Genomic DNA, 115343 nt, shown 5'->3' with positions numbered 1-115343 from the left:
GCGTGCTGGCCCATGTGCGTTCCAGCAAGTCGCCCAAGCCTGGGTCGAAGATCTTGATCGACGGCGGTGGCGAGGCCGAGATGCTGGCGCGGCACGATGCGTTGTTCGAGCTGAAGTTCACTGAGGAGGTGTTGCCGCTGCTCGACCGCGTCGGGCACATGCCGCTGCCTCCTTATATAGACCGCCCGGATGAAGGCGCCGACCGCGAGCGTTACCAGACCGTCTACGCCGAGCGTTTGGGCGCGGTGGCGGCGCCGACGGCGGGGCTGCATTTCGATCAGGTGCTGATGGAGGCGATTGCCGCCAAGGGTGTCGAGACTGCGTTCGTGACCCTGCACGTCGGCGCCGGCACGTTCCAACCGGTGCGCGTGGAGAAGCTCGAAGACCACCACATGCACAGCGAATGGCTGGAAGTCGGCCAGGACGTGGTCGATGCCGTTGCCGCCTGCCGCGCTCGCGGCGGTCGCGTGGTGGCGGTGGGGACCACCAGTGTGCGTTCCCTGGAAAGCGCCGCCCGCGATGGCGTGCTCAAGCCGTTCAGTGGCGACACCGACATTTTCATCTTCCCGGGCCGGCCGTTTCATGTGGTCGATGCCCTGGTCACCAACTTCCATTTGCCCGAATCCACGCTGTTGATGCTGGTTTCGGCGTTCGCCGGTTATCCCGAGACCATGGCCGCCTACAAGGCTGCCGTGGACAACGGTTACCGCTTTTTCAGCTACGGTGATGCGATGTTCATCACGCGTAATCCTGCGCCGACTGCCCCTAAAGAATCGGGCCCAGAGGAAACAGTATGAGTCGCACCTGTCGTATGTCTTTCGAGCTGCTGGCCACTGATGGCAAGGCTCGTCGCGGTCGTTTGACCTTCCCGCGCGGTACCGTCGAGACCCCGGCCTTCATGCCGGTGGGCACCTACGGCACGGTCAAGGGCATGCTGCCACGGGATATCGAGGCGACTGGCGCTGAAATCATTCTGGGCAACACTTTCCACCTGTGGCTGCGCCCAGGCACGGAAGTGATCAAGAAGCACGGCGACCTGCACGATTTCATGCAGTGGAAAGGCCCGATCCTGACCGACTCCGGCGGTTTCCAGGTGTTCAGCCTGGGCGCCATGCGCAAGATCAAGGAGGAGGGCGTGACCTTCGCTTCCCCGGTCGACGGCGCCAAGGTGTTCATGGGCCCGGAAGAGTCGATGCAGGTCCAACGTGACCTGGGCTCCGACATCGTGATGATTTTCGACGAATGCACGCCGTACCCGGCCGACGAAGACGTCGCCCGTATTTCCATGGAATTGTCCCTGCGTTGGGCCAAGCGTTCGAAAGAAGCCCATGGCGAGAACACGGCGGCGCTGTTCGGCATCGTTCAGGGCGGCATGCACCAGGACCTGCGCATGCGCTCCCTGGAAGGCCTCGACAAGATCGGCTTCGACGGCCTGGCCATCGGCGGCCTGTCGGTGGGCGAGCCCAAGCACGAAATGATCAAGGTGCTGGATTACCTGCCGGGCATGATGCCGGCTGACAAACCTCGTTACCTTATGGGCGTTGGCAAACCGGAAGACTTGGTTGAGGGTGTGCGCCGCGGTGTGGACATGTTCGATTGCGTGATGCCAACCCGTAATGCCCGCAACGGGCATCTGTTCATCGATACCGGCGTGCTGAAGATCCGTAACGCGTTCCATCGCCATGATGATTCGCCGCTCGATCCGACCTGCGATTGCTATACCTGCCAGAACTTCTCCCGCGCTTATCTGCATCACCTGGACAAGTGCGGCGAAATGCTGGGAAGCATGCTCAATACCATCCATAACTTGCGCCATTATCAAGTGCTTATGGCTGGTTTGCGCGAGGCTATTCAACAGGGTACATTGGCCGCCTTTGTCGATGCCTTCTACGCCAAACGCGGGCTTCCCGTGCCGCCTTTGGACTGAGTTTTCTGACCCCAAGATTCAACATTTGCAACTGGAGTGCTAAATGAGCTTTTTTATCTCTAATGCCATGGCTGACGCCGCTGCACCTGCTGCGGGCCCAATGGGTGGCGGTTTCGAGTGGATTTTCCTGGTCGGTTTCCTGGTCATCTTCTACCTGATGATCTGGCGTCCACAGGCCAAGCGCGCCAAAGAGCAGAAAAACCTGCTGAGCAGCCTGCAAAAGGGCGACGAAGTTGTGACCACCGGCGGTATCGCTGGCAAGATCACTAAAGTGGCCGACGATTTCGTCGTTCTGGAAGTTTCCGACACTGTCGAAATGAAGTTCCAGAAAGGCGCCATTGCCGCCACGCTGCCAAAAGGCACGCTCAAAGCGATCTAAGTTTCAACTTCATATTCAATCGACGGGGCGCGCAAGGCGCCCCGCGTCATAAACGGGCGGCGTGATGCTGAACAAATATCCTCTGTGGAAATACATTCTGATCCTGGCGGTGCTGGCGGTCGGTCTGATTTATTCCGCTCCCAATCTTTATCCTGATGACCCGGCCATTCAGGTCAGCGGTGCAAGCACTGCACTGCAAGTCAATCAGGCTGATCTGGACCGTGTGAGCGCTGCGCTCAAGGAATCCGGGATCAACGTCAAGGCTGCCACCCTGGCTGCCAACGGCAAGGGCGGCCTGATTCGCCTGACCAAGGCTGAAGACCAGCTGCCAGCCAAGGACGTCGTGCGCAAGGCATTGGGTGATGACTACGTCGTTGCACTGAACCTGGCACAAACCACCCCGCAATGGCTGCGCAACCTCGCTGCGCACCCGATGAAGCTGGGTCTGGACTTGTCCGGTGGTGTGCACTTCCTGCTGGAAGTGGACATGGAGAAAGCCCTCGACGCGCGCCTGAAAGTCTACGAAGGCGACGTCAAGAGCCTGCTGCGTAAAGAGAAGCTGCGCTATCGCAGCCTGCCGCAACTGGGCGGTGCTATCCAGCTGGGCTTCGCTGATGAAGACAGCCGCGAGCAGGCCCGTTCGATCATCCGCAAGAACTTCAACGATTTCGACATTGTTCCGGCCGACCTCAATGGTCAGGCGGTGCTGCGTCTGGCGATGACCCCGGCCAAGCTGGCGGAAATCCGCGAATACTCCATCAAGCAGAACTTGACCACGGTACGTAACCGCGTCAACGAGCTGGGTGTTGCCGAACCGATCGTTCAGCGTCAGGGCGCCAACCGCATCGTGGTTGAGCTGCCGGGCGTGCAGGACACTGCCGAAGCCAAGCGTATCCTCGGCAAGACGGCCAACCTCGAGTTCCGTCTGGCTGCTGAGCCGGGTGCTTCGAAAGCCACTTCCGAGGAATTCGAGTTCCGTGAAGGCAAGCGTCCTCCTGCGTTGATCGAGCGTGGCCTGATCATCACCGGTGACCAGGTGACTGACGCCAAGGCTGGCTTCGGCGAGCATGGCACACCGGAAGTGAACATTCGTCTGGATGGTCACGGCGGCGAGCTGATGAGCCGTGCGACCCGTTCGAACGTCGGTCGCAGCATGGCGGTGATCTTCATCGAGCAGCGTCCGATCACCACCTACACCAAGCAGATGGTCAACGGCGTCGAGAAAGACGTGCCGGTTCAGACCTTCAAGGAAGAGAAGAAGATCATCAGCCTGGCGACCATCCAGTCGCCGCTGGGTGCTCAGTTCCGCATCACTGGCCTGAATGGCCAGGGTGAGTCGTCCGAACTGGCGCTGCTGCTGCGTGCCGGTGGTCTGGCTGCACCGATGTACTTCGCTGAAGAACGTACCATCGGCCCAAGCCTGGGTGCCGACAACATCACCAAGGGTATCGATGCATCGCTGTGGGGCATGCTGTTCGTCTCGCTGTTCATCATGGCCATCTACCGCTTCTTCGGCCTGATCGCCACCGTCGCTCTGGCGGTGAACATGGTGATGCTGCTGGCCCTGATGTCGCTGCTGGGTGCAACGCTGACCCTGCCGGGTATCGCCGGTATCGTGTTGACCATGGGTATGGCGGTCGACGCCAACGTGCTGATCTTCTCGCGGATTCGTGAAGAGATCGCCGCCGGCATGACCGTGCAGCGCGCAATCAACGAAGGCTTCGGCCGGGCATTCACCGCGATTCTCGACGCCAACCTGACCACCTTGCTGGTCGGCGGCATCCTCTTTGCCATGGGCACCGGCCCGGTCAAGGGCTTCGCAGTGACCATGTCCCTCGGGATCTTTACCTCGATGTTCACGGCCATCATGGTGACCCGCGCGATGGTCAACCTGATCTTCGGCGGTCGTGACTTCAAGAAGTTGTGGATTTAAGGGGCTGCCATGTTACGTACAATCAACTTCATGGGCGTTCGCAACTTTGCGTTCGGCGTCACATTGTTCCTTACCGCACTGGCAATGTTCAGTGTCTTCCACAAGGGCATGAACTGGGGGCTGGATTTCACCGGCGGTACGCTCATCGAGCTGACCTACGAGCGTCCGGCCGATGTCACCAAGGTGCGTGAGCAGCTGGTGACCGCGGGTTATCACGAAGCCATCGTGCAGAACTTCGGTGCGACCACCGATTTGCTGGTGCGCATGCCTGGTGAAGACCCGCAACTGGGTCACCAGGTCGCCGAAGCCTTGCAGAAGGTGGGTGGCGAGAACCCGGCGACGGTCAAGCGTGTCGAGTTCGTCGGCCCGCAGGTGGGTGAAGAGCTGCGCGACCAGGGCGGCCTCGGCATGCTGATGGCGCTGGGCGGTATCCTGATCTACCTGGCGTTCCGCTTTCAGTGGAAGTTTGCGGTCGGTGCGATCGTGTCCTTGATCCACGACGTGATCGTGACCGTCGGTATCCTGTCGTTCTTCCAGATCACCTTCGACCTGACGGTGCTGGCGGCGGTACTGGCGATCATCGGTTACTCGCTCAACGACACCATCGTGGTATTCGACCGGGTTCGTGAGAACTTCCGTGTACTGCGCAAGGCCAGCCTGATCGAGAACATCAACATCTCGACCACGCAAACCCTGCTGCGGACCATGGCGACTTCGATCTCTACCTTGCTGGCGATCGCGGCCCTGCTGTTCTTCGGTGGCGACAACCTGTTCGGTTTCTCCATTGCCCTGTTCATCGGTGTTCTGGCGGGTACTTACTCGTCGATCTACATCGCGAACGTGGTGCTGATCTGGCTTAACCTGAGCACTGAAGACCTGATTCCTCCGGCTAATACCGAGAAGGAAGTCGACGACCGTCCTTGAGGAAATTTCCTAGGGTGGTGTAGTCCAAAAAAGGCGCGAGTTGAACTCGCGCCTTTTTTTGTGCTCCAAGGCTGGGAGAAGCGCGGACAAGTTCCGCATGTGATGGTCCAGGAGGTTCATGTGAACAAGTCGATGCTGGTTGGTGCTGTACTGGGTGCTGTCGGTGTAACTGCCGGGGGTGCTGTGGCCACCTACAGCCTGGTTAAAAGCGGCCCGGAGTACGCACAAGTACTCGCCGTTGAGCCGGTCAAGACACAAATCAAGACTCCACGTGAAGTGTGCAAGGATGTAGCGGTCACCCGGCAGGCGCCGGTGAAAGATCAACATCAGATCGCCGGTACGGTGGTCGGTGCATTGGCAGGTGGTTTGCTGGGTAACCAGATTGGTGGCGGCACCGGTAAGAAGATCGCCACGGTCGCAGGTGCTGTCGGTGGTGGTTATGCCGGTAACAAGGTGCAGGAAGGCATGCAAGAGCGTGATACCTACACCACGACCCAGACCCGCTGTAACACAGTTAACGACATCAGTGACAAGGTTGTAGGTTACGACGTGCGGTATTCGCTGGACGGCAAGGAAGGCAAGGTGCGCATGGATCGTGATCCAGGCAACCAGATTCCGGTGGATAAGGAAGGCAAGCTGATCTTGTCGGAGAATCAGGCGGCTCAGTGATCTGCTGACGCTGGATAAAAAAGAAGCACCCTGCGGGGTGCTTTTTTGTGCCTGCGATTCCTGCATCGCCACCAGTCCCTGTAGGAGCGAGCTTGCTCGCGAAGAACCCAAAGGCACCGCGTTCATCCAGAATGCCCGCGTTATCGTTGACGCCCATCGCGAGCAAGCTCGCTCCTGCAGTATTTCGGATCGAATTGCGGGCATAAAAAAAGCACCCCGAAGGGTGCTTTTCAGTCGCTGGAAGCTTAGCGCTTCAGCGAGGCTGGCAGGTGCGGCTGGATCGCCGTCAACACTGCCTTGAAGCATTTGGTGTTGCCGGCAACGACGTGGCCTTTCTCAAGGAAGTCGTGACCGCCGGTGAAGTCGCTCACCAGTCCACCAGCTTCCTGGATCAGCAGGGCGCCCGCAGCCATGTCCCACTCGGACAGGCCCGACTCCCAGAAGGCGTCGAAACGGCCGGCGGCCACGTAGGCCAGGTCCAGGCTCGCCGAACCTGCGCGGCGGATGCCGGCGGTCTGGCCAACCAGGGCGCGGAACATGCCCAGGTAGTTGTCGAGGTTGTCCATCTGGTCGTCACGGAACGGGAAGCCGGTACCCAGCAGGGCGCCGTCCAGGCTGGTGCGACCGCTGACGCGCAGGCGACGACCGTTCAGTTGAGCGCCGCGACCACGGCTGGCGGTGAATTCTTCCTGGCGAACCGGGTCCAGAACAACAGCGTGCTCAAGACGACCGCGGTATTTGCAGGCGATGCTGACAGCGAAATGAGGAATGCCGCGCAGGAAGTTGGTGGTGCCGTCCAGCGGATCGATGATCCACAGGTACTCTTCGCCTTCGATGCCGGTGCCGGCGTGCATGCCGGTTTCTTCACCCTTGATCGAGTGATTCGGGTAGGCCTTGCGCAGGGCGTCGATGATTTTCTGTTCGGCGGCGCGATCCACCTCGGATACGTAATCCTTGGCGTCTTTTTCGTCGACCTTGATGGTATCCAGGCGCTCGATGGAGCGGAAGATCAATTCACTGGCGCTGCGGGCGGCGCGCAGCGCGATATTCAGCATGGGCTGCATGGATGTGTCACCTAAGGTTGTTAAAGAAAGCCGGGCATTCTATCAGAAAGTTTCTACAGGAGAAGGACGACGTTCGCTTTCATGGCTTAACGGTAGCCAGCGCTGTAAGATTCCGCTCCCGATTATCGTGTTCGAGAGCGCCTCCCTTGCTGCAAAACATTCGTGTCGTCCTGGTCAATACCAGCCATCCGGGCAATATCGGCGGGGCTGCGCGTGCCATGAAGAACATGGGGCTGTCGCGGCTGGTGCTGGTCGAGCCTCGTGTGTTTCCGCACCACGAGGCCGATGCCCGTGCCTCCGGTGCCGGGGATATCCTTGAAAACGCGCAAGTCGTCGCCACCTTGGAAGATGCCTTGGTCGGCTGCAACCTGGTGCTGGGTACCAGTGCCCGCGACCGGCGTATTCCCTGGCCGTTGCTCGACCCCCGCGAATGCGGAACGAAGGTGATCGAGGAGGCCGGGCAGGGTGCTGAAATTGCCCTGGTGTTCGGTCGTGAAGACTCCGGCCTGACCAACGAAGAGCTGCAGCGATGTCATTATCACGTGCACATTCCATCAGATCCTGAGTTCAGCTCGCTGAACCTTGGGGCGGCGGTGCAGGTGTTGGGTTATGAAGTGCGCATGTCCTGGCTGGCCGCGCAAGGTCAGCCGAGCAAGGTCGAGAAGGAAGAAGTGGCTTCGGTCAAAAGCGCTGAGCTGGCGACCATGGATGAGCTGGAACGATTCTATGAGCACCTGGAGCAGACCCTGGTGGCCATCGAATTCCTCGATCCGGAAAAGCCACGGCACTTGATGGCGCGCCTGCGCCGGTTGTACGGACGCAGCTCGGTCAGCCGGGCGGAAATGAATATTTTGCGTGGCATCCTCACGGAAACCCAGAAAGCGGCCCGTGGCGAGCTCCTTAAGCGGAAGGATTAATGATGTTCGAGCGTTTGCGTGAAGATATCCAGAGCGTATTCCACCGAGACCCGGCGGCGCGTAACGCTTTTGAAGTCCTGACCTGCTACCCCGGCATGCACGCCATCTGGATTCACCGTTTGTCGGCGATGCTGTGGCGCGCGGACCTGAAATGGCTGGCGCGGCTGGTGTCGAACTTCGGTCGCTGGTTGACCGGGATCGAGATCCATCCGGGGGCCAGGGTGGGGCGTCGCTTCTTCATTGACCATGGCATGGGCATCGTTATCGGTGAAACCGCCGAGATCGGCGATGACGTCACTATTTACCAGGGCGTAACCCTGGGCGGCACCAGCTGGAACAAGGGTAAGCGTCACCCGACCTTGGGTGATGGCGTAGTTGTCGGGGCGGGCGCGAAGGTGCTCGGCCCGTTCACTGTCGGTGCCGGGGCCAAGGTGGGTTCCAATGCTGTAGTGACCAAGGAAGTGCCGCCGGGTGCCACTGTGGTGGGTATTCCGGGGCGGATCATCGTCAAGTCCGATGTCGAGCAGGACGCCAAGCGCAAGGCCATGGCCGAGAAGATCGGTTTTGATGCCTACGGCCTCAGCGAAGACATGCCCGACCCGGTGGCGCGTGCCATTGGTCAGCTGCTCGATCACTTGCAGGCGGTCGATGGACGCCTGGAGGGGATGTGCGGGGCGCTGAAGGACCTGGGCAGCAATTACTGTGCGAAAGATCTGCCTGAGCTGCGCGAAGAAGACTTTGCCTGTGTGAAGGACAAAGACGAAAGTAAAGCCGGCTGATGTCCTGTAGGAGCTGCCGCAGGCTGCGATCTTTTGATCTTGCTTTTAACGGCAAAGATCAAAAGATCGCAGCCTGCGGCAGCTCCTACATTTGCATCCGGATATCGCGTGCAGCAGCAGTTCCGTTGCGTGTCGTGTTCAGGCAATGGCACTGCGCTAAGCGGTGTGCCATTAAACCGCAGACCCTGCTATGATTCCGCCGCTCTTTTGCGGGTAAACCTGACTAAAGTACTAGGTCTTATAGTTGACTTAAATACTCGGGAATTGCATACTCGCCTCATTCCGAACTCCGTGGTAATTGTCCATGCGACTGACTACAAAAGGCCGATACGCCGTGACCGCCATGCTCGATCTGGCATTGCACGCGCAGCACGGGCCCGTGTCCCTGGCCGATATCTCCGAGCGCCAAGGCATCTCCCTGTCCTACCTCGAACAGCTTTTCGCCAAATTGCGCCGCAGCAATCTGGTGTCCAGCGTGCGCGGTCCGGGCGGTGGCTACCAATTGTCCCGCGACATGCAGGGCATCCAGGTCGCCCAGGTGATCGATGCGGTGAACGAATCGGTCGATGCAACCAAATGCCAGGGGCAGGGTGATTGCCATTCCGGCGACACTTGCCTGACTCACCACTTGTGGTGCGATCTGAGCCTGCAGATTCACGAATTTCTGAGCGGTATCAGCTTGGCTGACCTTGTGACTCGCCGTGAGGTGCAAGAAGTAGCCCAGCGCCAGGACCAACGCCGTTGCAACAGCAAGGCGCCACGCCTGGACAAGATTGAAGCGTCCGCCGTCGAATGACTGCCAGAGAGCTAGCGGCACGCCAGCCAGCCTGATTTAGGAGATAGTCCATGAAATTGCCGATTTACCTTGATTACTCTGCGACTACCCCGGTTGATCCGCGTGTCGCGCAAAAGATGAGTGAATGCCTGCTGGTCGACGGAAACTTCGGTAACCCGGCGTCCCGTTCCCACGTGTTTGGCTGGAAAGCCGAAGAGTCCGTCGAAAACGCTCGTCGTCAGGTCGCTGACCTGGTCAACGCCGATCCGCGTGAAATCGTCTGGACCTCCGGGGCCACCGAATCCGACAACCTGGCAATCAAGGGTGCGGCGCATTTCTATGCCACCAAGGGCAAGCACCTGATCACCACCAAGATTGAGCACAAGGCTGTCCTGGACACCATGCGCCAACTGGAGCGTGAAGGCTTCGAAGTGACCTACATCGAGCCTCGCACCGATGGCCTGGTGACCCCGGAGATGATCGAAGCCGAACTGCGCGACGACACCATCCTGGTTTCGGTCATGCACGTGAACAACGAAATCGGCACCATCAACGACATCGCAGCGATCGGCGAACTGCTCCGTTCCAAGGGCATCCTGTTCCACGTCGACGCCGCTCAGTCCACTGGCAAGGTCGAGATCGACCTTTCGAAGCTGAAAGTCGACATGATGTCGTTCTCCGCCCACAAGACCTACGGTCCTAAAGGTATCGGCGCCCTGTACGTAAGCCGCAAGCCGCGCGTACGTATCGAGGCGACCATGCACGGTGGCGGCCACGAACGCGGCATGCGTTCCGGCACCCTGGCGACCCACCAGATCGTCGGCATGGGTGAAGCTTTCCGCGTAGCCAAGGAAGACATGGCTGCCGAGAACGCACGCATCAAGGCATTGAGCGACCGCTTCTACAAGCAGGTCGAGCACCTGGAAGAGCTGTACGTCAACGGCAGCCTGACCGCCCGCGTTCCGCACAACCTGAACCTGAGCTTCAACTACGTTGAAGGCGAGTCGCTGATCATGGCGCTCAAGGATCTGGCGGTTTCGTCCGGTTCGGCCTGCACCTCGGCGTCCCTTGAGCCTTCGTACGTACTGCGCGCCCTGGGCCGCAACGACGAACTGGCACACAGCTCGATCCGCTTCACCTTCGGCCGTTTCACAACCGAAGAAGAAATCGACTACGCCGCGCAGAAAGTCTGCGAGGCCGTTACCAAGCTGCGCGCTCTGTCGCCGCTGTGGGACATGTACAAAGACGGTGTCGACATTTCGAAAATCGAGTGGGCGGCACACTGATTTCAAGTCGCCGCAATCAGCCCTGTAAACTCAGGTTTCAGGGCTTCAAGAGCGACTCTCTGATGAGTGAGGATTAAGAATCATGGCTTACAGCGAAAAGGTCATCGACCACTACGAAAACCCGCGCAACGTCGGCAAGATGGACGCGGAAGACCCTGATGTCGGCACCGGCATGGTCGGCGCTCCGGCGTGCGGCGACGTGATGCGCCTGCAGATCAAGGTCAACGACGCCGGCATCATCGAAGATGCCAAGTTCAAGACCTACGGTTGCGGTTCGGCAATCGCTTCCAGCTCCCTCGCCACCGAGTGGATGAAGGGCAAGACCCTGGACGAAGCGGAAACCATCAAGAACACCCAGCTGGCTGAAGAACTGGCCCTGCCGCCAGTGAAAATCCACTGCTCGGTACTCGCTGAAGACGCCATCAAGGCGGCTGTTCGCGATTACAAGCAGAAGAAAGGCTTGATCTGATTTTCGAGTTTTGGCGACGAGTAAGGAGTCACCGATGGCTATCAGCATGACAGAAGCGGCTGCTCGACACGTGCGGCGCTCCCTCGACGGGCGCGGCAAAGGTGAAGGGATTCGTCTGGGTGTTCGCACCACAGGCTGTTCCGGCCTTGCCTACGTGCTGGAGTTTGTCGACGAGGTGGTTGCAGAGGACCAGGTGTTCGAAAGTCATGGCGAAAAAGTGATCATCGACCCGAAAAGCCTGGCCTACCTGGACGGCACCGAGCTCGATTTCGTCAAGGAAGGGTTGAACGAAGGCTTCAAGTTCAACAACCCCAACGTGCGCGGTGAATGTGGCTGCGGCGAAAGCTTCAACATCTGAGGCTTGTCGTGGGTACTCCTTGTCATTTCGCTTTATTCGAGCTGCAACCGAGTTTCAATCTGGACCTCGATCAGCTGGCTACGCGCTACCGAGAGTTGGCGCGCGGCGTTCATCCGGACCGCTTTGCTGACGCTTCCGAGCGCGAGCAGCGGTTGGCGCTGGAGCAATCCGCGAGCCTCAACGAGGCCTACCAGACGCTCAAGAGTCCACCCAAGCGCGCGCGTTACCTGCTCGCCTTGAATGGTGGCGAGCTGCCGCTGGAGGTCACGGTGCATGATCCGGAGTTTCTTCTGCAGCAGATGGAGTTGCGTGAAGAGCTCGAAGACCTGCAAGACAGTGCCGATTTGGCCGGTGTTGCAGCGTTCAAGCGTCGCTTGAAAACCGCTCAGGATGTACTGAACCAAAGCTTCGCGGCTTGCTGGAATGATGCAGCGCAACGTGAACAGGCCGAGCGCCTGATGCGGCGCATGCAGTTTCTCGACAAGCTCACCCACGAAGTGCGCCAGTTAGAAGAGCGCCTCGACGATTAACCCAGTGCCGCTCCGGTCGCACGCCTGATATACAGATAAGTCCTGATAACGATGGCCCTACTGCAGATCGCCGAACCCGGCCAAAGTCCTCAACCGCACCAGCGTCGTCTGGCTGTGGGGATCGACTTGGGCACTACCAATTCGCTGGTCGCTGCATTGCGCAGTGGTCTTTCCGAGCCGCTTGCCGACGCAGAAGGGCGGGTCATCCTGCCGTCTGCCGTGCGCTACCACGCCGATCGCGTCGAGGTTGGCGAATCCGCCAAGCTGGCCGCCGCCACCGATCCGTTGAACACCGTGCTGTCGGTCAAGCGCTTGATGGGTCGTGGTCTGTCCGACGTCAAGCAGTTGGGCGATCAGTTGCCGTACCGCTTTGTCGGCGGCGAGTCGCACATGCCGTTCATCGACACGATCCAGGGCCCGAAAAGCCCGGTCGAAGTCTCCGCCGATATCCTCAAGGTCCTGCGTCAACGCGCCGAAGCGACCTTGGGCGGCGAACTGGTGGGCGCGGTGATCACCGTTCCGGCCTATTTCGACGACGCTCAGCGTCAAGCCACCAAGGATGCGGCCAAGCTGGCCGGTCTGAACGTGCTGCGCTTGCTCAATGAGCCGACCGCGGCAGCCGTGGCTTACGGTCTGGACCAGCACGCCGAAGGCCTGGTCGCGATTTATGACCTGGGCGGCGGCACCTTCGATATTTCGATTCTGCGCCTGACCGGCGGTGTCTTCGAAGTCCTGGCTACCGGCGGCGACAGCGCCCTGGGCGGCGACGACTTTGACCACGCGATCGCTGGCTGGATCATCGAGAGCGCTGGCCTGTCCGCCGATCTCGACCCGGGCGTGCAACGCAACCTGCTGCAGACTGCTTGTGCGGCAAAAGAAGCGCTGACCAACTCTGCGAGCGTCGAAGTCGCTTATGGCGACTGGAAGGCTGAACTCACTCGCGAAGCCTTCAATGCGCTGATCGAGCCGATGGTTGCCCGCAGCCTGAAGGCCTGCCGCCGCGCTGTTCGTGATTCCGGTATCGAGCTGGAAGACGTGCATGCCGTGGTCATGGTGGGTGGTTCGACTCGCGTTCCTCGCGTTCGTGACGCCGTCGCCGAAGCCTTCGGCCGTGAGCCGCTGACAGAAATCGATCCGGATCAAGTGGTAGCGATTGGCGCTGCGATCCAGGCCGATACGTTGGCCGGTAACAAGCGTGATGGCAGCGAATTGCTGCTGCTCGACGTGATTCCGTTGTCCCTGGGGCTGGAAACCATGGGCGGCCTGATGGAGAAGGTGATTCCGCGCAACACCACCATCCCCGTCGCCCGCGCCCAGGACTTCACCACTTATAAAGACGGCCAGTCGGCCATGGCCATCCACGTATTGCAGGGCGAGCGTGAGCTGATCAGCGACTGCCGCTCCCTGGCACGCTTCGAGTTGCGCGGGATTCCGGCGATGGTGGCTGGCGCGGCGAAGATTCGCGTGACCTTCCAGGTCGATGCCGACGGTCTGCTCAGTGTTTCCGCCCGCGAACTGGGTTCGGGCGTCGAGGCCAGCATCCAGGTCAAGCCGTCCTACGGTCTGACCGACGGCGAAATCGCCAAAATGCTCAAGGATTCGTTCCAGCACGCCAATGACGACAAGGTTGCCCGCGTATTGCGCGAGCAGCAGGTCGACGCCCAGCGCCTGATCGAGGCGGTGCAGGCTGCTCTGGAGGCGGATGGCGAGCGCTTGCTCGACGCCGAAGAGCGCCTGGTCATCGACATGCAGGTGCAGGAACTGACCGAACTGATGAAAGGTACCGATGGTTATGCCATCGAGCAGCAGACCAAGCGTCTGTCGCAAGTGACCGACGCCTTTGCTGCCCGCCGCCTGGACTCGACGGTGAAAGCCGCGCTGGCGGGGCGCAACCTGAATGAGATTGAGGAATAACGATGCCGCAGGTCATTTTTCTGCCACACGAGAAGTTCTGCCCTGAAGGCATGGTTGTAGAGGCTGAGACCGGTACGTCCATCCTCGAGCTGGCCCATGAGCACCATATCGAGATGGAAAGTGCCTGTGGCGGTGTCTGCGCCTGCACCACTTGCCACTGCATCATCCGCGAGGGTTTCGATTCGCTGGAAGAGGCCGACGAGCTGGAAGAAGACTACCTTGATAAGGCTTGGGGTCTTGAGCGTGAGTCGCGTTTGGGGTGCCAGGCCAAGGTCGGTACCGAAGACCTGACCGTCGAAATTCCGAAGTACTCGCTCAACCACGCAGCCGAAGCAGCGCACTGATTCAAGGAATTGTCATGAAACTCAAGTGGACTGATGTGCTGGAGATCGCGATCCAGCTGGCTGAAAGCAAGCCCGACGTGGACCCTATGTCGGTCAACTTCGTCGATCTGCGTAAATGGGTGATGGAGTTGCCCGATTTCGACGACATGCCTGAGCATTGTGGCGAAAAGATTCTGGAGGCCATTCAGGCCCACTGGATCGAAGAACGCGACTGAGCCACGCTGCAGGTTAGGCAATACCCAAGAACCCGCGTATAATTCGCGGGTTTAATTTTTCGTAAATTACCGTTTCTGGAGTTACACCATGGCTGTTCAACGTACTTTCTCCATCATCAAGCCTGACGCTGTTGCAAAAAACGTTATCGGCGAGATCACCACTCGTTTCGAAAAAGCTGGCCTGCGCGTTGTAGCTTCGAAACTGAAGCAACTGTCCAAAGCTGAAGCTGAAGGCTTCTACGCTGAGCACAGCGCTCGTGGTTTCTTCAACGACCTGGTTGCTTTCATGATCTCCGGTCCGGTTGTCGTTCAGGTTCTGGAAGGCGAAAACGCTATCGCTCTGAACCGTGAGCTGATGGGCGCTACCAACCCTAAAGAAGCTGCTGCCGGTACCATCCGCGCTGACTTCGCTGATTCCATCGACGCCAACGCTGTGCACGGTTCGGACTCCGAAGCCGCTGCCGCTCGCGAAATCTCGTACTTCTTCGCAGCTACTGAAGTAACCACTCGCTAAGCATTGGCTTAAGAGTGAAGGTGAATCCATGACTACATCGACTGTAAAAACCAACCTGCTGGGTCTGACTCAACAGGAAATGGAAAAATTCTTCGACTCAATCGGGGAGAAGCGTTTCCGTGCCGGTCAGGTAATGAAATGGATTCACCACCTTGGCGTCGATGATTTCGACGCCATGACGAACGTCAGCAAGGCCTTGCGCGACAAGCTCAAGGTGATTGCTGAAGTTCGCGGTCCTGAAGTGGTCAGCGAGGACATTTCCACCGACGGCACCCGTAAATGGGTGGTGCGCGTGGCGTCCGGCAGCTGCGTCGAGACCGTGTACATTCCCCAGGGCAAGCGCGGCACCTTGTGCGTTTCGTCCCAGGCAGGCTGTGCCCTGGATTGCAGTTTCTGCTCCACCGGCAAGCAAGGCTTCAACAGCAACCTCACCGCCGCCGAAGTCATCGGTCAGGTGTGGATTGCCAACAAATCCTTTGGCAGCGTCCCGGCAACCGTCGACCGTGCAATCACCAACGTGGTGATGATGGGCATGGGTGAGCCGCTGCTGAACTTCGACAACGTCGTCGCGGCCATGCATCTGATGATGGACGACCTGGGCTACGGCATTTCCAAGCGCCGTGTGACCCTGTCGACCTCCGGCGTGGTGCCGATGATCGATGAGCTCTCCAAGCACATCGACGTCTCCCTGGCGTTGTCCCTGCACGCACCGAATGACGCATTGCGTAACCAATTGGTGCCGATCAACAAGAAGTATCCGCTTAAGATGCTGCTCGAGTCGTGCCAGCGCTACATGTCGAATCTCGGCGAAAAGCGCGTGCTGACCATCGAGTACACCTTGCTCAAAGATATCAATGACAAGGTCGAGCACGCGGTGGAAATGATCGAGCTGCTCAAGAACATCCCGTGCAAGATCAACCTGATCCCGTTCAACCCGTTCCCGCATTCCGGTTACGAGCGTCCGAGCAATAATGCGATTCGTCGTTTTCAGGATCAGCTTCACCATGCAGGTTTCAATGTCACCGTCCGCACCACCCGTGGTGAGGACATCGACGCCGCCTGTGGTCAATTGGTAGGGCAGGTGCTGGATCGCACCCGTCGCAGCGAACGTTATATCGCCGTGCGTGAACTCAACGCCGACAACGATGTAGCGCAAGACACCGCGAAATAACCAAGAGAGGAACTCTATGTCCCTGCGCTTTGCGCTGCTTTTGCTGTTGGCCAGCCTGTGTGCTGGCTGCGTGCTTTCGGGCGACTACAGCCCGATGAAGACCAGCAAGGGCCGCGATGAAGCGCGTGAGGCGTACGTTCAGCTGGGTATCGGGTATTTGCAGCAGGGGATGACCGAGCGCGCCAAGGTCCCGTTGAAAAAAGCGCTGGAACTGGATGGCTCCGACCCTGATGCCAACGCGGCGCTGGGGCTGGTGTTCCAGGCCGAGATGGAACCGGAACTTGCCGATGAGCATTTCCGCAAGGCGCTGTCTTCCCGTCCCGCCGATGCGCGAATCCTCAATAATTACGGCAGTTTTCTGTTCGAGCAGAAGCGTTACAAGGAAGCCTACGAGCGCTTTGAACAAGCCGCAGCCGATACCCTGTATCCTGAGCGTTCGCGGGTGTTCGAGAACCTGGGCATGACCGCTGCGATGCTCGGTCAGCGCGATTTGGCCCAGCAGCAACTGGAAAAAGCCCTGCGTCTGAACCGCCAACAACCTCGTGCATTGCTGGAAATGGCTGAGTTGTCTTACGAAGACAGGCATTATGTGCCCGCGCGTGACTATTACGACCGTTTTAGCCAGCTCACTGAACAAAATGCACGTAGTCTATTGCTCGGCGTTCGGCTGGCAAAAGTGTTTGACGACCGCGACAAGGCCGCAAGTGCCGGCCTGCAACTAAAAAGACTCTATCCCGGTACACCGGAATATCAGCAATACCTGTCGGAGCAATGATGAAAGCGGCGCATCCCGAAGTTGTAGCAGCGAATCGCGTAAACCCCGGTGAGACTTTGCGCCAGGCCCGCGAAAGCAATGGCTGGTCGCTGGCCGAAGTGGCCCTCAAGCTCAACCTCACCCCCACTTCCTTGAGCAATCTGGAAGCCGGCGCTTTCGACAAGCTGCCCGGGCATACTTTTGCCCGTGGTTACATTCGCGCCTATGCCAAATTGCTCGGCATGGACCAGGCCGTACTGGTCCAGCAATTCGATCAATCCACCGGTACCGACTCCCAGGGCAGCAGTGTTCACAGTCTGGGTCGTATCGAAGAACCGGTCCGGGTCTCCCACACCATCCTGCGAATCGTCAGCCTGCTGTTGCTGATCGCGGTGATCGGTGGCGGTTTCGTCTGGTGGCAGGATCAGACCTCGATGCGTACCAAGGACCTGATCGGGCTGGTTCCGGAACACGTTGAAGTCGAAGGCGCCGACGGTACTACGCAGATTCATCCGCTGGACGAGCCGGAAGACCAGGCTGTCGTGGAAGGTCAGACCGAAGGGGGAACCGTCCTCGCACTGCCACAGGCCAACACTCCGGCAGAAGCTCAGGCGACTGCACCGGCGGTGCCGGCCACTCCAGCCGCGCCTGCTCACAATTCAGCGCCAGTTGTCGCAGCACCAGTGACTCCGGCAACTCCCGCCCCGGCAGCGCCTGCTGCCCCGGTCGCGACTGCTCCGGCAGCCCCGAGCGCTCCTGCTCCAGCGGTAACCGCGCCAGTGGCCGGTCAAGGCCAGGTTCAGGTGCAGTTCACCGCCGATTGCTGGACACAAGTGACCGACGGTAGTGGCAAGGTACTGTTCAGCGGTCTCAAGCGCAAAGGCGCCAGCCTGGCAGTCAATGGTAAACCACCGTTTACCGTGCGTCTGGGCTTTGCCCGCGGCGCTCAGGTCAGCTACAACGGCCAGCCGGTTGATGTCGCTCCGTTCACCAGTGGCGAGACTGCTCGCCTGAAGTTGGGTCAATAAGTCATGCACGGCGAATCTCCAATCAAACGTCGCGAATCCCGCAAGATCTGGGTCGGTAACGTGCCTGTTGGCGGCGATGCACCTATCGCTGTGCAGAGCATGACCAACAGCGACACCAACGATGTCGCGGCCACCGTCGCGCAAATCAATCGCCTGGAAGCGGCCGGCGTCGATATCGTGCGGATCTCCGTACCGGACATGGACGCCGCCGAAGCCTTCGGCAAGATCAAGCAGCTGGTCAAGGTGCCCCTGGTTGCCGACATTCACTTCGATTACCGGATCGCTTTGCGCGTAGCCGAACTGGGTGTCGATTGCCTGCGGATCAACCCGGGCAACATCGGTCGCGAAGACCGCGTGCGTGCGGTGGTGGATGCCGCCCGTGACCGCGGGATCCCGATCCGTATCGGTGTGAACGCCGGCTCCCTGGAAAAAGACCTGCAAAAGAAATACGGCGAGCCGACCCCGGCTGCGCTGGTCGAGTCTGCCTTGCGTCACGTCGAGCACCTTGAACGCCTGAACTTCCAGGATTTCAAGGTCAGCGTGAAAGCGTCCGACGTGTTCATGGCCGTCGAAGCCTACCGCCTGCTGGCCAAGGAAATCGTCCAGCCGCTGCACCTGGGCATCACTGAAGCCGGTGGTTTGCGTTCCGGCACGGTGAAATCTGCCGTGGGCCTCGGTATGCTGCTCGCCGAAGGGATTGGCGATACTATCCGCATCTCGCTGGCGGCCGACCCGGTCGAGGAAGTGAAAGTCGGCTACGACATTCTCAAGTCCCTGCACCTGCGTTCCCGTGGCATCAACTTCATCGCCTGCCCGAGCTGCTCGCGGCAGAATTTCGATGTGGTCAAGACCATGAACGAGTTGGAAGGGCGCCTCGAAGATTTGCTGGTGCCGCTGGATGTCGCGGTCATCGGTTGCGTGGTCAACGGCCCGGGCGAAGCCAAGGAAGCCCATATCGGCTTGACCGGCGGTACGCCGAACCTGATTTACATCGACGGCAAGCCGTCGCAGAAACTGACGAATGACAATCTGGTGGATGAGCTTGAACGCTTGATCCGCCAGAAAGCGGCCGAAAAGGTCGAAGCTGACGCTGCCGTTATCGCGCGCGGCTGATCCCGACGACGCGCCGAACGAATTTAAGGATTTAAAGTGAGCAAGTCTCTGCAAGCCATTCGTGGCATGAACGACATCCTGCCCGAGCAGACCCCCCTGTGGCGTCATTTCGAAGGCACCGTTTCGCGCCTGCTGGATAACTACGGTTACAAGCAGATCCGCATGCCGATCGTCGAGTTCACCGAACTGTTCAAGCGTTCCATCGGTGAAGTGACCGACATCGTCGAAAAAGAGATGTACACCTTCGACGACCGCAACGGCGACTCCCTGACCCTGCGCCCTGAAGGCACGGCGGCCTGTGTGCGCGCAGTGCTGGAGCACGGCATCACCGGTGGCGGCCAGGTGCAGAAACTCTGGTACATCGGCCCGATGTTCCGCCACGAGCGTCCGCAGAAAGGCCGTTATCGCCAGTTCCACCAGATCGGTGTCGAAGTGTTCAACCTCGACGGTCCGGACATCGACGCCGAGCTGATCGTGCTGACCTGGCGCCTGTGGGGCGAACTGGGCATCCGCGATGCGGTCAAGCTCGAGCTCAACAGCCTGGGCACCAGCGAATCCCGTGGTCGTTATCGCGAAGCACTGGTCGAGTTCCTGTCCCGGCATCTGGACAAGCTGGACGAAGACAGCCAGCGCCGCCTGAAGACCAACCCGCTGCGGGTTCTTGATACCAAGAATGCCGACACCCAGGCGGTATTGGTCGATGCACCGAAAATGGCCGACTACCTCGACGAAGAATCCCGCGTGCATTTCGAGGGCCTCAAGGCTCGCCTGGACGCCGCCGGCATTCCTTACGTGATCAACCCGAAGCTGGTTCGCGGGCTGGATTACTACAGCAAGACCGTTTTCGAGTGGGTCACCGACAAGCTCGGCGCCCAGGGCACCGTGTGTGCCGGTGGCCGTTACGACGGTCTGGTGGAGCAGATGGGCGGCAAGCCGACCGCCGGCGTTGGCTTTGCCATGGGCATCGAACGCCTGGTGCTGTTGCTGGAAACCCTGGAGCAGATCCCGCAAGAGATCTCCCGTCAGGTCGACGTCTACCTCTGCGCCTTCGGTGAAGCCGCCGAGCTCGCCGGGCTGATCCTGGCGGAGCGCGTTCGTGACCAGTTGCCCAACCTGCGCCTGCAAGTGAATGCCGGCGCCGGCAGTTTCAAAAGCCAGTTCAAGAAGGCCGACAAGAGCGGTGCGCTGTATGCGCTGATCCTCGGTGACGACGAAATGGCCCAGCAAGTGGTAGGTTTCAAGCCCCTGCGTGGCCAGGGCGAACAACAAAGCATTGCCTGGGATGCGCTTGCAGCACACCTGGCCACCTGCGTCGTGCAGGGTTGAAGCTGTCTAAACAGCCGAATTAGCGATTAAGGAGTATTGGGGTGTCGAGTACCGAAGACGAACATGTGGCGGAATTGAAGGAATGGTGGTCACGCAACGGTAAGCCCCTGGTCACTGGCGGCCTGTTGGCGCTGGTCATCGTGTTCGGCTGGCAGGCGTTCCACAAGTATCAGAGCAATCAGTCGCAAGGCGCCTCGATTCTCTATCAGCAATTGCTCGAAACCACGTTGACGCCTGATGGCAAGCCTGATGCGGCCCGTGTTTCGGACCTGGCCGGCAAGCTCAACAGCGAGTTCGGCGGCAGCGCCTACGCGCAGTACGGCAGCCTGTTCGTGGCCAAGGTTGCGGTCGACAGCGGCAAGCTGGACGACGCGGCCAGCGAGCTCAAAGCCATCGTCGCCAAGCCGGCCAACCCGGCGCTGGGCGAAATCGCCCGTCAGCGTCTGGCCCAGGTGCTCGGTGCGCAGAACAAGCCCGACGAAGCACTGAAGTTGCTCGACGGCGATGCCGACAAGGCATTCCTGGCCACTCGCGAAGAGCTCAAGGGCGACCTGCTGGTGCAGTTGGGGCGTACCGATGAGGCGAGCGCGGCGTATCAAAAAGCCAAGGCGGCTCTGTCGGATGAAGCGGCGGTCGGTGGCCTGCAAATCAAGCTGGACGACCTGGCCAAAGGGGATGCGTGACGTGATTCGTTGGAAACATGCAGCATTGCTGGCTCTGGCCTTGTTGGCCGCGGGTTGCAGCAGCAACAGCAAAAAAGAACTGCCTCCGGCCGAACTGGTCGACTTCAAGGAAGAAGTGGTTCTGCACAAGCAGTGGAGTCGTTCGATCGGTGACGGTCAGGGCGAAACCTACAACATGCTGGTTCCGGCCATCGATGGCGATACCATCTATGCCGCCGACGTCACTGGCGTGTTGATGGCGATGGACCGCAACACCGGCGACGTCAAATGGAAGAAAGATCTCGAGCTGCCTGTCTCCGGCGCCGTTGGCGTAGGTTACGGTCTGGTCACCATCGGTACGCTCAAGGGTGAAATCGTTGCCCTGGACGCCATCAACGGTGAAGAGAAGTGGCGCGCTCGCGTGTCCAGCGAAGTACTGGCACCGCCAGCCAACAACGGTGACGTTGTGGTGGTTCAGACCCAGGACGATCGCCTGATCGGCCTGGATGCCTCCACCGGTAACCGTCGCTGGATCTATGACAGCACCCCTGCGGTACTGACCCTGCGTGGCACCAGTGCGCCGATCGTGACCAACCGCCTCGCGGTGGCTGGCCTGTCGACCGGTAAAGTGGTTGCCGTGGATATCACCAACGGCGTACCGGTGTGGGAACAGCGCGTAGCGATCCCGCAAGGTCGTTCGGAGCTGGAGCGTGTGGTCGATATCGACGGTGGCTTGCTGCTGTCGGGCGAGACGCTGTATGTCGCCAGCTATCAGGGGCGCGTTGCCGCTCTGGACCTGCAAAGCGGCCGTCAGCTCTGGCAGCGTGATGCTTCCAGCTACGCCGGTGTCGCCCAGGGTTTCGGTACCGTTTATGTGAGCCTGTCTTCGGGCACCGTTGAAGGCGTCGACGAGCGTTCCACCACAGCCTTGTGGAGCAACGATTCGCTGGCCCGTCGTCAACTGTCGGCCCCGGAAGTGTTCTCCAGCTACGTTGCAGTCGGTGACCTGGAAGGTTACCTGCACCTGCTGAGTCAGGTGGACGGTCGTTTCGTCGGCCGCGAGCGCATCGACAGCGACGGCCTGCGTGCCCGTCCGCTGGTGATGGGTGACACGATTTATGTATATGGCAACAGCGGCAAACTGGAAGCCCTGACCATCAAGTAAGAACTATGCTTGGGGTTAACAGCCCCAGGCTGCTTCACTTGTGGGTATGAATGTGGGAGCGAGCCTGCTCGCGATGGACGTCAACGATTACGTTTGCGTCCTGAATAAACGCGGTGCCTTGGCGTTTTTCGCGAGCAGGCTCGCTCCCACAGACAAGCGCACAGTGTTGCCCCGAGCACCAGCCGCTGCCTCGCAGCGGCTTTTGTATTTTCTGAAATAACGAAGTGGAGAGCCGCATGGTTCCCGTAATCGCCTTGGTGGGCCGACCAAACGTCGGCAAGTCCACCTTGTTCAACCGCCTGACCAGGACTCGTGATGCCATCGTCGGCGACTTGTCCGGTCTGACCCGTGATCGCCAGTACGGTGAGGCCAAGTGGCAAGGGCGTTCCTACATTCTGGTCGACACCGGTGGTATCTCCGGTGACGAGCACGGTATGGACGAAAAAATGGCCGAGCAATCGCTGCTGGCCATTGAAGAAGCGGATGTCGTGCTGTTCCTGGTAGATGCCAAGGCCGGTTTTACCGCCGCCGACCAGATGATCGCCGAGCATTTGCGCAAACGTAACAAGCGTTCCTACGTGGTTGCCAACAAGGTCGACAACATCGACCCTGAAATGGCCCGCGCCGAATTCGCTCCGTTGGGCATGGGACACGCGATCCCGATCGCTGGCGCTCATGGTCGCGGCATTACTCAGATGCTGGAAATCGCCCTGAGCGAATTCCCGAAAGACGAAGAAGAGCCGGAAGAAGGCGAGGAAGAAGACGTCGCCGAAGGCGAGGAAGCCAAGCGCATTCCTGGCCCAAGCGAAAAAGACGGGATCAAGATCGCGATCATCGGCCGTCCGAACGTCGGCAAGTCGACCCTGGTCAACCGCATGCTCGGGGAAGACCGGGTAATCGTCTACGACCAACCCGGCACCACCCGTGACAGTATCTACATCCCGTTCGAGCGTAACGACGAGAAGTACACGCTGATCGACACCGCCGGTGTGCGCAAGCGCGGCAAGATCCACGAAGAGGTCGAAAAGTTCTCCGTGGTCAAAACCCTGCAAGCGATCAAAGACGCCAACGTGGTGATCTTCGTGATGGACGCCCGCGAAGGCGTGGTGGACCACGACCTCAACCTGCTGGGCTTTGCCCTCGAGGCCGGTCGTGCATTGGTCATCGCGATCAACAAGTGGGACGGCATGACGCCGAGCGAGCGCGACTTCGTCAAGATCGAGTTGCAGCGTCGCCTGTTCTTCGTCGAGTTTGCCGATATTCACTTTATCTCGGCACTGCACGGCACCGGCGTGGGCAACCTCTACGCCTCGGTACAGAACTCGTTCAAATCCGCAGTAACCCGCTGGCCGACCAACCGCCTGACCCAGATCCTGGAAGATGCGGTCGGTGAGCACGCCCCTCCGATGGTCAACAACCGCCGGATCAAGCTGCGTTACGCCCACTTGGGTGGTGCGAACCCGCCGATCATCGTGATTCACGGCAATCAGATCGAGAAGGTGCCGAAGTCTTACGTTCGTTACCTGGAAAACACTTACCGTCGTGTCCTGAAGCTGGTCGGTACGCCGATCCGCATCGAGTTCAAGGGTGGCGAGAACCCGTACGAAGGCAACAAGAACACGCTCACCGACCGTCAGGTCAACAAGAAGCGTCGTTTGATGTCGCACCACAAGAAAGCCGACAAGAAGCGCCGCGACAAGCGCTGATTCGAGCGTTCTGGGACGTGCTTTTGTACGAGCTGCCGCAGGCTGCGATCTTTTGATTTTGCTTTAAAGACAAGATCAAAAGATCGCAGCCTGCGGCAGCTCCTACAGGACCGGATTTAAAGAGGGGGCTCACCAGAGCGCCCTTTTTTTATGGGCGCCGTTTGGGCTATCCTCGGACTCCCCGCGCCGCCGTAGAGCCGGGTGTAGAGCAGGGAACCACCGATGATCACCAGCAAGCTGCCGAATGTCGGCATCACTATCTTCACTCAGATGTCTCAGCTCGCGGCACAGACCGGCGCGCTCAATCTGTCCCAGGGTTTTCCCGATTTCGCGGCCCCGCAGGCCCTGTGCGATGCGGTCGGCCGGCATATCGCCTGCGGCCATAACCAATATTCGCCAATGACCGGGCTGCCGGTGTTGCGTCAGCAGATCGCGGCGAAGATCGCCCGCAGTTATGGCGCGCAGGTGGATGTGGATACTGAAGTGACGGTCACCCCCGGCGCGACCGAGGCGATTTTCTGTGCCATTCAGGCGGTTATCCACAGCGGTGACGAAGTCATTGTGTTTGACCCGGCCTACGACAGCTACGAGCCTTCGGTAGAGCTGGCCGGCGGTCGTTGCGTGCATGTGCAACTGGGCCTGAACGACTTCAGTATCGACTTCGAGAAGCTTGCCCAGGCACTGAGCCCGCGCACGCGGATGATCATTCTCAACACCCCGCACAACCCGAGTGGTGCGTTGGTCAGCCGTGCCGAACTCGACCAGTTGGCAGCCTTGATCCGCGATCGCGACATTTATGTGATCAGCGACGAAGTCTACGAGCACCTGGTGTTCGACGGTGTGCCCCACGTCAGCGTGCTGGCCCATGAGGAGCTGTATCAGCGCGCATTCGTGGTCAGTTCGTTCGGCAAGACCTACCACGTCACAGGCTGGAAAACCGGCTATGTGGTCGCACCACCGGCCCTGACGGCGGAATTGCGTAAGGTGCACCAGTACGTGAATTTTTGTGGTGTGACGCCGCTGCAATATGCCTTGGCCGACTTCATGGCCGAACACCCGGAACACGTCGAAGAGCTGCCGGGTTTTTATCAGGCCAAGCGCGATTTGTTCTGTGATCTGCTGGCGCCGTCGCGTTTCAGTTTCACCCGGGTGACCGGCACCTATTTCCAGTTGGTCGATTACTCGCAGATCCGCCCGGACCTCAATGACGTCGAGATGGCCCTGTGGATGACGCGCGAGCATGGCGTGGCCAGTATCCCGATCTCGGTGTTCTACCAGGCGCCACCGGTCGGCCAGCGCCTGGTGCGGCTGTGCTTTGCCAAGCGTGAGGAGACGCTGCGGGAAGCAGCGGAAAAACTATGCGTGATCTGAGTGCATTGCCCAATCTGAACGTGGCGCTGATCCAGACGTCCCTGGCCTGGCACGACCGTCAGGCCAATCTGGAGCATTTCGAGCCATTGCTGGAGCAGGCTCGTGGCGCTGACCTGATCATCCTGCCGGAGATGTTCACCACCGGTTTTTCAATGGAGTCCGAAACCCTCGCTGAAGCGGAAAATGGTCCGACCAGCAAATGGCTGCGGGCTCAGGCGGCGAAACTTGATGCGGTGATTACCGGCAGCGTGATCGTTCAGGCAGCCGATGGCAGCCATCGCAATCGCCTGCTGTGGGCGCGACCGGACGGTGAGGTGCTGCATTACGACAAGCGTCATCTGTTCCGCATGGCCGGCGAGCACAACCACTACACCCCCGGCGAGCGCCAGGTGCAGTTCGAGCTCAAGGGCTGGCGCGTGCGACCGCTGATTTGCTACGACTTGCGTTTCCCGGTGTGGAGTCGTGACGCCCAGGACACTGATCTGCTGCTGTACACCGCCAACTGGCCAGGAGCACGGCGCCAGCACTGGAACCGCCTGCTGCCGGCGCGGGCGATCGAGAACCTGTGCTATGTGGCAGCAGTGAACCGCATTGGCACGGATGGCAAAGGCTTCGCGTACACCGGTGACAGCCAGGTGCTGGATTTTCAGGGTGAGACGTTGTTCAGTGCGGGGGAGGCTGATGGGGTGTTCAAGGTGACTTTGGATGCGGTGGAGCTGGCGGCGTATCGCACGCGGTTTCCGGCGAATCTGGATGCCGATACCTTCGAGTTCACCTGAGATCTTTACTGTCTGACAGGGCCTCATCGCGAGCAAGCTCGCTCCCACAGTGACCGCGTTCACACCGATCAAATGTGGGAGCGAGCTTGCTCGCGATGGGGCCGGGACAATCAACACAAAAACAGGCAGACAAATAAAAAGGCCCCAAGGTTCGCACCTTGAGGCCTTTTGCATTTCAGCGACGCTTAGGCAGCTTTCGCTTCCGGCTGGCTCAGCGAACGGTTCAGCGCACTGAACAGGGCCTTGAAGCTGGCGGTGGTGATGTTTTCGTCGATGCCGACGCCATGCACCGCACGTTCACCGTTCACACGCAGTTCAATGTAGGCCGCGGCCTTGGCATTGGTGCCCGCGCCGATGGCGTGCTCGTTGTAGTCCATGATTTCCACCGGTACCGGCAAGCCGGCCACCAGCGCTTCCAGGGCGCCGTTGCCCTTGCCGCGCCAGTGCAGGTTGGTCTCGCCCTGGCCTTGGCTGGCCACTTCCACTTCAACGGCGCTGTGACCGTTTTCTTCCTGCAGGCGATGGCTGACCAGCGCGTACGGGGTGTTGGCCTGCAAGTACTCGCTGTGCAGCAATGCGTGGATTTGCTGGGCGGTCATTTCCAGACCCAGGCGGTCGGTTTCACGCTGCACGACCTGGCTGAACTCGATCTGCATGCGACGCGGCAGGCTGATGCCGTATTCCTGTTCCAGGAGGTAGGCGATACCACCCTTGCCCGACTGGCTGTTGACGCGGATGACCGCCTCGTAGCTGCGGCCGATGTCGGCCGGGTCGATTGGCAGGTATGGCACTTCCCACAGTGCGTCCGGTTTCTGCTGGGCGAAGCCCTTGCGGATCGCGTCCTGGTGCGAGCCGGAGAACGCGGTATGCACCAGGTCGCCGACGTACGGGTGACGCGGGTGCACCTGGATCTGGTTGCACTCTTCGACGACTTTACGCACGCCGTCGATGTCGGAGAAGTCCAGCTCAGGGTTCACACCCTGGGTGTAGAGGTTCAGGGCCACGGTCACGAGGTCGACGTTACCGGTACGCTCGCCGTTGCCGAACAGGCAGCCTTCGACACGGTCGGCGCCAGCCATCAGGCCCAGTTCGGTGGCGGCAACGCCAGTACCACGGTCGTTGTGGGTGTGCAGGCTGATGATCACGCTGTCACGACGGTTGATGTGACGGCCGAACCATTCGATCTGGTCGGCATAGATGTTCGGCGTCGCGCATTCCACCGTGGCCGGCAGGTTGAGGATCATCTTGTGCTCGGGCGTCGGGTTCCAGACGTCGATCACCGCGTCGCAGACTTCCTTGGCGAACTCCATTTCGGTGGCGCTGAAGGTTTCTGGCGAGTATTCGAAGGTCCACTCGGTGTCCGGCTGCATGGCCGCGTATTTGACGAACAGCTTGGCGGCGTTCACGGCGATGGCCTTGACCCCGTCCTTGTCCTGGTTGAAGACAATGCGGCGGAAGGAAGGGGAGGTCGCGTTGTACAGGTGAACGATAGCTTTCTTCGCGCCGCGCAGGGATTCGAAGGTGCGTTCGATCAGGTCTTCACGACCCTGGGTCAGCACCTGGATGGTGGTGTCGTCCGGGATGTGTTTGCCTTCGATCAGGGTGCGAACGAAGTCGAAGTCGGTTTGCGAGGCGGCCGGGAACGACGCTTCGATTTCCTTCACGCCGACCTGCACCAGGGTTTTCCAGAAGCGCAGCTTTTTGACGGCGTCCATCGGCTCGATCAGCGACTGGTTGCCGTCACGCAGGTCGGAGCTGCACCAGATCGGCGCGGCGGTGATGGTTTTCGACGGCCAGGTGCGGTCCGGAATGTCGATGGTCGGGAACGCGCGGTATTTCGAAGACGGGTCTTTGAGCATGCTCATCAGGAAATCCTTATTGTGTGGGCCGAAAAAAGGCGGCCTGCCGGTGGATCAAAAGTTCTTGGAGTAACGCTTGGGACGAGGCACCACGATTCAGCCCGGCAGTCGTGCACTGACGAGGCACAGGCTGCGGTGCTGGCGGAGCTGAATGAGGGTGTGAGAGGTTTTCATGCCTTCAACCCTAACCGCGGGGGTGAAGGTTGGCAAGCAGTCGAAAAAAATTGAGAGGAATACTCGAAAAGTCTTTTTTTGCGAGATTTTATCTTCTGTTTCTATGGGATTGTTTATGGGTATTGCGCAGACAGTTCGTCATGCGCAATCCACATCGTGACATTTATGGCTGGAATGCGCCGATGAAAATAGCCGGGTCCACCCGAGTCTCATTGAGGCTGATATTCCAATGCAAGTGCGGCCCAGTCGCGCGGCCGGTCGAACCGACTTTCCCCACCACTTCCCCTCGGGCCAGTTGCTGGCCAACTTTTACGTCAATCTTCGACATGTGGCAGAACATGCTGATAAAACCCTGGCCGTGGTCAACGAATACGGTGTTGCCGTTGAAGAAGTAGTCGCCTGTCAGGATCACTGTGCCGCCGGCGGGGGTCTTGATCGGGGTACCGGTTGGCACGGCGAAATCCAGTCCTGCATGGGGATTGCGTTCTTCGCCGTTGAAGAACCGGCGTACGCCGAACTTGCTCGATAGTGGTCCGTTAACGGGTTTGTCCAACAACAGGTTGCTGGGGGTATTGGGACTGAAACTTCGGTAGGCACCCAGTTGCAAAGGGATTTCTTGATCAATGCGTTTCTGATCGTCCGGGTTCGGATTGACCTGGCGCTTGTTCTTCAGCGTAATGTGCTGTTCGGGGTACTTCTTGCTACCGACGTTGAACGCCAGGTTGCGATCGCCGCTGCTGATCTGCTGACTGCCGGGTTTGACGGTCAGGGGGACGCCGACAATCGCAAGCCAGTCGTCCTGCTCCTTGACCACCAGCACGGCTTTGCCCTGGTAACTGACTTTTGGTGCTTGTGCTGACGGGCCCAGATTGACCACCGCAACTCCACCGGGCACTGGTTTGTTCAGCAGGCGGGTGATGTAACTGTCGGCGTGGGCATTGAACGTCAGGCATAGCAGAAACAGGACGCTGAGAAAACGCGGCATAGATTAATCCAGTAAAGAAAGGGTGACAGGCGTCAGGTGATTGTCTTCGACCCGCACTTGCAGTTCGCCTTCGCCCAACTTGGCCTTGAGACGCTGGCCGTTATGGGTTTGCGCAGCGTTGCGGATCGCGTTGCCGCGCTCGTCCAGCAAGATGCTGTAGCCACGGCCGAGGGTCGCCAACGGGCTGACCACATGCAGTGTCTGCATCTGGCTGTGCAATTGCAGGCGACGGTTCTTCAGCCCTTCGCGAATGGCGCGCGGTAAGCGCTCGGCCAGGCTGTCGAGGCGCTGGCGAAGCATTGCCAGTTGCCGGCCGGGATGTTGTGCGGCCAGACGGGTTTCCAGGCGGATCAAGCGTTCGCGACGGGTGTTGAGGCTGCGCTCGAACGCGCGGCGCATGCGCATGTCCAGGTCATCCAGGCGTTGTGCTTGCTGGCGCAGGCGCTCGCCGGGATGACGCAGGCGCCGGGAAATGCCTTCCAGGCGCAGTCGATCGCGCATCAAGCGGTCACGCATGCGCATCACTAGCCGTCGGTGCAGGCTTTCGACCCGACGCACCAGATCGCCGGAGTCCGGTGCCAGCAATTCGGCGGCAGCGGAAGGGGTGGGCGCGCGAACGTCGGCCACGAAGTCGCTGATCGACACGTCGGTTTCATGGCCGACCGCGCTGACAATCGGCGTCACGCAAGCGTCTACGGCGCGGGCCACGGCCTCTTCGTTGAAGCACCAGAGATCTTCCAGCGAACCGCCGCCACGGGCCAGGATCAGTGCGTCGAAACCACGGGCATCCGCCAGCTTCAGGGCGCGGACGATCTGCGCGGTGGCTTCGCGGCCCTGTACGGCGGTGGGGATCAGGGTCAACTGCACCTGCGGTGCGCGACGGCGGAACACGCTGATGATGTCGCGGATCACCGCCCCGGTGGGCGAACTGATGATGCCGATGCGTTGCGGGTGCGCCGGTAGCGGGACCTTGCGCTCGGCACTGAACAGGCCTTCGGCGCTGAGTTTTTCCTTGAGTGCGTCGAAGGCCAGGCGCAAGGCGCCATCACCGGCCGGCTCCACAGTATCGAGGATCAGTTGATAATCACCGCGCCCTTCGAACAGCGAGACTTTGCCGCGCACCTTGACCGCGAGCCCGTCCTTCAGTGCCTGGCGAACCCGTGCCGCGTTCTGCCGGAACAGTGCGCAACGGACCTGGGCGCCGCTGTCCTTGAGGGTGAAGTACACATGGCCCGAAGCCGGACGGGCGAGGTTGGAGATTTCACCTTCGACCCAGATGTTGCTGAACACGTCTTCGAGCAACACCCGCGCGCGGCCATTGAGCTGGCTGACGGTCAGGACCTCACGGTCCAGGCCGAGTCTTGAAAAGGGATCTTTAATCATGGGGCGCAGTTTAAAGGCATTTTCCAACTGAATGCACGATCCCTTGTAGGAGCTGCCGAAGGCTCGGTCCGCGCTCGGGCGATCTTTTGATCTTGATTTGTATTTCGGCGTAACTGAAACGGTAAGATCAAAAGATCGCAGCCTGCGGCAGCTCCTACAGGGATTGGATGAAATGTTGGTTGATTTGTTGGGTCAATGGAGTTTTGGCGCGGTGGACTGGCTGGTGATCGCATCGGGCATCGCCCTGGCCTACATCGTGTTCGGCATCGCCGGTTTCGGCACCGCGCTGGTGGCGGGGCCGATTCTGATTCTGTTCATGCCGCTGTCGAAGATCGTGCCGTTGCTGGTGCTGCTCGATTTTGTCGCGGCATTCGGCAATCTGTTGCCTTCGCGGCGTGATGTCGCCAGGCCGGAGCTGTTGCGGTTACTGCCCTGCATGGCGGTGGGGTGCACGCTGGGGGTGATTTTCCTGCTGAACCTCAAGTCCGATCTGTTGCTGTTGTTGATGGGGCTGTTTATCAGCGCCTATGCGATTTACAGCCTGTGGATCAAAACCCGCCCGACGCAATTGTCTGCCGTATGGGCGCTGCCGATGGGGACGGTGGGCGGAATGTTTGGCGCGTTGTTTGGCAGCGGCGGCTTTCTCTATGCGATCTATTTGAACAGCCGTTTGCCCAAGGAGGCGGCCCGGGCCACCCAGAGTGCGCTGATCAGTTGCAGTACGGTGGTGCGTTTGAGCCTGTTTGCCATCGCCGGTGTGTATGCCGATCTGCCCTTGCTGGCGCTGGCGGTTTGTCTGTTGCCGGCCATGGTGCTGGGGCTGTGGTTCGGTCGAAGGCTGACCATGCGCTTGTCCCGCGAGGCGTTCATACGCCTGGTGACGTGGCTGGTACTTGCCAGCGGGATCGCGTTGATCGGGCGCTATCTCAGTACCTGAAGATTCAACCTGTGGCGGGGAGCTTTTTGTGGGAGCGAGCTCCCACCACAAGCTGTTCAGTCGTTGTACTGGCTCAACAACCGCTCAAGCCGTGCACTGAGTCGGCGTTTGATTTCGGTTTCGATATGCGGAGCGAAGTCGTCGATCACGTCTTGCATGATCAGCTCCGCGGCAGCGCGCAATTCGCTGTCCAGGTGCAGCAAGTCGTCCGGCTTCTTGCTGGCGACTGGCGTCGCTGCTGGTTCTACGGCGGGAGCAGCAGGTGTTGGTTCGACAGGTGGCGAAGGCTCGCTCACGGCGTCGAACAACATCGGAATCTGTTCCTGGTCGCCGTCCTCGACCGTGTCGGTCAGCAGGGGCGGTTGCAGGTTGTCATCGCCGAGCAATTGGCGGATCGACTCAAGGTCGTCCAGCAGGTGCGCGGACTGTTGCAGCGGTTTTGGAGTGTCCATTGGAAGGCTCAGAGTCGCTGTAAACGGTGATCTTGCAGAGGATAGCCCTGTTCGCGGTAGAAACGGAAACTCTCCCGCGCGGCCGCTCTGATCGTTGGATCCTCCACCACCACTTCCGCCACTCTGGCGAACCTGTTGGCGAAGGCCGGGACTTTCAGGTCGAGATTGACCAGCAAATCCTGATGCTGACCGCAGTCATCGCCCACCCCCAAAACAATCAAGCCGTCAGGTTCGCTGTCGGCAGGGCCATGGGGCACGAAGCTTTCGCCCTTGAACGTCCACAGCCGCGCATCGAGATCGTCACGCTGGGCTGCGTCGCTGCAATGCAGGTAGATGCGGTGGCCCATGCGCCAGGCTTTTTCGGTGAGCTTGCAGGCGAAATCCAGGCGTGCCGAAGGATCGGCGCTGGGCAGGATATAGAAGTCGACTTTGGTCATTGCGGTTCCAGAGCGGCAAACGGCGTCACCGGAAAGTGACGCCGCCGCCCATCATCGGTTTCAGGCTTTGGCGCGGTCCAGCAGGTACTGGGTCAGCAGGGGAACCGGACGGCCAGTGGCGCCCTTGTCCTTGCCGCCGCTGGTCCAGGCGGTGCCGGCGATGTCCAGGTGCGCCCAGTTCAGGTTCTTGGTGAAGCGCGACAGGAAGCAGGCCGCGGTGATGGTGCCGGCTTTCGGGCCGCCAATGTTGGCGATGTCGGCAAATGGACTGTCAAGCTGTTCCTGGTATTCATCGAACAGCGGCAGTTGCCAGGCGCGGTCGTCGGCAGCCTTGCCAGCGCTCAGCAGTTGGCCGATCAGTTCGTCGTTGTTGCCCAGCAGGCCCGACGTGTGGGAACCCAGCGCGACCACGCAGGCGCCGGTCAGGGTGGCGATGTCGATGACCGCTTGCGGCTTGAAACGCTCGGAGTAGGTCAGTGCATCGCACAGCACCAGACGGCCTTCGGCGTCGGTGTTGAGGATTTCCACGGTCTGGCCGCTCATGGTGGTGACGATGTCGCCCGGGCGCGAAGCGTTGCCGCTCGGCATGTTTTCGGCGCAGGCCAGGATGCACACCAGGTTGATCGGCAGCTTCAGCTCAAGCACGGCACGCAGGGTACCGAACACGCTGGCGGCGCCGCCCATGTCGTACTTCATTTCATCCATGCCGGCGCCCGGCTTGAGGCTGATGCCACCGGTGTCGAAGGTGATGCCTTTGCCGACCAGCGCATACGGCTTCTCGGATTTCTTGCCGCCGTTGTACTGCATGACGATCAGGCGCGGCGGCTGGGCGCTGCCCTGGCCGACGGCGTAGAACGAGCCCATGCCCAGGGCCTTGATCTTCTTCTCGTCGAGGACTTCGACTTTCAGGTCCTTGAATTCTTTGCCCAGGTCTTTCGCCTGCTCACCGAGGAAGGTCGGGTGGCAGATGTTCGGCGGCAGGTTGCCCAGGTTGCGGGTGAAAGCCATGCCGTTGGCGATGGCAGTGGCGTGGGCCACGGCGCGCTGCACTTCAGCTTGAGCCGCCTTGATGGTCAGCAGGGTGATTTTCTTCAGGGCGCGGGGTTCGGCTTTCTGGCTCTTGAACTGGTCGAACTGGTATTCGCCATCGATCAGGGTTTCCGCCAGCAGACGGGTCTTGCCGTAGCTGTCGCGACCCTTGACCACGATTTCGTCCAGGGCCAGCACCGCATCACTGCCGCCCAGGCCTTTCAGGGTGTTGAGGATGCCGGCGATGATTTTGCGGAACGGGCGGTCACCCAACTCGTCGTCCTTGCCAACGCCCACCAGCAGCACACGCTCGGCCTTGAGGTTCGGCAGGCTGTGCAGCAACAGGCTCTGGCCAACCTTGCCGGCCAGGTCGCCGCGCTTGAGCACTGCGCTGATTGCGCCACCGCTCAATTCGTCGAGTTGTCTGGCCACCACACCGAGCTTGCGGCCTTCGCCAACGGAAACCACCAGCGTGGCGGTCTTCAACGTTTCCGGGTTGACGCTTTTTACAACCAGTTCCATGTCCGGGTCCCTGAATTGATGGTTAGCACGCAAGCGCCCGACACCGTATGTGCGTCACTTGCCTGCATTTAAATAGAAAGCAAAAGAAAGGCGCCGGGATCGACCGGCGACAAAGGCCGCAGTTTGAACCTCGCTACCGGCGGCTGACAACCCTCGGTTGTACGATTGTGGGAGCGAGCCTGCTCGCGAAGAACCTGAGAGCGCCGCGGGGTTTCAGGCTTCCCGCGTAATCGTTGACGACCATCGCGAGCGAGCTCGCTCCTACACCCGCCAATGCATTGCGCAGTGACAGGTGCACCCAATCACAGGATAATGCGCCATCTTTTTTCGGCGGCTCTGCCTTGCGGGCTGTCCGATACGTTTGCTTGTTTGGCCGCCTTAGCCTGACAACCCTGGAGTGTCTGGTTTGATCGTCTTCCGTTATCTATCCCGCGAAGTCCTGTTGACCTTGAGCGCCGTCAGCGCCGTGCTGCTGGTCATCATCATGAGCGGTCGCTTCATCAAATACCTCGCCCAGGCGGCCTCGGGGCTGCTGGATCCGGGGTCGCTGTTCCTGATCATGGGCTTTCGTCTGCCGGGCTTCCTCCAGCTGATCCTGCCGTTGGGGCTGTTTCTCGGGATCCTGTTGTCCTACGGGCGCCTGTACCTCGAAAGTGAAATGACCGTGCTCTCGGCCACCGGCATGAGCCAGCAGCGGCTGGTTTGGATGACAATGTTTCCGGCCACCCTGGTTGCACTGATCGTGGCGTGGCTGAGCCTGAGTCTGGCGCCACAGGGGGCCAACCAGTTTCAACTGCTGCTGAACAAGCAGGATGCCCTGACCGAATTCGATACCCTGGAGCCGGGGCGCTTCCAGGCCCTGCGTGACGGTACCCGGGTCACCTATACTGAGCGCATGACGGATGACCGCGTCAATCTCGGCGGTGTGTTCATCTCGCAAAAGAACGTCAGTTCCAACAACAAGGATCGCGGAATTTCTGTCCTGGTGGCAGAGAAGGGGCGTCAGGAAATTCGCCCGGACGGCAACCGCTACCTGATCCTTGATAACGGCTATCGCTATGACGGTAATCCGGGGCAGGCCGACTACCGGGTGATCAAGTACGACGAGTACGGTGTGCTGCTGCCAAAGCCGGACGTCAGCGACGAAGTCACCGACCGTGATGCGATGCCGACCAGTAAGTTGATCGGCAGTGAAGACATTCGCCTGCGCGCCGAGTTGCAATGGCGCATGTCACTGCCATTGCTGGTGTTCATCGTGACCTTGATGGCGGTGCCGCTGTCGCGGGTCAACCCGCGCCAGGGCCGATTCCTCAAATTACTGCCGGCGATTCTTCTTTATATGCTTTACCTGACCATTTTGATTGCCGCTCGCGGTGCCCTCGACAAGGGCAAGATCCCGGCGGTACTGGGCTTGTGGTGGGTGCACGGGATTTTCCTGGCCATTGGCCTGGGCTTGCTTTATTGGGAGCCCCTGCGTTTGAAGAGGGCGAGTCGCCGCAGCGCGCTGGAGGTGGCCCGTGGTTAAGCTGGATCGCTACATTGGTAGCAGTGTGTTGATTGCGATTCTGGCGGTGCTCGGGATCATTCTTGGTCTGGCGACACTGTTTGCCTTCATCGACGAGATGAGTGAAGTCAACGATACCTACACCCTGGTCGATGTTCTGAGTTATGTGACGCTGACCGCGCCGCGCCGGATGTACGAAATGATGCCGATGGCCGCGCTGATCGGTTGCCTGATCGGTCTGGGCAGCCTGGCCAGCAACAGTGAACTGACCATCATGCGTGCCGCTGGTGTGTCGATCGGCCGAATCGTCTGGGCGGTCATGAAACCGATGCTGCTATTGATGCTCGCCGGTGTGCTGGTCGGCGAGTACATCGCGCCGCCTGCCGAAACCACCGCACAGGCCAATCGCTCGCTGGCCCAGGGCAGTGGCGATGCACAAAGCGCCAAGCACGGCTTGTGGCACCGCCAGGGCGATGAATTCATTCACGTCAACTCGGTGCAACCCAACGGCATCCTGTATGGCGTGACCCGTTATCGCTTCGACAACGAACGGCACATGCTGTCGGCGAGCTTCGCCAAGCGTGCCGAGTTCGACACCGATCACTGGCAGTTGACGGACGTCACGACCACGCTGTTCCACGAGCGCAGCACCGAAGTGGTTTCGACCCCGGACGAGCGCTGGGAAGTCGCATTGAGCCCGCAGTTGCTGAACACCGTGGTCATGGTGCCGGAGTCACTGTCGATCAGCGGTCTGTGGGGCTACATCCACTACCTGGCAGATCAGGGGCTGAACAATGGCCGCTACTGGCTGGCATTTTGGGTCAAGGTCTTGCAGCCGTTGGTCACTGCCGCGTTGGTGCTGATGGCCATTTCCTTCATTTTCGGTCCATTGCGTTCGGTAACTCTCGGCCAGCGTGTGTTCACCGGTGTGCTGGTGGGCTTCACCTTCCGTATCGTCCAGGATTTGCTGGGGCCTTCCAGTCTGGTATTCGGCTTCCCACCGTTGCTTTCGGTGCTACTGCCGGCGGGTGTTTGCGCTGTGGCGGGGCTCTGGTTGTTGCGTCGAGCAGGCTGATAGCGGGCATTTTTCGACCGCTTTGACGATAGAAACGCCCTTGTCGCAAGACCGGGGCGTTTTTGTAGGCACCGTCTGACCTGCGAACGTGACGCTTGCGCCGTGGATCAGGTACAATTCCCGGCTATTTTTCGGCGGGCTATGCCTGCAGCCTTTTTGAGTGTTGATCCGTGAGTGATTTGAGTCATATCCGCAATTTCTCCATCATCGCCCACATTGACCATGGCAAGTCGACGCTGGCCGATCGCTTCATCCAGATGTGTGGCGGCCTCGCCGAGCGCGAAATGGAAGCCCAGGTCCTGGACTCCATGGACCTTGAGCGTGAACGCGGGATCACCATCAAGGCGCACAGCGTCACCCTGTATTACAAGGCTCGCGACGGTATCAACTACCAGCTGAACTTCATTGATACCCCCGGCCACGTTGACTTCACCTATGAGGTGAGCCGTTCGCTGGCCGCCTGTGAAGGCGCGCTACTGGTGGTCGATGCCGGTCAAGGCGTTGAAGCTCAGTCGGTTGCCAACTGCTACACGGCGATCGAACAGGGCCTGGAAGTGATGCCGGTGCTGAACAAGATCGACCTGCCACAGGCCGATCCGGACCGCGTCAAGGAAGAAATCGAAAAAATCATCGGCATCGATGCCACCGACGCGGTCACTTGCTCTGCCAAGACCGGCCTGGGCGTCGACGAAGTGCTCGAGCGCCTGGTCGCCACCATTCCTGCACCGACCGGCAACTACGAAGATCCGCTGCAAGCGTTGATCATCGACTCCTGGTTCGACAACTACCTGGGCGTTGTTTCCCTGGTACGCGTGCGCCACGGTCGTGTGAAGAAGGGCGACAAGATCCTGGTCAAGTCCACCGGCAAGATCCACCTGGTGGACAGCGTCGGTGTATTCAACCCGAAGCACACCCCTACCGCTGACCTCAAGGCCGGTGAAGTGGGCTTCATCATCGCCAGCATCAAGGATATTCACGGTGCGCCAGTGGGCGACACCCTGACCTTGAGTTCGACGCCGGACGTTGATGTACTGCCAGGCTTCAAACGTATTCAGCCGCAGGTCTATGCCGGTCTGTTCCCGGTCAGCTCCGACGACTTCGAAGACTTCCGCGAGGCGCTGCAAAAGCTCACCCTGAACGACTCGTCGCTGCAATACACGCCGGAAAGCTCCGACGCACTGGGCTTCGGCTTCCGTTGCGGCTTCCTCGGTATGCTGCACATGGAAATCATCCAGGAGCGCCTGGAGCGCGAGTACAACCTGGACCTGATCACCACGGCGCCGACGGTAATCTTCGAGCTGCTGCTCAAGACCGGCGAGACGATCTACGTCGATAACCCGTCGAAGCTGCCGGATCTGTCTTCCATCGAAGACATGCGCGAGCCGATCGTGCGCGCCAATATTCTTGTGCCGCAAGAGCACCTGGGCAACGTCATTACCCTGTGCATCGAAAAACGTGGTGTGCAGGTCGACATGCTGTTCCTCGGCTCCCAGGTACAAGTGACCTACGACCTGCCGATGAACGAAGTGGTGCTGGACTTCTTCGACCGCCTGAAATCCACCAGCCGCGGCTATGCTTCGCTGGACTACCATTTCGATCGTTATCAATCGGCTAGTCTGGTGAAACTGGACGTGCTGATCAACGGTGACAAGGTCGATGCCCTGGCGCTGATCGTGCACCGTGACAACTCGCACTACAAAGGTCGCCAGTTGACCGAGAAAATGAAGGAACTGATTCCGCGGCAGATGTTCGACGTGGCAATCCAGGCCGCCATTGGCGGGCAGATTGTGGCGCGGACAACCGTCAAGGCGCTCAGAAAGAACGTATTGGCCAAATGCTACGGTGGTGACGTCAGCCGTAAGAAGAAGCTGCTGGAAAAGCAAAAGGCCGGTAAAAAACGCATGAAGCAAGTCGGCAACGTGGAAATTCCACAGGAAGCCTTCCTTGCAGTGCTCAGGTTGGATAGTTAGGTCCTATGTCACTAAATTTCCCGCTGTTGCTGGTCATCGCCGTATTCGTCTGCGGTCTTTTGGCGTTGCTCGATCTGTTGTTCCTGGCGCCACGGCGCCGGTCTGCCATCAATGCCTATCAGGGCAGTGTGAGCCAGCTTGATGGGGCAGTGGTCGAGAAACTGAGCAAGGAACCGCTGCTGGTTGAATACGGCAAGTCGTTCTTCCCGGTGTTGTTCATCGTGCTGGTGCTGCGTTCGTTCCTGGTGGAACCGTTCCAGATTCCTTCCGGTTCGATGAAGCCAACCCTGGATGTCGGCGACTTCATCCTGGTGAGCAAGTTTTCCTACGGGATCCGCTTGCCGGTGATCGACAAGAAAGTCATCGAAGTCGGTGATCCGCAGCGCGGCGATGTAATGGTATTCCGCTACCCGAGCGACCCGAACGTCAACTACATCAAGCGTGTAGTTGGTTTGCCGGGCGACACGGTTCGCTACACCGCCGACAAGCGCCTGTTCGTCAACGGTCAATCGATTGCCGAGCAACTGGTCGGCGCCGAGCCGGGCACGCTGGGCAGCGCTGAGCTCTACAAGGAAAAACTCGGTGCGGCCGAGCACATGATCCGCAAGGAAATGAGCCGCTACCGCGCCATGCCGGACCATTCGTGGACCGTGCCGGCCGGGCACTACTTCATGATGGGCGATAACCGCGACAACTCGAACGACAGTCGCTACTGGGATGATCCAAGCATTCCCAAGGATCTGCTGGGCATGGTTCCCGACAAGAATATCGTCGGCAAGGCCTTCGCGGTCTGGATGAGCTGGCCGGAACCCAAACTCAGCCACCTGCCGAATTTCTCGCGGGTTGGCCTGATCAAGTAATCAGACACGGCGCTGTTGAACACAGCGCCGAATGCATTTCTGGAACCGGCACAATGGGCGCCAGACGCATGAAAACAATGATATTCAGGATGTTATTTTTGAACACAGCGTTAATTGTCCCAAGCCTGCGCCGCCTCACGGCGATGGCGGTGGAATCCAGCCACGAACTCAGCGTGGGTAAACCGTGAGCGTCTCCTTAAGCCGTCTAGAGCGTCAGCTCGGCTACACCTTCAAGGATCAGGAGCTGATGGTCCTGGCCCTGACTCACCGCAGCTTTGCCGGGCGTAACAACGAACGCCTGGAATTCCTCGGTGACGCCATCCTCAACTTCGTCGCTGGCGAGGCGCTGTTCGAGCGCTTCCCGCTGGCCCGCGAAGGCCAGTTGTCGCGTTTGCGCGCGCGCCTGGTCAAAGGTGAGACCCTGGCCGTTCTGGCCCGTGGTTTCGATTTGGGCGAATACCTGCGCCTGGGTTCGGGCGAGCTGAAAAGCGGCGGTTTCCGTCGCGAGTCGATTCTGGCCGATGCACTGGAAGCGCTGATCGGTGCGATCTACCTCGATGCCGGTATGGAAATGGCCCGTGAGCGTGTGCTCGCCTGGCTGGCCGGCGAGTTCGAAGGTTTGACGCTGGTCGACACCAACAAAGATCCAAAGACCCGCCTGCAAGAGTTCCTGCAGTCCCGGGGTTGTGAGCTGCCGCGTTACGAAGTGGTGGATATCCAGGGTGAGCCGCATTGCCGGACGTTCTTCGTCGAATGCGAAATCATCTTACTGAATGAAAAAAGCCGAGGTCAGGGTGTGAGTCGTCGTATTGCCGAACAGGTAGCGGCCGCCGCAGCACTGATTGCCCTGGGTGTGGAGAATGGCAATGACTGATACAAATGCAACTCGCTGTGGCTATGTTGCCATCGTCGGCCGTCCGAACGTGGGCAAGTCCACGCTGCTGAACCACATCCTGGGTCAGAAGCTGGCGATCACCTCGCGCAAACCGCAAACCACTCGTCACAACATGCTCGGCATCAAGACCGAGGGCGACGTGCAGGCGATCTACGTCGACACCCCTGGCATGCACAAGGGCGGCGAAAAGGCTCTGAACCGCTACATGAACAAGACCGCTTCGGCGGCGTTGAAAGACGTCGACGTGGTGATCTTCGTGGTCGACCGCACCAAATGGACCGAAGAGGACCAGATGGTTCTCGAGCGCGTCCAGTACGTGACCGGCCCGCTGATCGTAGCGCTGAACAAGACCGATCGCATCGAAGACAAAGCCGAGCTGATGCCGCACCTGAGCTGGTTGCAGGAACAGTTGCCGAATGCGCAGATCATCCCGATTTCCGCGCAGCACGGGCACAACCTCGATGCACTGGAACGCGTGATTGCCGAGCACCTGCCGGAAAACGATCACTTCTTCCCGGAAGACCAGATCACCGACCGCAGCAGCCGCTTCCTCGCCGCCGAGCTGGTGCGCGAGAAAATCATGCGCCAGATGGGCGCCGAGCTGCCGTACCAGATCACCGTCGAAATCGAAGAGTTCAAGCAGCAGGGCAAGACCCTGCATATCCATGCCTTGATCCTCGTCGAGCGTGACGGCCAGAAGAAAATCATCATTGGCGACAAGGGCGAGCGCATCAAGCGTATCGGCACCGAAGCGCGCAAGGACATGGAGCTGCTGTTCGACTCCAAGATCATGCTCAACCTGTGGGTCAAGGTTAAGGGCGGCTGGTCCGATGACGAGCGTGCGTTGCGTTCGTTGGGTTATGGCGACCTGTAATACTCCGAAAGACCCCCTGTAGGAGCGAGCTTGCTCGCGATGGACTTGAGAGCGCCGCGTTCATTCAGAAAGCCCGCGTTATCGTTATCCACCATCGCGAGCAAGCTCGCTCCTACAGTATGTGAGACTTGATGTCCTCAACTCCGCCCATCGCCCAACCCGCCTACGTCCTGCACTCCCGCGCCTACCGTGAAAACAGTGCTCTGGTGGATTTCCTGACGCCGCAAGGCCGGCTGCGGGCGGTGTTGCGCAGCGCGCGGGGCAAGGCCGGGACGTTGGCGCGGCCATTCGTGCCGCTGGAAGTGGAGTTCCGGGGCAAGGGTGAGCTGAAGAATGTCGGGCGCATGGAAAGTGCCGGCGTTTCCACCTGGCTCAATGGCGAGGCGCTGTTCAGCGGTCTTTACCTCAATGAACTGCTGATTCGTCTGCTGCCCGCCGAAGATCCGCACCCCGCCGTGTTCGATCATTACGCCGCCACTTTGCTCGCCTTGGCCGAGGGCCGCGCGCTGGAGCCGTTGCTGCGTTCCTTCGAGTGGCGCCTGCTCGATGACCTCGGATACGGATTCTCACTGACCACGGATATCCACAGTGATGCCATCGCCCCCGACGGCCTCTATCGTTTGCAAGTGGATGCGGGGCTTGAACGTGTCTACCTGCTGCAACCCGGTCTGTTCAATGGCACTGAACTGCTGGCCATGGCCGAAGCCGACTGGAGCGCACCGGGTGCTTTATCGGCAGCCAAGCGCCTGATGCGCCAAGCGCTGGCCGTTCACTTGGGCGGTCGACCGTTGGTTTCCCGAGAGTTGTTTCGAAAGCCGTAAATTCCCCGTGTATGCTGTGCACCGAACTTTCTCTTCTTCTGGAGCGCTTTCCGTGACCACCAGCACCCGCATTCTTCTTGGCGTGAACATCGACCACGTTGCCACCCTGCGTCAGGCCCGGGGCACCCGTTACCCGGACCCGGTCAAGGCAGCACTGGACGCGGAAGAGGCGGGCGCTGACGGCATCACCGTGCACCTGCGCGAAGACCGCCGGCACATTCAGGAGCGCGACGTTCTGCTGCTCAAGGACGTGCTGCAAACCCGCATGAACTTCGAAATGGGTGTCACCGAAGAAATGATGCAGTTCGCCGAGCGCATCCGCCCAGCGCACATTTGCCTGGTGCCGGAAACCCGTCAGGAACTGACCACCGAAGGTGGCCTGGACGTGGCGGGGCAGGAAGCGCGGATCAAGGCGGCGGTCGAGCGCCTGTCGAAGCTCGGCTCCGAGGTGTCGCTGTTCATCGATGCCGATGAGTGCCAGATCGAAGCCTCCCGCCGTGTCGGCGCGCCTGCCATCGAACTGCACACCGGGCGTTATGCCGATGCCGAGACGCCGACTGAAGTCGCCGAAGAACTCAAACGTGTGGCCGATGGCGTGGCCTTCGGCCTGGCCCAGGGCCTGATCGTCAATGCCGGCCATGGCCTGCACTATCACAACGTTGAAGCCGTGGCGGCGATCAAGGGTATCAACGAGCTGAACATCGGCCATGCGCTGGTGGCCCATGCGCTGTTCGTTGGCTTCAAGTCGGCTGTTTCGGAGATGAAGGCGCTGATTCTGGCGGCTGCCCGGTAGGAGCGAGCTTGCTCGCGAAAAACCTAAGGGCGCCGCGGGGCATCAGGTTTTTCGCGTTATCGTTGACGACCATCGCGAGCAAGCTCGCTCCTACAACGGCGCAGGCTCCTGCGCCGGCTTGGTCTTGTCGATCCCCGGAACAAGCAGTTTGCCCTCGGCGACCTGGTCGCCTTCAAGCTGCGGCTGCGTGACCCAGGTCAGGATGTCGTAGTAGCGACGGATGTTCGCCACGAAATGCACCGGTTCGCCGCCACGGGCGTAGCCGTAACGGGTTTTGCTGTACCACTTCTTTTCCGACAGGCGCGGCAGGATCTTCTTCACATCCAGCCATTTGTCCGGGTTCAGCCCTTCCTTGGCCGCCAGTTTGCGTGCGTCATCCAGGTGGCCGCTGCCGATGTTGTAGGCCGCCAGGGCAAACCAGGTACGGTCCGGTTCCTGAATCGAACCGTCGAGCTGGTCTTTCATGTAGGCCAGGTACTTGGCGCCGCCCATGATGCTCTGCCTGGGGTCCAGGCGGTTGGACACGCCCATGGCCTGCGCGGTGTTCTGGGTCAGCATCATCAGGCCGCGCACGCCGGTCTTGGACGTGACGGCCGGTTGCCACAACGACTCCTGGTATCCGATGGCCGCCAGCAGGCGCCAGTCGACTTTCTCTTTCTTGGCGTACGACTTGAAGTGCTGTTCGTACTTGGGCAGGCGTTGCTGCAAGTGTTGGGCAAACGTGGTGGCGCCCATGTAGCCGAGGACGTCGACATGCCCGTAGTAACGATCCTTGAGGCGTTGCAGGGTGCCGTTTTTCTTGACCTCGTCGAGGTACTCGTTGATTTCGTTGAGCAGGCTGTTGTCGTCGCCCGGCGCGACGGCCCAGCTCTGGTTGCTGGCGTCACCAAGGTCGAAGGCGACACGGATGTTGGTGAAGTACACCTGGTTCATCGCTACTTCGTTGGAGTCGACCAGGGTCAGGTCGATCTGTCCTTCGTCCACCATGCGCAGGAGATCGACGACCTCGACTGCGTCAGACTCTTCGTATTCGATGCCGGGAAATTTCTGTTTCAGCTGCGCCAGTTGTTCGGCATGGGTGCTGCCCTTGAGCACCATGATCTTCTTGCCCACCAGATCCTTTGCGTCGGTCGGCCGTGACTGGCCGTTGCGGTAGATGATCTGCGGGGTGACTTCAAGATAGGAGTGGGAGAAGCGCACCTGCTTCTTGCGCTCTTCGCTGCTGACCAGGCCGGCAGCCGCCAGCACCGGGCCATTGGGCTTGCCGACCTGGTTGAACAGGTCATCGAGGTTGTCGGCCGTCTCGATCTTGAGCTCGACCCCCAGATCGTCGGCGAAGCGCTTCACCAGCTCGTATTCGAAGCCGGTTTCACCGTTGCGATCCTGAAAGTAGGTGGCGGGGCTGTTTCGGGTAACCACCCGCAGCACACCATCCTCCTTTACGCGCTCGAGCGTGTTGGGTTTATCAACACAGCCACCGAGCATCAGGAAGAGTCCGGTTGCGATCAGCCATTTGGCGTACCGCGGACGCAAAGCCGTTGGGAAAAACATCTGCGCAGTATACGCAAAGGACCACGGGCGCCATATCTCGACAGTGAGGGGGTTGTCTGCTAGAGATCACAAAAACGGCTGAACCCCCCCAGAAATGGGCCTTGCCTGCATTTTTTCGCAGTAAAAATAAGCTGTTGTCACACACCCGGTTAACCTGACTTTAGAGGCAGAAACACAGATCGAGACCCGAGTGCAACCGTGCGTAGCGTTTCGGGTGCTGTCGCGGGCTGTTTAGGCTAGAATGCACGGCCTCAAAGCACACCCCTTCCCGAGGCTGTCCCGAAGATGTTGATCCTGCGCGGCGCTCCTGCCCTTTCTGCCTTTCGCCACAGCAAACTCCTTGAGCAACTGAGCCAGAAGGTTCCGGCTGTCAGTGGCCTGTATGCTGAATTCGCTCACTTCGCCGAAGTTACCGGCGTCCTGACCGGCGACGAACAGCAGGTGCTTGCGCGCCTTCTGAAGTACGGTCCAAGCGTTCCGGTACAAGAACCGACCGGTCGTCTGTTTCTGGTGCTGCCGCGTTTTGGCACCATCTCGCCATGGTCGAGCAAGGCCAGTGACATCGCTCGCAACTGTGGCCTGGCGAAAATCCAGCGCCTGGAGCGCGGCATCGCGTTCTATGTGGCCGGCCAGTTCAGCGACGCTGAAGCTCGGTTGATCGCCGACGGTCTGCACGACCGCATGACCCAGATCGTCCTGGGCAACCTCGAACAGGCCGCCGGTCTGTTCAGCCACGCCGAACCGAAACCCCTGACCGCCATCGACGTGCTGGGTGGCGGCCGCGCCGCGCTGGAAAAAGCCAACACCGAGCTGGGCCTGGCCCTGGCCGAAGACGAGATCGACTATCTGGTCAATGCCTTCGTCGGCTTGAAGCGCAACCCGCACGACATCGAACTGATGATGTTCGCCCAGGCGAACTCCGAGCACTGCCGTCACAAGATCTTCAACGCCAGTTGGGACATCGACGGCCAGAGCCAGGAAAAAAGCCTGTTCGGCATGATCAAGAACACCTACGTGATGCACAGCGAAGGTGTCCTGTCTGCTTATAAGGACAACGCTTCGGTGATCGTCGGCTCCGTGGCCGGTCGTTTCTTCCCGGACCCTGAGACCCGCCAGTACGGCGCGGTGCAGGAGCCGGTGCACATCCTGATGAAGGTTGAAACCCACAACCACCCGACCGCGATTGCCCCGTTCCCGGGCGCATCCACCGGTTCCGGCGGCGAGATCCGCGACGAAGGCGCGACCGGCCGTGGCGCCAAGCCAAAGGCTGGCCTGACCGGTTTCACCGTGTCCAACCTGCAGATCCCGGGCTTCGAACAGCCGTGGGAAGTGCCGTACGGCAAGCCTGAGCGCATCGTTACCGCGCTGGACATCATGATCGAAGGCCCGCTGGGCGGCGCTGCGTTCAACAACGAATTCGGTCGTCCGGCCCTGACCGGCTACTTCCGTACCTTCGAACAGTCGATCACCACCCCGCACGGTGACGAAGTTCGCGGTTACCACAAGCCGATCATGCTGGCTGGCGGCATGGGCAACATCCGTGAAGAACACGTCAAGAAAGGCGAGATCCTGGTCGGCTCCAAGCTGATCGTGCTCGGCGGCCCGGCGATGCTGATCGGCCTGGGCGGCGGCGCGGCTTCCTCCATGGCCACCGGCACCAGCTCGGCAGACCTGGACTTCGCTTCGGTACAGCGCGAAAACCCGGAAATGGAACGTCGCTGCCAGGAAGTCATCGACCGTTGCTGGCAACTGGGCGACAAGAACCCGATCAGCTTCATCCACGACGTGGGTGCGGGCGGTCTGTCCAACGCCTTCCCGGAGCTGGTCAACGACGGCGACCGTGGTGGCCGTTTCGAACTGCGCAACATTCCAAACGACGAGCCGGGCATGGCCCCGCACGAAATCTGGTCCAACGAATCCCAGGAACGTTACGTCCTGGCCGTCGGCCCGGCTGACTTCGAGCGCTTCAAGGCGATCTGCGAACGCGAGCGTTGCCCGTTCGCCGTAGTCGGCGAAGCCACTGCCGAGCCGCAACTGACGGTCACCGACAGCCACTTCGGCAACAGCCCGGTGGACATGCCGCTGGAAGTGTTGCTGGGCAAAGCCCCGCGCATGCACCGTTCGGTGGTTCGTGAAAACGAACTGGGCGATGATTTCGATCCGTCGACCCTCGACATCGCCAACTGCGTCGAGCGCGTCCTGCATCACCCGGCCGTGGCGAGCAAGAGCTTCCTGATCACCATCGGCGACCGCACCATCACCGGCCTCGTGGCCCGTGACCAGATGGTCGGCCCGTGGCAGGTGCCGGTGGCCGACGTTGCCGTCACCGCCACCAGCTTCGACGTCTACACCGGTGAAGCCATGGCCATGGGCGAGCGTACTCCGCTGGCACTGCTGGACGCTCCGGCGTCGGGCCGCATGGCCATCGGCGAAACCCTGACCAACATCGCCGCTTCGCGCATCGGCAAGATCTCCGACATCAAGTTGTCGGCGAACTGGATGTCCGCTGCCGGTCACCCGGGTGAAGATGCGCGCCTGTACGACACCGTGAAAGCGGTCGGCATGGAACTGTGCCCTGAGTTGGGCATCACCATTCCAGTGGGCAAGGACTCGATGTCCATGGCCACGCGCTGGAACGATGAAGGCGTGGACAAGTCCGTCACTTCGCCTATGTCCCTGATCGTGACCGGTTTCGCGCCAGTGACTGACATCCGTCAGACCCTGACCCCGCAACTGCGCATGGACAAGGGCACCACCGACCTGATCCTGATCGACCTGGGCCGCGGCCAGAACCGCATGGGCGCCTCGATCCTCGCGCAGGTTCACGGCAAGCTCGGCAAGCAGGCTCCGGACGTCGATGACGCCGAAGACCTGAAAGCCTTCTTCGCCGTGATCCAGGGCCTCAACGCCGACGGCCACCTGCTCGCTTACCACGACCGTTCCGACGGTGGTCTGTTGACCAGCGTTGTCGAGATGGCGTTCGCCGGTCACTGCGGCCTGAGCCTGAACCTCGACGGTCTGGCAGAAACCTCCGCCGACATCGCCGCCATCCTGTTCAACGAAGAACTGGGCGCCGTGATTCAGGTTCGCCAGGACGCTACGCCGGACATCCTTGCGCAGTTCAGCGCTGCCGGCCTGGGTGACTGCGTGTCGGTGATCGGTCAGCCGATGAACAACGGCGAGATCAGCATCACCTTCAACGGCGAAACCGTGTTCGAAGGCCAGCGTCGTCTGCTGCAGCGTCAGTGGGCCGAGACCAGCTACCAGATCCAGCGTCTGCGCGACAACGCCGACTGCGCCGAGCAAGAGTTCGACGTGCTGCTGGAAGAAGACAACCCGGGCCTGAGCGTCAAGCTGAGCTACGACATCAACCAGGACATCGCCGCGCCTTACATCAAGAAAGGCATTCGTCCACAGGTTGCCGTACTGCGTGAGCAGGGCGTCAACGGTCAGGTGGAAATGGCGGCTGCGTTCGACCGCGCCGGTTTCAACGCGATCGACGTGCACATGAGCGACATTCTGGCCGGCCGTGTCGACCTGAACGAGTTCAAGGGCATGGTCGCTTGCGGTGGCTTCTCTTACGGCGACGTACTGGGTGCCGGTGAAGGCTGGGCAAAATCGGCGCTGTTCAACAGCCGTGCCCGCGATGCGTTCCAGGGCTTCTTCGAACGCAACGACAGCTTCACCCTCGGCGTGTGCAACGGTTGCCAGATGATGTCCAACCTGCACGAGCTGATCCCGGGCAGCGAGTTCTGGCCGCACTTCGTGCGCAACCGTTCCGAGCAGTTCGAAGCCCGTGTTGCCATGGTGCAGATCCAGGAGTCGAACTCGATCTTCCTGCAGGGCATGGCCGGTTCGCGCATGCCGATCGCCATTGCCCACGGTGAAGGCCATGCCGAGTTCGCCAGCGAAGAAGCACTGCTGGAAGCCGATCTGTCCGGTTGTGTGGCGATGCGTTTCGTCGACAACCACGGCAAGGTCACCGAAAGCTACCCGGCCAACCCGAACGGCTCGCCGCGCGGGATCACCGGTTTGACCAGCCGCGACGGTCGCGTGACCATCATGATGCCGCACCCGGAGCGTGTATTCCGTGCCGTGCAGAACTCCTGGCGTTCGGATGACTGGAACGAAGATGCACCGCTGATGCGCATGTTCCGTAATGCTCGCGTGTGGGTTAACTAAGCGCCGTGTACAAGCTCAGCTTTTTTGTTCCGGCCAGTCATGTCGAAGACGTGAAGAGCGCCGTATTCGCCGCCGGTGGCGGACGGATCGGTGCTTACGATCACTGCGCATGGCAGGTGTTGGGCCTGGGTCAGTTTCGTCCACTGGACGGCAGCCAGCCGTTCATTGGGCAAGCGGGGCAGGTCGAACAGGTCGAGGAATGGAAGGTCGAGCTGGTGGTGGCGGATGAGTTGATTCGCTCGGTGGTGGCGGCTTTGAAACAGAGTCATCCCTACGAGACGCCGGCTTATGAAGTGTGGCGGTTGGAGGATTTCTGATCTTCCTGGCTGCTGAAATGAGAAACCCGCTGAAAGAGATTTCAGCGGGTTTTTTGTTGGACGTGATAATAGGTGACTGGCGCCGATTACGGCGCTGGCGTCAGGGGAACGTCTGCCTTGAGTGCTTCGATCAGCATGTTTTGGTACTCGAAGTGTCGTGTCGACAGGTCCCAGCGGTCGATAAAGAACAATCCGTTATCGTCCACCTGAATCGGTGTGGAAACAATTTCACCGCTGCGGGAGCGGTGCAACAGGTTGGTCTCGGCAGCCGAGGGGCGTTCGATCAGGAAGTGCCCCGCCTGGCGTAATCTTGACCTGTCGACAGGTGCAAAGGGCGCGGGAACTCGTTGCCGGGCGTTGCTGACTTCCAGTTTGAAGTCACTGCGTATCGCCCTCCAGCCAGGCCCCGTGAGATCGGTTTCCCAGTACCCGAGGTGAATGCCTCTGGACAGTGACGGCGCGCAATCCCTGACATGCAGGCTGACCGTGCTCAGGATTTCGGCCAGTCCCGATGCGCCTTGGTAGTTATTGGTGTGGGCGCTGCCGATGAAGGCAATCCACTTATGGGGGCCGTGTGCCGCCTGGTCGGCCAGGATGACCCGGGAAGCGAAGTAGTTGAACATCTGGTTGCGGGCTTTTTCCGGATCAGGCAAGCCCTTGAGGTGATAGCTGGCGGTACAGTCCAGCGCCCTGATGCGGATGCCATATTTGTTGGCGGCCTGGATGACTTCCGAGTAGTTGTCAGAGCCATTGTAGAACGGCATATGTCCCCGATCCTGGGCTTTCAGGTAGGCCTTGAGGTTGTCGGGAAACCGCTGGGTTTGATGGAATACCTCCAGTTCAGCCTGGTGCAGGTCGGTGAGCAGGTGTTCGACGTAGAGCGTCTTGTAGCCCTGCTGCTTCAACTGCTTCATCTGCTTTATCAGAAATGCCTTGCTCGACTCTGCCGAGTGAGCCTCGCCAATCACCAACCCCGGCAGGCGGCTTTCGCTGATTTGTTTCAGGAACGACTCGGGCGTGGTGCTGGTGCTGATCGTTGGCAACGTTGGCCTGGCAGGCGGAACATAGTCGGCAAAGAAGCTCTTGGCATTGGTATTCAAGTTTCTGCGTAGCTTGATGAATTCAGAGAACGCTTCAGCTCGCGTTGGCTGGGACGGTGCGTAGCGAGAGTCCAGGCCGCGCGGTTGGTCGCTCATGCGGGCGATCTCATCTCTTAGCGACGGTGCAATATCGAAGTCGTTGAAATGGCCAGTGCTGACGACGGATGTAGAGGCAGCCGCCGAGATGGGTTCGGGTGTCTTGTACGGTGTTTGCAGGGTCATGTGGTAGTCACCTTTGGCGAGTGCATCACCTGGTATCTTGCCGGGGGTGTCTGACCAGATGCCCACCGGTTGATTCAGGCCGACGTCTTCGATGCGCAGCGCAACCGCATTGGTCAAGTCAGCCAGGCCAGGTGTCCCGTTGTATGTGGTCATGCGCGAGCGATCGACCAGGGCGATCCAGCGTTCGTGCGGTGCATCGGCCATGTCGGCTTCAATGACTTTGTGCGAGTAGTAGTTTCTCAGGCTGTTGGGCTGGGGCGTGGTCGGCGAGCTATCGCCCATGAGCAGGACATCGTCCAGTCGATAGGAGGTCGAGGCGTCCAGCGCCTTGATTTGCACGCCTTTTTCCCTGGCCTTGCGTACGAGGGCCAAGTAAGAGTACTCGGCGTCTTTTGCGATGCCGAAGGACCGGTCTATGGCCTTCAAATGTTCTTTGATGTGCCGCCATGATTTCCCTTGGTTGAACTTTTCAAGCTTGAACTTGAAAACATCCCCTGGCAGGAACTCCACATACAGGCGCTTGAAACCTTGCTCGACCAGGGCATTCATGTTGGTAATCAGTGCCTGCTTGCTGGCGATGGAGCCTGGCACGGCACCGATGACCAGGTTCCTGTTGCCGGCAAAGGTATCGTTGACGATCAGTCGGGCCAGCGGGGTACTGGCCTCTACGGCAGGCACGGTGGCGCGAGCGGGCAACGTGTCGAGGTAGAGGAAGAAGTTGTCCGCGTCCTTGGTCAGGCGTTCGATCTGTTGCAGGTAAACCGTGCGTAACGAACGCAGTTCATTGGCGGCACTGCCCAGCACGGTGTCGACTAGACCCTGGTCAATATCGGCTGCCTGGCTGATCATGAGCGCCCGCATCTGCGGGTCCATGACCGGCTCAAGCCTGCTCCAGTACTTCTGTGGCATCCCATAGTCTTTTGACGGTCCGGGGGTTTCAGGCACTGTTTCATATTTCGGCGCGCCGCCGGAAACTCCGGTGCGGGTCCAGATGCCCTCGGCGTTCGGTGCGGCCAGGCGCGTGGTCGAGACCCATTTGCCGCTGACCGGGTCATGGCGATACAGCAAGTAGCGACCGATCACATCCGGGGTCTTCGGCGCCCAGAGCACCTCGCCGTTGAACAACACAGGCTGCATGCCTGCAGGTGCCGGGGGGGCGGTTTCCAGCTGGCTGATCAGCTTCATCGCCCGGCCTTGCTCGGTGCTGGCAACTGCCAGGCGCACGGATTTGCCGATGGGTTTGAACGAGTGCAGGACCGGACGCAGGTCGGTGAAGAGGGCGCCGGCGCTGTTGAACAGATACCCGGCGAAGTGCTCAAGGGCGGCCGAGGTGTCGCCCTGGTTGTACGCATGCAGGGCGAGCATGCCGTCCTTGAAGGCCAGTAGCAGGCCAACACTCAGACTCAGAACCGGGAAAGGCGCAGTGGCGATGGCGGCCACGAACTCCACGCACGTCCAGAGCATGCTGGTGATCATCTGAGTGCGGTTAGTGGTGGTGGCGGTCACTTCGTCGATCTTGCGTTGCAGCTTCATGTTGTACAGCAAACGGCGCAGGTCAAGCACCGGAGACAGTGCCCGGGTCGAGTCGTAACGTGGGGGGCTGGGGGTGGTTTTATCCAGGTCCTCAGGCAGCCCTTGTTTGGCGGCCTCCAGAAATGCCTGGATCCGGCCCCGGGATTGAACATCGACACGCAGGGTGAGGTAGCGGATGAAGTCGGGGAGTTTTTTCAGCAGGTAATTGAACTGCCTGGCCTCGCGAAAGGTGATGCCGTCGGGGGCATGGGGCGTATAGAGCAGCACCGGGTTGTCAGCGTGGCTGAACAGGTAGGTGTCGATGACCCATTCGCCGTCGACCAGCAGGCGATGGATGGCGTAGTTGCCGCGAGTCTCCAGCGACGTGTCGCCCATACTGGCGATGCAGCGCTCAAGCCATTGCAGGTCAACTCCGGCGATGTGTCCTTGCAGGCGACACTCCAATGCGGCACTGAGCATCTGTCGTTGAGTAATGGCCAGCACCGCATTGCGCCTGAAAGTAAACGCCGGGCTGCCCGGGTCCAGCAACTCGGCCTTGACCTTGTCGACGTAGCGCTGGCCAATCCAGACGCCGGTGACCGAGCGCGCGACGGCTTCTGGATTGGCGTTCAGGGTGCTCAGGTCAACGCCTTGCGGGCCCCTGTACCTTGCCGAGCGGGAGAATTTTTCGTCGAGAAAACCGACGCCATCGGCGTAGCCATCACGGTAGAGCTGGGTATACGTCATGGGCGCCGGTGTCCGGGTGCCGAGTGCGGAGGGTGAATAGGCCCATACGGTGTCCGGGTCGACATCGTTCTGACGGCGACCCAGCAGTTGGTTCAAGCGCTCCCTGGCCTTTTCATGCAGGTAGGCATCGAAGCTTTGGAAGCGGGCTTCGGACTGTGGAGGGTCGTTGTAGGTCTGCAAGCTGCCTTCTGCATCCCCGGCCAGGGTCGAGAGTCTTCGCCTGACATCAATGGTGGCTGAGCGATACCAACTCGGCGTATTGAATTCGTAGTTATCGATACGTGTGGCGAGTACATGATCAGCCATCGATTTCAGGCTCTGGCGATAGTTGCCAGCGTTGAACGTGATCTTGTTGTAATCCTGGGCGTGAAACTTCAGGCTCAGACCGCTCAAGAGGTGCTTCATCGAGTTGCGAAGGCGCAGTGGTACCTGGCGGATCAAGTAGTCGGTCATGGTGCCGGGTGGGGCCTTGAGGCCGTTGTCCAGGGTCCAGCCGAGGATGTGTTGCTGGCACGCAAGCTCGCTGTCGAACACCTGGAACTGGTGCTCTTGTGGTGCCTCGGGGGTGCAGAGCAGCACGCGGTTGACCGTCCCCTTGGCATCGGTCTGGCGCATCATCCAGAGGTCCTGAAGTTGCGCACCGTGCAGCGACAGGACGCTGGCGCCCAGGGTGGCCGCGCTCAGTCGCGCATCGGTACCCTGGCGCAGGCGCTGGATCGCCTGGTAGTCGTCTTCGCGAATGTGGCCTTGCAGGAAGGCGGTGTAGGCCAGGGCGTTGATCCGCTGGTCGAGCATCTGCTCGATGGCGCTGCTGAACTCGGGCCGGGCGTGCAGTTCTCGTTGCACCTGTGCAAAGTCGAACCGAGGTTGCAGGGTCATCAACTGTTGCACGATCCACGCTGGGGTCAGGTCTTGGTACGCATCGGGCAAGGGCGCTCCGTTATACGTAAAGGTGGTCTTCGTCAGAAAGTCGCAGCCAGGCAGTTCGTCGCCGGTATGCAGGCCCCGCAAGGCCAGGTCGATCAGGTTGCGATTGTGTTCATAGTGGCCGACGCTGGGCACAAGCCGTTGGGTTTTGACCTGTAGGTGCTCCGGGTTCAGGTCGTGAATCTCCAGGTCATCGCTCAACCGCTCCAGCCATTGAAAACGGGCCAGGGCTTGGGGGGTCGCGGCGGGGCCCAACAGATCGAGCAGGTGTTGGCGTGCCTGGTTGTAACTGGCCAGATGTTCAGCCAGCGTGGCCCGGTGTGCCTCGCTCGCGCTGCGATACCAATCGGGTGCGCTGTAGCGCAGCAACCGTTCGAGCAGGCGTTGGGCGCGCAGTTCCAGACGGGCACCGAGGTCGGGCAGGGCGCTGCGGATCGCGCGGTCGAGGGCCGCGATCAATTGGGCAGGGTCGTGCTGCGGGTTGTCCACCAGGCTCAGGGCCCGGTCGATATCCTGGGTGCGCTTGGCGATCAGTGCACCGACGGTGTGTTCGAACAACGGCTGGTCGTCGATGGGTGATAGTTCCAGGGGCCAGATTCCGGCGGGGCTCAAGGCGTGGTAGCGCGTGGGCAACCTGTCGATGAACTCACTGCGCCCGCTGGCGTGCTCCATGTTTTGCCGCAAGTGGGTGTTGAGTTCGGCCAGGGTGTTGAACGATTCGATCCCTCGCGCAGGTGTGAACAGCAAGACTTGGCCGACGTCCTGCGCGCTCATCAGGTCGTTGACCACAACGCTGTTTTTTTCTGTGGCGACAAAGGCACCGGCCAGCTCGACCTGTTGCGCCTGGTAACTGAACTGCAAGGCGTACAGGCCTGGACGCAAGCTTGGGGGCAGCGCCACGCTTTCGAGCATCGTGCCTTCTTGTGGGTGCAGCAGGCGATCCTGGACGCCGAGCCTGGCCTCATGCTCCAGGGCGGTGAACCCGGCTTCGAAGGTCATGTAGGATTTGAGTGACCTGCCATCGATCTGCCCACGCAGGTCCATGTCCATCAGATGCGTGTTCAAGGTGCTCTTGAGAGTGGTGAGCAGAGTCTGGCCTTCCGAGGTTTTCAGGTCGTTGTTGGCTAATCCTTGATAGTGGGTTTTGGCCTTGCTCAGGAACTGTTCCCGGTAGCGCTTGAGGATGCCGTCCAGGCGTTCCAGGTAGCGTTGTTCGGCTGTGGGTTTATGGTCGGGCAGCAGTGGGGTTTGGGCGTTGAGCAGGTGATGGCCGATTTGGTTGAGGTAGCCTTTGATTTCTTCAAAAGACGGTGGGGGGGTGGGTGTGCTCATGGAAACGGTCTCAGTCGGTAGAAAGAGCCGGCAGCATGGCGAGGGAGAGGGAGGAGGTGGTGGTACATATGTATGCCACGATTTGGCGGGAGTATCGCGATACATGCTGGGAGCCTGCTCGCGATAACGGCTTGTCAATCACAGACTCGGGGTTGGTTTGAAGTGGTATTAGAGGTGGGGATTTTGAAGGCAAGGATCGCAGCCTGCGGCAGCTCCTACGGAATTGGTATCAACTCCGTAGGAGCTGCCGCAGGCTGCGATCTTTTTAATTTATTTTTTCGGGCGACCAACGGTCGTGAGGGATTACGGGCGGATTTCGATCATCGTGCCGTCGGGCACCAGGTTCCAGACTTCGCGCATGTCCATGTTGCGCATGGCGATGCAGCCGTCAGTCCAGTCCAGGGTGTGGAACAGGTCTTCCGGGGTGTCTTCGCTGTCCGGGGTGCCGTGGATCATGATCATGCCGCCGGGCTCGACGCCTTCACGACGGGCGCGGGCCGAGTCGCTGATGTTCGGGTAGGAAACGTGCATCGCCAGGTTGAAGCGGTCGCTGACCTTGCGCCAGTCGACCCAGTAGAAACCTTCCGGGGTGCGCTTGTCGCCTTCCATCAGCTTGGGCCCCTTGGGACGCTTGCCCAGGGAAATGCGATAGGTCTTGAGCGGCTTGCCGTCATTGATCAATTGCAATTGATGGGAAGACTTGAGAATCAGGATCTTCTCGATGACCTTGCCGTCCAGGGTTTCCATGGCAGAAGCCTGGGACACCGTGACAAACGACAAACAGAACAGGGCAAGCAACCAGCGCATTGAAACGATTCCCCAGGAGGTGTCGCGACTATTTATGTATAGAAGTTTTTGCAGGAGCTGCCGCAGGCTCGTGCCGCGTTCGGGCGATCTTTCGGCGCCTTTGTGTGATGCCGAGATGACATCAGATAATGGCAGGCTGAGCAAGTGGCGGGATCGATTCAGACCGAACGGGATAGACCTCGGTCCGCCGGTCAGCGAAGAAGCATTCTAAGGTACGACCCACCGTGCGGAAAGCCAGCTCATCCCATGGAATGTCCGCTTCGTCGAATAGTTGCACTTCCAGGCTCTCGGGGCCGGCAGAGAAGTCCAGGTCCGCCAGTTCGGCCCGGAAGAACACATGCACCTGGCTGATGTGTGGCACGTCGATCAGGGTATAGATGCTCAGGTTGCGCACCCGGGCGCAGGCTTCCTCGGCGGTTTCGCGAATGGCTGCCTGCTCGATGGTTTCGCCGTTCTCCATGAAACCGGCGGGCAGGGTCCAGTAGCCGCGACGTGGCTCGATGGCCCGTCGGCACAGCAACACCCGGGTGCCCCAAGTCGCCACGCAGCCGGCGACGATGTTGGGGTTCTGGTAGTGAATGGCCTGACAGCTGTCGCAGACAAAACGCAGGCGCGAATCGCCTTCGGGAATGCGCTGGGTCACCGGGTTACCGCACTGGCTGCAAAATTTCATGCTGGGGTTCCTGAATGCTGCGCCTATCTTGGCGTGCGGCAGTGTCTGTCGGCAAGTTGTCGTTTCGCGACATGGGGCTGCTGCGGGGGTTGGGCGACCGCAGCGATTGGTGCATGATGCCGGGTAGGGCACAGATCGAGAACACTCATGCTGGACGAGCTACTGCATCGGGTTAGTAACCACACACCACGCACACTGGAGACCGACCGTCGTTTTCCCGAGGCCGCGGTGCTGGTGCCCATCACCCGCAGTGACGAGCCTGAGCTGGTGTTGACCCTGCGTGCCAGCGGCCTGTCGACCCATGGCGGCGAAGTTGCCTTTCCCGGCGGGCGTCGTGACCCTGAAGACCCGGACCTGATTTTCACCGCCCTGCGTGAAGCCGAAGAAGAGATCGGCCTGCCGCCGGGGCTGGTCGAGGTGATCGGCCCGCTCAGCCCGCTGATCAGCCTGCATGGCATCCAGGTCACGCCCTATGTCGGGGTGATCCCGGATTTTGTCGAATACCGGGCCAACGATGCCGAGATTGCCGCGGTGTTCAGCGTGCCCCTGGAGTTCTTCCGCAAAGACCCCCGCGAACATACCCATCGCATCGATTATCAGGGCCACAGCTGGTACGTGCCGAGCTATCGCTATGGTGAATACAAGATCTGGGGGCTGACGGCGATCATGATCGTCGAGTTGATCAACCTGCTGTATGACGCCAAAATCAGCCTGCATCAGCCTCCCAAAAGCTTTATCGATACCTGAAGCCATCGTTCGAATGGCCAAAAAGCCCGCCTGAGCCTTGAGGAAACACAGATGAAATACCGCCTGGGCGACGCCCGCGTCGAAACCCATCCACAGAGCTGGGTCGCACCCAATGCCGTGCTGGTGGGCAAGGTCAAGCTGGAAGAGGGCGCCAACGTCTGGTTCAACGCCGTATTGCGTGGCGACAACGAGTTGATCCTGATCGGCAAGAACAGCAACGTCCAGGACGGCACCGTGATGCACACCGACATGGGCTACCCGCTGACCATCGGCACTGGCGTGACCATCGGCCATAACGCCATGCTCCACGGCTGCACCGTCGGCGACTACAGCCTGATCGGGATCAACGCGGTGATTCTCAATGGCGCGAAGATCGGCAAGAACTGCATCATCGGCGCCAACTCGCTGATCGGCGAAGGCAAGGAGATTCCGGACGGATCGCTGGTCATGGGCTCACCGGGCAAGGTGGTGCGCGAACTGACCGAGCCGCAAATCAAGATGTTGGAAGCCAGCGCTGCTCACTACGTGCACAACTCGCAGCGTTATGCCCGCGATCTGGCCGAGCAGGAACAATGACCACCACCGAACGCCCGGTGGCATCGCCCTGCGTGAGCATTTGTGCGCTGGACGACGATGATATCTGCACCGGTTGCCAACGCACGGTGGAGGAGATTACCCGCTGGAGCCGCATGGACAACGACGAGCGGCGCAAGGTGCTGGGGTTGTGTCATGAGCGGGCCAAGGCCAGCGGGTTGATCTGGATGCTCCCTTCCAAATCCGATAGCTGAATTCGCCCCGGAACAAGCTCGCTCCTACATGGGAATGCGGTCGACTGTGGGAGCGAGCCTGCTCGCGATGGACTCAAGAACACCGCGGGGAACCAGACTCCCCGCGTTATCGTTCACGCCCATCGCGAGCAGGCTCGCTCCTACAGTATCCTGTGCGTCAAATTGCCAGGTATTTCCCGCCCATGCTCTTCCTGATCGCCTACATCAGCAGCGTCGTGCTGATCAACTATGCCTTTTCCACCGCACCGGACCTGGACATCATCTGGTCGGCCTGGGGCGGGCTGGTGTTTGTGTTGCGCGACATGGTGCAAGCCCGTTTCGGGCATGGCGCCCTCGTGGCGATGCTGGCGGCACTGGTGTTGTCCTATGTCACCTCTGATCCGTCCATCGCTCTGGCCAGCGCCACGGCCTTCGCGGTTTCCGAGTGCATCGACTGGCTGGTGTTCAGCATCACCAAACGTGCGCTGCATGATCGCCTGTGGATAAGTTCGGCCCTGAGTATTCCCCTCGATACCTTTATCTTTTTCGGCATGATCGATGCCCTGATGCCGGGGGTGATCCTCACCGCCCTGGGTTCGAAGTTCGCCGGGGTCACCGCCGTGTGGCTGATCATGGCCTGGCGCCTGCGCAAACAGGCTGTCGTCAGCTGAAGTTCATGTAAAATGCCGCGCTTTCTCCCCATGGGAAGCGCGCTTCCCTCGATGATCCGCTCCTTGAGGACCTTCAGATGACCCGTATCGGAACTCCATTGTCGCCCACCGCGACCCGCGTATTGATGTGTGGCTGTGGCGAGTTGGGCAAGGAAGTGGTGATCGAGCTGCAACGCCTGGGCGTTGAAGTGATTGCCGTGGACCGCTACGCCAATGCGCCGGCCATGCAGGTGGCGCACCGCAGCCACGTGATCAACATGCTCGATGGTGCGGCCTTGCGCGCCGTGATCGAAGCCGAGAAGCCGCACTTCATCGTGCCGGAAATCGAAGCCATCGCCACCGCTACCCTGGTGGAACTGGAGGCCGAAGGTTTCAACGTGATCCCGACTGCCCGCGCCGCGCAATTGACCATGAACCGCGAAGGCATCCGTCGCCTGGCCGCTGAAGAACTGGACCTGCCAACCTCGCCGTACCATTTCGCCGACACCTTCGAGGACTACAGCAAAGCCGTCGAAGACCTCGGTTTCCCGTGTGTGGTCAAGCCGGTCATGAGTTCCTCGGGCAAGGGCCAGAGCCTGTTGCGCAGCGTCGATGACGTGCAGAAAGCCTGGGACTACGCCCAGGAAGGTGGCCGTGCCGGTAAAGGTCGGGTGATCATCGAAGGCTTCATCGATTTCGACTACGAAATCACCCTGCTGACCGTGCGCCACGTCGGCGGCACCACCTTCTGCGCGCCGGTCGGCCACCGTCAGGAGAAGGGCGACTATCAGGAGTCCTGGCAGCCGCAAGCCATGAGCCCGATTGCCCTGGCTGAATCCGAACGTGTCGCCAAAGCCGTGACCGAAGCCCTGGGTGGCCGTGGTCTGTTCGGTGTCGAGCTGTTCATAAAAGGTGATCAGGTGTGGTTCAGCGAAGTCTCGCCGCGCCCGCACGACACCGGCCTGGTCACCCTGATCTCCCAGGACCTGTCGCAGTTCGCCCTGCACGCTCGGGCCATTCTCGGTCTGCCGATTCCGTTAATCCGTCAGTTCGGGCCTTCGGCCTCGGCGGTGATCCTGGTGGAAGGGCAGTCGACCCAGACCGCTTTCGCCAACCTGGGTGCGGCCTTGAGCGAGCCGGATACCGCGCTGCGCCTGTTCGGCAAGCCTGAAGTCAACGGTCAACGCCGCATGGGCGTGGCCCTGGCCCGCGACGAATCGATCGAAACCGCCCGCGCCAAGGCGACCCGTGCTTCGCAGGCGGTTGTCGTAGAACTGTAAAAACAGCTATGGCGGGCCTATACCTTCTATAGGCTCGCCACATTTCACTGTAGGAGCGAGCCTGCTCGCGATGGTCGTTAACGATAACGCGGGGAGTCTGGTTCCCCGCGGTGCTCTTGAGTCCATCGCGAGCAGGCTCGCTCCTACAGGTCATTCTTCAGGCCTGTACCCCATGAATTCGCAAAGCATCATCGTGCCGAAAATCTCCACCCTGCCGGTGCACGAGCCTCGGGCCCGGGCGATTGTGCGCTGGCTGGTGCGCAAGAACATCATCGAGGAGGAGCTGACCACTTGCGGCCGCACCGGCAATCGCATGGCCCACGCCATCGCCGACGGTGCCCGCGCAGTGGTCCTGCACCCCGAAGCCCTGCCGTTCGGCGAGCCGATCAATGGCCTGGAGATCATCACCAAGCGCTGCATCTATACGCCAGCCAAGGGTTTCCTTGAAGAAGCGGGCTGCGCCGAGTGCCGCAAGGAAGTCGGTGAAGCCCTGTTCGAAAGCCTGGAAGACTGGATGCCGGGGCGCACCGACAACTTCACCTGCCCCGAATGCGGGCATGAAGACGACATCAACGGCTTCCTGTTCCTGCAGGAATGCGGCTTCTCCAACCTCGGCTTCATCTTCAATAATTGGGCCGAAGCCGGGTTCAAGCAGAGTTTTATCGATGAATTCGCCGATTGGCTCGATCAGCCGGTCAGCTGGGTGAAAGTCGAACTTTGAACACTGCATCCCCTGTAGGAGCTGCCGCAGGCTGCGATCTTTTGATGTTGATTTTTAAAAAACAAGATCAAAAGATCGCAGCCTGCGGCAGCTCCTACAGGGGCGATATGTTCCGTATATCTATAAGGTCGATAATAGATAGAGTTTTACATTGAACCCGAGGGGGTGTCCGACTATAATGGCGCGCTTCCATTTTCCCGCTCGGGAGCCCCCGCGATGCTGCGTATCAGCCAAGAAGCTCTGACATTCGACGACATTCTCCTAGTGCCCGGTTATTCCGAGGTGCTTCCTAACGAAGTCAGTCTCAAGACCCGCCTTACCCGTGGCATCGAGCTGAATATTCCACTGGTTTCCGCTGCCATGGACACCGTCACTGAAGCCCGTCTGGCAATCGCCATGGCTCAGGAAGGTGGTATCGGTATCATCCACAAGAACATGACCATCGAGCAGCAAGCTGCCGAAGTCCGCAAGGTCAAGCGTTACGAAGCCGGTGTGGTCAAGGACCCGATCACCATCGTCGCCGACGCCACCGTGCGCGAGTTGTTCGAACTGACCCGCATGCACAACATCTCCGGCGTTCCGGTGCTGCACAATGGCGACCTGGTCGGCATTGTCACCTCCCGTGACGTGCGTTTCGAGAACCGTCTGGAAGCCACTGTCCGTGAAGTGATGACGCCTAAAGAGCGTCTGGTCACGGTCAAGGAAGGCGCCGACAAGAACGATGTGCGTGAACTGCTGCACAAGCACCGCATCGAGCGCGTGCTGATCGTCGACGACAAGTTCGCCCTCAAGGGCATGATGACCGTCAACGACATCGAAAAAGCCAAGGCTTACCCGCTGGCCAGCAAGGACGATCAAGGTCGTCTGCGTGTTGGCGCAGCAGTCGGCACCGGTAAAGACACCGGTGACCGCGTTGCCGCGCTGGTCGCTGCTGGCGTTGACGTGGTGGTAGTCGACACCGCTCACGGTCACTCCAAGGGCGTGATCGACCGCGTTCGCTGGGTCAAGCAGAATTTCCCTGAAGTGCAGGTCATCGGCGGCAACATCGCCACCGGCGCTGCCGCCAAGGCCCTGGCCGAAGCTGGCGCTGACGCAGTCAAGGTCGGTATCGGCCCTGGCTCGATCTGCACCACCCGTATCGTCGCCGGTGTCGGCGTGCCGCAAATCAGTGCCATCGCCAACGTTGCCGCTGCCCTTGAAGGCACTGGCGTACCGTTGATCGCCGACGGCGGCATCCGTTTCTCCGGTGACCTGTCCAAGGCCATCGTAGCCGGTGCTTCCTGCGTGATGATGGGCTCGATGTTCGCCGGTACTGAAGAAGCGCCAGGCGAGATCGAACTGTTCCAGGGTCGCTCGTACAAGGCTTACCGCGGCATGGGTTCGCTGGGCGCCATGTCCCAGGCCCAGGGTTCCTCCGACCGCTACTTCCAGGACTCCTCGGCAGGCGCCGAGAAGCTGGTTCCGGAAGGTATCGAAGGGCGTGTTCCGTACAAGGGAACCCTGAGCGCCATCATCCATCAGCTGATGGGCGGCCTGCGTTCATCGATGGGCTACACCGGTAGCGCCGACATCGAAGAGATGCGCACCAAGCCTGAGTTCGTGCGGATCACCGGCGCCGGCATGGCCGAATCCCACGTTCACGACGTGCAGATCACCAAGGAAGCGCCAAACTACCGCGTAGGTTGAGCCTTCAAGCAACAAGCTAAGCAACCGGGGCTGTTTTATTCAGCCCCGAGTTGTTTCTGAATCACGACTGTTTCCGAATTTTTTAGACGAGACTGAATCATGGCCCTCGACATTCACGCTCACCGCATCCTGATCCTCGACTTCGGTTCCCAGTACACCCAACTGATCGCCCGCCGCGTGCGTGAAATCGGCGTGTACTGCGAACTGCACCCGTTCGATATGGACGAAGATGCGATCCGCGAATTCGCTCCTAAAGGCGTCATCCTCGCCGGCGGCCCGGAGTCGGTTCACGAAGCCAACAGCCCGCGCTGCCCGCAAGCCGTTTTCGATCTGGGCGTGCCGGTCTTCGGTATCTGCTACGGCATGCAGACCATGGCCGAGCAACTGGGTGGCAAGGTTGAAGGTTCCGAGCTGCGTGAGTTCGGTTATGCCCGCGTAGACGTGGTCGGCAAGAGCCGCCTGCTCGATGGCATCGAAGACCACATCGACGCCGACGGCCTGTTCGGCCTCGACGTGTGGATGAGCCACGGTGACAAGGTCACCCGCATGCCGGAAGACTTCCATATCCTGGCCAGCACCCCGAGCTGCCCGATCGCCGGCATGTTCAGCGACGAGCGTCGCTATTACGGCGTGCAGTTCCACCCGGAAGTGACCCACACCAAGCAGGGCGGTCGCATCCTGTCGCGCTTCATCCTCGACATCTGCGAGTGCGAAGCACTCTGGACCCCGTCGAAGATCGCTGAAGACGCCATCGCCCAGGTTCGCGCCCAGGTTGGCACCGACAACGTCCTGCTCGGCCTGTCCGGCGGCGTGGACTCGTCTGTGGTTGCCGCACTGCTGCACAAGGCCATCGGCGACCAGCTGACTTGCGTATTCGTCGACAACGGCTTGCTGCGCCTGCACGAAGGCGAGCAAGTGATGGCCATGTTCGCCGAGAACATGGGCGTCAAGGTGATCCGCGCCAACGCCGAAGAGCAGTTCCTGGGCAACCTGGCCGGCGAAGCCGACCCGGAGAAGAAACGCAAGATCATCGGCCGTACCTTCATCGACGTGTTCGATGCCGAATCCTGCAAGCTGGACAACATCAAGTACTTGGCCCAGGGCACCATCTACCCGGACGTGATCGAGTCGGCTGGCGCGAAAAGCGGCAAGGCCCACGTGATCAAGTCGCACCACAACGTGGGCGGCTTGCCGGAAGAAATGAACCTCAAGCTGGTTGAACCCCTGCGCGAGCTGTTCAAGGACGAAGTCCGTCGTCTGGGCCTGGAACTGGGCTTGCCATACGACATGGTCTACCGTCACCCGTTCCCGGGCCCGGGCCTGGGCGTGCGCATCCTCGGCGAAGTGAAGAAGGAATACGCCGACCTGCTGCGCCGCGCCGACCACATCTTCATCGAAGAACTGCGCAAGGCCGACTGGTACCACAAGGTCAGCCAAGCGTTCGTGGTGTTTCAGCCGGTGAAATCGGTTGGCGTGGTTGGCGATGGCCGTCGTTACGCCTGGGTCGTGGCCCTGCGTGCCGTGGAAACCATCGACTTCATGACCGCGCGTTGGGCACACCTGCCTTACGAACTGCTGGAAACTGTCAGCGGCCGCATCATCAATGAAATCGAAGGCATCTCCCGCGTTACTTACGACGTGTCGAGCAAGCCGCCGGCGACGATTGAGTGGGAGTGATCCTGCACAAGCCTTGATGGTTTGATCGCTTTAAAAAAGGCCGTGTGAACGTGAGTTCACACGGCCTTTTGCGTTTCAGCGCCGAGCCACATCCGAAAAGTAGAACTTATCCAGCGTATGCCGCGATTCGGTGTACTCGAACTGCCTCCCATCCTGCAAAAACGTCTGGTTGCTGACCACGATCACATGGCTCTGGCCGTCGAGGTCCAGGTGTTGCTGGTCGTCCTTGCTGAGGGGCACCGCTTCGATGGTGCGCTGGGCGTAGGCGATTTGCAGTTGCAGGGTCTGCTCGATGAAGGCGTAGATCGATTGTTCGGCGATGTCGCGGGACAGGCCGGGAATCACGTCGCTGACGAAATGGTTGATGTCGAGGATCACCCGTTTGCCGTCGATTCGCCGCACGCGCTTGATCCGCGTGATCAGGCTGCCTTCTTCAGCCTTGATGTGTTCGAGCAGTGGGCCTTCGAGGGGAATCTGGGTGAATTCGACCACCTCGGTGCTGACGTCGTTGCCCAGTCGCGGGTAGGTTTCCTGGAAGCTGACGATACCGCCGAGCTGAAATTCGATCGGGTTGGTCGACAGCACGAAGGTGCCTTTGCCATGGACTTTCTGCGCAAAACCGCGCTCCTGCAATTGCTCGATGGCCTTGCGTACGGTGCCGCGGCTGGCTTGATAGCTGTCCATCAGTTCGGTTTCGGAGGGCAATCGGGCGCCGCGTTCCAGACGTTCGGTCGTGATGCTGGCAAGCAGATCGCTGTAGATCTGGTTGTATTTACTCATGGGGATGGCTCTATGCCGCGCTGTGCTCAAGGTTTCGAACCTTAAGGGCAGGGTAGGGGTTTGTCCATGCGGCTTTGGGTTTCTTTGACTTCGGATGTAGGAAATATCGCTGCCTGTCAGGTTCAGGATAAACAAAATCAAACTCGTCTGTACGAGTTGTTGCAATAACTCGTACAGACGAGTACTTTTCGTTTCGGCGTGCTGCCAATAACAAAAAACTACAGTGGAAGAACAAGCATGAGCCACGACTATCCGAATATCGTCACTGAGCTGCTGCACAACCTCGGTGGCAGCGACAACCTCGAGCAGGCCGCGCATTGCGTCACACGGCTGCGCCTGGCCCTCAAGGACCCGAGCCTGGTCAACAGCGCCACGCTGAACCAGATCGATCTGGTCAAAGGCTCGTTCTTTACCGGCGGCCTGTTCCAGGTGGTCATCGGCCCCGGCGAAGTGGAAAAGGTCTACGCCGAGCTGCGCCGGCAAACCGGTCTCGCCGCCTCGACCATCGCCGACGTTAAACAAAAAAGCGCCGACAAGATCCACCCGATGCAGCGATTGGTGCGGGTATTTTCCGACGTGTTCATGCCGATCCTCCCGGCGCTGATCATTGCCGGCCTGCTGATGGGCATCAACAACCTGATCGGCGCCAAGGGCATGTTCATCGAGGGCAAGACCCTGCTCGATGCCTACCCTAAGCTTGACGGGCTCTGGAGCCTGATCAACCTGATGGCCAACACCTCGTTCGTGTTTCTCCCGGCGCTGGTGGGCTGGTCGGCGGCCAAGCGCTTTGGCGGCAGCGAAATCCTCGGCATTGTGCTCGGCCTGATGCTGGTGCACCCGGATCTGCTCAATGCCTGGAACTACGGCAAAGCAGTGGCGGGGCTGGAGGGGCAAAGCCTGCCGTACTTCGACATCCTCGGTATGTTTCAGATCGAGAAAGTCGGTTATCAGGGACAAATCCTACCGATCCTGCTGGCGGCCTACGTGATGAGCGTGATCGAAAAGTGGCTGCGGGCGCGGGTGCCTAACGCGGTGCAATTGCTGGTGGTGCCGATCACTACCATCGTCGTCACCGGTGTGCTGGCGCTGGCGGTGATTGGCCCGGTAACCCGTCATCTGGGGATTCTCATCACCGAAGGCGTGGTCACCCTGTTCGACCTGGCGCCCATGGTCGGCGGCGCGATTTTCGGGCTGCTCTATGCACCGCTGGTGATCACCGGCATGCACCACATGTTTCTCGCGGTCGACCTGCAACTGATCTCCACTCAGGGCGGCACATTCATCTGGCCGATGATCGTCATGTCCAACCTCGCCCAGGGCAGCGCGGCACTGGCGGTGTTCTACATGACCCGCAGTGTGCGGGACAAGAGCATGGCCTCGACCTCGGCGATTTCTGCCTACTTCGGCATCACCGAACCGGCCATGTTCGGGGTCAACCTGCGCTACAAGTTTCCGTTCTATGCGGCCCTGATCGGCTCGGCGCTGGGCAGCATTTTCCTGTCGCTGAACAAGGTCCAGGCCTCGGCGATCGGCGTCGGCGGATTGCCCGGTTTCATCTCGATCATTCCGCAGTTCATTCCGATGTTCGTGATCGGGATGGTGATTGCCATGGTCGTGCCGTTTGTTCTGACCTGCGGGTTGAGCATGAAGATTGTCCGGCCCGGGTATCGGGTCGCCTGATAGATCGCATTCGCCCGTAGGAGCTGCCGAACCTTCGGCAGCTCCTACGGGGCCAGTACATATTCAAAAAGGAAATAGCGCCATGCAAGACTGGCAACGTTCGGTGATCTACCAGATCTACCCGAAGAGTTTTCACAGCCACGCCGGCAACCCCACGGGGGATTTGCTCGGCGTCGTGGCCAAGCTCGATTACCTGCACTGGCTGGGTGTCGATTGCCTGTGGATCACCCCGTTCCTGCGTTCACCCCAGCGCGACAACGGTTACGACATCAGCGATTACTACGCCATCGACCCGAGCTACGGGACCATGGCCGACTGCGAGTTGCTGATCGCCGAGGCCGGCAAGCGCGGGATCAAATTGATGCTCGACATCGTGGTCAATCACACCTCGATCGAACACACCTGGTTCCAGCAGGCCCGCAGCAGCCTCGATAACCCTTACCGCGACTTCTACATCTGGCGCGACCAGCCGAACAACTGGGAATCCAAGTTCGGCGGTTCGGCCTGGGAGTACGAGGCCCAGACCGGTCAATACTACCTGCACTTGTTCGACCACACGCAGGCCGACCTGAACTGGGACAACCCCCAGGTGCGTGCCGAAGTCTTCAAGATGATGCGTTTCTGGCGCGACAAAGGCGTGGGTGGTTTCCGTCTGGACGTGATCAACCTGATTTCCAAACCAGCGGATTTCCCCGAGGACAACAGCGACGGTCGGCGCTTCTACACCGACGGCCCGAACGTCCACGACTACTTGCAGCAAATGCACCGTGAAGTGTTCGAAGGCCATGACCTGATCAACGTCGGCGAGATGTCATCCACCAGCCTGGAACACTGCATCCGCTATTCACGGCCAGAGTCGAAAGAGCTCTCGATGACCTTCAACTTTCATCACTTGAAGGTTGATTACCCGAACCTGCAAAAGTGGATTCGCGCCGATTTCGACTTCCTCGCACTCAAGCGCATCCTCTCCGACTGGCAAACCGGCATGCAGGCCGGCGGCGGCTGGAACGCACTGTTCTGGTGTAACCACGATCAGCCGCGGGTGGTCTCGCGTTTTGGTCATGACGGTGAGCATCGGGTGGTGTCGGCGAAGATGCTCGGTACGGCGCTGCATTTCCTGCAGGGCACGCCGTTTGTGTATCAAGGTGAAGAACTGGGCATGACCAATCCGGGGTTCGATCACATCGATCAGTACCGCGATGTCGAAACCCTGAACATTCACCGGCTCAAGCGCGAGGCAGGTAGCAGCGACGCCGACAACATGGCGGCGATCATGCAGAAGTCCCGGGACAACGGTCGCACGCCCATGCACTGGAACGCCGAGCCTAACGCCGGTTTCAGCGCTGCCGAACCATGGATCGGGGTGCCGGCCAACGCGGCGCAGATCAACGTCGCCCACCAACTCGACGACCCGGATTCTGTGTTGCATTACTACCGTCAGCTGATCGCCCTGCGCCGCCGTGAAACGCTGATGTCCTACGGTGTGTATCGGCAGTTGTTGCCTGAGCACACGCAAATCTGGGCGTATGTGCGTGAAGGCCATGGCGAGCGTTTGCTTGTGCTGAACAACTTCTACGGCACGCCGTGCGAAGTCGAACTGCCGGCTGACGTGATCAACCCGGCGATGGCGCAACGGCTGGTGATCAGTAACTGCCGGGACTGTCCGCTGCGCAATCAGCAGGTGTTTTTACGGCCGTTCGAGTCGTTCGTGCTGCACCTGACTGACCACTAGCCCTTAACCAATAAAAGCACCGTTTCAAAAAACACGCAGAACGCTGCGCGGGGGAGTTTTGCGCGCCGATTTTGCTGCATCACACAATAAAAATAATGAGGTGGTTCTTGAAAACAACAATAAATCGCAGCCTTGTAGCGGCGGGCGTGTGCCTGGCATTACCACTGTCGGCCCAGGCGCTGGAGTTCTCCGGTTACTTGCGTAGCGGCGTCGGGACCTCGGTTAACAGCGGTAAGCAGCAGTGTTTCCAGTTGCAGGGAGCGCAGACCAAATACCGCTTGGGTAACGAATGTGAGCAGTACGCTGAACTTGAACTGCGCCAGGATCTGTACACCCTGGACGATGGTTCGGTGCTCAGCGTCGACGGCATGGCATCGCTGTATAACCAGTACGACAAGGACCTGACGTTCAACGGTGACAACGGCTCGGTGCGCATGCCCCAGATGTACGCGCAATGGTCGAACATGCCCAGCCTCAACGGCGGTTCGCTGTGGGCCGGTCGGCGTTACTACAAACGGAACGATATCCACATTTCCGACTTCTATTACTGGAACCAGAGCGCTACCGGCGGCGGTATCGAAGATGTGCTGATCGGCGATCTGAAGTACAGCTACGCCTTTTCGCGCAAGGACAACCTGTACCAGAAGGATTATGTCACCCGGCAGGATTTCAACGTCGCAGGTTTTCAGACCAACCCCGGCGGTGAGCTGGAGTTTGGCCTGAGCTACATCGACAAACCCGACAGCCGCGACGCTCATCGTGGTTGGGCGATCACCACTCAGCATGTGCAGAAGGGCTTTCTGGGCGGCAAGAACAAACTGGCCTTTCAGTACGGTGAAGGCCCCGGCACCGGGTTGGGTTATACCGGCAACGTGAAGCTGGACGACAGCAGCAAAAGCTACCGGGTGGTGGAGTTCTTTGACTGGCAAGTGACGCCACGATTTGGCGGGCAGGTCGAAGCGGTCTATCAGAAAGACATTCGCCCGGATGGCGCTGACCAGAACTGGATTTCCCTTGGGATTCGCCCGGTGTATGCGATCACCGAGCAGTTCAAACTGGTGACCGAACTGGGCCACGATCAGGTCGAAGCCACGGGCGGGACGCGCAAGCTGAGCAAGTTCACCTTCGCCCCGACCTGGTCGCCCAAGGGCCCGGAATTCTGGGCGCGCCCCGAGGTGCGTCTGTATTACACCTATGCCAGCTGGAACGAGGCGGCCAAACGGGCGGCCAACGAACTGGCGGCGGGTTCGGCGTTGTCCGACACCGGCACCTTCGGCACGGCGCGACACGGTGCGAACGTCGGATTGCAGGTCGAGTACTGGTGGAAATAAACGCCGCATAACCCCGGTACCGCAATATCCCAGCGTCTTTTATAAAGAACAAAACAGCAGGTGACGTCATGGCCACACCCCAACAATTGCAACTGCACGCGCCCTTGTCCGGCGTATTGATGCCTCTGGACCTTGTGCCTGATCCGGTGTTTTCCAGTCGCGTGATCGGTGACGGTTTGTGCATCGATCCGACTTCAAACACCTTGTGCGCGCCACTGGCCGGGATCATCAGCAATGTGCAGGCCAGCGGGCATGCCGTCAGCATCACAGGGGAGAACGGCGTGCAAGTGTTGCTGCACATTGGCCTCGACACCGTGAACCTGGCGGGCAAGGGGTTTACCCGGCTGGTGGTGGAGGGGCAGCAGGTTGACGTTGGGCAGTCGCTGATCGAGTTCGATGCCGATTACATCGCCTTGCATGCGCGCAGTTTGTTGACATTGATGCTGGTGGTCAGTGGCGAGCCGTTCACTTGGTTGGTACCCGAAACGGGCCTGGTGGACAGCGGCCAACCGTTGTTGGGTTTGAATACGGCCGATCAGATAATGGATGAAGCGGTGCCGGAGAAGGGCGAGGCGCTGTTCTCCAAACCGGTGACGCTGGCTAATCCGAACGGCTTGCACGCCCGCCCGGCGGCGGTGTTCGCCCAGGCCGCCAAGAGGTTTTCAGCGAGTATTTTCCTGCATAAACAGCATAACAGCGTGAACGCGAAATCCCTGGTGGCGATCATGGCGTTGCAGACCGTTCACGGCGATGTTGTGCAAGTCAGCGCGGCGGGCCCGGATGCCGAAGCGGCGATCAAGACATTGACCGAGCTGCTGGTGACAGGCTGCGGTGAAGCAGGCGCGGCCTCGACGCAGGTTGATGCGAAGGGGACTGTGGCCTCATCGCTGACAGTGTTGCGTGGAGTTTGTGCATCGGCCGGATCGGCGTTTGGCCAAGTGGTGCAGATAACCGAACAAAAACTGGAAGTGAATGAACTCGGCACTACTGCGTATGCTGAACGCGATCACTTGGCCCGGGGCCTGGCCGAGGCATGGCAGGTCTTGCAGCAGTTGTGTGACAACGCTGTTGGCCGCGCGCAGTCGGACATCTTCAAGGCGCATCAGGAACTGCTTGACGATCCGGCCTTGTTAGGAGCGGCCCATGAGCTGATCGACGAAGGTAAAAGCGCGGCGTTCGCTTGGCGCGCGGCCACCGAGGCGGCGGCAACCATGTTCCTGGGCCGGGGCAATGCGCTGTTGGCGGAACGGGCGGCAGATCTGGCGGATGTGAGTCAACGGGTACTCAAACAGATCCTGGGCGTGCAGGACTGCGTGCTGGAGTTGCCTGACGGCGCGATCCTGATCGCCGAGCAACTGACGCCGTCCCAGACCGCCGGGCTCGATACCTGCAAGGTATTGGGATTTGCCACGGTCGGCGGTGGCGCCACCAGCCACGTCGCGATTCTGGCCCGGGCCGCTGGTCTGCCGGCGATCTGCGGCTTGCCGGTTCAGGTGCTGGCACTGGCCAACGGCACGCGGGTGTTGCTCGATGCCGACAAGGGCGAGTTGCAGCTGGATCCTGAACTGACCGCCATCGAGCAGTTGCAAACCCATCGTCAGCAGCAAAAGAAACGCCAGCAATACGAGCTGGCCAATGCAGGGCTGGCTGCCTGTACCCGTGATGGGCATCACGTTGAAATCACCGCCAATATCGCTTCGCTAGCCGAAGCCGAACAGGCGATGGCGCTGGGTGGCGAGGGCGTCGGTCTGTTGCGTTCGGAGTTTCTTTATCTGGATCGCAATCATGCGCCAAGCCATGACGAGCAGGCTTCCACCTACAGCGCCATCGCCCGCGCCCTGGGGCCCGCGCGCAATCTGGTGGTGCGCACCCTGGATGTCGGCGGTGACAAACCGTTGGCCTACGTGCCGATGGACCACGAAACCAATCCGTTTTTGGGTATGCGCGGAATTCGTTTGTGCCTGGAGCGTCCGCAGCTGTTGCGCGATCAGTTCAAGGCAATTCTGAGCAGCGCCGGACTGGCTCGCCTGCACATCATGCTGCCGATGGTCACGCAGCTGTCGGAGTTGCGGTTGGCCCGTCAGCTGCTTGAAGAAGAGGCGCTGACATCAGGGCTCACGGAACTGCCGAAACTGGGGATCATGATCGAAGTACCGGCGGCGGCGTTGATGGCTGACCTGTTTGCACCCGAGGTGGATTTCTTCTCCATCGGCACCAACGACCTGACCCAATACACCCTGGCCATGGACCGCGATCACCCACGGCTGGCCAGTCAGGCCGACAGTTTTCATCCCTCGGTGCTGCGCTTGATTGCCAGCACCATGAAAGCCGCTCATGTCCATGGCAAATGGGTCGGGGTGTGCGGCGCCCTGGCTTCGGAAAAACTGGCGGTACCGCTGTTGCTGGGGCTTGGCGTGGATGAGCTGTCGGTGAGCGTACCGTTGATTCCGGCGATCAAAGCGGCGGTTCGCGAAGTGGACCTGCTGGATTGTCAGGCCATCGCCCAGCAGGTGCTGGGGCTGGAAAGTGCCGAGCAGGTACGCGAGGCATTGCGGCAGCACCACGAGGCAACGGTCAATACTTCACTGGTTCTGGAGAACTGAGCATGTTCGAGAAAATGCAGCGGGCGTTCTGGAAAGCTTTGACGCCGGACCTGGTGGTGGATGAGCCGAAAGTGGTGGCTCAGCCTGATTGCGGTTTGGCCCCGAATGTCGTGGCCGCGCTGGGCGGTGTGGATAACCTCAAGTCGCAACAGCCGATGGCGCTGACCCGGGTGCGGGTGGAGTTGCGGGATGTGGTGCAAATGGATCGGCAGGCGCTAACGGCTGCGGGGGTGCCGGGCGTGATGCTACTGGAGGATGGGGTTGTGCATTTGATTACCGGACTTCAGCCATAACCGGACCTTTGTGATGAGGGGGGGGCCGCCCCTCCCCCCGTAGGAGCTGCCGAAGGTTCGGGCCGCGTTCGGACGATCTTTTGATCTTGCTCTTGTGGCGACCATCCGCCGCGCTGCCCTTACTGTTTCTCAACCGCAGGTGTATCGTATTCGCCTTTTGCAGGCCCCTCGCCTGTGGTTGATACGTGAGGTAGTTGAGTTCATGTCCTTTACCCGTCGCCAAATCCTCGGTGGCCTGGCCGGTCTTGTTGTCGTTGGTGTCGGAGCCGGTGGCGCGTCGCGTTACTGGCTGGGCAAGATGGCCGATGCTGACGCCGGTCATGACTACGAGTTGATCGCTGCGCCGCTGGACGTTGAGCTGGTGGCCGGGCACAAGACTCAGGCCTGGGCGTTCGGCCCGTCCGCACCGGGGACCGAGTTGCGGGTGCGCCAGGGTGAATGGTTGCGGGTACGCTTCATCAACCACCTGCCAGTCGCCACCACCATTCATTGGCACGGCATTCGTCTGCCGCTGGAAATGGATGGCGTGCCGTACGTCTCGCAACTGCCGGTGCTGCCGGGTGAATACTTCGATTACAAATTCCGCGTGCCGGATGCCGGCAGCTACTGGTATCACCCGCATGTGAACAGCAGCGAAGAGCTCGGCCGTGGCCTGGTGGGGCCGTTGATCATCGAAGAGCGTGAGCCGACCGGTTTCAAGTATGAAAAGACCTTGAGCCTCAAGAGCTGGCATGTCGATGACGTCGGCAATTTCGTCGAGTTCAGCATTCCCCGTGAAGCGGCCCGTGGCGGTACGGCGGGGCGCCTGGCAACCATCAACGGCGTGCCGCAAGCGGTGATCGACTTTCCGGCCGGGCAGATCACCCGTGTACGCCTGCTCAACCTCGATAACACCCTGACTTATCGCCTGAACATTCCCGGCGTCGAAGCGCAGATCTATGCACTGGACGGCAACCCGGTCGAGCCACGACCGCTCGGCAAGGAGTACTGGCTCGGTCCGGGCATGCGTATTTGCCTGGCGATCAAGGCCCCGCCGGCCGGTGAGGAGTTGTCGCTGCGCAACGGCCCGGTACGCCTGGGTACGTTCCGTTCGGTGGCCAATGCCGATGCGCCGACCGAGTGGCCGCCGGCACTGCCGGCCAACCCGATCGCCGAGCCGGACCTGGCCAATGCCGAGAAACTCAACTTCAATTTCGAATGGGTCGGCTCGGTATCGGTCAACGTTGATAACGGCAAGCCGCCGAGCCTGTGGCAGATCAACGGCAAGGCCTGGGACATCACCGACAAGACCTGCGCCGACCGCCCGATTGCCAAGCTCGAGAAGGGCAGGAGCTACATTTTCGAATTGAAGAACATGACTCAGTACCAACACCCGATTCACCTGCACGGCATGAGTTTCAAGGTCATTGCCTCGAACCGGCACAAGGTCATTCCGTATTTCACCGACACCTACCTGCTGGGCAAGAACGAGCGCGCGCAGGTAGCGCTGGTGGCGGATAACCCGGGTGTATGGATGTTTCACTGCCATGTGATCGACCACATGGAAACCGGCCTGATGGCCGCCATCGAGGTGGCGTGATGCGTCAGATTCGTCCCGCCGCCATCATCGACCGCAGCCGTGATCGCGAATTCATGCACGAAGCCCTGGCACTGGCGGCGCAAGGTGCGGCCCTTGGCGAAGTGCCGGTGGGCGCGGTGCTGGTGCAGGACGGGGAAATCATCGGGCGCGGCTTCAATTGCCCGATCAGTGCCAGCGACCCGAGCGCTCACGCCGAGATGGTCGCCATCCGTGCCGCCGCCCAGGCCGTGAGCAACTACCGCCTGCCGGGCAGCACGCTGTATGTGACGCTGGAGCCGTGCAGCATGTGCGCCGGCCTGATCGTGCATTCGCGGATTGCGCGGGTGGTGTACGGCGCGCTGGAGCCGAAAGCCGGGATCGTGCAGAGCCAGGGGCAGTTCTTTACCCAGGGCTTTTTGAATCACCGGGTGTTGTATGAAGGCGGGGTGTTGGCGGAGGAATGTGGGGCGGTGCTCAGCGAATTCTTCAAGGCCCGGCGCGCCAAACCATCAGACTAATCACGGACCCTGTGGGAGCGAGCTTGCTCGCGATAGCGGACTAACATTCAACATCTCTGTTGACTGACAGGGCCTCATCGCGAGCAAGCTCGCTCCCACAGGTTTATTCGGTGTTTGGGAGACTGGGGTTTACTTGCGGGCGACAATGACCGCCCGCATCGGCGCCGGCAGCCCTTCAACGGTCTTGCTGTGATCCTCGGGATCGAGGAAGTCACTGAGCGACTGATACTTCATCCACTGCGTCCCGCGCTGTTCCTCGACCGTGGTGGTGCTCACATCCACGCACTTCACGTCCGTGAACCCGGCACGACGCAGCCACAACTCCAGCGCCGGCACCGACGGCAGGAACCACACGTTGCGCATCTGCGCGTACCGGTCTTCCGGCACCAGCACCTGATGCTTGTCGCCTTCGACCACCAGCGTTTCCAGCACCAGTTCACCACCTTTGACCAGGCAATCCTTCAGCGCCAGCAAATGTTCGATCGGCGAGCGGCGGTGGTAGAACACGCCCATGGAAAACACTGTGTCGAAACCTTCGAGGTTTGGCGGCAGGTCTTCGAACGGGAAGGGCAGGTGCCAGGCATTCGGTTCGGACAGGTAACGCTGCACCGCCTGGAACTGACAGAAGAACAGCCAGTTCGGATCGACACCGATCACACTGTCGGCACCGGCGCCGAGCATGCGCCACATGTAGTAGCCGTTGCCGCAGCCGACATCGAGGATGCGCTTGCCTTTCAGGTCCAGGTGCGGGGCGACCCGCGACCATTTCCAGTCCGAGCGCCATTCGGTGTCGACGTGCACGCCGAACAGGTCGAACGGCCCCTTGCGCCATGGCGACAGGCCCATCAATGCGGTGCGCATTTGCGCGCGGGTTTCATCGTCGCAATCGGTGTCCAGCTTCAAGCCATTGAGCAGGTCGACTTCACTTGGCTGGATCTTCGGTAAAGCGTCTAGCGCACTTTGCCAGCGCTCCAGGTCGCCATGACCCTTTTCCATTTTCTTGTCGAGTTGCGCCTGCAGGGTGTTGGCCCAATCGGCCAGTGGAGTACCGGCCAGACGGCGGGCAAGGGGGGACAGATCAATCATGGCAAGGCAATCAACGAGGCAAAGTTAAGACACTGGAACCACGGCACGACTTTCGAGAACCCGGCGGCCAACAGGCGTTCGCGGTGTTCTTCGAGGCTGTCGGGCTTCATGACGTTTTCGATGGCGCTGCGTTTCTGGGCGATTTCCAGCTCGCTGTAGCCGTTGGCGCGTTTGAAGGCGATGTGCAGATCGGTGAGCAGTGCGTGTTCCTGCTCGTCTTCGAAGCGCAGTTTTTCCGAGAGGATCAGGGCACCACCGGGCAACAGCGACTGACGGATGCGCGACAGCAACGCCGTGCGCTGGTCCGGGGCGATGAATTGCAGGGTGAAGTTCAGCGCCACCACCGAGGCCGGCTGGAACTCCAGCGCGAGAATGTCGCCTTCGATCACCTCGACCGGCAGCAACTCCTGGAACATCGAATCCTGCCCGTTGAGGTACTCGCGGCAGCGTTCGACCATCGCCGCGGAGTTATCCACAGCGATCACCCGGCAACCATCGGTGCGCACGTGCCGGCGCAGGGCCTGGGTCACGGCACCGAGCGACGAGCCCAGGTCGTAAAGCACGCTGTCCCGCTGGGCGAACTGCGCGGCAAGCACGCCGAGGTTTTCGACGATGGTCGGATAGCCCGGCACTGAGCGCTTGATCATGTCCGGGAACACCCGCACCACGTCCTCGTTAAAGGCGAAGTCAGGCACCTGGGCCAAAGGCTGGGCGAAAAGGCGATCGGGTTCTTTGCTCACGGCGGTTCCAGCGGTGCAGGTGGAAAAGGCCGGCATTTTAGCCAAGTTGGCGCGGGGATGCGCGGGTTGTCTGATAAAGCGCCAAATCAAAAGATCGCAGCCTGCGGCAGCTCCTACCCTGCAAACGCGATCCCTGTAGGAGCTGCCGCAGGTTGCGATCTTTTTCTCATGCTGGTTGCGTTTTTTTGCTGAAAGCCGAGACAGTGATACCCCATTGCCCCAGCCAATAGCTGAGGATGATCACATAAGGCGCGGCATCGAACGGCACCACAAACCGGCTGATGCCAATCACGCTGTCGGAGAACACGAACGCCACTGCGCCCGCTGCTGCCCACAGCGCCGAACGCTTGGGCACCTCGGTGCCGAGCCGGGCCAGTGCGCGCCAGAGCATGGCGCTGATGGCCAGACCGTAGACGATCACCGGAACCAGCAATGGCCCCAGTCCATGATTGATCAGGATCCCCAGCAGTACGGCACCAACACCGAGGGCGACAATCAGCGACAACAGCGCCAGACGCCGGCAGTCGCTCAAGTACGCTTTCAGATAGGCCAGATGAGCGACCAGAAACGCGCCCAGCCCAAATACAAACAAGTCCCCCGGCCACGCCAGCAACACGTCGCCGACCAGGGAGAAAATCAACCCCAGGCTGATCCAGCGCCGATATTCACCGGGCGGAGCGTCATGCAACCAGCCGAGCAAGGCCAGCACGGGCAGCGGTTTGACCAGCAGGCACAGCAGAGACGCATGCACGCTCAGGCCGTAAAGAAAGGTCACCGCGCCCATCAGCGCCAGAATCAGCCAGCCCACGGTCAGTTAACCGAGATCGCGCAGTCGAACGAGTCCACCGGCAGCACTTCCGGCGCCCACGGCTGTTGCGAGGTCAGGCGCAAACGCCCGGTGCCGGTCGCAAAAGCCTGAAAGCGCCAGGTCGAGACCCCGGCCGCGCCGACGATGCCGGCATCTTCCGGGTTTCGATAAACCTCTGGCCCCAGGGCGTGCAACACGCCGCCGGCCGAATCCTGGATCGCCCAGCGATAGCCCGTGGTCGGATTGCTCGGCAAGGTCAGGATCAGGTTTTGCCCGTTGGTGAGTTTCACCGGACATTCGCTTTGGTTTTCCACTGTCACGTTGTGCGCAGGTTGCGTGGCACATCCGGCCAGCAGGGCGAGGGCGAAGGGGGCAAGCAGGCGAATGGAGGACATAGGCTTCAGGGGCTCCGGCGTTCACGACGAACGGCGAGCATAACTTAAGATGAGACAAAGTGTGATGGCCAGCCAAGGGCTGCAGTGCCAGGACTGACGCTTTCGCTGGCAAGCCAGCTTCTACAGGGTTTTGCAGTGAACACACATTGTGTGAACACCGCCGACCACTGTAGGAGCTGGCTTGCCAGCGAAAGCGGTGGTACTGGCGCTACATGACTGTCAGAACAACACCTTCGCCACATCCGCAAACCGCTTGGCGAAATGCACGGTAATACCGTCCTTCAAATACTCCGGCAGCTCTTCGAAGCTCCCTCGGTTGGCCTCAGGCAAGATAAGCTCGAATATCTTCTGCCGCCGCGCCGCAATCACCTTTTCCCGCACCCCGCCAATCGGCAGGACATGCCCGGTCAACGTCAACTCACCGGTCATGGCCACGCCTTTTTTCGGTGGCTGGTTGCGCGCCAGCGACAGCAGGGCACTGGCCATGGTCACGCCGGCGCTCGGGCCGTCCTTCGGCGTGGCGCCTTCCGGCACGTGCAGGTGGACGAAGGCTTCGTCGAAGAACTTCGGATCGCCGCCATAGGACTTCAGGTGCGAGCTGACGTAGCTGTAGGCGATTTCCGCCGATTCTTTCATCACGTCACCCAGTTGCCCGGTGAGCTTGAACCCACGGTTGAGGGTGTGGATGCGTGTGGCTTCGATTGGCAGGGTCGCACCGCCCATGCTGGTCCAGGCAAGGCCGGTGACCACGCCGACACCCGACAGCACCTGCTCGTTGCGGAACACCGGTTTGCCGAGCGAGGCCTCCAGGTCTTTCGGCCCGAGCTTGATCACCGCTTTCGGCTCGTCGAGCAGTTTCATCACCGCTTTGCGCACCAGTTTGCCGAGGTTTTTTTCCAGCTGACGCACGCCCGCTTCACGGGCATAACCGTCGACCAGTGCCTTGAGCGCGCTGTCGCTGATGCTCAGGCTGCCCTTGGACACGCCGGCTTTTTCAAGCTGCTTGGGCCACAGGTGACGCTTGGCGATGGCGACTTTTTCTTCGGTGATGTATCCCGACAGGCGAATCACTTCCATTCGGTCCAGCAACGGGCCGGGGATCGAATCGAGGGTGTTGGCGGTGCACACGAACAACACTTTCGACAGGTCCAGACGCAGGTCGAGATAGTGGTCGAGGAATTCGACGTTCTGCTCAGGATCCAGGGTTTCCAGCAGCGCCGAGGCCGGGTCGCCCTGGTAGCTCTGCCCCATCTTGTCGATCTCGTCGAGCATGATCACCGGGTTCATCACTTCGACGTCCTTCAACGCCTGCACCAGCTTGCCCGGCTGTGCGCCGATGTAGGTGCGACGATGGCCCTTGATCTCGGCTTCGTCACGCATGCCGCCAAGGCTGAAGCGATAGAACGGCCGGCCCAGGGACTCGGCGATGGATTTGCCGACGCTGGTCTTGCCCACGCCCGGCGGACCGACCAGCAATACGATGGAGCCGCTGATCTCGCCTTTATAGGCACCGACCGCGAGAAACTCGAGGATGCGGTCCTTGATGTCGTCGAGACCGGCGTGATGTTTGTCCAGCACCTTGCGCGCGTGCTTGAGGTCGAGTTTGTCATCGCCGTAGACGCCCCACGGCACCGAGGTCGCCCAGTCGAGGTAATTGCGGGTGACCGCATACTCCGGTGAGCCGGTTTCGAGCACCGACAGCTTGTTCATTTCCTCTTCGATGCGTTTCTGCGCTTGTGGTGACAGCACTTTGCCGGTCAGCCGCTGTTCGAACTGTTCGAGATCGGCACTGCGGTCATCCTTGGTCAGTCCCAGCTCCTGCTGGATGACCTTGAGTTGCTCCTTGAGGAAGAACTCACGCTGATGTTCACCGATCTTGCGATTAACTTCGGCAGAAATCTCTTTTTGCAAGCGCGCGACTTCGACTTCCTTGCGCAGCATCGGCAGGACTTTTTCCATGCGCTTGAGCATGGGCACGCAGTCGAGGACTTCCTGCAGCTCACTGCCCGTCGCCGATGTGAGCGCGGCGGCGAAGTCGGTCAGCGGCGACGGGTCGTTGGGGCTGAAGCGGTTGAGGTAGTTCTTCAGCTCTTCGCTGTACAGCGGGTTGAGCGGCAGCAGTTCCTTGATCGCATTGATCAGCGCCATGCCGTAGGCCTTGACCTCGTCGGTCGGCTCGGTGGGCTGGTGCGGGTATTCGACTTCCACCAGGTACGGCGGGCGGTGATGCTTGAGCCAGGTCTTGAGGCGTACGCGGGTCAGGCCCTGGGCGACGAACTGCAGTTTGCCGTTTTCGCGGCTGGCGTGGTGCACCTTGACCAGCGTGCCGTAGAGCGGCAGGGCCGAGGTATCGAAGTGGCGCGGGTCATCCTGGGGCGTGTCCATGTAGAACAGAGCCAGGGAGTGGTGTTCGGACTTGGCCACCAGGTCGAGCGTCTCGGCCCACGGCTCTTCGTTGACGATGACCGGCAGGACCTGGGCCGGGAAGAACGGTCGGTTGTGGATCGGGATGATGTAGACCTTGTCCGGCAGGTTCTGGCCGGGCAGGGCCAGGCCTTTGCCGGGTTTGTGCTGTGGGGCGTTTTCCGGATCGGCGTATTCACTCGGGTCTTCGGGGAATTCCTGCTGGTCGCTCATGGGGGCACCTGCGCAATGGGTATGGGTCTTAGATGGGGCAGGTTGGCGGTGGTTTCAACGGTCATTTTCTGCAACGCGGTGTTTCGAAGGCGTGTTCAGCGCAGAGACAGGTTAGCTTGACTTGCGGTACGACGCGCTGCGCAGTGCTTTGTAGGAGCTGCCGAAGGCTGCGATTTTTTGATCCTGGAAAATCAAAAGATCGCAGCCTTCGGCAGCTCCTACGGTGGTTGTTGGTGACCATAAAAAAGGCGACACCTGTGAGGGCGTCGCCTTTTAATGAGCTGCCGCTAAAACTTACTCGGACAGTTTGTACGCGATCACATAGTCGCCCATTTTGGTGCCCAGTGAGCCGTGGCCACCGACGACCAGCAGCACGTACTGTTTGCCGTCCTTGCCGGTGTAGGTCATCGGCGTAGCCTGACCGCCAGCCGGCAGGCGCGATTTCCAAAGCTCGTTGCCGGTGTTGACGTCATAGGCACGCAGGTATTGATCCAGCGTGCCGCTGAGGAAGCCGACGCCGCCGGCGGTGACCATCGAGCCGCCCATACTTGGCACGCCGAGTGGCAGGCCGATAGGCAATGGCGAGCTGTCGCGGCTGGTGCCGTTCTTGCGTTTCCATACGACTTTGCTGGTGGTCAGGTCGATGCCGGCCACGTAGCCCCAGGCCGGAGCCTGGCACGGTACGCCGAACGGCGACATGAACGGGTGCATGATCACCGCGTACGGTGCGCCCGTGTTCGGTTGCACGCCCGCTGTTTCGCTCTCGCGCTTGCTGCCGGCCGCGACTTCGGCGCGAGGCACCATTTTCGAGACGAAGGCCATGTAGTTCGGGCTGGTGAACAGCATCTGGCGAACCGGGTCGACCGAAACTCCGCCCCAGTTGAAGACGCCGACGTTACCCGGATAGATCAGGCTGCCCTGTTCCGACGGCGGGGTGTACTGACCGTCGTAACGCAGCTCCTTGAACTGGATGCGGCACAGCATCTGGTCAAACGGGCTGGCGCCCCACATGGCTTTTTCGGTCAGTTCCGGGGCCAGCAGGTTCAGGTCCGAACGGGCCTGGGTCGGTGCGGTGTGGTCGCCTTTCACGGCGCCTTGCGGAGCCGGGATTTCCTTGATCGGGATGATCGGCGTGCCGTCGCGACGGTCGAGGACGTACAGGCTGCCTTGCTTGGTCGGCTGGATCACAGCCGGCTTGATGCCGTCGGCGGTTTTCATGTCCAGCAGGGTTGGCTGGCTGCCGACGTCCATGTCCCACAGGTCGTGGTGGGTGAACTGGTAGTTCCAGCGCACCTTGCCGGTGGCCAGGTCCAGCGCGACCAGGCCGGCACTGAACTTCTCGGCGCCCGGGGTGCGGTCTGCGCCCCACTGGTCAGGGGTCTGGTTGCCCAGTGGCAGGTAGACCATGCCGAGTTTTTCGTCGACGCTGGCCAGCGACCACATGTTGGCCGAGTTGCGGCTGTAGTGTTCACCCTCTGGCAGCGGTTCGGTCGCGTCGGGATTGTTGCTGTCCCAGTTCCACACCAGATGACCGTCGTGTACGTCAAAGGCACGGATCACACCGGATGGCTCGTTGGTCGACTCGTTGTCGGTGACGTGGCCGCCCATGATCACCAGGTCACGGGTGATCGCTGCTGGCGAGGTGGAGTAGTAGCCACCGGGGGTGAACGGCCCGATGCCTTGAGTCAGGTCAACCACACCGTTTTTACCGAAACCTTCGCAGACCTTGCCGGTGTCGGCGTTGAGTGCGATCAGGCGTGCATCGGCGGTTGGCAGGTACAGACGACGCGGGCAGGCCTGGGCGACGGCTTTGCCGGCCTCGGAAATCACTGCGGAAGCAGCGCTTTCAGACTTGGCGTAGGCCGCTTCGTCGTAGTACGACACGCCACGGCAGGTCATGTGGGCGAAGCCCTTGAAGCCCACCGGGCTCTTGATCTGCGGGTCGAAACGCCATAGTTCCTTGCCGGTGTCCGGGTCCAGCGCCAGCACCTTGCTGTGGGCGGTGCAGGCATAGAGCATGCCGTTGGCCTTGAGCGGGGTGTTTTCGTTGGTCAGTTCCACCGGATCACCGGCGGTTGGCAGATCGCCGGTCTGGATACGCCAGGCTTCTTGCAGCTTGCCGACGTTGGCCGGGGTGATCTGCTTGAGTGGCGAATAGCGGTCACCGAATTCGCTGCGGCCATAGGCCTGCCAGTCGCCTTCGGGCATCTGCGGCGCAGTGCTGGTCATGTCAGCCGAGTCACGACCCAACTCGCCCAAGGTCTCGCCCGGATGGGTGAACTGGCTGGCCACGGCGGTGGCACCGGCCAGGACCACGGCCACGCTCAAGGCGCCAGTGCCCATAGGGGCAGGGCCGTTGATCAGCAATGGACGACGGAACCACGGTAGCAGCATCACCACACCGAGGGCGAACCACAGCGCCAGGCGTGGCACCAGTTGCCACCAGTCCAGGCCGACTTCCCACAGCGCCCACAGGGTACTGGCGAACAGCACCAGCGCGTACAGGCCCAGCGCGGCGCGGCGGGCGGCGATCAGCAGGACGCCGCTCAGCGCGATGCCGATACCGGCCAGCAGGTAATACAGCGAGCCGCCGAGCATGCTCAGCTTGATCCCCCCGGCCAGCATGGCCAGGCCCATCAGTAGAAGCAGTATGCCGAGCAGGGTCGGCCATAGACGGCTTCGACCCAAGGCACTATCAGTGCTCATAGTGTGATTCTCCGTGACGTTTCAAGTAGTCCCGCGCCAGTTCACTGTAGATGACGATCCGGCGCGGGCAGGGTTCAGATAAAACCGGTTTGGTTGACGCAGTCCCTGTAGGAGCGAGCTTGCTCGCGAGAAACCTGAGAACGCCGCGGGGTGTCAGGCTCGAAGCGTTATCGTTGACGTCCATCGTCGGAACGCCGCCCGGAGCAAGCTCGCTCCTACAAAGGTTTTGTGGTGTTGGTCAGAACGAAGACTGAATCTTGATCCCGCCAATCAGCGCGTCATCGACCTCGTTCACGCCACCAGGATGGCGGATGTATTGCAGGTTCGGGCGCACGGTCAGCCAGTTGGTCACATGCACGCCGTAATAGAGTTCGGCGCTGTATTCGGTGTCCTGGGGCGGCAGGAAGGACGGATTGTCGAAGTCGAAAACGGCGTTGGCCTGGTTGGTCGCCTCGGCATTCTTGCGAAAGGCCGGGTTGACGTGGACGCGGGCCATGGCGAAACCGATGTCGTCCCGGGCGCGCGCGTCGAACGGGCCTTTGTAGACGAGGCCGGCCTGGACGTAGTTGTCGATGGCGTTGGTCTTCTTGTCGTGCATCGTGCCGTTGGCGAACAGGCTCAGGCCGCGGGAGTGGTCGCTGGCGACGCTGGTGACTTGCTGCTGAAGGCCCAGCCACATGCCGTGTTTGCTCGAGGCGCTGCGGTAGGCTTCGCCAGTCAGGGCCGCAGGCTGGCCATTGCTGTCCTTGTAGACATCGGTGGCGCTGGCGCTGCTGTAGTAGTAACCGGCACGGTACTCGCCCGGCAGGCCGTTGAGCTTCGGCGTCCACACCAGTTCCACCGGCAGGACCGCGCCCTGGGTGCCGCTGCCGCTCAGCTTGAAGCCATTGCCGCGATCCAGGTTCGACGAGTTCTGCTCAAACGCGCCGATCTGCGCGTACAACTGCGGCGTCAGGTGATATTTGACCCGCATCGCCCACTGGCTGACCGGCCAGTTGTACCAGATGTCACCCGCCCAGTTGCCGACCTGGGAGCCGCAGAACGCCAGGTTCTGGAAGTCGCAGGGGAAGCTGTTGAAATCTTCGCCCTCACCGAAACGGCCGACCTTGATGTCGAGTTTTTCATCGAGGAATTTCTGCTGATACCACATCTGCGTCAGGCGCCAGGTCTGGCCGCGGCCCCAGACTTCCTGGGCCGAGGTGAAGCCGCCGACACGCGGGTCGTTGATGCGGTCGTTGCTGATGTTGTTGCCGTTGCGTTCGGTGATGGTCAACTGGAACTCGGCGTCATTCCAGCCGAGGATCTTCTGCAAGTCCAGGTGGGTGCCCAGGCCGAACTGATCGCTGTAGCGCGCGGTGCGGTCGTGGTCGTAGCCGCCGTGCAGATTGCTGCCCATTTCACCGGTGTAATCGACTTTGAAGTCGTAGCCTTTTTCCGCGAGTTCTGTGCGAGTGCCGTTCCAGTCACCAAGCATCCATGGTGAATCGCTGTCGAAGGCAGGCGCCGCCTGAGCGCAGGAGGCAAGGCCCAGGGCGGTGAGGCCACCGATCAGGGGCAGGATGTTTCGATGGGTAGCAGCTGCAAAGACAGCGCTGTCTCGCAAAGATTTAAAGTCGGGCATAGAGACGGAGTTCTTGATCTTTTTCTGGGGGATAAACGGAAAGCGGCAGGCGTGAAGCGAAAGCAGAAGCGTTTCAGCAGGCAGCGGGGCGCAAGGATAATGTTCTGTTACAAATAGAGAAAGTGCTTTTGCTGACATGCATCGTTTCGGATTTGGTAACAGTGACAAAAGATCGCAGCCTGCGGCAGCTCCTACAGGATACGGATTCCAATGCAGGAGCTGCCGCAGGCTGCGATCTTTTCCGTTTCACCTACATTTAACGTAAGGTGCGCGGCTTCCAATTCCCACTCTGCTCGAAGGCCCGGCATGACCGAACACAACCCTGACCCGCTGCACGGCGTGACGCTGGAACAGATCCTCAACGCGCTGGTTGAACATTACGAGTGGTCGGGGCTGGCCGAACGCATCGATATCCGCTGCTTCAAGAGCGACCCGAGCATCAAGTCGAGCCTGACGTTCCTGCGTAAAACCCCATGGGCGCGAGAAAAGGTCGAACGCCTGTATGTGAAGTTGATGCGCACCAAACGACCGCTTTGAACAGGGTCAATCCGTTCGGGTTTCGCCGCCGTTTTGTGGCTGTGGCTGCCACGCTCGGCTGGGCGGGATTGAGCATCCAGATGTACCTGATTCTCCATTCTCGCTGGACGCTGGGCGCCAGCCTGATCGGTGGGCTGATGAGTTTTTTCAGCTATTTCACCGTGCTGAGCAACACCCTGGTGGCGACCGTGCTGACCTGTGAATGGACAACCCGCGAGTCAGCCGCGCGCCGCTGGTTCCTGCAGCCTTGGGTCAGCAGTGCGATTGCCGTGAGCATCGCCGTGGTGAGCCTGGCCTACAACCTGTTGCTGCGCCACTTGTGGCATCCCGAAGGCTGGCAATGGCTGGCCGATGAGCTGTTGCATGACATCATGCCGTTGCTGTTTCTGGGGTATTGGTGGCGTTGTGTGCCCAAGGGCACATTACGCGTGTGGCACATCGCGCTGTGGGTGATTTATCCACTGGTTTATTTTGGCTATGCGCTGTTGCGCGGGCATTTGCTGGCGGTTTATCCGTACCCGTTCATAGATGTCGACAAGCTGGGTTATCCACAGGTGTTCATCAATGCCGGCGGGTTGTTGGCGGGGTTTGTGGTGATTGCGTTGCTGGTGATCGGGCTGGATCGTCGTCTTCATCATTAGTTGGAGTTCGTTGGATCAAGATCAAAAGATCGTCCGAACGCGGCCCGAGCCTTCGGACGATCTTTTTAGGCATCACTCCTCGTCGCTGTCATCCAGCCGCCAATAGCCGACGGCTTTGACGAATTGTTCGTTCAAACTGTGCTCATCGAGCAACACCCGACGAATCTGCCGCGACACTTTGCTCTCGGTCGCCACCCACGCGTACAGGCTGCCGGTTGGCACCTGGATCTGGCGCACGGTGGCCAGCAGATTGTCCTTGCCACCTTCGCGCAGCACCCAAATCACATTGACCTCGGCCGCACTGTGCAGCACCTGCTGCTCCTTGCCGTTTTCCACTTCCACGATCACCAACGCACGACGGTTGGCCGCCAGGCCTTCCAGGCGCCGGGCGATGGCGGGCAGGGCGGTTTCGTCGCCGATCAGCAGGTAACTGTCGAAGATATCCGGCACGATCATCGAGCCACGCGGCCCGCCGATATGCAGAAACTGGCCGGGTTTGGCCTGCTCGGCCCAGGTCGAAGCCGGGCCGTCGCCGTGCAATACAAAATCGATGTCCAGCTCCAGGGTATCCAGGTCGTAGCGGCGCGGTGTGTAGTCGCGCATTTCAGGCAGCGGACCGTTGTCCTTGCCGGCGCCCAGCACCAGGGTTTCCAGAGCCGCAGCTTGCTCGGCGTTTTGCGGGAACAACAGTTTGACGTGATCGTCCGTGCCCAGGCTGACGAAGCCTGCCAGTTCAGGCCCGCCCAAGGTAATCCGGCGCATGCGCGGAGTCAGGTCGACCACGCGCAACACTTCCAGGCGACGGCGTTTGATGTCGTGCATGACACGGGCAATGGTGGTGATCACTTCAGTCATTCGGCGTTCTCCTGAACGGGTTGAACGGCAGGGCCGTCGACGATGGCTTTGGCGGTGTTGTTGAGCAGATCGCGTACCCGCAGGATTTCTTCCGGACTCCAGCGGCCATGGTGCATTTGCAGGGCGTGGCGCAGGTTGTGCACCGCCTCGTGGATTTCGGCCGGGCGATCATGGCCGCGCAGCGAACGTTTGCTCACATCGATGCGCATCCGCACGCCGTCCAGTGCAACGGCTTGCTCCTGCAAGGAAAGACGTCCGGCGTCGGTGATTGTGTAGCGTTTTTTTCCACCTTCGGCGTCACCCTGGATCAGTTCGCTTTCTTCAAGGAACGTCAGCGTCGGGTAAATCACACCGGGACTGGGACTGTAGGCGCCGTCGAACATGCCTTCGATCTGGCGGATCAGGTCATAGCCGTGGCACGGCTGCTCGGCGATCAGCGCCAGCAGCAGCAGTTTCAGATCGCCGGGGGCAAATACCCGTGGGCCGCGGCCACCGCGTTCGCGGCCGGGGCGCTTCTCGAAGCCGTCGCGGCCGTCACCGTGTTCGCGATGGGGGGAATGATGGTCTCTCATTTCGTCTTCTCTCGTCGTGTTTAGATATAACTTAAGATATATCTTCAATCTGGATCAAGGCGTTTTCCGTGCGAGGCGACCTCATGCCGACGAGCGGTGGCGTAGTAAAATGTGTGGAATCCATCGAAAAAACCCTACCGCCTGCCTCTCTTTCTACGACACCCGGCTATTCAACAATCTTAAAGTTATTACTCTAAAGTTTTTTGAGCTTATATTCTAAAGGCGTAAAAATCCCCATGTTAATTGGCTAGAACTGCTGTCTGGTTTTTTCAATAAAACTGTATGTAGGTCGCAACTTACAGTCATCGTTTTGTATTTTGATTTTTTGCGGTTTTGTCTTTCTGGTCATGAGGTTGTTTAACTACGAGCTCATAGGAAGTTGCCTGCTTACTTTCCAGAGCGGTAAGTCGATCATGCCCCGGCGTTGAAAGAACACAGCCACCGGACTTTACGGCTATGAGCTGTCTGAACTTTCAATGAACCGAACCTTTAAAAGAAAACAGGTACTGAATGATGTTCAAGAAATTTGCAATCGCTGCCCCACTGGCTGTTCTGGCTCTCCAATCCTCCATGGCTCTCGCCGCGGGCGAGGCTGCTCACTCGATCAATCTCATCGCTCACGTGCCAACCAATGGCTTCTATGTAGTGCCAACCGACCCTGATCTGGTCAACAAGGATCAGGACATGAGCTTCCAGCCAGCCACTGGCAAGATGGGAGAAGTTAATGGTTTCTTCGACGTGCGCAACAATAATGGCTCGGTTCACGCCAGCCTGGAAAGTGCACCTAAATTAATCTCCGGTGCTCAGTCGATTGATTTGAAAGTCGAGTTCAATAACAAGGAGTTGACGCTCACTCCACAAATGGTCGTGGGGGAATCCGAGTCCGACGCGAACTACCGCGCGCCGCTGAAAATCACTGCCAAGGGCACAACCTTCCAGCCGGGCGACTACACCGGTGTGGTCGCAATGACCTTCGACGCCGTTGCTCCGGTCGGCACGCCTTGATCGAGCTTCAAGGTAACAAACGCTAACTGCTCAAGTGGCGTTAACCGGCGGACAACCTGACCGGCCTGTCCGCCGGACTCCAACCCGTTCGTAACCAGAGTAAGAGTTCATGTTCCCGATGACACCCATCGCGGCTGCGCTTGCGCTGTTGTTTTGTGCCAGTGCAGCGGCGGCTCCCGTTTCTTCCGCCGGTACGACACCGCGAAGTCTGTTGGCCCAGGCCAAAGGCCTGCCGGCAGATTTCGAGGAGCATTTCTTTGATGTGCCTCTGGCTGTTCGGGTGGAGCTCGATCAGCAACCGCTGGGGGAGGCCATGGTGGTGTTATCTCGTGATGATCGCATCACGTTGCTTGAATTTACCGACACCAGCGAAAACCGCTTCGGCCCCGCCGAGCGGGAAAAGTGGGCCAGTTATCTCAAGCCAGGCGTGCCGCTGGGCACGTGCACCGGTTCGTGTCCGGATCAGGTGTTGGCGGTGCATTACAACCTGGAAAACTCCCTCGTCTCGATCCTCACCGAAAACGCTGAACGCGACGTCGAGGCCAAGCGTTATTACGAACAGCCCGATGGCGGAAGCAGCGGTCTGATGGTGCGCAACCAGCTCAATCTCAACGGTGGCCAGCAACAGGATCTGGGCGGACGCTTCGGTCTTGAAGCCAGCGCCAGCCTGGGCAACTGGAGCCAGACATTCAACATGCAACTGGCCCGTCTTGGCGGTCCGGATGACAAGCTTTATCACGCAGTCCATGAGCTTTACACCCAGCGCGAATTGCAAGGCAGTTTCTTTCGTCTGGGTTATTTCACCCCGAATTCCGAAGGATTGACCCGCCAGCCGCGCACGTTCGGCACCAGTCCCGACACCGCTGTCGGCGTCATGTATGGCAGCTCCGACAGCCTCGCCATCAACAGTCCGATGCCCAGCGTCTATCCGATCTACGTCACGGCCAACCGCCAGGGCTCGGTGGAAATCTATCGCGACGGTCTGTTGATCAATACCCAGGCGATGCCCGCCGGTTTGCAGACCCTCGACACTCGGCCGCTGCCGGGGGGGATCTATGAAGTCGAAGTGCGCCTGATCGAGGACGGCCAGATCACCTCGAGCACTCAAGAGTTGGTGTACAAGCCCAACAACTGGCGCAACCTCGACGAGCGCTGGCGCTACAACCTGTTCGCCGGGGAAGAAAGCAAACTGTTGAGCAACTGGAATCAGCAATCCAGCGGCAGCACCACGGCCGGGGCCTCGGTCAATTACCTGGCGCATCCACGGGTCATTCTGGGGCTGTCGGCACGGCAGGTTCGCGAAAAACTGCAATACGGCACTTCCGTCGACTGGACCCTGGCCAATCACATCAGCCTGTACGCCAACGCCTATCAGACGCAGGACCACGGCACCGGTCTGGACCTGCAAAGTCTTTATAACTATGGCGCCGGCAGCGTCGTGATCAGCCACAACCGCAGTTGGCTGGACACCACCAATCTTTACGAAACCCTGCCGGATGGCACCCGGGTGCGCCAACGCAATGTGTTCGTCGGTGAGACCAGCAACTCCTCGCTGGCACTCAATCATCGGCTCAGCAGCAAGAGCACGATCAATGCCCGGGTGTCCCACAGCGAGGGCAACGTCGAAGGCGTCGGCCTCGATCTGGGCTGGAACCAGCGCACCCACCTGTTTGGCAGCGATGGCAACTGGCGGCTGTCGCTGTTCGATCGCCCGGGCAGTTTCAGCAGCGGCAACGACCGCAATCGTGGCGTCGACCTGAGCGTCAACCTGGCACTCGGCGCACCTGGACAGCAGATCACCGGCAGCATCGGTTCGCGCACGGCCCGGGACGGTGGTCGCGACAACAACGCCTCCATTGGCTGGCGCAAAGACCTGAAAGATCACGTGTTGCAAAACGTCTCGGTGACGGCGCTCACCGATACCTACGGCGTCGGCGTTTCCAGCCTCGCCAACTTTCGTACCGACGCGATCAATGGTGATGGTTTCGTTCAGCGTTCGTCCTTCAACGGCAATTTTACCGGCGGCCTCAACCTGGACAGTACCCTGGCCCTCGGCGGCCAGCAGATGGTGTTGACCAGCCAGCATGAGATGCGCGGTGCCGGGCTGATTGTCGATGTGGAGTCGGACATCGACGACATTGCCCTGCGCGCCGACGACTATAGCGGCGGCAGCGCGGCACTGAAGCCGGGACGCAACTTCATCCCGATCACCGCGTACCAGAACAGCTCGGTGAGTTTCGATTTCGAAGGCAACCATGTGCCGGCGGCCACCATCGAACCGGCCCGCACCCGTTATCACCTGAACAAGGGGGGTGTCGAATACCGCAAGGTGCGGGTGATGAAAACCCTGACCGTACTGGGCCGGCTGGTCGACTCGCAAGGGCAGCCGCTCAAGGGCCACCACGTGATCAACCACGCCAGTCGTGGCGTGACAGAGGTCGATGGTTTCTTCTCGATGGAAATGAACGCCAGTTCGCCAACGCTGGAAGTGCGTCAGGGCAACCAGTTGCTGTGCCAGTTCCGTCTCCAGGCCGACCGGCATCGCAGCGAAAACAACGTGTTGATGATTGGTGATTTGCGTTGTACGCCGGACACCTTGGCCGATATCACCTTGACCGAGCAGAAGGCGGGTTGAGCGATGAAAAGGTCAATGCGTTCACTGGGGGGCCTGGCGGTATTGCTGTTGTTGAGCCTGGCAGGTGAATCGGTATCAGGCGCAACCATGGATATCCGCGCGGTGTTTCGCCCCGACCCGGCAAAACCGATGCACAACGAATTTATCAACGTGACTCCTGTCACCGGGCATTGCGCGAATCAACCTGCGTTCTGCAAGGAGAGAGACCTGTTTTCTCTGCTGATACCAATCGGCTTCCAGTCTGTCGGTGCGATCGAGGCCGGGAATAACGACCCGCGTCGGGCGCCGATGTTTCGGGTCCCAGGCGACTGGCGAAGACTGAGCGTGCGGCATGCCGACACGCAGGAAGAGGCCGAGGTGGAAGTGCGGATTGTCTCGATCGGAGGCCGCTACATTCTTTCCGATACGGCGGAAAACCTCGTGGGAGAAGGTGAGCCTACGACATGGCCCGGCTGGCATGCACGTCTTCTGGGCGACTGGACCTGGGCACCGCCATCGCCGTGCAGAAGTACCGGAGGCATGTATGCGTGGCCAGACGCCAGAACGTTCTTCTGGCTGACGTCCGGAACGAGCGTGTGCGCCGCTCGGGCCAATTACCGCATCCCCGGCTTTACCTATGAGCATGTACAGATTGGCTACGAACTGCGTACACCCAACCCGCTGAAAATGTCTTCGGGCCAATACTACGGCGACCTGACCTACACCGTCGGGCCCGGAATGGATTTCGACATGGGGGACATCATGCAGCCGGACGACTCGGTATTGATGCTCAATTTCAACCTGGATGTAGAGCACACCCTGAAAGTCGACCTGCCACCGGGCGGAAACAAGGTGGCGCTGGAACCCGAAGGCGGCTGGAACCGCTGGATCGAAAGCGGTCGCCAGCCGACGAGGATCTACCGCGATCAGGCCTTCTTCATCTCGGCGTCTTCGCGCTTCAGCGTAATGATGCAGTGCGATTCGCTGGGCGGTACTCGATGTTATCTGCGCGGCGAGAACGGCAACAGTACACAGGTGGAGACCAGGCTCAGCCTGCCCGCGGGCATCACCGGTCCCGGCAATGGCCCGGTCAATCATGTCTCGCTGATGAATAACGTTTGGATAGGCCCTTTTCAGCCTGGTCATTATCTGGATCGCAAGCCTGGTTCGTTGCGTTTCGAGATGCCGCGGGACGCGATCGACTTTCTGATGCGCCCCGGCTTCAGCGGCACGCTCAAGGGCAATATCACCATCATCTGGGATTCGGAAGTGTGAGCGTCCGGCCCTCCATGTTGTTTAACTTTTTTGGGATTGAAGACATGACACGTCTGTTTTTGCTGTCGATGCTCAGTGTGTTTTGCATGGCGGCGAACGCCGGGCCGCAAATCAATGTCGGCACTGTTTATGACTATCTGGATGGCGACAAAAGCACTTACCTGAAGCGGGTCTTCAACAGCGGTGACAGCACCGCGTTCGTCAAGGTCAACGTATTGGAGATCGTGTATGAGGCTGACGGCACGTCTCGGGAAATTCCGGTCGAGACCTCCGCTGACAAGGCATCGCGCAATGGCCTGATGGCCAGCCCCGCGCGACTGATCGTGCCGGCGCAGGGTATGCAGGGCACTCGCCTGCTGTACATGGGCGAACGTGACCGCGAACGTTATTTTCGCGTGCGTTTCGTGCCGGTGGTGCCGGAAAAGGAGGACGAATTCGTGGTCAGCGGCGAAGAGCGTGAGGACTACAAAAAGACCCTGAGCGCCGGCGTCAATGTCATGACCGGGTTCGGCACGATCTTCTTCGTGCGGCCCAAAGACGCACGTTTCGAGACAGCCATCACTGAAACCGACAGCCGTTATGAACTGCGCAACAACGGCAACTCGGTGCTCGTCATCGATGAATTCAAAAACTGTTCGTTGAGCAAGGAGAGCGATTGTGGAGCCACCACCAAACACCATGTTCTGGCGGGTAAATCATTCGGCTTCGACAAGGAAAAGGGCCGTGAATACCGTTTCAAGCTGCTCGAAGGCGAACGTAAACAGGACTTGAAGGTAGTGAGCCGCTAACGGCTGTTTCATTGGCGGGATAGGTAATGAATATGAGCAAGCAATGCGCCGTCGTCGTACTGATGGCAATCACTGGACTGGCGAGCACCATCAGTTGGGCCGCTCGCGAAGAGCACACGTTCGAAGTATCGCTGACGGTTCCGAGTCGGGCTTTTTACATCATTCCGTCCGAACCGGACTGGATTCACCGGGCGCAGCCACTGCTCTGGAGCTACCCCACATCAACCTTGGGCAGCCTGCGAAAGAACTTCGACGTGCGCCACGACACCAGCGCGATTGAAGCGCGCCTGGAAAGCGTCCCCTACCTGTCGAATGGCAGGCCGGACGACGACATTGCACTGCGGGTCAGGTTCAACGGCGTTGAACTGAGTTCTGTCCTGCGTCAGGTCGTGTCTCGGGAAGAAGCCGCAACGGGCAAGCGAGTGGCGCTGGAGATCGACCCGGTAAAACCGCTCGGGGGATACCGCGCGGGTGATTACGCCGGCAACGTTTTGCTGCTGTTCAACGCCAGGGCGCCAGGAGAATGAAGCTTGTGGCATCGAATCAATCGGGAATGACACGAATGGAAAGTTTTAAAAAATTCACCGGCAAACTGGCGTTGTTGATGACGCTGTGCGTGACCTCGGCGGAGGCGGCGAATCAGGAGATTCGCGCGTTGTTCCAGCCTGATCCGGCGCAACCGAACAGGAACGTGTTCATCAACAAGACACCCAATAGCGGCTATTGCGCGATCCATCCAACCGAATGCGCCGCCACCGGGATGTCCAGTATCCAGGTGCCGATTCGTTTCAATTCCACTGGCCCCATCTGGGCCGGTATCTCGGGTGTGGGGGTAAAAACGCCTGCCGATTGGCGGCGTTTCCCGGTCACCAATCGCGATACCCAGGAAACAGAAACCGTCGAAATACGCATCACCGGCATGGGTTCAAGATATTCCCTGAGTGATTCAGCCGCCAGTCTGGTGGGGGTGACAGACATACTTGAAGGTCACCAAAAGCTCTGGACCAGCGGCAGTTGGGTTTACGCAGCCCCGCCTTGTCTGTACAGCGGTGTAGGAAGCTACAGCGACAGGGCCTATCGTTTTTTCTGGAAGACGCCAGTGCAAGCGGCGTGTACCAAGGTGGCCGCTTTCAACATTCCAGGAGGCATGACGTTCGAGTACTTCGATTTTGCCTATGAGCTGCGCACGCCCAATCCCTTGGGTATGTCGAGCGGGCTTTACACCGGGTCGATGACATATACCGTCGGGCAGGGTGGAGACTTCGATATGGGCTCAATGGTGCCGGACCAAACTTCGCTGTACCTCCATTTCGTGCTGGATGTTCAGCACACGCTCAAGGTCGATCTGCCACCGGGTGGGAACAAGGTGACGCTGCAGCCCGAAGGCGGCTGGCAACCCTGGATCGAGAGCGCTCGCAAGCCGACCCGCATTTACGCCGACCAACTGTTTTACATCTCGGCTTCGTCGAGCTTCAGGGTCATGTTGCAGTGCATTGGGGGCGGGTTTGTATGCGATTTGCGGAGTCCGACGAACAATCGCGCCAGAGTGCACACAAAACTCAGCTTGCCCGTCGGGATCGACGGTCACAACGGGCCGGTCAAGGAAGTTTTACTTCAACCCAACGCCTGGCTGGGACCCTTCCAGCCAGGGTTATATGTGGATCGAAAAGAGGGTTCACTGCGTTTCGAGATGACCCAGGACTCCATCGACTTTTTGTTCCGTCCCGGATTCAGTGACACGTTCAGCGGCAACATCACCGTTCTCTGGGACTCGGATGTGTAACGCTCGGTAAAAAAAAAGCCAGGCTCCTGAAGACAAGGCACGCCAGGACTACAGGAGCCGGTTACCCGTTTACAGCGCGTATTTATCCAGCAGCATCCGGGTCAGGCTTCGTCCCAATTGCAGTTTATCATCGGCCAGCGTGTTGATGCTTTCCGAGTAGGCCTGCTCGTTGATTTCGCCGGCTTCCCTGCGTTGCTCGAGAAGTCGCAGCTTTTCATCGAACGCCCGATCATTCGAACGGAATCTCAGGTCATAGGTTTCATGCAGGTACTTCTCCCAGAACAGCTGTTGGAGCATGGCGTCAAGCAAACCGTCCCCTTCCTCCAGCGCCAGCACGGTGGTGTACGCCTGTTCGATGGCATTGTCGCTCACGGCCGCGATATTGCGATAAAGCATGCCCTCCGATTGCCACGGCAAGCCTAGGCACGAGGCCAGACGAGTCTGATACGCCAGGTAAATTTCCACTTCTTCGGCCCTGCTCGGACGTGACAGTGCATCGGCCCGGGCGATGTCATTGACCCGTTGCAAGCGCGCGGCACCCTTGCTCAGGCTCACCAGCCGGGTTTCCAGTTCGGCGGCATTGGTCGAATAGGTATACGCCTGGGACGCAAGCGCCTGCACGCCCATATTGTTGAAAACTTCGGAGCTGGCATCGGCACAGGTGGTGGGTTGCTCGGCGGTCTGAAACAGTTTTTCGCGCAGTGGCGTATCCAGATCCACCGCATCGATCAGTTCCCAGACACGACGGGACAAGGCTGCGCGGGTAGCGCCACCGGCTCTGAAGTCGGCCGAATCCGTCAGGCTGTCGATGATTCTGAAGAAGCCTTCACTGTTCGGCTCGTTCATCAGATTGTCCCAGGCCTCCGCTCTATAAGTCCCCAGGCCAGGCGAATTCGCGCCCCAAAGTGAGGAGTCATCATCGACCGGCCATTTGGCGCGCGCATTGGCGGCCAGAGGGGCGTAGGTATTCTGGCGCGGCAAACCCACTGAATCGCGGTATTGGAACAGGATCTGGCGTTGAATATCGTCCAGGGATTCGATGTCCAGCCGTGCGCGCGCCACTACTAATGCTTGCCTTGACCCGTTGACGACATTGGGTACGGTCTTGATCGGATTTTCCCGCAGGTCAAGAAAGAACCCCTTTGGACGCTGTTTGCTCAGCAGTCCGTCTGGCCAGGTATCGATGCCGGTGTTTGAAAGATTAAGCACTTTCAGGCGTGGCATTCGTTCGACATTGGGCGCCTGGCGCAGCGGGTTGTGATCGAGCCGCAGGGTCTGCAGGCGTGTCAGATGCTTCAATTGCTCGACCAACTCTGTATCCAGCGCAATATGGTTACCGCTCAGACGCAGGGTTTCGAGCAGGTGCATGCGGGCCACATTGTCCGGCAAGCGGGTCAGCTGACAGCGACGTGCGCTGAGATGGCGTAGCTGGGTAAAGCTTTTCAATAATCCCTTGGAGCCGGACGTAAATGCCATCTTGTCCAGGTTCAAGGTGCTGATCTGTTCAAGATACGGGCGGATGTCTGGTAGCTGCTTCCACCATGGCTCCAGGTTGAAACTCAGGAGTTCAGTGGATAGGTCCAGTGCATAACCCTTGTCAAAGTGAGTGCTGCGTTCATCGAACACCAGGGTTTTTCGCTGGAAGCAATCCATCAGGCGATCAGCGATGAAAGTGATTTCTCTGGGCGGACGGAGCGTATTGTCGGGCTCGAACGGCGTGTTTTTTGTCTTCCATGCGTCAAGGAGGTTTTCCAGCTCTGTGAGTTCTCGTTCCAGGTTGTTTATCAACTGAACAGGATCGCTGCCCGAAGGCATGGATCGAATGAAGTTGTCGACCTCATGTTCACGCAGGTGCGGATACAGATTTTGCACCCGTTGCTCAACGGTCACTGGCTGTCTGGAAAATCCGGGGCCGCGTAACAGCAGGCTCGTGTCCAGCTCCGCCACCGGCCGGATGGAAGGTTCCAGCAAGAGCGTGCGGCGTTCGGCCGGTGCCATGGTCTTGGCCATTATCCATTGCTTGAAGGCTTGTCCCTGGCCCAATCCATAACCTATTGATCGGCGTGCCTGCTCCGGTAAGGCGCGCAGCAGCGCTTCATGAAAGTCGACAGCATCGGAAAGCGGGCGATGTTGACCGTCAACCACCTCATACCGGCCGTCTCCGACGCGTAATAGCAGGCGTAGGTGAGTGGCATCGTCAGGACCGACACTGCAACGCAAAGGACCATCGGCGGTGCCGTCACGTATTTCCACGCGCAGATCGCGCAGGGCCTCGCTGTTGAATCGCAGCGCGTTGAGTGTCAGGCGCTCGGTGTCGGCGGTCAGTCGTTCGGCCTGGAAAAAGCCCTCGCTGGCGCGTGTCGAGCGGGTTTCAAAAGCACATTCGCGGATGCGGCTCTTGAGATCCAGTGGGAGGCGTTGCTGTGTGTCGACGATGTGCAGATCGTCTTGCCGGGCATTGGCGACAAGGCGTTCGGCGATGATCGTCGGCAGTTCAGGGTACTGCCGCTGCATGACCTGAACGCGTCGATCGGTAGTGCGTGCGCGAGAGCGATAAATGAAATCCGCGACGTTGGTCTTGCGTCCTTCGACCTGGTCGGCCAGGCGATCACGCAGGTGCTGCACCTTCGCCTGTCTGGAGATTCCCGGTCCGACCAGGGCTTCGAGCTGTTGCTCATCGAGAAACCTGACGACCCGCTCCGGTAGCCTGCCTGCCATCACCTCTGCCAGCCCGATATCCAGCGTCCGTTCCGGTCGGGCATTGGCGTTGCCGTACAGGCGGGACGCGCCGAGCAGGTCGGATCGTTCATACACCCTCAAGGCATGGTCGAACGGCCAGCCCGGCAGTTCGGTGATCAGTTGCTCGAACCAATGCGATGACGGGTCTATCGGGCTTCCCGAACGAATCTGCGTAGTCGTGGCAGCCACATCTTCCATCGCCCTGAAGCGGTTTACCGTGTCTTCCAGCAATAGCGGCGGCTCGGCGTTTTCGACGTGCATGCGCCGCAGTGCGTCTTCTTCACTACCGCTGATCAGGCGGATGTTTTCCAGTTGCCTTGTGCTCAAGCCATCGGTCATGTGCCCCAGCCGTTGCATCAGCTTTGGGCCGTCCCAGGTCAACGGGTTTTCCCCTTCATGACGCCAGGCGCCGCGACCTTTGTGGGCCAGTTTCGGTGCGTAGGCTTCGGGGCGGGAGGGGTGTTCAAGTCGATACTGCGTGGTTTGCGGATCTTTGCGGGTCACATAGTGGCGACCCTCCAACGGCAGAATGTCCCGGCCTTGATGACGATGCAGGCCCAGCCGGTCGGGCCTGGAATCTGTTGGCAGCGACAGGTCTGGATGGGCGTAGGGCTCGATATCCGGGTGCCACAAGCGGGTTTCACCGGTGGGCAAGCTCACCGGTTGCAGGCCCTCGACCCATGTAGAAACCTTGAGCCGGAACGCATCGGCGATGCTCGCCCCGGCGGCAAACGCAGCCAGTTGAACCACGTCCGTCAGGACCCCCACAACGTGATCCGCTGCTTCTGCCCATAGTCCCTCGGCCAGGTCCACAGCGCCTTCAATGACATCACTGGTCGTTTGATACGCCGTGTAGGCCAGCATGAGTTCGCCCAGCCCAGGAACGAATGGCGTGGCGATCAACAGGGCAACATTGAAAATATCGGAGACTATTTTTTTGAAGTTGTCCCACCAGGCCCACCGGGCATTGCGATCGGTATCGACGGTCGACACGGCGATGTCCCGAGCGTCATTGAGAATCTTGTTCAGTTTGTTTTGATAAAGATGTACCCAGAGTTCGCCCGTGATCGGCTCGATGTCGAAACTCAATCGCGGGTTATCGATCGGCACATCCCGCCAGCTTGGACCCGGATCGAGCGTTTCCTTTCGATGCCATTTGACCTCGAACAGACGTTGTTGCAGCCCGCCGAAGAAATGCCCGCGTTGCGAGTGGTCGATGAACCGGCTGAAGAACTGGCGGTACGTCATCCCGGTGGAGGCGATAAGCGCGTCGTCGCGCAGTTGGCGCGTCAGTTCGTTCATGAACGCGACGGTCGAGGGATATTGCTTGAGTGGGTGCTGCGGGTCCTGCGGCACATAAGCGATCACTGGCATCACTTCGCGCGATTGTTCCAGGACCGCAGTGATCAGCACGATGCCGGTCAAGGGGCTGTCAAGAATGGACAGGTCGGCGAATTGCACCGACTTGCCTTTCCAGGTGGTGTTGCGCTGGCCCTCCAGCATTTCAATGACCCTGTCGCGGGCATCGGCGTCGATATCGCCGGCCATCGTCGCCTGTTCCACGGCGGCTCTGAAAGCGGCTTTCTCGCTTTCAACGATACGGCTTTGGAGCAAATACTTTGCGACGCCATCACGGGGCAGCAACTGTTCTTCCAGGTATCGGGTGTAGCGGGCGCCGATGTCCAGCTCACGGCACAACGCCTGAAACCTTGCGATGGAGAGCTTGTGTTTGATGGGCAAGACATCGAACTGACCGCGCTGATCGGGCTGACTGATGAAGTCCGAATCCGGTTCGCAGGTTTCGCCAAGCGCGAAGTTGTGCAGTGCGGCGTCGATCAGCGAAACAGTGCGGGTGACGACACCCCCGGATGTATCGATGACATACCAGGGGCGTTCTTTGGCCAGGTAAAGATGCAAATACGTTTTTTTAACGTCGACATCAATATCCAGCTTCTTCAGCGCATCGGCGAGTATGGGCTCGGCAAATTCATAAACGTTTTGCAACTGGTCGAGAAACCGATCCACCTTGTTGCGGGAAGACCAGAGTTCGAGGCTGGCTTTTTGTAAGCGGGATTGATTGAGCGCGGTGGCTGTCTTGATCCAGGGCGCGGGCGCTTTTTCGGCGCGGCCCAGTTCCCGGACATTTCGCAATGAAGTGCTTTGAAAGACCGGATGAATCCGGCTCTTGATGAATTCGTAGTGCCGGCCTTTATGGTCGGTTGTCGACGTACTTCCTTGTAAGTCAGGCATGTTGTTAATAAACCTTGAGCGTTAATGTGAGTCACCAGCCTAACGCCCAGGGCCCAAAGTAAAAGCCGCTATTTCTGTTGCTTGATCAGCGCCTGCACCGCTAATGCATTGGAATTATCCATGCCGAAAATAATTAATTACCACCTGTGCAGCGTAATGGCTCTGTCAACGCCGCGCGACTTCAGTCGGCAAGCAACCTGTTTTGCTGCCGGGTTGCAGGTATGGCATGAGAATCGGTGCCATGCCTTTGAGTACCTGCACCGGCAACGCCGAGGTGAACTTGAAGGCTTCGGCCGTGCGCCCGGGCACGAATGCGGTCAAGGTACCGAAGTGTGAATCGCCAATGTAGAAGACAAACGTCGCCGTCCGGTTGATGGATTTGGAGCTCAGAATCCGCCCGCCTGAACCAATGGCTTCAATGCGGTTGTCCCCTGTGCCCGTTTTGCCACCCATGGCCAACGGTTTGCCATCCGGCGTTACAAAACTGCCGGACACCCGTTTCGCCGTACCGGCATCCACCACTTGCGACAAGGCTTCGCGCATGGCGGTGGCGACTTCGGACGGCATGACCCGTTTGCCGACGTTCGGGTCATTGATCAATTTGGTTTCATACGGTGTGTTGGCTGCGAAGTGCAAGCTGTCGATACGCAGGGTCGGCATGCGCACACCGTCGTTGAGGATGGTGCCGATCAGTTCCGCCAATGCTGCCGGACGGTCGCCGGAGCTGCCGATGGCGGTCGCCAGCGAGGGCACGAGGTGATCGAATGGGTAGCCGACTTTCTGCCAGCGCTGGTGAATGTCGAGGAATGCTTCGATCTCCAGCATGGTGCGGATGCGACTGTCGCGGGCACCCTTGTGCCGGCTTTTGAACAGCCAGCTGTAGACCTCCTGGCGCTCGAACTGGCTGGCTTTGACGATTTCACCCCACTTGGCGTCGGGGTGATTGAGCAGGTAGCCCATCAGCCACAGGTCCAGCGGGTGAACCTTGGCGATGAAGCCCTGGTCCGGCAAGTCGTAGGAGCCAGGGCCGTAGGCTTCGTAGAGCCGTACGAGACGTTCGTCAGTGAGTTTTTCCGTGAGCTTGGCGCCGGTGAGGTGCGAGCGCACGAAGGCGTTGAAGCTTGCCTGACTGGCCCGTGGCAGCAGGTAGCGGTGCACGGCGGCCATGCGGATCGGGGTCGGGCGCATGCTGTCGAGGAAGGTCTCGAGCCGGTCCTGGGTGTCCTTGTTCTTGTACTTCTTCCAGAACTTGAGCAGGAACGAAGTGCCCTCGCTGTCGGCGAATTCGGCCAGGTATTCCTGGCGCCGCGGGTCGCGGTCGTCCTTGAGCAGTTCGGCACTGCTGTTCGGGCCGGAGTAGGTGGTGTAGCGCACCAGGTCACGCATCAGGCGGATGAACGGCAGGTTGATCGACTCGCGCAGGGCGTCGCGCAGTGTCGGTATGCGGCCGTTGTCTTCCTTGCGGAAGTTGTGGAACACATGCAGGCCGCCCCCGGTGAAAAACGCCTCGCCGGGGCTGGCGGAGTATTTGCGGTCCAGGGCTGCGCCGAGCATTTTTTGCAGGTCGCGGTCCTTGTTTTCGATCAGGTAATCGACCGCCCAGCGGCTCAGGCGGTCCTGCTCCGGCACGTCGACTTTCTTCAGTTCAGGGACGGCCATGCCAGCGTATTTGTCGTGCAGCTCGGAGATGATTTGCAGGTAGGTGGTCAGCACGCGCATTTTCGCGGTGGAGCCCAGCTCCAGTTTGCTGCCTTCGTTGATGTCGAATGGCTGGTCGGTGCTGTCGGTCTGCACCCGTACCCGCGAGCCGTCCGGGGTCAGTTCGAACAGGGTGAAGCTGTAGCGCACCTGGGTGGTGCTGGTGGTGGTCAGAAGGCGTTCGCCGATCAGGCCGATTTGTGTGGCAAAAGCGGGGTCGGCGAGTTTTTTCAGGTACTCGGTGGCCTCGGTTTGCAACTCGCCTTGCAGGGTGCTGGTGGCGGACAGGTCGAGGCGGTCGAGGTCATACAGCGGGCGATTGAGCATGCCGGCCAGACGGCTGCGCGCGACACTGATGCCCTTGTTGGTTTCAATCGGCTGAATGGTCGGCTGGGTGGCCCAGTCGCGGTAGGTCAATTTGCTGGCCAGGGCGGCGGCGGCGAGCTGGGCGTTGATCACACTGTTTTGCGCCAGCAGGCGAATATGGCTGTCGGTGAGGTCGGCCAGTTCATCGTGACCCTTGGTCAGGTAATGCGACGGGCGGCGCTGGGCAATCATCAGCGACAGCATTTCACGCAGGGCCAGGCCTTTTTCCGCCATGGTTTTTGGATCGGTCGCAGTGCTGGTCAGGACTTCGTTGGCCTTGCTGAAGTCGGAGCCATACCACACGCGCAAGCCTTCAGCCATGCCATGCACTTCACCGTGGCCCGGTACGGCCGACAGCGGCACGCTGTTGAGGTAGTCGCGAACCACGTTCTGCCGGGCTTCGAGGGTTTGTGGCCCGGCCTGATAGGCGCGTACGGTGGCGGAAATCATCTGGCGAATTTTTTCCGCGCCATTGACCGTCAAGCCATCGGGGGAGTGCCGGTACTTTTCCAGTTGCGTGGCCAGGGTACTGCCACCAGCGGATTGACCGGGCACGTGCAATATCTTGGCCACCTGGGACCACGCCGCCATACCGAACCGTGGCCAGTCCACCGCCGGGTTGGCCAGGGGTTGTTTGGGGTCCAGCAGGAAGCGGTTCTCGATGAACAACAGGCTGTTGACCACCACCGGCGGGATCGAGGCAAAGGTTGAATAAAGCTGCTGCGGGTAGTTGTACTGGTACAGCGGCGCAGCGCGGCAATCGGTGATCGACAGCCCGGCCTGGATTTTCTCGGCATAAGGCACGAACAGGCCTTTGTCGCTGTACTTCAACAGCGCCGGAGAAAAGCGGGTTTGCGCCTCAACGACGAAATCGCGCTTGATCAAGCGCGGCAGGAATTCATCCAGCGAGCTGTAGCCCAGGCGCCGATCGAACGGACCGTCGCCGGGATAGCGAATCGCATCGCTGGGGCCGGGTTTGAGCTCATAGTTCAGGGACGCGGCGTATTTGCTGACTTCCCGGGCCTGGAACTTCGAGGTACGCATTTCCCTCGCAGCCGCCAGCCCCACGACAATCGCGATAATCAACAGCAATAGCCAGAACGCTCCCCATCCGTGTCTGGAACGACGGGGTTTTTCAGGTGGCGGCGCTTCATCCTCACGTTCAGTCGGAACCTCGGTTTTACTCGAATCGGTTTGCCACAAAGCGCCCATAGTCGACTGATCCATTCACGCAGATTGATCGGACTTCACTGAAGCTTAGACGGTGGTTGGCGAAGGTGAAAAAAATGTGAGGGGCAAAATGATGCACGGACTCACCACTAACTGGGCCGGATGGAGCCATTGTGGCGAGGGGGCAAGCCCCCTCGCCACAGTTGTGATAGCAACTGGAGACGGGTGGTGGTCTGTAATGGCTGGAGTAGAGCCTTTCTAAGGTAAATACGGCTTTGGTAGGGGCATGGCGATGCACCATTGTCGTGCAATACTCCGCGCCATTTAAATGGCGGAAATTCCTACAAGATCCAGGTGAAGCCTCTCCAAAAGTCGCATTATTGCCGGGGTTTATGGCTGAATTTAGTGGTTTATAGAGTGAATATCTCTGTCGTCAGCTTTTTATACTGCACGACCCGCTGATCTTGCAGGTTTTGTCCTACAGGACGGTTCTGCTTACAAAGCAGACCCGGTTACGCGAAGCAGCTGGCTTATCGGTCGGGGGCTTCAACGCTCAGCGGTCATATCCAACAACAAGATGAGGTACCCCTTATGCCCGTAGGCAATCACCAGCCCAACGGCGAGACCGCTCAGGGCGGTCCGCTTAAACGTGAACTCGGCGAGCGGCATATTCGCCTGATGGCACTCGGTGCCTGTATCGGCGTCGGTCTGTTCCTCGGTTCAGCCAAGGCCATCCAAATGGCCGGCCCCGCCATCATGCTGTCCTACATCATCGGCGGTCTGGCGATCCTGGTAATCATGCGTGCCCTCGGCGAGATGGCCGTGCACAATCCGGTCGCCGGCTCGTTCAGCCGTTACGCCCAAGACTACCTCGGCCCGCTGGCGGGCTTTCTGACCGGCTGGAACTACTGGTTCCTGTGGCTGGTGACCTGCGTCGCGGAAATCACTGCCGTGGCGGTGTACATGGGCATCTGGTTCCCCGATGTACCGCGCTGGATCTGGGCGCTCGCTGCGTTGATAAGCATGGGCTCGATCAATCTGATCGCGGTCAAGGCCTTCGGTGAATTCGAGTTCTGGTTTGCCCTGATCAAGATCGTCACCATCATTGCGATGGTATTCGGCGGCATCGGCATCATCGCCTTCGGTTTCGGCAACGACGGCGTGGCCCTGGGGATTTCCAACCTGTGGACCCACGGCGGCTTCATGCCCAACGGCATAACTGGCGTGCTGATGTCGCTGCAAATGGTGATGTTCGCCTACCTGGGTGTGGAGATGATCGGCCTGACCGCCGGTGAAGCGAAGAACCCGCAAAAGACCATCCCCAATGCCATCGGCTCGGTGTTCTGGCGGATTCTGCTGTTCTATGTCGGCGCGTTGTTCGTGATCCTGTCGATCTACCCGTGGAACGAAATCGGTACCCAAGGCAGTCCGTTCGTGATGACCTTCGAGCGTCTGGGCATCAAGACCGCCGCCGGCATCATCAACTTCGTGGTGATCACCGCGGCACTGTCGTCCTGCAACGGCGGCATCTTCAGCACCGGGCGCATGCTCTACAGCCTGGCGCAGAACGGCCAGGCCCCGGCGGGGTTCGCCAAGACCTCGAGCAACGGCGTGCCGCGGCGTGCGCTGCTGCTGTCGATCTTCGCCTTGCTGTTGGGCGTGCTGCTGAACTACCTGGTACCGGAGAAGGTCTTTGTCTGGGTGACGTCCATCGCCACCTTCGGCGCGATCTGGACCTGGGTGATGATCCTGTTGGCCCAGCTCAAATTCCGCAAAGGCCTGAGCGCAAGCGAAGCGGCTGGCCTGAAATACCGTATGTGGCTGTACCCGGTCAGCTCTTATCTGGCGCTGGCGTTCCTGGTGCTGGTGGTCGGCCTGATGGCGTACTTCCCGGACACCCGCGTGGCGCTGTATGTGGGACCTGCGTTCCTGGTGCTGCTGACGGTGCTGTTCTACATGTTCAAGCTGCAACCGACGAATGTTTCGCAAGGTGCGGTTCGTTCGGCCTCGTAAGTCGTAACGCTGAAACTTGTAGGAGCGAGCTTGCTCGCGATGATCGTCAACGATAACGCGTGTTTACTGGATAAACGCAGCGCTCTTGAGTCCATCGCGAGCAAGCTCGCTCCTACAATATTGCGGTCGATCCTTGGGCTGCCTGAGCAGTACGGTTCAAACGCTTGTTGAACTCCAGCCAGGTCGCCAGCAACGCCATCAAACCTGCACCCACCAGCGCCGTGAAAATCTGCATGGCAAACGCATCGTCGGTCAACGCATTGAGCATGTCCGCCAAAGGCGCCAGCAGCACGCCCAGACAGAAAATCTCCAGCGAGAAACGGCCCATTCGGCAACTTTGCTGCGCGAGCCAGTTTTGCGTCCATCCGCTGTCGGGAATCAGTTTCGCGGTGACGTAGGCCAGTGCGAGGAAATGCAGCAGGCGCACGGGGGACAGGTCGGTCTTGCTGATGGGGTACAGCAGGTTCTTCAGGCTCGCTGGCACCACGGCATCGTGTAGCTCTGGCCAACGCCACAGGACGGTCATCACGCCCGCGGTCACTACGTACAGCGCCGCACTGACAAACAACGGCTGGCGTAGCAGCGGGCGAGTGTCGGGCAGGCGCGGGCGCTGGCTGTGAATCGCAGCGGCACCGCCGAGTACGAACAACAATTGCCAGGCAACCGGGTTGAAATACCACACGCCGTCCTTGATGGCGGCCAGGTTCCAGCCCGCCAGTGGCACCATCAGATACAGCGCCAATGACATCGCGACCACCACCCAGGCCTTGCGCACCAGTACGGGCAGTACCAGGGGCAAACCTGCCAATAGCACGATGTACAGCGGCAACGGGTCCATCAGGTTCGGCTTGAAGCGCAACAACAGTTCATCGATCAGGGCCTGCTGCGGGTTGCTGATGAAGTGATGCATGCCCATTTCCTCCACCAGGTCCCGTGTTTCCACATGGCTGTTGGCGAAAAACACAATGCCCATCAGCATCGCCAGCAGGAAGATATGCACCACGTAGAGCACCCATGCCCGGCGCAGGATTTTCACGCAGGCGATCAGAAAGCCTTCGCGCGCCAGGACTTTGCCGTACGCCAATACGGACGCGAAACCTGCCAGAAACACGAAAACCTCGGCCGCATCGCTGAAACCGAAGTTGCGCAGGGTGATTTGTCCCAAAGGGTTGTGAGGCACGTGATCCCAAAAGATGAAGATCAGTGCCAGACCACGAAAAAAGTCGATCCGGTGATCGCGTGCTAACGTCATGACAGCTGGCTCGTAACAGCGGGTGAAAATGGGATTGGCCGCGGGCGCAAAGGCCTCGCGCCCAAGCGGCGGCGCGCAGGGTGGACTGATTCGCGGGCAATTGCAAAACCGGGCTATTACCGAATGTCTCGGGCGTTGCCCCAAGGCTCAACCGCTGGTCAGAAAGGTCCAAAAAACTGCGATTTGTGACAGTAGACAGGCTCAAATACCAATGAGTGCAACGTTCTAAAAACGGGAGTCTCACATGAGACTGTTGTGGAAAGGGCTGTCCAGTTACACGGTGATCGGGGTCGCCAACACCCTGATTCACTGGCAGGTCTTTTTCCTGCTGAGCATGGCGGCCGGACTCAGTCAGGCGTTCAGCAACCTGGCAGCCTTCTGCGTGGCTGCGTCGTTTTCCTTCTACATGAACGCGCAATTTACCTTCGCCGCCAGTGCCTCGGTCGGCGGTTATCTGCTGTTTGTTTCGGGCATGGGGGCGTTGAGCCTGGGTGTCGGCCATCTGGGCGACGTCTGGCGATTGCACGGTTTGCTCACCGTGGCCCTGTTTTCGGCATTGAGCCTGGTGTTCGGCTTCCTGTATTCCAAATACGTGGTGTTTCGCGAGCGTGATCGATGAAAATCTCCCTCATTGTCCCGGTGTTCAACGAAGAACAGTCAATCAATCTGTTTTATCAGGCGGTGCGACGGGAGTTGAAGCTCAGCGGTACCGAAGTCGAGATCGTGTTCATCAACGACGGCAGCTCCGACCGCACGGCCGAACAGGCTACGGCACTGGCCAAGGCGGATGATCAGGTCATGCTGATCAATTTCTCGCGCAACTTCGGTAAGGAGCCGGCACTGTTTGCCGGCCTGGAACACGCCAGCGGCGATGCCGTGATTCCCATGGATGTCGACCTGCAGGACCCGATCAGTGTCATCCCGTTATTGGTCGAGCAGTGGCAAAAGGGCGCCGATGTGGTACTCGCCAAGCGCCGCAATCGGGACGTCGACGGCTACCTCAGGCGTCACAGTGCGTCGATTTTCTACCACGTGCTCAATCGCATCGCCTATACCCGCATCGAGGAAAACGTCGGGGACTTCCGGCTGATGGATCGCAAGGTGGTCGACGTGATCCGTTCCCTGCCCGAGCACCAGTTGTTCATGAAAGGTGTGTTGTCGTGGGCCGGGTTCAACACCGTGGTGGTGGAGTTCGAGCGGGCAGGAAGGGTGGCGGGGAGCAGCAAGTTCAATGGCTGGAAGCTGTGGAACCTGGCGCTGGAAGGCGTGACCTCGTTCAGCACCGTGCCCCTGCGCTTGTGGACTTACGTCGGTGGCGGCATTTCGATTTTCGCGGTGCTCTATGCGGTGTACATGGTGCTGGACAAGATTTTCTTCGGCAACAACGTTCCCGGTTATCCGTCGCTGATGACGGCGATACTGTTTCTCGGCGGCGTGCAACTGATCGGCATCGGCATCCTCGGCGAATACATCGGTCGTATCTATATCGAGGCCAAGCACCGGCCGCGCTACGTGATCAAGGACATCGTCGGCGGTAAAGACCGGGGCGGGCGCTAGCATGGGCCGGTTCAACGACTTCCTCGTTCGCGAGCTCAGCCGGCATCAGGTCTGGCGGTTTTTTCTGTTCGCGACCTTCTTGTATGTCCTGCCATTGATCCTCGCGGACTTCCCCTACATCGATGACAACTGGCGCTCGCTGGCGGCGGGCATGGCCTGGGCTGAACAGGGGCGACTGTTCGCTCAGCTGTTCTACAACGCCCTGACTTTCAGCCATGCCGCGCCGAACATCTTTCCCTTGCCCTTGTTGATCGCCACGCTGGCCATGGCGTCGGCGCTGACCAGCCTGACGTTCCATTACTTCCGCCAGCCCAGCGTCGCTTGCTGCCTGGTGCTGTTGCCGCTCTGGTACAACCCGTTCTTCCTGCAGAACCTGTCTTATCAATACGACGGTCCCGCGACGGCCCTGAGCCTGGTGGCGGTGATCTATGCGATCACCTTTCGTCACCCGTGGCGCAGCGTGCAGTGGCTGGTGCCGTCGTTCCTGATCGCACTGGCGCTGGGGTTGTATCAGATCAGCCTGAATGTGTTCCTGGGCCTGTGTTGCCTGGAGTTGCTCAGGGCCGCCAACGATAAAACCACCCCGGTGCCGTGGCGCGACCTGCTGGGCTGGAAAGCCGCCCAACTGATCCTCGGTGGGTTGATCTACAGCGTCAGTGCAGGTCCGTTCATGGACTCCAATCGCACATTGCTGCTCAATTGGTCGGCGCATCCTCTATTGCAGATCCAGATCAACATTGCCCGGGTCCTGGAAAAAGTCGTGCTGCTGTTCAGTAGTGGATGGCTCTGGGTATTCGGCGGGTTGCTGCTGTTGGCGATAGCCGGGGCGGTGCGGCTGGGACTGAACGTAGCGGCGCGTCAGGACGGTGGCCCGAAGAAACTGTTGATCGGCCTGATGTGTTTGCTGACATTGCCGGTAGTGACGCTGCTGGTGTCCGGAGTCGCGTTGTTTTTCCGCGACTTCAACGAAGGCGCCCGCACCTTGATGGGCTTCGCCGTGCTGCTGGTGCTACTGTGCTATTTGAGTCATCTGGCGCTGGCGTCGATCCATGAACGACTGCCACTGTTGTTGATCATTCCGCTGCTGGCGATGTTGTCGCTGTCGTTCGCCTATGGCCGGGTGCTGACCGTGCAGAAAACCTTTGCGTCCACGGCGCTGGCCAGCCTTGCGTACGATATCGCCAGCCATCAGTCGCTGCGCGAGGCCAGGCGGATCTACATCTCGGTGAGTTATTCCGACTACTGGTTAGTGGCGGCAGCTGGCTCATTCAAGCAGCTGCCGGTGCTGCACTACTTGCTCAATACCGACTATTACATGCTGGCCGAGAATCTGCCGAAAGCGGGGATCACCAACGTGGCGGCGGAGCGGGAGCGGCGCAACGCGACGCGGGTGGGTTATCAGGGCTATCCGCCGCTGGTGGACAGCCAGTACTACCGGATTTACCTGATCGGTGATTACGGTTTTATCGTGATGAAGGAGCCGACCCCGAGCAAAACGCTACGTTGGTGAATCTGAAGGGTCGTGAAAAGTGTCGACATCGTCAGCATTGCCGCTGGTCTGAAATCCTTGCCAACCTGTTATTTCTGTCAGTAGACCGCTGTTGAGGTATCACTTAGCTTGAGTCCACCTGAAACAGGGATATTGGCGGGAGCCGGCATGAAAGCTTTGTGGAAGGGATTTTCTACCTATGCGGTGATCGGGCTGGTCAATACGTTCATTCATTGGCAGGTTTTTTTTGTACTCGTCAATGCTGCCGAGTTGACCCAAGCCACCAGTAATTTTGCGGCGTTTTGTGCCGCTGCGTCATTCTCCTTCTATGCGAATGCCCTTTATACATTTGATGCAAAGGTATCGATATTGCGATACCTGCTGTTTGTTTGCGTCATGGGTGTATTGAGTTTCGGCGTCGGTTTTCTTGCTGATCAGTGGCGCATTCATGGACTGCTGACTGTCACCACGTTTTCGTTGTTGAGCCTGTTTTGCGGGTTCTTGTTTTCGAGCTTCGTAGTGTTTTGCGAGCGCGAGGCATGAAGGTTTCGCTGATTGTCCCTGTGTTCAATGAAGAGCAGGCTATCGGGGTGTTCTATCAGGCCGTGCGTCATGATCCGAGTTTGCGCGAACACCGCATTGAAATCGTGTTTATCAATGATGGCAGTACTGACGGAACATCCGATCTGGCCCATACGATTGCCTTGGTTGACACCGATGTGGTGGTGATCAGTTTCTCGCGCAACTTCGGCAAGGAGCCTGCCTTGTTTGCCGGGTTGGAACATGCAACGGGCGATGCCCTAATTCCCATGGATGTGGATCTGCAGGACCCAATCTGTGTCATCTCGCGGCTCATCGAAGAGTGGATCAATGGGGCTGACGTGGTGCTGGCAAAACGACGAAACCGTTTGACCGACAGCTATTTCAAACGTCAATTCGCGAGCCTGTTCTATCGACTACTCAACCAGATTGCATCGACCCGCATCGAGGAAAATGTTGGCGACTTTCGCTTGATGGATAGAAAAGTCGTTGAGGTCATCAAGAGCCTTCCGGAACAGCAGTTATTCATGAAAGGTGTGCTGTCATGGGCAGGGTTCAACACAAAAGTCATTGAGTACGATCGCGCTCCACGGGTGGCTGGAAAAAGTAAGTTCAATTTCTGGAAGCTATGGAATCTGGCACTTGAGGGCATCACTTCGTTCAGTACTGTACCGTTGCGCGTATGGTCCTACATCGGCGGTATCATCTCCCTGATAGCGCTTTTGTATGCGACTTACATGGTTCTGGACAAGGTGCTGTTTGGCAATAACGTGCCGGGGTACCCGTCTCTGATGACCGCCATTTTGTTTTTGGGGGGCGTACAGCTGATTGGTATTGGCATTCTGGGTGAATACATCGGGCGTATTTACATGGAGTCCAAGCATCGGCCCCGGTATGTGATCAAGGAAATCACCAGAAGTAGTAACGAGCCGGTAGATCGAGCTTCACTGGAGAAGATTACGTGAGTGCGATAGATCGCTTGGTCGATGTTCATGTGAGACGGCAAGCCCTGGTTATCTACAGTCCGGTTTTCATGTTGGTGACCCTGGCCCTTATCGTTCGCCTTCACGGAATTTCAGTACCGGTGATCTGGTATGACGAAGCTTATAGCCTGCTCTTGAGCGAACGTTCGCCAGCGTTGATCTGGTCTACTACGGCGGGTGATGTTCACCCTCCGCTTTACTACTTGATTCTCCATTACTGGACGATGGTGTTTGGCAACGGCGTGTTTTCTGCTCGGAGCCTGAGTACGCTGGCCGATATCGGCACACTGGTGCTGTGTATCAAACTGATGAGTCTGATTGCTACGCGCAGGGCGGCTTTGATCGCCGGTGTGTTACTGGTGTTGCTGCCGATATCGGTGCGTTACAGCCAGGAAGCACGCATGTACGCCTTGCTCGGATTCTGGCTGATGGCCGCCACGGTCGCGTTGGTGTGTTGGAGCCGGCAACCGCATCTCAAACGTTACCCTGTGATGTATGTGCTGCTGATGACAGCGGCTTTTTACACGCACTACTTCGCGGCGTTGTGTGTCCTGGTGCATTGGTTGTATTGGTCGGGGGTGGGGAGTGACGAACCGGTCTTGTTTTCGGTTCGAAAGTGGTTGCTGGTCAATGTCACGATTGTCGTACTGTATTTGCCCTGGCTTCCGAATTTCATTCACCAGACCTCAGGGATGAAAGGCCTCGAATGGATACCACCTACCACGTGGGATATGTTGCCTGGCCTCGTCTCGCAATACACGGTGATGATATCGGCGTCTGAGGGTGGTTTGTGGGTATCGCTGATTATTTCGGCGTTGATGATCATCTGCGCGGTGATGGCATTGCGTTTATGGCGCAGTGATCGACGAGTAATCTTGCTGTTGATTGGTTACTTCTTTGTACCGGTCATCACGTTATTTCTTCTGTCATGGGTTGCCCCACTCTTCTATCCCCGATATTTGGTGTTTACCGCAGTCAGTTTGCCCCTGATCGTCGCGGTTATGTTGGATCGTTTGGCTGAGCGCTCATCTGTTGTTGCGATCGTTTGCCTGAGTGTTTTTATTGCGGCGGAAGTACATGGGGTATTGAAGGTATATCCGAAGCCAAAGGAATTGAGCGCTGGCTACAGCCAAACATCAGGCAGGCTGGACATTGTGGCGAATGGCCTCAAGCATTACGTCGAGAGCGGTGACGAGATTGTCGTGGACGGATTGTTCTGGTATTTGCCGTTTACTTATTACAACACCACGGGAATTCAGCCGAGGCTTTACATTTCCAGGTCACCAGCAGGTGAGCTGGAAGGCCCCGGCGATTTTGGCGGCTGGCTCCTTATCCCCTCGCGCAAAGACTGGATTTTTTTCAACGATCTTTCAGTGTTGAGTCCCGCTTCTAAAAGAGTCTGGTGGATAACGGTTAAGCCCCGCCCGGAAAATGTTATGAAGTTTCCCTCAGAGTGGACGCAGAAACTGACGCTCAAGGGAGGGGCAGTCGAGGCGCGTCTCTTTATACTCGGCGGCGAGCGCTGAAGTCGTCCCAATCCTTCAGCGCTGGAGCCAACGTCAGGCGGCCGCTATTTCACTGGGCTCGAAACTGTCCGCCCGCGCCATCTGCCACATCCGTGAGTAAAACTCGCCATTCACCTCACCGGTCAGCAACTCGCCTGGCTTGAGGAACACATGCAACTGCGAGAACAGCTTGATCTCGGTCGCCGACATGCGTCGTACCAGGTGCTTGGCCGACAACTGCGACGGATGTTCGAGGCCGGCGGCGGCGAGCATTTCCGCCAGGGCCTTGAGGGTGTTGCGGTGGAAGTTGAACACGCGCTGGGCCTTGTCCGGTACCACCAGCGCACGCTGGCGCAGGGTGTCCTGGGTGGCGACGCCGGTCGGGCATTTGTTGGTGTGGCAGCTCTGCGACTGGATGCAGCGAATCTTTATGCCCCCCAAAATCCAACTATTCCTCTGAGAGTGAGTGAGTGACAGTAGCCCTAATAGTTGAGTAACTATTTGCAGCGCCTGCTGGATAGCTGATGTTTTTGGCGGATGGATCGAACGGTGATGGCATTCTGCATTCAACCTCGTCATTATCAGGCCATTACGCGCATCAGTCTCTCCTCTTCCCGAAGGTTCAAGAGGCTCGCGTTGGGCCCTGCCAAGGAAAGGAAGAGTGTCGTCATCATCAGTTAGCTCACCTCTCAGCGATGTAATAGATCAACTCCTCGATCAGTCTCCGTTGGATGATTTCGTCAGATGTGCTCTGGATTTTCCCTCACAGCCGCCGGGTCTCCCCCCGAAGATGGCGCTGCTACATGTACGCTTCCAGGAGGACATTCCAAACACCCTTTCACTTGCTGATTTTTTGACTAGCCAAGCGGTGAACTATGCCCTGAGTCGTCGGCGACGTGACGCGTACTTGGCGGCTCTGAGGTCAGGTACGAATGGTGACTTGTCACTGACTTCCCAAATCAGCCGAGCAGTTAAGAGTGCGTTTATCCAGTTTCGAAAGGAATATCCTTCGAGGGCTAGCGAGGTGGGAGAAGTCCTTGCGTATTGCGTTGCCGTACATCACCTGAACGCTGCACAACTCGTCGCCAAAATGTCGTTGAAGACTTCAACCAACATGCCAGTCCATGGCCTTGACGGCATTCACGCCTCCGTTACGAATGGCAGACTGAATGTATATTTTCTAGAGTCGAAACTGGCCAAGACTGCCGCAAGCGGTACGGCAGATTATGCGGAGTCAGTTGCTGGCTTTGGTAGTAGCAAAAAGCAATATATGCAGGAGTATGGGCTTGTTAGAGATTTGGGGAATCTGGACGCATTAGCAACTGCGGACAAGGAGCTTCTTTTGGAATATTTGGACGTATTTGCAAAACCTAATGCCCCAAGGCGAGAGCGGTCTGTAGGCGTAATCTGCTACTCAGAAACGAAACATTTCGCGAATACGATACCAGTTGATGATGATGGGCCGCTCGACAGGCATGAACGTCACTTTGGAGATTTATACGTAAATGATCACGGTCGGCATCACGAAAATGTAAGTGCTCAATTATTGAAGCACGGTGTCGATCAAAGTAAGTGTATGTTGTATCTGGTGGCCGTACCGGATGTAAATGAGCTGAGGGAGCAGTTTTACGAGTCTTTGGGTATTCTTGCAGCTCCGTCGGACTTAGAATTGAATGAGTCTTCAATGTGTGAGGGCGATCAAGATGAGTAATTTTGCATCTGAATTGTCGGCGCGTTTGATTGAAAACTTAGAATTTAAAAAGTCGCTTGGCGAGCTTCGCGCGTCCGGTGCAGCAAGTACATTGCCAGGTGAAATGGAAATTTCGAATTTGGTACCTGATCAGGAAGCTTTGGGAAAGCTTTTGTACTGCGCGTCTGTATTCGCTCAATCCCCAGTGGAAGTTCATTTAGGGCTAGCTCAGGCTATTGCGTTCAATGCCATGCTAGTAAGCCAGGATTCTACTATTTTGGAACGGTGCTCAGTTATATTGGCGGAGCTAGGAAATTTTCCGGGGCTTAAGTACGGCGAGTTGACTTTCAAATCTAAACTTACAACTCTCACTGGCATGATCCAGCGAAACGTAATTGAGTATCTCAATACGATTCATGTTAATGGTCAGAGTATTGCTTTGACCGATTACCAGAAGACAGTTTGGGATTCGTTGGAAAGTGGGACTTCTCTCGCGATATCAGCGCCCACGTCTGCTGGAAAGTCATTTCTCGTCATCGAGTATTTGTGTCGTCGCGCCATAACAATTCCTAGTTACACGTTCGTATACATTGCCCCGACGCGAGCATTGCTGGCAGAGGTTCTAATAAAGATAAAAGAACGGCTTGCGACCTGTACCGATATTCGTGTGACGGACATCCCGACCTTCGAGCAGTCCTCGAGACAGATATTCATTTTGACCCAGGAGCGATTTCAAGCTCTACTTTCTACTATGTCTGAAAAGATTGATTTGATAGTTGTGGATGAGGCGCAGAACCTGTCTGACGGCGCAAGAGGGATGATTCTTCAAGACTGTATAGAGCAGTGTTTTGAGCGATACTCTCGCACCCACGTAGTGATGCTGGCCCCAGGAGCAGATGGATTCAAAGCAGCACTAGATAGCCTAGGTTTGCCACAGGTTACAGAGATCGCTACTACTGTTTCTCCTGTTCTTCAAAATCGAATCGTAGTGACAAAAAGCCGAGGTGTTAATCAACTAGAGTTTAAGCTCCTCTCCACCAACGGTGCCGTATCAATTGGAACCATGGTTTGCGACATTGGCTTGGCTAGCCCAGAAGCGCGCTTGGCCGCCGTTGCGCTTGAGCTAGGAAGTAGCGGAGGCTCGTTAGTCTACGCTAAGACACCTACTGAGGCTGCGAAGCTGGCTGCTTCAATATCTCTTGGTGTCACAGATAAAAATGCAATTGGCAAAAATGATGATCTGATTATGTTCATAAAAGATCATATCCACCCAGATTACCATTTAATTAGTATGGTGCAGAATGGAGTTGCGTTTCACTACGGTCAGATGCCCGCATTACTTCGTGACGCAATAGAGACGGCATTTCGTAAGGGTACAATTAAATTTTTGGTATGTACTACAACTCTTTTCCAAGGTATCAACCTACCTGCGCGCAATGTTTTTATTGATACACCAGCTCGGGGTAGAGGCGATAAGCAAATCCTTGATCCAGCTCTTTTATGGAATTTTGCAGGTCGAGCAGGCCGCATGGCGAAAGACATAGTGGGTAATGTTTTTTTGGTAAATTATGACTCGTGGAGCGAACAGCCCATGGATGTTTTTTCAAAATTCACCATTAAATCTGCGTTGACTGAGGCTGTTACTTATTGTGCTGCTGATGTTTTGCATGTGCTTGAGAATAAATCACTTTCTAGTAAGCCTCGTGATGAAGCTCATAGAAGTGCTGTTGCTTCAGCTGGAATGCTCATCAACAAAGCTAGGCAGGGTGACATTCACGGTTTTCTTAGTCGAGTTGCACCTGAGTTGGATATTTTAGACTCGTATCGTCTTAGTGAGGCCTCACTGTCGGCGCTGATTGAAAACTGACCCACCCTGCCGATTGAAAATTGACCCAGGGCGGATTGCTGATTTTTGCATCAGCAATTGTGGATAAGCTTAGCAGTCGTGTCCCGGTGGAAGAGGCATTAAGCCCCACCGCATGTGGGCATGCGG

General features: G+C 59.3%; 94 protein-coding genes and 2 pseudogenes (1 of these 96 running past the window's edge). 70 read left to right on the top strand and 26 right to left on the bottom strand.

Annotation, left to right across the window (positions count from 1 at the left end):
- The 6 genes from queA to AC1DKH_RS20035 all read left to right on the top strand — a co-directional run.
- Positions 1–797 carry the 3' portion of a tRNA preQ1(34) S-adenosylmethionine ribosyltransferase-isomerase QueA gene (gene queA / locus AC1DKH_RS20060; RefSeq protein WP_477799051.1) on the top strand. Its footprint begins 268 nt before the window's first position, so only the last 797 of its 1065 coding nucleotides appear in the window; the start codon falls outside the window, past its left edge; it ends in the stop codon at positions 795–797.
- A 14-nt stretch (positions 798–811) separates the two neighbouring features.
- Complete coding sequence (tgt, locus tag AC1DKH_RS20055; protein ID WP_162488928.1) at positions 812–1927, top strand: tRNA guanosine(34) transglycosylase Tgt; 1116 nt, start codon at positions 812–814, stop codon at positions 1925–1927.
- A gap of 43 nt (positions 1928–1970) precedes the next feature.
- Positions 1971–2306 carry a preprotein translocase subunit YajC gene (gene yajC / locus AC1DKH_RS20050; RefSeq protein WP_007982729.1) on the top strand — a complete coding sequence of 112 codons (336 nt, stop codon included), beginning with the start codon at positions 1971–1973 and terminating at the stop codon, positions 2304–2306.
- A 64-nt stretch (positions 2307–2370) separates the two neighbouring features.
- Positions 2371–4239, top strand: a complete 1869-nt coding sequence (gene secD, locus AC1DKH_RS20045) for a protein translocase subunit SecD (RefSeq protein WP_477755278.1) — start codon at positions 2371–2373, stop codon at positions 4237–4239.
- 9 nt (positions 4240–4248) lie between these two features.
- Positions 4249–5163 (top strand): protein translocase subunit SecF, encoded by a 915-nt coding sequence (gene secF / locus AC1DKH_RS20040; RefSeq protein WP_477755277.1) that lies wholly within the window; start codon positions 4249–4251, stop codon positions 5161–5163.
- Between the two features lie 120 nt (positions 5164–5283).
- The gene (locus AC1DKH_RS20035; RefSeq protein WP_150728289.1) at positions 5284–5832 is read left to right on the top strand and encodes a glycine zipper 2TM domain-containing protein; all 549 of its coding nucleotides are present in this window, start codon (positions 5284–5286) and stop codon (positions 5830–5832) included.
- Positions 5833–6077: 245 nt separating this feature from the next.
- Here the strand turns inward: AC1DKH_RS20035 and suhB are convergent, their stop codons facing one another.
- Positions 6078–6896 (bottom strand): type III secretion system regulator SuhB, encoded by an 819-nt coding sequence (suhB, locus tag AC1DKH_RS20030; RefSeq protein WP_477799050.1) that lies wholly within the window; start codon positions 6894–6896, stop codon positions 6078–6080.
- A gap of 146 nt (positions 6897–7042) precedes the next feature.
- On the opposite strand from suhB, the gene trmJ reads away from it, so the two are divergent.
- The 21 genes from trmJ to AC1DKH_RS19925 all read left to right on the top strand — a co-directional run bounded on the left by trmJ (position 7043) and on the right by AC1DKH_RS19925 (position 26072).
- Positions 7043–7813, top strand: coding sequence for a tRNA (cytosine(32)/uridine(32)-2'-O)-methyltransferase TrmJ (gene trmJ / locus AC1DKH_RS20025; RefSeq protein WP_477799049.1), 771 nt, complete (start codon positions 7043–7045; stop codon positions 7811–7813).
- A gap of 2 nt (positions 7814–7815) precedes the next feature.
- Positions 7816–8592 carry a serine O-acetyltransferase gene (cysE, locus tag AC1DKH_RS20020; RefSeq protein WP_477799048.1) on the top strand — a complete coding sequence of 259 codons (777 nt, stop codon included), beginning with the start codon at positions 7816–7818 and terminating at the stop codon, positions 8590–8592.
- Positions 8593–8896: 304 nt separating this feature from the next.
- On the top strand, positions 8897–9388 hold the full coding sequence (gene iscR / locus AC1DKH_RS20015; RefSeq protein ID WP_003227911.1) for a Fe-S cluster assembly transcriptional regulator IscR: 492 nt from the start codon (positions 8897–8899) through the stop codon (positions 9386–9388).
- 50 nt (positions 9389–9438) lie between these two features.
- The gene (locus AC1DKH_RS20010) at positions 9439–10653 is read left to right on the top strand and encodes an IscS subfamily cysteine desulfurase (protein ID WP_056721268.1); all 1215 of its coding nucleotides are present in this window, start codon (positions 9439–9441) and stop codon (positions 10651–10653) included.
- An 82-nt stretch (positions 10654–10735) separates the two neighbouring features.
- The gene (gene iscU, locus AC1DKH_RS20005) at positions 10736–11122 is read left to right on the top strand and encodes a Fe-S cluster assembly scaffold IscU (protein ID WP_007974006.1); all 387 of its coding nucleotides are present in this window, start codon (positions 10736–10738) and stop codon (positions 11120–11122) included.
- Between the two features lie 34 nt (positions 11123–11156).
- Entirely contained in the window at positions 11157–11480 is a 324-nt protein-coding gene (iscA, locus tag AC1DKH_RS20000) for an iron-sulfur cluster assembly protein IscA (RefSeq protein WP_003227904.1), read from the top strand.
- 8 nt (positions 11481–11488) lie between these two features.
- The gene (gene hscB, locus AC1DKH_RS19995) at positions 11489–12010 is read left to right on the top strand and encodes a co-chaperone HscB (RefSeq protein WP_477799047.1); all 522 of its coding nucleotides are present in this window, start codon (positions 11489–11491) and stop codon (positions 12008–12010) included.
- Positions 12011–12061: 51 nt separating this feature from the next.
- On the top strand, positions 12062–13924 hold the full coding sequence (gene hscA / locus AC1DKH_RS19990) for a Fe-S protein assembly chaperone HscA (protein ID WP_477754700.1): 1863 nt from the start codon (positions 12062–12064) through the stop codon (positions 13922–13924).
- A 2-nt stretch (positions 13925–13926) separates the two neighbouring features.
- Complete coding sequence (gene fdx, locus AC1DKH_RS19985; protein ID WP_477763295.1) at positions 13927–14268, top strand: ISC system 2Fe-2S type ferredoxin; 342 nt, start codon at positions 13927–13929, stop codon at positions 14266–14268.
- Positions 14269–14282: 14 nt separating this feature from the next.
- Positions 14283–14483, top strand: coding sequence for a Fe-S cluster assembly protein IscX (iscX, locus tag AC1DKH_RS19980; protein ID WP_007973999.1), 201 nt, complete (start codon positions 14283–14285; stop codon positions 14481–14483).
- An 88-nt stretch (positions 14484–14571) separates the two neighbouring features.
- Positions 14572–14997 carry a nucleoside-diphosphate kinase gene (gene ndk, locus AC1DKH_RS19975; protein WP_007903599.1) on the top strand — a complete coding sequence of 142 codons (426 nt, stop codon included), beginning with the start codon at positions 14572–14574 and terminating at the stop codon, positions 14995–14997.
- A 28-nt stretch (positions 14998–15025) separates the two neighbouring features.
- Positions 15026–16168 (top strand): dual-specificity RNA methyltransferase RlmN, encoded by a 1143-nt coding sequence (gene rlmN / locus AC1DKH_RS19970; protein ID WP_477799046.1) that lies wholly within the window; start codon positions 15026–15028, stop codon positions 16166–16168.
- Between the two features lie 16 nt (positions 16169–16184).
- Positions 16185–16943 carry a type IV pilus biogenesis/stability protein PilW gene (gene pilW, locus AC1DKH_RS19965; RefSeq protein WP_477754697.1) on the top strand — a complete coding sequence of 253 codons (759 nt, stop codon included), beginning with the start codon at positions 16185–16187 and terminating at the stop codon, positions 16941–16943.
- Complete coding sequence (locus AC1DKH_RS19960) at positions 16943–17950, top strand: RodZ domain-containing protein (RefSeq protein WP_477799045.1); 1008 nt, start codon at positions 16943–16945, stop codon at positions 17948–17950. Before pilW ends, AC1DKH_RS19960 begins: the two co-directional genes overlap by 1 nt.
- 3 nt (positions 17951–17953) lie before the next feature.
- Positions 17954–19063: a flavodoxin-dependent (E)-4-hydroxy-3-methylbut-2-enyl-diphosphate synthase gene (gene ispG / locus AC1DKH_RS19955; protein ID WP_007944259.1), complete on the top strand. Its 1110-nt coding sequence runs from the start codon at positions 17954–17956 to the stop codon at positions 19061–19063.
- A 36-nt stretch (positions 19064–19099) separates the two neighbouring features.
- Complete coding sequence (gene hisS / locus AC1DKH_RS19950) at positions 19100–20389, top strand: histidine--tRNA ligase (RefSeq protein ID WP_477754695.1); 1290 nt, start codon at positions 19100–19102, stop codon at positions 20387–20389.
- Positions 20390–20430: 41 nt separating this feature from the next.
- A complete protein-coding gene (locus AC1DKH_RS19945; protein WP_477754694.1) occupies positions 20431–21072 on the top strand; it encodes a YfgM family protein in 642 nt (213 codons plus the stop codon).
- Positions 21065–22216, top strand: a complete 1152-nt coding sequence (gene bamB, locus AC1DKH_RS19940) for an outer membrane protein assembly factor BamB (RefSeq protein ID WP_477754693.1) — start codon at positions 21065–21067, stop codon at positions 22214–22216. The genes AC1DKH_RS19945 and bamB overlap by 8 nt, the downstream gene beginning before the upstream one ends.
- A 236-nt stretch (positions 22217–22452) precedes the next feature.
- Positions 22453–23922: a ribosome biogenesis GTPase Der gene (der, locus tag AC1DKH_RS19935; RefSeq protein WP_218429453.1), complete on the top strand. Its 1470-nt coding sequence runs from the start codon at positions 22453–22455 to the stop codon at positions 23920–23922.
- 222 nt (positions 23923–24144) lie between these two features.
- On the top strand, positions 24145–25293 hold the full coding sequence (locus AC1DKH_RS19930) for a pyridoxal phosphate-dependent aminotransferase (RefSeq protein WP_477799044.1): 1149 nt from the start codon (positions 24145–24147) through the stop codon (positions 25291–25293).
- A complete protein-coding gene (locus AC1DKH_RS19925; RefSeq protein ID WP_477799043.1) occupies positions 25281–26072 on the top strand; it encodes an amidohydrolase in 792 nt (263 codons plus the stop codon). The genes AC1DKH_RS19930 and AC1DKH_RS19925 overlap by 13 nt, the downstream gene beginning before the upstream one ends.
- A gap of 185 nt (positions 26073–26257) precedes the next feature.
- Here AC1DKH_RS19925 and leuA read toward each other — a convergent pair whose 3' ends face one another.
- The 3 genes from leuA to xseA all read right to left on the bottom strand — a co-directional run bounded on the left by leuA (position 26258) and on the right by xseA (position 30473).
- Complete coding sequence (gene leuA, locus AC1DKH_RS19920; RefSeq protein WP_477799042.1) at positions 26258–27937, bottom strand: 2-isopropylmalate synthase; 1680 nt, start codon at positions 27935–27937, stop codon at positions 26258–26260.
- Between the two features lie 331 nt (positions 27938–28268).
- Positions 28269–29090, bottom strand: a complete 822-nt coding sequence (locus AC1DKH_RS19915) for a peptidoglycan DD-metalloendopeptidase family protein (RefSeq protein WP_477799041.1) — start codon at positions 29088–29090, stop codon at positions 28269–28271.
- Positions 29091–29093: 3 nt separating this feature from the next.
- The gene (xseA, locus tag AC1DKH_RS19910) at positions 29094–30473 is read right to left on the bottom strand and encodes an exodeoxyribonuclease VII large subunit (RefSeq protein ID WP_477799040.1); all 1380 of its coding nucleotides are present in this window, start codon (positions 30471–30473) and stop codon (positions 29094–29096) included.
- A gap of 172 nt (positions 30474–30645) precedes the next feature.
- Between xseA and AC1DKH_RS19905 the strand changes: the two genes are divergently transcribed.
- Positions 30646–31410, top strand: coding sequence for a sulfite exporter TauE/SafE family protein (locus AC1DKH_RS19905; RefSeq protein ID WP_477799039.1), 765 nt, complete (start codon positions 30646–30648; stop codon positions 31408–31410).
- Positions 31411–31466: 56 nt separating this feature from the next.
- Here AC1DKH_RS19905 and AC1DKH_RS19900 read toward each other — a convergent pair whose 3' ends face one another.
- The 4 genes and pseudogenes from AC1DKH_RS19900 to AC1DKH_RS19885 all read right to left on the bottom strand — a co-directional run.
- Positions 31467–31862: a DNA polymerase III subunit chi gene (locus tag AC1DKH_RS19900; RefSeq protein WP_477753524.1), complete on the bottom strand. Its 396-nt coding sequence runs from the start codon at positions 31860–31862 to the stop codon at positions 31467–31469.
- Between the two features lie 8 nt (positions 31863–31870).
- On the bottom strand, positions 31871–32299 hold the full coding sequence (locus AC1DKH_RS19895) for a DNA polymerase III subunit chi (RefSeq protein WP_477753523.1): 429 nt from the start codon (positions 32297–32299) through the stop codon (positions 31871–31873).
- A gap of 60 nt (positions 32300–32359) precedes the next feature.
- The gene (locus AC1DKH_RS19890) at positions 32360–33850 is read right to left on the bottom strand and encodes a leucyl aminopeptidase (protein ID WP_477799038.1); all 1491 of its coding nucleotides are present in this window, start codon (positions 33848–33850) and stop codon (positions 32360–32362) included.
- Positions 33851–34013: 163 nt separating this feature from the next.
- Positions 34014–34094: pseudogene (locus tag AC1DKH_RS19885) on the bottom strand (outer membrane lipoprotein carrier protein LolA); the annotation flags it as partial.
- A gap of 162 nt (positions 34095–34256) precedes the next feature.
- Between AC1DKH_RS19885 and lptF the strand changes: the two are divergent.
- The 8 genes from lptF (at position 34257) to pdxJ (ending at position 42642) form a co-directional block, all read left to right on the top strand.
- Positions 34257–35375 (top strand): LPS export ABC transporter permease LptF, encoded by a 1119-nt coding sequence (gene lptF / locus AC1DKH_RS19880; protein ID WP_477799037.1) that lies wholly within the window; start codon positions 34257–34259, stop codon positions 35373–35375.
- Positions 35368–36429 carry an LPS export ABC transporter permease LptG gene (gene lptG / locus AC1DKH_RS19875; RefSeq protein ID WP_477799036.1) on the top strand — a complete coding sequence of 354 codons (1062 nt, stop codon included), beginning with the start codon at positions 35368–35370 and terminating at the stop codon, positions 36427–36429. Before lptF ends, lptG begins: the two co-directional genes overlap by 8 nt.
- A 170-nt stretch (positions 36430–36599) precedes the next feature.
- Positions 36600–38399, top strand: coding sequence for a translation elongation factor 4 (gene lepA, locus AC1DKH_RS19870; RefSeq protein ID WP_223458623.1), 1800 nt, complete (start codon positions 36600–36602; stop codon positions 38397–38399).
- A 5-nt stretch (positions 38400–38404) separates the two neighbouring features.
- The gene (gene lepB / locus AC1DKH_RS19865; RefSeq protein ID WP_477763304.1) at positions 38405–39259 is read left to right on the top strand and encodes a signal peptidase I; all 855 of its coding nucleotides are present in this window, start codon (positions 38405–38407) and stop codon (positions 39257–39259) included.
- A gap of 184 nt (positions 39260–39443) precedes the next feature.
- Positions 39444–40133, top strand: coding sequence for a ribonuclease III (gene rnc / locus AC1DKH_RS19860; RefSeq protein WP_008053221.1), 690 nt, complete (start codon positions 39444–39446; stop codon positions 40131–40133).
- Positions 40126–41028, top strand: coding sequence for a GTPase Era (era, locus tag AC1DKH_RS19855; RefSeq protein WP_007973959.1), 903 nt, complete (start codon positions 40126–40128; stop codon positions 41026–41028). Before rnc ends, era begins: the two co-directional genes overlap by 8 nt.
- A 131-nt stretch (positions 41029–41159) precedes the next feature.
- A complete protein-coding gene (recO, locus tag AC1DKH_RS19850; RefSeq protein ID WP_477799035.1) occupies positions 41160–41849 on the top strand; it encodes a DNA repair protein RecO in 690 nt (229 codons plus the stop codon).
- A gap of 52 nt (positions 41850–41901) precedes the next feature.
- Positions 41902–42642, top strand: coding sequence for a pyridoxine 5'-phosphate synthase (gene pdxJ, locus AC1DKH_RS19845; RefSeq protein ID WP_477799034.1), 741 nt, complete (start codon positions 41902–41904; stop codon positions 42640–42642).
- Positions 42643–42732: 90 nt separating this feature from the next.
- Here pdxJ and mltF read toward each other — a convergent pair whose 3' ends face one another.
- Positions 42733–44193 carry a membrane-bound lytic murein transglycosylase MltF gene (gene mltF, locus AC1DKH_RS19840; RefSeq protein WP_477753515.1) on the bottom strand — a complete coding sequence of 487 codons (1461 nt, stop codon included), beginning with the start codon at positions 44191–44193 and terminating at the stop codon, positions 42733–42735.
- A 285-nt stretch (positions 44194–44478) separates the two neighbouring features.
- Between mltF and purL the strand changes: the two genes are divergently transcribed.
- Both purL and AC1DKH_RS19830 read left to right on the top strand, forming a co-directional pair.
- Complete coding sequence (gene purL, locus AC1DKH_RS19835) at positions 44479–48375, top strand: phosphoribosylformylglycinamidine synthase (RefSeq protein WP_477763306.1); 3897 nt, start codon at positions 44479–44481, stop codon at positions 48373–48375.
- Between the two features lie 5 nt (positions 48376–48380).
- Positions 48381–48692 (top strand): YqfO family protein, encoded by a 312-nt coding sequence (locus AC1DKH_RS19830; RefSeq protein WP_108216541.1) that lies wholly within the window; start codon positions 48381–48383, stop codon positions 48690–48692.
- Positions 48693–48778: 86 nt separating this feature from the next.
- Here the strand turns inward: AC1DKH_RS19830 and AC1DKH_RS19825 are convergent, their stop codons facing one another.
- The 3 genes from AC1DKH_RS19825 to AC1DKH_RS19815 all read right to left on the bottom strand — a co-directional run bounded on the left by AC1DKH_RS19825 (position 48779) and on the right by AC1DKH_RS19815 (position 56012).
- Positions 48779–54532: a membrane-targeted effector domain-containing toxin gene (locus AC1DKH_RS19825; RefSeq protein ID WP_477799033.1), complete on the bottom strand. Its 5754-nt coding sequence runs from the start codon at positions 54530–54532 to the stop codon at positions 48779–48781.
- A 303-nt stretch (positions 54533–54835) separates the two neighbouring features.
- Positions 54836–55339, bottom strand: coding sequence for a L,D-transpeptidase family protein (locus AC1DKH_RS19820; RefSeq protein ID WP_477799032.1), 504 nt, complete (start codon positions 55337–55339; stop codon positions 54836–54838).
- A 121-nt stretch (positions 55340–55460) separates the two neighbouring features.
- A complete protein-coding gene (locus tag AC1DKH_RS19815) occupies positions 55461–56012 on the bottom strand; it encodes an NUDIX hydrolase (protein ID WP_477753510.1) in 552 nt (183 codons plus the stop codon).
- Positions 56013–56159: 147 nt separating this feature from the next.
- Between AC1DKH_RS19815 and AC1DKH_RS19810 the strand changes: the two genes are divergently transcribed.
- The 8 genes from AC1DKH_RS19810 to guaA all read left to right on the top strand — a co-directional run bounded on the left by AC1DKH_RS19810 (position 56160) and on the right by guaA (position 63540).
- On the top strand, positions 56160–56759 hold the full coding sequence (locus tag AC1DKH_RS19810; protein WP_477799031.1) for a CoA pyrophosphatase: 600 nt from the start codon (positions 56160–56162) through the stop codon (positions 56757–56759).
- Positions 56760–56810: 51 nt separating this feature from the next.
- Positions 56811–57335 (top strand): gamma carbonic anhydrase family protein, encoded by a 525-nt coding sequence (locus AC1DKH_RS19805; protein ID WP_151213897.1) that lies wholly within the window; start codon positions 56811–56813, stop codon positions 57333–57335.
- Positions 57332–57547, top strand: a complete 216-nt coding sequence (locus AC1DKH_RS19800; RefSeq protein WP_477799030.1) for a DUF1289 domain-containing protein — start codon at positions 57332–57334, stop codon at positions 57545–57547. Before AC1DKH_RS19805 ends, AC1DKH_RS19800 begins: the two co-directional genes overlap by 4 nt.
- 182 nt (positions 57548–57729) lie before the next feature.
- Positions 57730–58197, top strand: coding sequence for a preQ0 transporter (locus AC1DKH_RS19795; RefSeq protein WP_477799029.1), 468 nt, complete (start codon positions 57730–57732; stop codon positions 58195–58197).
- 77 nt (positions 58198–58274) lie between these two features.
- Positions 58275–59456 (top strand): formate-dependent phosphoribosylglycinamide formyltransferase, encoded by a 1182-nt coding sequence (purT, locus tag AC1DKH_RS19790; RefSeq protein ID WP_477753505.1) that lies wholly within the window; start codon positions 58275–58277, stop codon positions 59454–59456.
- A gap of 172 nt (positions 59457–59628) precedes the next feature.
- A complete protein-coding gene (locus AC1DKH_RS19785; protein ID WP_477799028.1) occupies positions 59629–60177 on the top strand; it encodes a sugar ABC transporter ATPase in 549 nt (182 codons plus the stop codon).
- Between the two features lie 216 nt (positions 60178–60393).
- Positions 60394–61863: an IMP dehydrogenase gene (gene guaB, locus AC1DKH_RS19780; RefSeq protein ID WP_008053208.1), complete on the top strand. Its 1470-nt coding sequence runs from the start codon at positions 60394–60396 to the stop codon at positions 61861–61863.
- Positions 61864–61962: 99 nt separating this feature from the next.
- Positions 61963–63540 carry a glutamine-hydrolyzing GMP synthase gene (gene guaA, locus AC1DKH_RS19775; RefSeq protein WP_008053207.1) on the top strand — a complete coding sequence of 526 codons (1578 nt, stop codon included), beginning with the start codon at positions 61963–61965 and terminating at the stop codon, positions 63538–63540.
- A 75-nt stretch (positions 63541–63615) separates the two neighbouring features.
- Here the strand turns inward: guaA and treR are convergent, their stop codons facing one another.
- The gene (gene treR / locus AC1DKH_RS19770; protein ID WP_477753502.1) at positions 63616–64320 is read right to left on the bottom strand and encodes a trehalose operon repressor; all 705 of its coding nucleotides are present in this window, start codon (positions 64318–64320) and stop codon (positions 63616–63618) included.
- Positions 64321–64557: 237 nt separating this feature from the next.
- Between treR and treP the strand changes: the two genes are divergently transcribed.
- From treP to tadA, 7 genes are all read left to right on the top strand, one after another.
- The gene (gene treP, locus AC1DKH_RS19765) at positions 64558–66000 is read left to right on the top strand and encodes a PTS system trehalose-specific EIIBC component (protein ID WP_477799027.1); all 1443 of its coding nucleotides are present in this window, start codon (positions 64558–64560) and stop codon (positions 65998–66000) included.
- Positions 66001–66082: 82 nt separating this feature from the next.
- Complete coding sequence (gene treC, locus AC1DKH_RS19760) at positions 66083–67732, top strand: alpha,alpha-phosphotrehalase (protein WP_477799026.1); 1650 nt, start codon at positions 66083–66085, stop codon at positions 67730–67732.
- Positions 67733–67839: 107 nt separating this feature from the next.
- A complete protein-coding gene (locus AC1DKH_RS19755; RefSeq protein ID WP_477799025.1) occupies positions 67840–69063 on the top strand; it encodes a carbohydrate porin in 1224 nt (407 codons plus the stop codon).
- Between the two features lie 68 nt (positions 69064–69131).
- Positions 69132–71666 (top strand): phosphoenolpyruvate--protein phosphotransferase, encoded by a 2535-nt coding sequence (gene ptsP, locus AC1DKH_RS19750; protein WP_477799024.1) that lies wholly within the window; start codon positions 69132–69134, stop codon positions 71664–71666.
- 2 nt (positions 71667–71668) lie between these two features.
- Positions 71669–71959, top strand: coding sequence for a PTS sugar transporter subunit IIB (locus AC1DKH_RS19745; protein ID WP_477799023.1), 291 nt, complete (start codon positions 71669–71671; stop codon positions 71957–71959).
- Between the two features lie 202 nt (positions 71960–72161).
- The gene (locus AC1DKH_RS19740; protein WP_477799022.1) at positions 72162–73538 is read left to right on the top strand and encodes a multicopper oxidase family protein; all 1377 of its coding nucleotides are present in this window, start codon (positions 72162–72164) and stop codon (positions 73536–73538) included.
- Positions 73538–74035, top strand: coding sequence for a tRNA adenosine(34) deaminase TadA (tadA, locus tag AC1DKH_RS19735; RefSeq protein ID WP_477799021.1), 498 nt, complete (start codon positions 73538–73540; stop codon positions 74033–74035). The genes AC1DKH_RS19740 and tadA overlap by 1 nt, the downstream gene beginning before the upstream one ends.
- A 129-nt stretch (positions 74036–74164) precedes the next feature.
- Here the strand turns inward: tadA and cmoB are convergent, their stop codons facing one another.
- The 7 genes from cmoB to AC1DKH_RS19700 all read right to left on the bottom strand — a co-directional run bounded on the left by cmoB (position 74165) and on the right by AC1DKH_RS19700 (position 84028).
- The gene (cmoB, locus tag AC1DKH_RS19730; protein ID WP_477799020.1) at positions 74165–75121 is read right to left on the bottom strand and encodes a tRNA 5-methoxyuridine(34)/uridine 5-oxyacetic acid(34) synthase CmoB; all 957 of its coding nucleotides are present in this window, start codon (positions 75119–75121) and stop codon (positions 74165–74167) included.
- A complete protein-coding gene (gene cmoA, locus AC1DKH_RS19725) occupies positions 75118–75861 on the bottom strand; it encodes a carboxy-S-adenosyl-L-methionine synthase CmoA (protein WP_477763322.1) in 744 nt (247 codons plus the stop codon). The genes cmoB and cmoA overlap by 4 nt, the downstream gene beginning before the upstream one ends.
- Positions 75862–76027: 166 nt before the next feature.
- Positions 76028–76669 carry a lysoplasmalogenase gene (locus AC1DKH_RS19720; protein WP_477799019.1) on the bottom strand — a complete coding sequence of 214 codons (642 nt, stop codon included), beginning with the start codon at positions 76667–76669 and terminating at the stop codon, positions 76028–76030.
- A gap of 2 nt (positions 76670–76671) precedes the next feature.
- Complete coding sequence (locus AC1DKH_RS19715) at positions 76672–77064, bottom strand: protease inhibitor I42 family protein (protein ID WP_477753492.1); 393 nt, start codon at positions 77062–77064, stop codon at positions 76672–76674.
- Between the two features lie 219 nt (positions 77065–77283).
- Complete coding sequence (lon, locus tag AC1DKH_RS19710) at positions 77284–79701, bottom strand: endopeptidase La (protein WP_477799018.1); 2418 nt, start codon at positions 79699–79701, stop codon at positions 77284–77286.
- A gap of 294 nt (positions 79702–79995) precedes the next feature.
- Entirely contained in the window at positions 79996–82407 is a 2412-nt protein-coding gene (locus AC1DKH_RS19705; protein ID WP_477799017.1) for a glucose/quinate/shikimate family membrane-bound PQQ-dependent dehydrogenase, read from the bottom strand.
- Positions 82408–82645: 238 nt separating this feature from the next.
- Positions 82646–84028, bottom strand: coding sequence for a carbohydrate porin (locus AC1DKH_RS19700; RefSeq protein ID WP_477799016.1), 1383 nt, complete (start codon positions 84026–84028; stop codon positions 82646–82648).
- 306 nt (positions 84029–84334) lie between these two features.
- Here AC1DKH_RS19700 and AC1DKH_RS19695 point away from each other — a divergent pair, with 306 nt between their 5' ends.
- On the top strand, positions 84335–84565 hold the full coding sequence (locus AC1DKH_RS19695) for a VF530 family protein (RefSeq protein ID WP_108216564.1): 231 nt from the start codon (positions 84335–84337) through the stop codon (positions 84563–84565).
- Between the two features lie 80 nt (positions 84566–84645).
- Entirely contained in the window at positions 84646–85206 is a 561-nt protein-coding gene (locus AC1DKH_RS19690) for a Pr6Pr family membrane protein (RefSeq protein WP_477799015.1), read from the top strand.
- Between the two features lie 72 nt (positions 85207–85278).
- Here the strand turns inward: AC1DKH_RS19690 and AC1DKH_RS19685 are convergent, their stop codons facing one another.
- On the bottom strand, positions 85279–86061 hold the full coding sequence (locus tag AC1DKH_RS19685) for a siderophore-interacting protein (protein ID WP_477799014.1): 783 nt from the start codon (positions 86059–86061) through the stop codon (positions 85279–85281).
- A complete protein-coding gene (locus AC1DKH_RS19680) occupies positions 86058–86633 on the bottom strand; it encodes a PadR family transcriptional regulator (RefSeq protein ID WP_477799013.1) in 576 nt (191 codons plus the stop codon). Before AC1DKH_RS19680 ends, AC1DKH_RS19685 begins: the two co-directional genes overlap by 4 nt.
- Positions 86634–87143: 510 nt before the next feature.
- Here AC1DKH_RS19680 and AC1DKH_RS19675 point away from each other — a divergent pair.
- The 6 genes from AC1DKH_RS19675 (at position 87144) to AC1DKH_RS19650 (ending at position 94098) form a co-directional block, all read left to right on the top strand.
- Positions 87144–87638: a CS1 type fimbrial major subunit gene (locus AC1DKH_RS19675; RefSeq protein ID WP_477799012.1), complete on the top strand. Its 495-nt coding sequence runs from the start codon at positions 87144–87146 to the stop codon at positions 87636–87638.
- Between the two features lie 109 nt (positions 87639–87747).
- On the top strand, positions 87748–90273 hold the full coding sequence (locus tag AC1DKH_RS19670; protein ID WP_477799011.1) for a CS1-pili formation C-terminal domain-containing protein: 2526 nt from the start codon (positions 87748–87750) through the stop codon (positions 90271–90273).
- A 15-nt stretch (positions 90274–90288) separates the two neighbouring features.
- Positions 90289–91527 carry a hypothetical protein gene (locus AC1DKH_RS19665; protein WP_477799010.1) on the top strand — a complete coding sequence of 413 codons (1239 nt, stop codon included), beginning with the start codon at positions 90289–90291 and terminating at the stop codon, positions 91525–91527.
- A gap of 44 nt (positions 91528–91571) precedes the next feature.
- Complete coding sequence (locus tag AC1DKH_RS19660) at positions 91572–92315, top strand: molecular chaperone (protein WP_477752311.1); 744 nt, start codon at positions 91572–91574, stop codon at positions 92313–92315.
- 32 nt (positions 92316–92347) lie between these two features.
- Complete coding sequence (locus AC1DKH_RS19655) at positions 92348–92842, top strand: CS1 type fimbrial major subunit (RefSeq protein ID WP_477799009.1); 495 nt, start codon at positions 92348–92350, stop codon at positions 92840–92842.
- A 35-nt stretch (positions 92843–92877) separates the two neighbouring features.
- Entirely contained in the window at positions 92878–94098 is a 1221-nt protein-coding gene (locus AC1DKH_RS19650) for a hypothetical protein (protein WP_477799008.1), read from the top strand.
- A 69-nt stretch (positions 94099–94167) separates the two neighbouring features.
- Here the strand turns inward: AC1DKH_RS19650 and AC1DKH_RS19645 are convergent, their stop codons facing one another.
- The gene (locus tag AC1DKH_RS19645) at positions 94168–99087 is read right to left on the bottom strand and encodes an NEL-type E3 ubiquitin ligase domain-containing protein (RefSeq protein WP_477799007.1); all 4920 of its coding nucleotides are present in this window, start codon (positions 99085–99087) and stop codon (positions 94168–94170) included.
- Between the two features lie 165 nt (positions 99088–99252).
- On the bottom strand, positions 99253–102363 hold the full coding sequence (locus AC1DKH_RS19640; protein ID WP_477788623.1) for a transglycosylase domain-containing protein: 3111 nt from the start codon (positions 102361–102363) through the stop codon (positions 99253–99255).
- 549 nt (positions 102364–102912) lie between these two features.
- Between AC1DKH_RS19640 and AC1DKH_RS19635 the strand changes: the two genes are divergently transcribed.
- On the top strand, positions 102913–104334 hold the full coding sequence (locus tag AC1DKH_RS19635) for an amino acid permease (RefSeq protein ID WP_477799006.1): 1422 nt from the start codon (positions 102913–102915) through the stop codon (positions 104332–104334).
- A 112-nt stretch (positions 104335–104446) separates the two neighbouring features.
- Here AC1DKH_RS19635 and AC1DKH_RS19630 read toward each other — a convergent pair whose 3' ends face one another.
- Entirely contained in the window at positions 104447–105586 is a 1140-nt protein-coding gene (locus AC1DKH_RS19630; RefSeq protein ID WP_477799005.1) for an OpgC family protein, read from the bottom strand.
- A gap of 244 nt (positions 105587–105830) precedes the next feature.
- Between AC1DKH_RS19630 and AC1DKH_RS19625 the strand changes: the two genes are divergently transcribed.
- The 6 genes from AC1DKH_RS19625 to AC1DKH_RS19600 all read left to right on the top strand — a co-directional run bounded on the left by AC1DKH_RS19625 (position 105831) and on the right by AC1DKH_RS19600 (position 111681).
- The gene (locus AC1DKH_RS19625; protein ID WP_477752318.1) at positions 105831–106205 is read left to right on the top strand and encodes a GtrA family protein; all 375 of its coding nucleotides are present in this window, start codon (positions 105831–105833) and stop codon (positions 106203–106205) included.
- Entirely contained in the window at positions 106202–107143 is a 942-nt protein-coding gene (locus AC1DKH_RS19620) for a glycosyltransferase family 2 protein (protein WP_477799004.1), read from the top strand. Before AC1DKH_RS19625 ends, AC1DKH_RS19620 begins: the two co-directional genes overlap by 4 nt.
- 1 nt (position 107144) lies before the next feature.
- Positions 107145–108653: a glucosyltransferase domain-containing protein gene (locus tag AC1DKH_RS19615; protein WP_477799003.1), complete on the top strand. Its 1509-nt coding sequence runs from the start codon at positions 107145–107147 to the stop codon at positions 108651–108653.
- A 147-nt stretch (positions 108654–108800) separates the two neighbouring features.
- Positions 108801–109175, top strand: coding sequence for a GtrA family protein (locus AC1DKH_RS19610; RefSeq protein WP_477799002.1), 375 nt, complete (start codon positions 108801–108803; stop codon positions 109173–109175).
- Positions 109172–110137: a glycosyltransferase family 2 protein gene (locus AC1DKH_RS19605; RefSeq protein ID WP_477752322.1), complete on the top strand. Its 966-nt coding sequence runs from the start codon at positions 109172–109174 to the stop codon at positions 110135–110137. Before AC1DKH_RS19610 ends, AC1DKH_RS19605 begins: the two co-directional genes overlap by 4 nt.
- Entirely contained in the window at positions 110134–111681 is a 1548-nt protein-coding gene (locus AC1DKH_RS19600; RefSeq protein ID WP_477799001.1) for a glycosyltransferase family 39 protein, read from the top strand. The genes AC1DKH_RS19605 and AC1DKH_RS19600 overlap by 4 nt, the downstream gene beginning before the upstream one ends.
- Positions 111682–111714: 33 nt before the next feature.
- Here AC1DKH_RS19600 and AC1DKH_RS19595 read toward each other — a convergent pair.
- Positions 111715–112086, bottom strand: a pseudogene (locus AC1DKH_RS19595) (glutamate synthase-related protein); the annotation flags it as partial.
- Between the two features lie 301 nt (positions 112087–112387).
- Between AC1DKH_RS19595 and AC1DKH_RS19590 the strand changes: the two are divergent.
- Together AC1DKH_RS19590 and AC1DKH_RS19585 are read left to right on the top strand one after the other, a co-directional pair.
- Positions 112388–113371 carry a HamA C-terminal domain-containing protein gene (locus tag AC1DKH_RS19590; RefSeq protein ID WP_477799058.1) on the top strand — a complete coding sequence of 328 codons (984 nt, stop codon included), beginning with the start codon at positions 112388–112390 and terminating at the stop codon, positions 113369–113371.
- Complete coding sequence (locus AC1DKH_RS19585) at positions 113364–115217, top strand: DEAD/DEAH box helicase (protein WP_477799000.1); 1854 nt, start codon at positions 113364–113366, stop codon at positions 115215–115217. Before AC1DKH_RS19590 ends, AC1DKH_RS19585 begins: the two co-directional genes overlap by 8 nt.
- The last annotated feature ends 126 nt before the right edge of the window (positions 115218–115343 follow it).

This window comes from Pseudomonas sp. 05L36 (assembly GCF_056398125.1).
Note: the sequence above shows the minus strand (reverse complement) of the source record. Positions and strands in the feature narration are given on the sequence as shown.

Excerpts from the sequence above, each read along its gene's own strand:
- iscX (WP_007973999.1), top strand. The coding sequence starts at position 14,283 with ATGAAACTCAAGTGGACTGATGTGCTGGAGATCGCGATCCAGCTGGCT.
- AC1DKH_RS19675 (WP_477799012.1), top strand. The coding sequence starts at position 87,144 with ATGATGTTCAAGAAATTTGCAATCGCTGCCCCACTGGCTGTTCTGGCT.
- ndk (WP_007903599.1), top strand. The coding sequence starts at position 14,572 with ATGGCTGTTCAACGTACTTTCTCCATCATCAAGCCTGACGCTGTTGCA.
- rlmN (WP_477799046.1), top strand. The coding sequence starts at position 15,026 with ATGACTACATCGACTGTAAAAACCAACCTGCTGGGTCTGACTCAACAG.
- leuA (WP_477799042.1), bottom strand. The coding sequence starts at position 27,937 with ATGAGCATGCTCAAAGACCCGTCTTCGAAATACCGCGCGTTCCCGACC.
- tadA (WP_477799021.1), top strand. The coding sequence starts at position 73,538 with ATGCGTCAGATTCGTCCCGCCGCCATCATCGACCGCAGCCGTGATCGC.
- secF (WP_477755277.1), top strand. The coding sequence starts at position 4,249 with ATGTTACGTACAATCAACTTCATGGGCGTTCGCAACTTTGCGTTCGGC.
- AC1DKH_RS19825 (WP_477799033.1), bottom strand. The coding sequence starts at position 54,532 with ATGAGCACACCCACCCCCCCACCGTCTTTTGAAGAAATCAAAGGCTAC.
- AC1DKH_RS19630 (WP_477799005.1), bottom strand. The coding sequence starts at position 105,586 with ATGACGTTAGCACGCGATCACCGGATCGACTTTTTTCGTGGTCTGGCA.
- AC1DKH_RS19635 (WP_477799006.1), top strand. The coding sequence starts at position 102,913 with ATGCCCGTAGGCAATCACCAGCCCAACGGCGAGACCGCTCAGGGCGGT.
- AC1DKH_RS19605 (WP_477752322.1), top strand. The coding sequence starts at position 109,172 with ATGAAGGTTTCGCTGATTGTCCCTGTGTTCAATGAAGAGCAGGCTATC.
- treC (WP_477799026.1), top strand. The coding sequence starts at position 66,083 with ATGCAAGACTGGCAACGTTCGGTGATCTACCAGATCTACCCGAAGAGT.
- AC1DKH_RS19815 (WP_477753510.1), bottom strand. The coding sequence starts at position 56,012 with ATGAAATTTTGCAGCCAGTGCGGTAACCCGGTGACCCAGCGCATTCCC.
- AC1DKH_RS19915 (WP_477799041.1), bottom strand. The coding sequence starts at position 29,090 with ATGCCGCGTTTTCTCAGCGTCCTGTTTCTGCTATGCCTGACGTTCAAT.
- xseA (WP_477799040.1), bottom strand. The coding sequence starts at position 30,473 with ATGATTAAAGATCCCTTTTCAAGACTCGGCCTGGACCGTGAGGTCCTG.
- AC1DKH_RS19805 (WP_151213897.1), top strand. The coding sequence starts at position 56,811 with ATGAAATACCGCCTGGGCGACGCCCGCGTCGAAACCCATCCACAGAGC.
- ptsP (WP_477799024.1), top strand. The coding sequence starts at position 69,132 with ATGGCCACACCCCAACAATTGCAACTGCACGCGCCCTTGTCCGGCGTA.
- AC1DKH_RS19700 (WP_477799016.1), bottom strand. The coding sequence starts at position 84,028 with ATGCCCGACTTTAAATCTTTGCGAGACAGCGCTGTCTTTGCAGCTGCT.
- AC1DKH_RS19650 (WP_477799008.1), top strand. The coding sequence starts at position 92,878 with ATGGAAAGTTTTAAAAAATTCACCGGCAAACTGGCGTTGTTGATGACG.
- guaB (WP_008053208.1), top strand. The coding sequence starts at position 60,394 with ATGCTGCGTATCAGCCAAGAAGCTCTGACATTCGACGACATTCTCCTA.
- suhB (WP_477799050.1), bottom strand. The coding sequence starts at position 6,896 with ATGCAGCCCATGCTGAATATCGCGCTGCGCGCCGCCCGCAGCGCCAGT.
- AC1DKH_RS19645 (WP_477799007.1), bottom strand. The coding sequence starts at position 99,087 with ATGCCTGACTTACAAGGAAGTACGTCGACAACCGACCATAAAGGCCGG.
- purT (WP_477753505.1), top strand. The coding sequence starts at position 58,275 with ATGACCCGTATCGGAACTCCATTGTCGCCCACCGCGACCCGCGTATTG.
- iscA (WP_003227904.1), top strand. The coding sequence starts at position 11,157 with ATGGCTATCAGCATGACAGAAGCGGCTGCTCGACACGTGCGGCGCTCC.
- AC1DKH_RS19820 (WP_477799032.1), bottom strand. The coding sequence starts at position 55,339 with ATGCGCTGGTTGCTTGCCCTGTTCTGTTTGTCGTTTGTCACGGTGTCC.
- AC1DKH_RS20010 (WP_056721268.1), top strand. The coding sequence starts at position 9,439 with ATGAAATTGCCGATTTACCTTGATTACTCTGCGACTACCCCGGTTGAT.
- guaA (WP_008053207.1), top strand. The coding sequence starts at position 61,963 with ATGGCCCTCGACATTCACGCTCACCGCATCCTGATCCTCGACTTCGGT.
- AC1DKH_RS19690 (WP_477799015.1), top strand. The coding sequence starts at position 84,646 with ATGTACCTGATTCTCCATTCTCGCTGGACGCTGGGCGCCAGCCTGATC.
- cmoB (WP_477799020.1), bottom strand. The coding sequence starts at position 75,121 with ATGATTGATCTGTCCCCCCTTGCCCGCCGTCTGGCCGGTACTCCACTG.
- iscR (WP_003227911.1), top strand. The coding sequence starts at position 8,897 with ATGCGACTGACTACAAAAGGCCGATACGCCGTGACCGCCATGCTCGAT.
- AC1DKH_RS19960 (WP_477799045.1), top strand. The coding sequence starts at position 16,943 with ATGAAAGCGGCGCATCCCGAAGTTGTAGCAGCGAATCGCGTAAACCCC.
- AC1DKH_RS19905 (WP_477799039.1), top strand. The coding sequence starts at position 30,646 with ATGTTGGTTGATTTGTTGGGTCAATGGAGTTTTGGCGCGGTGGACTGG.
- cysE (WP_477799048.1), top strand. The coding sequence starts at position 7,816 with ATGTTCGAGCGTTTGCGTGAAGATATCCAGAGCGTATTCCACCGAGAC.
- AC1DKH_RS19585 (WP_477799000.1), top strand. The coding sequence starts at position 113,364 with ATGAGTAATTTTGCATCTGAATTGTCGGCGCGTTTGATTGAAAACTTA.
- der (WP_218429453.1), top strand. The coding sequence starts at position 22,453 with ATGGTTCCCGTAATCGCCTTGGTGGGCCGACCAAACGTCGGCAAGTCC.
- treP (WP_477799027.1), top strand. The coding sequence starts at position 64,558 with ATGAGCCACGACTATCCGAATATCGTCACTGAGCTGCTGCACAACCTC.
- AC1DKH_RS19685 (WP_477799014.1), bottom strand. The coding sequence starts at position 86,061 with ATGACTGAAGTGATCACCACCATTGCCCGTGTCATGCACGACATCAAA.
- AC1DKH_RS19930 (WP_477799044.1), top strand. The coding sequence starts at position 24,145 with ATGATCACCAGCAAGCTGCCGAATGTCGGCATCACTATCTTCACTCAG.
- AC1DKH_RS19695 (WP_108216564.1), top strand. The coding sequence starts at position 84,335 with ATGACCGAACACAACCCTGACCCGCTGCACGGCGTGACGCTGGAACAG.
- secD (WP_477755278.1), top strand. The coding sequence starts at position 2,371 with ATGCTGAACAAATATCCTCTGTGGAAATACATTCTGATCCTGGCGGTG.
- hscA (WP_477754700.1), top strand. The coding sequence starts at position 12,062 with ATGGCCCTACTGCAGATCGCCGAACCCGGCCAAAGTCCTCAACCGCAC.
- yajC (WP_007982729.1), top strand. The coding sequence starts at position 1,971 with ATGAGCTTTTTTATCTCTAATGCCATGGCTGACGCCGCTGCACCTGCT.
- AC1DKH_RS19890 (WP_477799038.1), bottom strand. The coding sequence starts at position 33,850 with ATGGAACTGGTTGTAAAAAGCGTCAACCCGGAAACGTTGAAGACCGCC.
- lon (WP_477799018.1), bottom strand. The coding sequence starts at position 79,701 with ATGAGCGACCAGCAGGAATTCCCCGAAGACCCGAGTGAATACGCCGAT.
- tgt (WP_162488928.1), top strand. The coding sequence starts at position 812 with ATGTCTTTCGAGCTGCTGGCCACTGATGGCAAGGCTCGTCGCGGTCGT.
- AC1DKH_RS19660 (WP_477752311.1), top strand. The coding sequence starts at position 91,572 with ATGACACGTCTGTTTTTGCTGTCGATGCTCAGTGTGTTTTGCATGGCG.
- ispG (WP_007944259.1), top strand. The coding sequence starts at position 17,954 with ATGCACGGCGAATCTCCAATCAAACGTCGCGAATCCCGCAAGATCTGG.
- treR (WP_477753502.1), bottom strand. The coding sequence starts at position 64,320 with ATGAGTAAATACAACCAGATCTACAGCGATCTGCTTGCCAGCATCACG.
- recO (WP_477799035.1), top strand. The coding sequence starts at position 41,160 with ATGTCCTCAACTCCGCCCATCGCCCAACCCGCCTACGTCCTGCACTCC.
- AC1DKH_RS19745 (WP_477799023.1), top strand. The coding sequence starts at position 71,669 with ATGTTCGAGAAAATGCAGCGGGCGTTCTGGAAAGCTTTGACGCCGGAC.
- AC1DKH_RS19655 (WP_477799009.1), top strand. The coding sequence starts at position 92,348 with ATGAGCAAGCAATGCGCCGTCGTCGTACTGATGGCAATCACTGGACTG.
- era (WP_007973959.1), top strand. The coding sequence starts at position 40,126 with ATGACTGATACAAATGCAACTCGCTGTGGCTATGTTGCCATCGTCGGC.
- AC1DKH_RS19625 (WP_477752318.1), top strand. The coding sequence starts at position 105,831 with ATGAGACTGTTGTGGAAAGGGCTGTCCAGTTACACGGTGATCGGGGTC.
- iscU (WP_007974006.1), top strand. The coding sequence starts at position 10,736 with ATGGCTTACAGCGAAAAGGTCATCGACCACTACGAAAACCCGCGCAAC.
- bamB (WP_477754693.1), top strand. The coding sequence starts at position 21,065 with ATGCGTGACGTGATTCGTTGGAAACATGCAGCATTGCTGGCTCTGGCC.
- AC1DKH_RS19895 (WP_477753523.1), bottom strand. The coding sequence starts at position 32,299 with ATGACCAAAGTCGACTTCTATATCCTGCCCAGCGCCGATCCTTCGGCA.
- AC1DKH_RS19640 (WP_477788623.1), bottom strand. The coding sequence starts at position 102,363 with ATGGGCGCTTTGTGGCAAACCGATTCGAGTAAAACCGAGGTTCCGACT.
- mltF (WP_477753515.1), bottom strand. The coding sequence starts at position 44,193 with ATGTTTTTCCCAACGGCTTTGCGTCCGCGGTACGCCAAATGGCTGATC.
- pilW (WP_477754697.1), top strand. The coding sequence starts at position 16,185 with ATGTCCCTGCGCTTTGCGCTGCTTTTGCTGTTGGCCAGCCTGTGTGCT.
- AC1DKH_RS19715 (WP_477753492.1), bottom strand. The coding sequence starts at position 77,064 with ATGTCCTCCATTCGCCTGCTTGCCCCCTTCGCCCTCGCCCTGCTGGCC.
- AC1DKH_RS19925 (WP_477799043.1), top strand. The coding sequence starts at position 25,281 with ATGCGTGATCTGAGTGCATTGCCCAATCTGAACGTGGCGCTGATCCAG.
- AC1DKH_RS19740 (WP_477799022.1), top strand. The coding sequence starts at position 72,162 with ATGTCCTTTACCCGTCGCCAAATCCTCGGTGGCCTGGCCGGTCTTGTT.
- AC1DKH_RS19900 (WP_477753524.1), bottom strand. The coding sequence starts at position 31,862 with ATGGACACTCCAAAACCGCTGCAACAGTCCGCGCACCTGCTGGACGAC.
- AC1DKH_RS19610 (WP_477799002.1), top strand. The coding sequence starts at position 108,801 with ATGAAAGCTTTGTGGAAGGGATTTTCTACCTATGCGGTGATCGGGCTG.
- AC1DKH_RS19705 (WP_477799017.1), bottom strand. The coding sequence starts at position 82,407 with ATGAGCACTGATAGTGCCTTGGGTCGAAGCCGTCTATGGCCGACCCTG.
- fdx (WP_477763295.1), top strand. The coding sequence starts at position 13,927 with ATGCCGCAGGTCATTTTTCTGCCACACGAGAAGTTCTGCCCTGAAGGC.
- AC1DKH_RS19795 (WP_477799029.1), top strand. The coding sequence starts at position 57,730 with ATGCTCTTCCTGATCGCCTACATCAGCAGCGTCGTGCTGATCAACTAT.
- AC1DKH_RS19615 (WP_477799003.1), top strand. The coding sequence starts at position 107,145 with ATGGGCCGGTTCAACGACTTCCTCGTTCGCGAGCTCAGCCGGCATCAG.
- AC1DKH_RS19670 (WP_477799011.1), top strand. The coding sequence starts at position 87,748 with ATGTTCCCGATGACACCCATCGCGGCTGCGCTTGCGCTGTTGTTTTGT.
- AC1DKH_RS19665 (WP_477799010.1), top strand. The coding sequence starts at position 90,289 with ATGCGTTCACTGGGGGGCCTGGCGGTATTGCTGTTGTTGAGCCTGGCA.
- AC1DKH_RS19620 (WP_477799004.1), top strand. The coding sequence starts at position 106,202 with ATGAAAATCTCCCTCATTGTCCCGGTGTTCAACGAAGAACAGTCAATC.
- AC1DKH_RS19680 (WP_477799013.1), bottom strand. The coding sequence starts at position 86,633 with ATGAGAGACCATCATTCCCCCCATCGCGAACACGGTGACGGCCGCGAC.
- AC1DKH_RS19810 (WP_477799031.1), top strand. The coding sequence starts at position 56,160 with ATGCTGGACGAGCTACTGCATCGGGTTAGTAACCACACACCACGCACA.
- purL (WP_477763306.1), top strand. The coding sequence starts at position 44,479 with ATGTTGATCCTGCGCGGCGCTCCTGCCCTTTCTGCCTTTCGCCACAGC.
- AC1DKH_RS19800 (WP_477799030.1), top strand. The coding sequence starts at position 57,332 with ATGACCACCACCGAACGCCCGGTGGCATCGCCCTGCGTGAGCATTTGT.
- AC1DKH_RS19785 (WP_477799028.1), top strand. The coding sequence starts at position 59,629 with ATGAATTCGCAAAGCATCATCGTGCCGAAAATCTCCACCCTGCCGGTG.
- lepB (WP_477763304.1), top strand. The coding sequence starts at position 38,405 with ATGTCACTAAATTTCCCGCTGTTGCTGGTCATCGCCGTATTCGTCTGC.